Origin of the sequence: Candidatus Megaera polyxenophila, from assembly GCF_029982035.1 — a bacterium.
Lineage (GTDB): Bacteria > Pseudomonadota > Alphaproteobacteria > Rickettsiales > Rickettsiaceae > Megaera > Megaera polyxenophila.
The window spans coordinates 1-99,577 of the sequence record NZ_CP104168.1 but is presented as its reverse complement, the minus strand read 5'-3'; the positions used below and the strand labels follow the sequence as shown (position 1 = coordinate 99,577).

Annotated in this window: 90 protein-coding genes and 32 pseudogenes; 56 read left to right on the top strand and 66 right to left on the bottom strand. The window is 34.9% G+C overall.

Going from position 1 to position 99,577, the window contains the following annotated elements; genetic code table 11:
• Positions 1-464: 464 nt before the first annotated feature.
• Positions 465-908: pseudogene (gene tnpA / locus N3Z16_RS10825) on the bottom strand (IS200/IS605 family transposase).
• Between the two features lie 259 nt (positions 909-1,167).
• On the opposite strand from tnpA (N3Z16_RS10825), the gene tnpA (N3Z16_RS10820) reads away from it, so the two are divergent.
• From tnpA (N3Z16_RS10820) to N3Z16_RS10805, 5 genes and pseudogenes are all read left to right on the top strand, one after another.
• Entirely contained in the window at positions 1,168-1,605 is a 438-nt protein-coding gene (tnpA, locus tag N3Z16_RS10820; RefSeq protein WP_282485546.1) for an IS200/IS605 family transposase, read from the top strand.
• A 147-nt stretch (positions 1,606-1,752) separates the two neighbouring features.
• The gene (locus N3Z16_RS10815; protein ID WP_282487248.1) at positions 1,753-2,031 is read left to right on the top strand and encodes an MFS transporter; all 279 of its coding nucleotides are present in this window, start codon (positions 1,753-1,755) and stop codon (positions 2,029-2,031) included.
• A gap of 106 nt (positions 2,032-2,137) precedes the next feature.
• Positions 2,138-2,446 (top strand): MFS transporter, encoded by a 309-nt coding sequence (locus tag N3Z16_RS11595; protein WP_410519651.1) that lies wholly within the window; start codon positions 2,138-2,140, stop codon positions 2,444-2,446.
• Between the two features lie 46 nt (positions 2,447-2,492).
• The gene (locus N3Z16_RS10810) at positions 2,493-2,927 is read left to right on the top strand and encodes an MFS transporter (protein ID WP_282487247.1); all 435 of its coding nucleotides are present in this window, start codon (positions 2,493-2,495) and stop codon (positions 2,925-2,927) included.
• A 100-nt stretch (positions 2,928-3,027) separates the two neighbouring features.
• Positions 3,028-3,615 (top strand): annotated as a pseudogene (locus N3Z16_RS10805) (IS6 family transposase); the annotation flags it as partial.
• Between the two features lie 338 nt (positions 3,616-3,953).
• On the opposite strand, the gene tnpA (N3Z16_RS10800) reads toward N3Z16_RS10805, so the two are convergent.
• Positions 3,954-4,385: an IS200/IS605 family transposase gene (gene tnpA, locus N3Z16_RS10800; RefSeq protein WP_282487246.1), complete on the bottom strand. Its 432-nt coding sequence runs from the start codon at positions 4,383-4,385 to the stop codon at positions 3,954-3,956.
• 297 nt (positions 4,386-4,682) lie between these two features.
• Between tnpA (N3Z16_RS10800) and N3Z16_RS10795 the strand changes: the two genes are divergently transcribed.
• The 5 genes and pseudogenes from N3Z16_RS10795 to N3Z16_RS11585 all read left to right on the top strand — a co-directional run bounded on the left by N3Z16_RS10795 (position 4,683) and on the right by N3Z16_RS11585 (position 10,233).
• Positions 4,683-4,937 carry a hypothetical protein gene (locus tag N3Z16_RS10795; protein ID WP_282487244.1) on the top strand — a complete coding sequence of 85 codons (255 nt, stop codon included), beginning with the start codon at positions 4,683-4,685 and terminating at the stop codon, positions 4,935-4,937.
• Between the two features lie 73 nt (positions 4,938-5,010).
• Positions 5,011-6,018 (top strand): annotated as a pseudogene (locus N3Z16_RS10790) (IS91 family transposase).
• Positions 6,019-7,218: 1,200 nt separating this feature from the next.
• The gene (locus N3Z16_RS10785) at positions 7,219-8,103 is read left to right on the top strand and encodes a hypothetical protein (protein WP_282487242.1); all 885 of its coding nucleotides are present in this window, start codon (positions 7,219-7,221) and stop codon (positions 8,101-8,103) included.
• Between the two features lie 994 nt (positions 8,104-9,097).
• Positions 9,098-9,186, top strand: a pseudogene (locus N3Z16_RS11590) (IS6 family transposase); the annotation flags it as partial.
• Positions 9,187-9,917: 731 nt separating this feature from the next.
• A pseudogene (locus N3Z16_RS11585) lies at positions 9,918-10,233 on the top strand (transposase).
• A gap of 1,402 nt (positions 10,234-11,635) precedes the next feature.
• Here the strand turns inward: N3Z16_RS11585 and N3Z16_RS10775 are convergent.
• From N3Z16_RS10775 to N3Z16_RS10760, 4 genes and pseudogenes are all read right to left on the bottom strand, one after another.
• Positions 11,636-11,767 carry a hypothetical protein gene (locus N3Z16_RS10775; RefSeq protein WP_282487240.1) on the bottom strand — a complete coding sequence of 44 codons (132 nt, stop codon included), beginning with the start codon at positions 11,765-11,767 and terminating at the stop codon, positions 11,636-11,638.
• 1,670 nt (positions 11,768-13,437) lie between these two features.
• Entirely contained in the window at positions 13,438-13,998 is a 561-nt protein-coding gene (locus N3Z16_RS10770) for a hypothetical protein (RefSeq protein ID WP_282487238.1), read from the bottom strand.
• A 103-nt stretch (positions 13,999-14,101) separates the two neighbouring features.
• Positions 14,102-14,532: pseudogene (tnpA, locus tag N3Z16_RS10765) on the bottom strand (IS200/IS605 family transposase).
• Between the two features lie 160 nt (positions 14,533-14,692).
• Positions 14,693-14,887: pseudogene (locus N3Z16_RS10760) on the bottom strand (transposase domain-containing protein); the annotation flags it as partial.
• Positions 14,888-15,039: 152 nt separating this feature from the next.
• Between N3Z16_RS10760 and N3Z16_RS10755 the strand changes: the two are divergent.
• Entirely contained in the window at positions 15,040-16,659 is a 1,620-nt protein-coding gene (locus N3Z16_RS10755; protein WP_282485595.1) for a tyrosine-type recombinase/integrase, read from the top strand.
• Positions 16,660-16,868: 209 nt separating this feature from the next.
• Here the strand turns inward: N3Z16_RS10755 and tnpA (N3Z16_RS10750) are convergent, their stop codons facing one another.
• On the bottom strand, positions 16,869-17,306 hold the full coding sequence (gene tnpA, locus N3Z16_RS10750) for an IS200/IS605 family transposase (RefSeq protein ID WP_282485546.1): 438 nt from the start codon (positions 17,304-17,306) through the stop codon (positions 16,869-16,871).
• Between the two features lie 6 nt (positions 17,307-17,312).
• Here tnpA (N3Z16_RS10750) and N3Z16_RS10745 point away from each other — a divergent pair, with 6 nt between their 5' ends.
• The 7 genes and pseudogenes from N3Z16_RS10745 (at position 17,313) to N3Z16_RS10715 (ending at position 21,140) form a co-directional block, all read left to right on the top strand.
• Positions 17,313-17,438, top strand: coding sequence for a hypothetical protein (locus N3Z16_RS10745; protein WP_282487237.1), 126 nt, complete (start codon positions 17,313-17,315; stop codon positions 17,436-17,438).
• A gap of 46 nt (positions 17,439-17,484) precedes the next feature.
• Positions 17,485-17,904 (top strand): tyrosine-type recombinase/integrase, encoded by a 420-nt coding sequence (locus tag N3Z16_RS10740; protein WP_282487235.1) that lies wholly within the window; start codon positions 17,485-17,487, stop codon positions 17,902-17,904.
• Between the two features lie 5 nt (positions 17,905-17,909).
• Complete coding sequence (locus tag N3Z16_RS10735) at positions 17,910-18,194, top strand: site-specific integrase (protein WP_282487233.1); 285 nt, start codon at positions 17,910-17,912, stop codon at positions 18,192-18,194.
• On the top strand, positions 18,191-19,201 hold the full coding sequence (locus tag N3Z16_RS10730; protein ID WP_282485597.1) for a tyrosine-type recombinase/integrase: 1,011 nt from the start codon (positions 18,191-18,193) through the stop codon (positions 19,199-19,201). The genes N3Z16_RS10735 and N3Z16_RS10730 overlap by 4 nt, the downstream gene beginning before the upstream one ends.
• A 133-nt stretch (positions 19,202-19,334) precedes the next feature.
• Positions 19,335-19,529: pseudogene (locus N3Z16_RS10725) on the top strand (transposase domain-containing protein); the annotation flags it as partial.
• 153 nt (positions 19,530-19,682) lie between these two features.
• A complete protein-coding gene (locus N3Z16_RS10720; protein ID WP_282485543.1) occupies positions 19,683-19,937 on the top strand; it encodes a hypothetical protein in 255 nt (84 codons plus the stop codon).
• A gap of 73 nt (positions 19,938-20,010) precedes the next feature.
• Positions 20,011-21,140 (top strand): annotated as a pseudogene (locus N3Z16_RS10715) (IS91 family transposase).
• A gap of 667 nt (positions 21,141-21,807) precedes the next feature.
• Here the strand turns inward: N3Z16_RS10715 and N3Z16_RS10710 are convergent.
• The 4 genes and pseudogenes from N3Z16_RS10710 to N3Z16_RS10695 form a co-directional block, all read right to left on the bottom strand.
• The gene (locus N3Z16_RS10710; protein ID WP_282487231.1) at positions 21,808-29,418 is read right to left on the bottom strand and encodes an NACHT domain-containing protein; all 7,611 of its coding nucleotides are present in this window, start codon (positions 29,416-29,418) and stop codon (positions 21,808-21,810) included.
• A gap of 282 nt (positions 29,419-29,700) precedes the next feature.
• Complete coding sequence (locus tag N3Z16_RS10705; protein ID WP_282487229.1) at positions 29,701-30,354, bottom strand: IS5 family transposase; 654 nt, start codon at positions 30,352-30,354, stop codon at positions 29,701-29,703.
• 62 nt (positions 30,355-30,416) lie between these two features.
• Positions 30,417-30,798, bottom strand: a pseudogene (gene tnpA, locus N3Z16_RS12140) (IS200/IS605 family transposase); the annotation flags it as partial.
• 60 nt (positions 30,799-30,858) lie between these two features.
• A pseudogene (locus N3Z16_RS10695) lies at positions 30,859-30,990 on the bottom strand (IS6 family transposase); the annotation flags it as partial.
• Between the two features lie 65 nt (positions 30,991-31,055).
• On the opposite strand from N3Z16_RS10695, the pseudogene N3Z16_RS10690 reads away from it, so the two are divergent.
• Together N3Z16_RS10690 and tnpA (N3Z16_RS10685) are read left to right on the top strand one after the other, a co-directional pair.
• A pseudogene (locus N3Z16_RS10690) lies at positions 31,056-31,349 on the top strand (IS6 family transposase); the annotation flags it as partial.
• 87 nt (positions 31,350-31,436) lie between these two features.
• A pseudogene (tnpA, locus tag N3Z16_RS10685) lies at positions 31,437-31,869 on the top strand (IS200/IS605 family transposase).
• 322 nt (positions 31,870-32,191) lie between these two features.
• On the opposite strand, the gene N3Z16_RS10680 reads toward tnpA (N3Z16_RS10685), so the two are convergent.
• Positions 32,192-33,241, bottom strand: a complete 1,050-nt coding sequence (locus N3Z16_RS10680) for a hypothetical protein (protein ID WP_282487228.1) — start codon at positions 33,239-33,241, stop codon at positions 32,192-32,194.
• Positions 33,242-33,579: 338 nt separating this feature from the next.
• Between N3Z16_RS10680 and N3Z16_RS10675 the strand changes: the two genes are divergently transcribed.
• The 3 genes from N3Z16_RS10675 to N3Z16_RS10665 all read left to right on the top strand — a co-directional run bounded on the left by N3Z16_RS10675 (position 33,580) and on the right by N3Z16_RS10665 (position 35,070).
• The gene (locus tag N3Z16_RS10675; protein ID WP_282487227.1) at positions 33,580-33,888 is read left to right on the top strand and encodes a winged helix-turn-helix transcriptional regulator; all 309 of its coding nucleotides are present in this window, start codon (positions 33,580-33,582) and stop codon (positions 33,886-33,888) included.
• Between the two features lie 317 nt (positions 33,889-34,205).
• Complete coding sequence (tnpA, locus tag N3Z16_RS10670) at positions 34,206-34,649, top strand: IS200/IS605 family transposase (RefSeq protein ID WP_282487226.1); 444 nt, start codon at positions 34,206-34,208, stop codon at positions 34,647-34,649.
• Between the two features lie 118 nt (positions 34,650-34,767).
• Positions 34,768-35,070, top strand: coding sequence for a CCDC90 family protein (locus tag N3Z16_RS10665; protein WP_282487225.1), 303 nt, complete (start codon positions 34,768-34,770; stop codon positions 35,068-35,070).
• Positions 35,071-35,267: 197 nt separating this feature from the next.
• Here N3Z16_RS10665 and N3Z16_RS10660 read toward each other — a convergent pair whose 3' ends face one another.
• Positions 35,268-36,230 (bottom strand): IS5 family transposase, encoded by a 963-nt coding sequence (locus N3Z16_RS10660; protein WP_282487224.1) that lies wholly within the window; start codon positions 36,228-36,230, stop codon positions 35,268-35,270.
• Between the two features lie 300 nt (positions 36,231-36,530).
• On the opposite strand from N3Z16_RS10660, the gene N3Z16_RS10655 reads away from it, so the two are divergent.
• The 4 genes from N3Z16_RS10655 to N3Z16_RS10640 all read left to right on the top strand — a co-directional run bounded on the left by N3Z16_RS10655 (position 36,531) and on the right by N3Z16_RS10640 (position 41,458).
• On the top strand, positions 36,531-36,803 hold the full coding sequence (locus N3Z16_RS10655) for an Eco57I restriction-modification methylase domain-containing protein (RefSeq protein ID WP_282487222.1): 273 nt from the start codon (positions 36,531-36,533) through the stop codon (positions 36,801-36,803).
• 74 nt (positions 36,804-36,877) lie between these two features.
• Positions 36,878-39,811 carry an AAA family ATPase gene (locus N3Z16_RS10650; protein WP_282487221.1) on the top strand — a complete coding sequence of 978 codons (2,934 nt, stop codon included), beginning with the start codon at positions 36,878-36,880 and terminating at the stop codon, positions 39,809-39,811.
• A gap of 591 nt (positions 39,812-40,402) precedes the next feature.
• The gene (locus tag N3Z16_RS10645; RefSeq protein WP_282487219.1) at positions 40,403-40,804 is read left to right on the top strand and encodes a reverse transcriptase family protein; all 402 of its coding nucleotides are present in this window, start codon (positions 40,403-40,405) and stop codon (positions 40,802-40,804) included.
• Between the two features lie 57 nt (positions 40,805-40,861).
• The gene (locus N3Z16_RS10640) at positions 40,862-41,458 is read left to right on the top strand and encodes a transposase (RefSeq protein ID WP_282487217.1); all 597 of its coding nucleotides are present in this window, start codon (positions 40,862-40,864) and stop codon (positions 41,456-41,458) included.
• A 41-nt stretch (positions 41,459-41,499) separates the two neighbouring features.
• Here N3Z16_RS10640 and N3Z16_RS10635 read toward each other — a convergent pair.
• From N3Z16_RS10635 to N3Z16_RS10610, 6 genes and pseudogenes are all read right to left on the bottom strand, one after another.
• Positions 41,500-41,694 (bottom strand): annotated as a pseudogene (locus tag N3Z16_RS10635) (transposase domain-containing protein); the annotation flags it as partial.
• Positions 41,695-41,827: 133 nt separating this feature from the next.
• Positions 41,828-42,838, bottom strand: coding sequence for a tyrosine-type recombinase/integrase (locus tag N3Z16_RS10630; RefSeq protein ID WP_282485597.1), 1,011 nt, complete (start codon positions 42,836-42,838; stop codon positions 41,828-41,830).
• Entirely contained in the window at positions 42,835-43,779 is a 945-nt protein-coding gene (locus N3Z16_RS10625) for a tyrosine-type recombinase/integrase (RefSeq protein ID WP_282485596.1), read from the bottom strand. The genes N3Z16_RS10630 and N3Z16_RS10625 overlap by 4 nt, the downstream gene beginning before the upstream one ends.
• Positions 43,776-44,744: a tyrosine-type recombinase/integrase gene (locus N3Z16_RS10620; protein WP_282487215.1), complete on the bottom strand. Its 969-nt coding sequence runs from the start codon at positions 44,742-44,744 to the stop codon at positions 43,776-43,778. The genes N3Z16_RS10625 and N3Z16_RS10620 overlap by 4 nt, the downstream gene beginning before the upstream one ends.
• A 64-nt stretch (positions 44,745-44,808) precedes the next feature.
• Positions 44,809-45,246, bottom strand: coding sequence for an IS200/IS605 family transposase (gene tnpA, locus N3Z16_RS10615; protein ID WP_282485546.1), 438 nt, complete (start codon positions 45,244-45,246; stop codon positions 44,809-44,811).
• Positions 45,247-45,285: 39 nt separating this feature from the next.
• Complete coding sequence (locus tag N3Z16_RS10610; protein WP_282487214.1) at positions 45,286-45,804, bottom strand: hypothetical protein; 519 nt, start codon at positions 45,802-45,804, stop codon at positions 45,286-45,288.
• 338 nt (positions 45,805-46,142) lie between these two features.
• On the opposite strand from N3Z16_RS10610, the pseudogene N3Z16_RS10605 reads away from it, so the two are divergent.
• The 3 genes and pseudogenes from N3Z16_RS10605 to N3Z16_RS10595 form a co-directional block, all read left to right on the top strand.
• Positions 46,143-46,337, top strand: a pseudogene (locus tag N3Z16_RS10605) (transposase domain-containing protein); the annotation flags it as partial.
• A gap of 160 nt (positions 46,338-46,497) precedes the next feature.
• Positions 46,498-46,929 (top strand): IS200/IS605 family transposase, encoded by a 432-nt coding sequence (gene tnpA / locus N3Z16_RS10600; RefSeq protein WP_282487213.1) that lies wholly within the window; start codon positions 46,498-46,500, stop codon positions 46,927-46,929.
• Between the two features lie 103 nt (positions 46,930-47,032).
• The gene (locus N3Z16_RS10595) at positions 47,033-48,820 is read left to right on the top strand and encodes a leucine-rich repeat domain-containing protein (RefSeq protein WP_282487212.1); all 1,788 of its coding nucleotides are present in this window, start codon (positions 47,033-47,035) and stop codon (positions 48,818-48,820) included.
• Here N3Z16_RS10595 and N3Z16_RS10590 read toward each other — a convergent pair.
• On the bottom strand, positions 48,809-48,973 hold the full coding sequence (locus N3Z16_RS10590; RefSeq protein ID WP_282487211.1) for a hypothetical protein: 165 nt from the start codon (positions 48,971-48,973) through the stop codon (positions 48,809-48,811). The genes N3Z16_RS10595 and N3Z16_RS10590 overlap by 12 nt on opposite strands.
• A 6-nt stretch (positions 48,974-48,979) precedes the next feature.
• Here N3Z16_RS10590 and tnpA (N3Z16_RS10585) point away from each other — a divergent pair, with 6 nt between their 5' ends.
• Together tnpA (N3Z16_RS10585) and N3Z16_RS11575 are read left to right on the top strand one after the other, a co-directional pair.
• Positions 48,980-49,417, top strand: coding sequence for an IS200/IS605 family transposase (gene tnpA, locus N3Z16_RS10585; protein ID WP_282485546.1), 438 nt, complete (start codon positions 48,980-48,982; stop codon positions 49,415-49,417).
• Between the two features lie 74 nt (positions 49,418-49,491).
• Positions 49,492-49,767: a DUF805 domain-containing protein gene (locus N3Z16_RS11575; RefSeq protein ID WP_410519656.1), complete on the top strand. Its 276-nt coding sequence runs from the start codon at positions 49,492-49,494 to the stop codon at positions 49,765-49,767.
• A 28-nt stretch (positions 49,768-49,795) separates the two neighbouring features.
• Here N3Z16_RS11575 and N3Z16_RS10580 read toward each other — a convergent pair whose 3' ends face one another.
• The 5 genes and pseudogenes from N3Z16_RS10580 to N3Z16_RS10560 all read right to left on the bottom strand — a co-directional run bounded on the left by N3Z16_RS10580 (position 49,796) and on the right by N3Z16_RS10560 (position 52,449).
• Positions 49,796-50,659: an Rpn family recombination-promoting nuclease/putative transposase gene (locus N3Z16_RS10580; protein WP_282487298.1), complete on the bottom strand. Its 864-nt coding sequence runs from the start codon at positions 50,657-50,659 to the stop codon at positions 49,796-49,798.
• 166 nt (positions 50,660-50,825) lie between these two features.
• Positions 50,826-51,258 (bottom strand): annotated as a pseudogene (gene tnpA, locus N3Z16_RS10575) (IS200/IS605 family transposase).
• A 98-nt stretch (positions 51,259-51,356) separates the two neighbouring features.
• Positions 51,357-51,611 carry an HGGxSTG domain-containing protein gene (locus N3Z16_RS10570; protein WP_282487302.1) on the bottom strand — a complete coding sequence of 85 codons (255 nt, stop codon included), beginning with the start codon at positions 51,609-51,611 and terminating at the stop codon, positions 51,357-51,359.
• A gap of 225 nt (positions 51,612-51,836) precedes the next feature.
• Positions 51,837-52,367 (bottom strand): annotated as a pseudogene (locus N3Z16_RS10565) (IS6 family transposase); the annotation flags it as partial.
• Positions 52,324-52,449 (bottom strand): hypothetical protein, encoded by a 126-nt coding sequence (locus tag N3Z16_RS10560; RefSeq protein WP_282487296.1) that lies wholly within the window; start codon positions 52,447-52,449, stop codon positions 52,324-52,326. The pseudogene N3Z16_RS10565 and the gene N3Z16_RS10560, both read right to left, overlap by 44 nt.
• Before the next feature lie 6 nt (positions 52,450-52,455).
• On the opposite strand from N3Z16_RS10560, the gene tnpA (N3Z16_RS10555) reads away from it, so the two are divergent.
• Entirely contained in the window at positions 52,456-52,893 is a 438-nt protein-coding gene (gene tnpA / locus N3Z16_RS10555) for an IS200/IS605 family transposase (protein WP_282485546.1), read from the top strand.
• 36 nt (positions 52,894-52,929) lie between these two features.
• Here tnpA (N3Z16_RS10555) and N3Z16_RS10550 read toward each other — a convergent pair.
• The 4 genes and pseudogenes from N3Z16_RS10550 to N3Z16_RS10535 all read right to left on the bottom strand — a co-directional run.
• Positions 52,930-53,046: pseudogene (locus N3Z16_RS10550) on the bottom strand (IS6 family transposase); the annotation flags it as partial.
• Positions 53,037-53,288: a DnaA N-terminal domain-containing protein gene (locus tag N3Z16_RS10545; protein WP_282487301.1), complete on the bottom strand. Its 252-nt coding sequence runs from the start codon at positions 53,286-53,288 to the stop codon at positions 53,037-53,039. The pseudogene N3Z16_RS10550 and the gene N3Z16_RS10545, both read right to left, overlap by 10 nt.
• A 1,805-nt stretch (positions 53,289-55,093) precedes the next feature.
• A pseudogene (locus N3Z16_RS10540) lies at positions 55,094-56,220 on the bottom strand (IS91 family transposase).
• Between the two features lie 73 nt (positions 56,221-56,293).
• Entirely contained in the window at positions 56,294-56,548 is a 255-nt protein-coding gene (locus tag N3Z16_RS10535; RefSeq protein WP_282485543.1) for a hypothetical protein, read from the bottom strand.
• Positions 56,549-56,871: 323 nt separating this feature from the next.
• Between N3Z16_RS10535 and tnpA (N3Z16_RS10530) the strand changes: the two genes are divergently transcribed.
• The gene (gene tnpA / locus N3Z16_RS10530; protein ID WP_282487300.1) at positions 56,872-57,276 is read left to right on the top strand and encodes an IS200/IS605 family transposase; all 405 of its coding nucleotides are present in this window, start codon (positions 56,872-56,874) and stop codon (positions 57,274-57,276) included.
• Between the two features lie 340 nt (positions 57,277-57,616).
• Here the strand turns inward: tnpA (N3Z16_RS10530) and N3Z16_RS10525 are convergent.
• From N3Z16_RS10525 to tnpA (N3Z16_RS10515), 3 genes and pseudogenes are all read right to left on the bottom strand, one after another.
• Positions 57,617-58,204 (bottom strand): annotated as a pseudogene (locus N3Z16_RS10525) (IS6 family transposase); the annotation flags it as partial.
• Between the two features lie 99 nt (positions 58,205-58,303).
• The gene (locus N3Z16_RS10520) at positions 58,304-59,476 is read right to left on the bottom strand and encodes an MFS transporter (RefSeq protein ID WP_282487294.1); all 1,173 of its coding nucleotides are present in this window, start codon (positions 59,474-59,476) and stop codon (positions 58,304-58,306) included.
• Between the two features lie 147 nt (positions 59,477-59,623).
• Positions 59,624-60,061 carry an IS200/IS605 family transposase gene (gene tnpA, locus N3Z16_RS10515; RefSeq protein ID WP_282485546.1) on the bottom strand — a complete coding sequence of 146 codons (438 nt, stop codon included), beginning with the start codon at positions 60,059-60,061 and terminating at the stop codon, positions 59,624-59,626.
• 3,348 nt (positions 60,062-63,409) lie between these two features.
• Here tnpA (N3Z16_RS10515) and N3Z16_RS10490 point away from each other — a divergent pair.
• The 3 genes and pseudogenes from N3Z16_RS10490 to tnpA (N3Z16_RS10480) all read left to right on the top strand — a co-directional run.
• A complete protein-coding gene (locus N3Z16_RS10490) occupies positions 63,410-65,020 on the top strand; it encodes an FAD-binding oxidoreductase (protein ID WP_282487291.1) in 1,611 nt (536 codons plus the stop codon).
• 49 nt (positions 65,021-65,069) lie between these two features.
• The gene (locus N3Z16_RS10485) at positions 65,070-65,231 is read left to right on the top strand and encodes a transposase (RefSeq protein WP_410519654.1); all 162 of its coding nucleotides are present in this window, start codon (positions 65,070-65,072) and stop codon (positions 65,229-65,231) included.
• 170 nt (positions 65,232-65,401) lie between these two features.
• Positions 65,402-65,731 (top strand): annotated as a pseudogene (gene tnpA / locus N3Z16_RS10480) (IS200/IS605 family transposase); the annotation flags it as partial.
• A 233-nt stretch (positions 65,732-65,964) separates the two neighbouring features.
• On the opposite strand, the gene N3Z16_RS10475 reads toward tnpA (N3Z16_RS10480), so the two are convergent.
• Positions 65,965-68,508, bottom strand: coding sequence for a Tn3 family transposase (locus tag N3Z16_RS10475; RefSeq protein WP_282487289.1), 2,544 nt, complete (start codon positions 68,506-68,508; stop codon positions 65,965-65,967).
• Between the two features lie 68 nt (positions 68,509-68,576).
• Entirely contained in the window at positions 68,577-69,107 is a 531-nt protein-coding gene (locus N3Z16_RS10470; RefSeq protein WP_282487288.1) for a DUF4158 domain-containing protein, read from the bottom strand.
• A gap of 135 nt (positions 69,108-69,242) precedes the next feature.
• Here N3Z16_RS10470 and N3Z16_RS10465 point away from each other — a divergent pair, with 135 nt between their 5' ends.
• Complete coding sequence (locus N3Z16_RS10465; protein ID WP_282487287.1) at positions 69,243-69,860, top strand: recombinase family protein; 618 nt, start codon at positions 69,243-69,245, stop codon at positions 69,858-69,860.
• A 76-nt stretch (positions 69,861-69,936) separates the two neighbouring features.
• Here the strand turns inward: N3Z16_RS10465 and N3Z16_RS10460 are convergent, their stop codons facing one another.
• Positions 69,937-70,299 carry a hypothetical protein gene (locus N3Z16_RS10460; protein ID WP_282487263.1) on the bottom strand — a complete coding sequence of 121 codons (363 nt, stop codon included), beginning with the start codon at positions 70,297-70,299 and terminating at the stop codon, positions 69,937-69,939.
• Positions 70,300-70,485: 186 nt separating this feature from the next.
• Here N3Z16_RS10460 and N3Z16_RS10455 point away from each other — a divergent pair.
• Positions 70,486-70,710 (top strand): annotated as a pseudogene (locus N3Z16_RS10455) (DDE-type integrase/transposase/recombinase); the annotation flags it as partial.
• A gap of 112 nt (positions 70,711-70,822) precedes the next feature.
• Here N3Z16_RS10455 and N3Z16_RS10450 read toward each other — a convergent pair.
• Complete coding sequence (locus tag N3Z16_RS10450) at positions 70,823-72,247, bottom strand: carotenoid oxygenase family protein (protein WP_282487286.1); 1,425 nt, start codon at positions 72,245-72,247, stop codon at positions 70,823-70,825.
• 399 nt (positions 72,248-72,646) lie between these two features.
• Here N3Z16_RS10450 and N3Z16_RS10445 point away from each other — a divergent pair.
• Positions 72,647-72,778: pseudogene (locus N3Z16_RS10445) on the top strand (IS200/IS605 family transposase); the annotation flags it as partial.
• Between the two features lie 91 nt (positions 72,779-72,869).
• On the opposite strand, the gene tnpA (N3Z16_RS10440) reads toward N3Z16_RS10445, so the two are convergent.
• Both tnpA (N3Z16_RS10440) and N3Z16_RS10435 read right to left on the bottom strand, forming a co-directional pair.
• Positions 72,870-73,301 (bottom strand): IS200/IS605 family transposase, encoded by a 432-nt coding sequence (tnpA, locus tag N3Z16_RS10440; RefSeq protein WP_282487285.1) that lies wholly within the window; start codon positions 73,299-73,301, stop codon positions 72,870-72,872.
• A 35-nt stretch (positions 73,302-73,336) separates the two neighbouring features.
• Complete coding sequence (locus N3Z16_RS10435; protein ID WP_282487283.1) at positions 73,337-74,107, bottom strand: Mu transposase domain-containing protein; 771 nt, start codon at positions 74,105-74,107, stop codon at positions 73,337-73,339.
• A 61-nt stretch (positions 74,108-74,168) separates the two neighbouring features.
• Between N3Z16_RS10435 and tnpA (N3Z16_RS10430) the strand changes: the two genes are divergently transcribed.
• Both tnpA (N3Z16_RS10430) and N3Z16_RS12115 read left to right on the top strand, forming a co-directional pair.
• Complete coding sequence (gene tnpA / locus N3Z16_RS10430) at positions 74,169-74,606, top strand: IS200/IS605 family transposase (RefSeq protein ID WP_282485546.1); 438 nt, start codon at positions 74,169-74,171, stop codon at positions 74,604-74,606.
• Positions 74,607-75,222: 616 nt separating this feature from the next.
• Positions 75,223-75,354 (top strand): annotated as a pseudogene (locus tag N3Z16_RS12115) (IS256 family transposase); the annotation flags it as partial.
• Between the two features lie 225 nt (positions 75,355-75,579).
• Here the strand turns inward: N3Z16_RS12115 and N3Z16_RS10425 are convergent.
• The 8 genes and pseudogenes from N3Z16_RS10425 to N3Z16_RS10390 all read right to left on the bottom strand — a co-directional run bounded on the left by N3Z16_RS10425 (position 75,580) and on the right by N3Z16_RS10390 (position 81,917).
• Positions 75,580-76,848, bottom strand: a complete 1,269-nt coding sequence (locus N3Z16_RS10425) for an ATP-grasp domain-containing protein (protein ID WP_282487282.1) — start codon at positions 76,846-76,848, stop codon at positions 75,580-75,582.
• A gap of 323 nt (positions 76,849-77,171) precedes the next feature.
• Positions 77,172-77,459 (bottom strand): annotated as a pseudogene (locus N3Z16_RS10420) (ATP-binding protein); the annotation flags it as partial.
• A 182-nt stretch (positions 77,460-77,641) separates the two neighbouring features.
• Positions 77,642-78,085 carry an IS200/IS605 family transposase gene (gene tnpA / locus N3Z16_RS10415; RefSeq protein ID WP_282485655.1) on the bottom strand — a complete coding sequence of 148 codons (444 nt, stop codon included), beginning with the start codon at positions 78,083-78,085 and terminating at the stop codon, positions 77,642-77,644.
• 9 nt (positions 78,086-78,094) lie between these two features.
• Positions 78,095-78,250 carry a hypothetical protein gene (locus N3Z16_RS10410; protein ID WP_282487281.1) on the bottom strand — a complete coding sequence of 52 codons (156 nt, stop codon included), beginning with the start codon at positions 78,248-78,250 and terminating at the stop codon, positions 78,095-78,097.
• Positions 78,244-78,744 carry a Tn3 family transposase gene (locus tag N3Z16_RS10405; protein ID WP_282487299.1) on the bottom strand — a complete coding sequence of 167 codons (501 nt, stop codon included), beginning with the start codon at positions 78,742-78,744 and terminating at the stop codon, positions 78,244-78,246. The genes N3Z16_RS10410 and N3Z16_RS10405 overlap by 7 nt, the downstream gene beginning before the upstream one ends.
• A 74-nt stretch (positions 78,745-78,818) precedes the next feature.
• Positions 78,819-79,256, bottom strand: a complete 438-nt coding sequence (gene tnpA, locus N3Z16_RS10400; protein ID WP_282485546.1) for an IS200/IS605 family transposase — start codon at positions 79,254-79,256, stop codon at positions 78,819-78,821.
• An 86-nt stretch (positions 79,257-79,342) separates the two neighbouring features.
• A complete protein-coding gene (locus N3Z16_RS10395) occupies positions 79,343-81,586 on the bottom strand; it encodes a Tn3 family transposase (protein WP_282487280.1) in 2,244 nt (747 codons plus the stop codon).
• Entirely contained in the window at positions 81,579-81,917 is a 339-nt protein-coding gene (locus tag N3Z16_RS10390) for a tyrosine-type recombinase/integrase (protein ID WP_282487279.1), read from the bottom strand. The genes N3Z16_RS10395 and N3Z16_RS10390 overlap by 8 nt, the downstream gene beginning before the upstream one ends.
• A gap of 6 nt (positions 81,918-81,923) precedes the next feature.
• On the opposite strand from N3Z16_RS10390, the gene tnpA (N3Z16_RS10385) reads away from it, so the two are divergent.
• Positions 81,924-82,361 carry an IS200/IS605 family transposase gene (gene tnpA / locus N3Z16_RS10385; RefSeq protein ID WP_282485546.1) on the top strand — a complete coding sequence of 146 codons (438 nt, stop codon included), beginning with the start codon at positions 81,924-81,926 and terminating at the stop codon, positions 82,359-82,361.
• Between the two features lie 43 nt (positions 82,362-82,404).
• Here tnpA (N3Z16_RS10385) and N3Z16_RS10380 read toward each other — a convergent pair whose 3' ends face one another.
• Both N3Z16_RS10380 and N3Z16_RS11550 read right to left on the bottom strand, forming a co-directional pair.
• Positions 82,405-82,818 carry a tyrosine-type recombinase/integrase gene (locus N3Z16_RS10380; RefSeq protein ID WP_282487278.1) on the bottom strand — a complete coding sequence of 138 codons (414 nt, stop codon included), beginning with the start codon at positions 82,816-82,818 and terminating at the stop codon, positions 82,405-82,407.
• Positions 82,819-82,986: pseudogene (locus tag N3Z16_RS11550) on the bottom strand (site-specific integrase); the annotation flags it as partial. It lies immediately after the preceding gene.
• 281 nt (positions 82,987-83,267) lie between these two features.
• Here N3Z16_RS11550 and N3Z16_RS10375 point away from each other — a divergent pair.
• Genes N3Z16_RS10375 through N3Z16_RS10360 form a run of 4 tightly spaced genes read left to right on the top strand, consistent with a single transcriptional unit; the run spans position 83,268 to position 84,224 of the window.
• Entirely contained in the window at positions 83,268-83,537 is a 270-nt protein-coding gene (locus N3Z16_RS10375) for a ribbon-helix-helix domain-containing protein (RefSeq protein WP_282487276.1), read from the top strand.
• Positions 83,522-83,698, top strand: coding sequence for a type II toxin-antitoxin system PemK/MazF family toxin (locus N3Z16_RS10370; RefSeq protein ID WP_282487275.1), 177 nt, complete (start codon positions 83,522-83,524; stop codon positions 83,696-83,698). The genes N3Z16_RS10375 and N3Z16_RS10370 overlap by 16 nt, the downstream gene beginning before the upstream one ends.
• A gap of 54 nt (positions 83,699-83,752) precedes the next feature.
• Positions 83,753-84,019 (top strand): hypothetical protein, encoded by a 267-nt coding sequence (locus N3Z16_RS10365; RefSeq protein ID WP_282487274.1) that lies wholly within the window; start codon positions 83,753-83,755, stop codon positions 84,017-84,019.
• Entirely contained in the window at positions 83,994-84,224 is a 231-nt protein-coding gene (locus N3Z16_RS10360; protein WP_282487273.1) for a hypothetical protein, read from the top strand. Before N3Z16_RS10365 ends, N3Z16_RS10360 begins: the two co-directional genes overlap by 26 nt.
• On the opposite strand, the gene N3Z16_RS10355 is transcribed toward N3Z16_RS10360, so the two are convergent.
• Positions 84,181-85,218, bottom strand: coding sequence for an IS630 family transposase (locus N3Z16_RS10355; protein WP_282487272.1), 1,038 nt, complete (start codon positions 85,216-85,218; stop codon positions 84,181-84,183). The genes N3Z16_RS10360 and N3Z16_RS10355 overlap by 44 nt on opposite strands.
• Before the next feature lie 215 nt (positions 85,219-85,433).
• On the opposite strand from N3Z16_RS10355, the gene N3Z16_RS10350 reads away from it, so the two are divergent.
• A complete protein-coding gene (locus N3Z16_RS10350; RefSeq protein WP_282487271.1) occupies positions 85,434-85,703 on the top strand; it encodes an integrase core domain-containing protein in 270 nt (89 codons plus the stop codon).
• A gap of 50 nt (positions 85,704-85,753) precedes the next feature.
• On the top strand, positions 85,754-86,293 hold the full coding sequence (locus N3Z16_RS10345; RefSeq protein WP_341850354.1) for a recombinase family protein: 540 nt from the start codon (positions 85,754-85,756) through the stop codon (positions 86,291-86,293).
• Between the two features lie 127 nt (positions 86,294-86,420).
• Here the strand turns inward: N3Z16_RS10345 and N3Z16_RS10340 are convergent, their stop codons facing one another.
• Entirely contained in the window at positions 86,421-86,630 is a 210-nt protein-coding gene (locus tag N3Z16_RS10340; protein ID WP_282487269.1) for a hypothetical protein, read from the bottom strand.
• A complete protein-coding gene (parA, locus tag N3Z16_RS10335) occupies positions 86,630-87,265 on the bottom strand; it encodes a ParA family partition ATPase (protein WP_282487268.1) in 636 nt (211 codons plus the stop codon). The genes N3Z16_RS10340 and parA overlap by 1 nt, the downstream gene beginning before the upstream one ends.
• Positions 87,266-87,467: 202 nt before the next feature.
• Here parA and tnpA (N3Z16_RS10330) point away from each other — a divergent pair.
• Positions 87,468-87,900: pseudogene (gene tnpA, locus N3Z16_RS10330) on the top strand (IS200/IS605 family transposase).
• Between the two features lie 11 nt (positions 87,901-87,911).
• Here tnpA (N3Z16_RS10330) and tnpB read toward each other — a convergent pair.
• Both tnpB and N3Z16_RS10325 read right to left on the bottom strand, forming a co-directional pair.
• On the bottom strand, positions 87,912-88,199 hold the full coding sequence (gene tnpB / locus N3Z16_RS11545; protein WP_410519653.1) for an IS66 family insertion sequence element accessory protein TnpB: 288 nt from the start codon (positions 88,197-88,199) through the stop codon (positions 87,912-87,914).
• The gene (locus N3Z16_RS10325) at positions 88,187-88,615 is read right to left on the bottom strand and encodes a helix-turn-helix domain-containing protein (protein ID WP_282487267.1); all 429 of its coding nucleotides are present in this window, start codon (positions 88,613-88,615) and stop codon (positions 88,187-88,189) included. Before N3Z16_RS10325 ends, tnpB begins: the two co-directional genes overlap by 13 nt.
• Positions 88,616-88,702: 87 nt before the next feature.
• On the opposite strand from N3Z16_RS10325, the pseudogene N3Z16_RS10320 reads away from it, so the two are divergent.
• Positions 88,703-88,843, top strand: a pseudogene (locus N3Z16_RS10320) (Bax inhibitor-1 family protein); the annotation flags it as partial.
• A gap of 54 nt (positions 88,844-88,897) precedes the next feature.
• Here the strand turns inward: N3Z16_RS10320 and N3Z16_RS10315 are convergent.
• Entirely contained in the window at positions 88,898-89,068 is a 171-nt protein-coding gene (locus tag N3Z16_RS10315; protein ID WP_282487265.1) for a hypothetical protein, read from the bottom strand.
• A gap of 99 nt (positions 89,069-89,167) precedes the next feature.
• Here N3Z16_RS10315 and N3Z16_RS11540 point away from each other — a divergent pair.
• Positions 89,168-89,375: pseudogene (locus N3Z16_RS11540) on the top strand (transposase); the annotation flags it as partial.
• Positions 89,376-89,399: 24 nt separating this feature from the next.
• Here N3Z16_RS11540 and N3Z16_RS10305 read toward each other — a convergent pair.
• The gene (locus tag N3Z16_RS10305; protein ID WP_282487264.1) at positions 89,400-90,095 is read right to left on the bottom strand and encodes an SET domain-containing protein; all 696 of its coding nucleotides are present in this window, start codon (positions 90,093-90,095) and stop codon (positions 89,400-89,402) included.
• A 419-nt stretch (positions 90,096-90,514) separates the two neighbouring features.
• On the opposite strand from N3Z16_RS10305, the gene N3Z16_RS10300 reads away from it, so the two are divergent.
• The gene (locus N3Z16_RS10300; RefSeq protein WP_282487263.1) at positions 90,515-90,877 is read left to right on the top strand and encodes a hypothetical protein; all 363 of its coding nucleotides are present in this window, start codon (positions 90,515-90,517) and stop codon (positions 90,875-90,877) included.
• 76 nt (positions 90,878-90,953) lie between these two features.
• On the opposite strand, the pseudogene N3Z16_RS10295 reads toward N3Z16_RS10300, so the two are convergent.
• Positions 90,954-91,569 (bottom strand): annotated as a pseudogene (locus tag N3Z16_RS10295) (recombinase family protein).
• A 135-nt stretch (positions 91,570-91,704) separates the two neighbouring features.
• On the opposite strand from N3Z16_RS10295, the pseudogene N3Z16_RS10290 reads away from it, so the two are divergent.
• The 3 genes and pseudogenes from N3Z16_RS10290 (at position 91,705) to N3Z16_RS10280 (ending at position 94,733) form a co-directional block, all read left to right on the top strand.
• Positions 91,705-92,236, top strand: a pseudogene (locus N3Z16_RS10290) (DUF4158 domain-containing protein).
• A gap of 68 nt (positions 92,237-92,304) precedes the next feature.
• Positions 92,305-92,979, top strand: coding sequence for a hypothetical protein (locus N3Z16_RS10285; RefSeq protein WP_282487260.1), 675 nt, complete (start codon positions 92,305-92,307; stop codon positions 92,977-92,979).
• A gap of 26 nt (positions 92,980-93,005) precedes the next feature.
• Positions 93,006-94,733, top strand: a complete 1,728-nt coding sequence (locus N3Z16_RS10280) for a Tn3 family transposase (protein WP_282487259.1) — start codon at positions 93,006-93,008, stop codon at positions 94,731-94,733.
• A gap of 346 nt (positions 94,734-95,079) precedes the next feature.
• Here N3Z16_RS10280 and tnpA (N3Z16_RS10275) read toward each other — a convergent pair.
• The 10 genes and pseudogenes from tnpA (N3Z16_RS10275) to tnpA (N3Z16_RS10235) form a co-directional block, all read right to left on the bottom strand.
• Positions 95,080-95,409: pseudogene (gene tnpA, locus N3Z16_RS10275) on the bottom strand (IS200/IS605 family transposase); the annotation flags it as partial.
• A 170-nt stretch (positions 95,410-95,579) separates the two neighbouring features.
• Positions 95,580-95,741 (bottom strand): transposase, encoded by a 162-nt coding sequence (locus tag N3Z16_RS10270; protein WP_410519654.1) that lies wholly within the window; start codon positions 95,739-95,741, stop codon positions 95,580-95,582.
• Between the two features lie 49 nt (positions 95,742-95,790).
• A complete protein-coding gene (locus N3Z16_RS10265; protein WP_282487257.1) occupies positions 95,791-96,054 on the bottom strand; it encodes a hypothetical protein in 264 nt (87 codons plus the stop codon).
• A 142-nt stretch (positions 96,055-96,196) separates the two neighbouring features.
• Complete coding sequence (locus N3Z16_RS10260) at positions 96,197-96,583, bottom strand: hypothetical protein (protein ID WP_282487255.1); 387 nt, start codon at positions 96,581-96,583, stop codon at positions 96,197-96,199.
• Positions 96,584-96,680: 97 nt separating this feature from the next.
• Positions 96,681-97,400 carry an FAD-binding oxidoreductase gene (locus tag N3Z16_RS10255; protein ID WP_282487253.1) on the bottom strand — a complete coding sequence of 240 codons (720 nt, stop codon included), beginning with the start codon at positions 97,398-97,400 and terminating at the stop codon, positions 96,681-96,683.
• A gap of 244 nt (positions 97,401-97,644) precedes the next feature.
• Entirely contained in the window at positions 97,645-97,896 is a 252-nt protein-coding gene (locus tag N3Z16_RS11535) for a LysE family transporter (protein WP_410519652.1), read from the bottom strand.
• A 20-nt stretch (positions 97,897-97,916) separates the two neighbouring features.
• On the bottom strand, positions 97,917-98,261 hold the full coding sequence (locus N3Z16_RS10250; protein WP_282487252.1) for a LysE family translocator: 345 nt from the start codon (positions 98,259-98,261) through the stop codon (positions 97,917-97,919).
• Positions 98,262-98,418: 157 nt separating this feature from the next.
• On the bottom strand, positions 98,419-98,556 hold the full coding sequence (locus N3Z16_RS10245) for a hypothetical protein (RefSeq protein WP_282487251.1): 138 nt from the start codon (positions 98,554-98,556) through the stop codon (positions 98,419-98,421).
• Positions 98,557-98,674: 118 nt separating this feature from the next.
• Positions 98,675-98,899, bottom strand: a complete 225-nt coding sequence (locus N3Z16_RS10240) for a hypothetical protein (protein WP_282487250.1) — start codon at positions 98,897-98,899, stop codon at positions 98,675-98,677.
• A 150-nt stretch (positions 98,900-99,049) separates the two neighbouring features.
• Entirely contained in the window at positions 99,050-99,481 is a 432-nt protein-coding gene (gene tnpA / locus N3Z16_RS10235; protein ID WP_282487249.1) for an IS200/IS605 family transposase, read from the bottom strand.
• Between the last annotated feature and the right edge of the window lie 96 nt (positions 99,482-99,577).

Genomic DNA, 99,577 nt, shown 5'->3' with positions numbered 1-99,577 from the left:
ACATCAAAATAACAAAAAAGGTATTCTTTGAGCCAGAAGGAGAATTAATGCACAGTTATCTTGAAAAAGGTTAAATAGATAAGATATTTGCTTTGGTACAAGAGTTTAATAGTTTAAATAATCCTTCCATTAACAAAATTGAACTAGATACCATTGCTAATTTACTTATACAAATTGCCAAGTAATGACTCTAGGCTTTATCTAGACATAATCGTTACAAATGCCAAGTACAACAAAATATAAGCTATCCATTATAGAGACTATTTCGCTAATTTCTTATTTTAAGCCTGAGGGTAGGGAACGTGTAATAATGGCCATCTGATGTCTTTTGTTAAAAAGAATAAAGGAACTTATACTGGAAAATCTTAAACTCAGACAAACTATCAAGTCAGATAATGTCAGTGCTCACGCAGTTAGATTATTAGCCAAATAAAAGAAATCCCCGCCGCAAGCAGCTGGGTATTTTAGAAGAAAGCTAACTGGTGATCCTCATGCAGCTTCTTATATTCCTTGCCTTGATTTTTTACGTATTTTCCTATCATATTCTCATTTCCATGCTTACCTACTGTACTCGTAAAATATCCATCAGTCCAAAATTCTCCACCCCATAATTGTTTCTTTACATATGGGCATAGTCAGAATATTTGACGAGCCGTAACACTTTTAATTGTCGTTACTATTTTTGTTACGCTATAGGTTGGTACGGATTGTACTAAAAAATGCACATGATCCTCGTCAGTTCCTATTTCTAAAAATTTTATCTGATATCTCTTATCTATATCTAAACATACTTCTCGTAATACTTGGTCGACTGATACATCAAATACCACTCGGCGATATTTTGCCAGACATACCATGTGATACAGCAACACGGTCACATTGTGACTTTTATGTATATATTTGCTCATTCCTCCATATTACGCCGCAAGCGGCGGGGAATATACCCAAAGAGATTGAATAGAATCCCATGGATCACTAGTTTAATCCCGTTAGGAGTTTGTATATGGCTTTTTCTTTCGAGTGCTTTTATATATTTATTTTTAAGTTTGTGATTAATTTTTACTGGTCTACCGGTTTATAGTCCCTTTGGTGGTGAAAACCTCCATCTTCCAGATGGAAAAGCTTTAGCTTGTCTAATGCGCCATGATGCGGTAGCATCATAAGTCTATGACTTACTATAACAAAAGATCACATTCAGTTTTTTATCATCGTTATCATATAGTATGGATAACGAAATATCGCTATAAGGTACTTACTTACGACATAAAAAAACGTGTTCGGGAACTAGTGTTACAGGTAGCTGAGGAAATGAGTATAAAGATAGAAAATGGCGTTGTATCAAGCGACCATGTCCATATATTTGCAAATATTCCTCCGCATATTAAAATTAGTGAATTTGTTCAGAAAGCTAAGGGAAGATCATCTAAAAGAATACAGGAAGAATTTCCGATACTAAAAAAGAAATACTGGGGTAGACATTTATGGGGCAGAGGATACTTCAGTTCAACTAGCGGTAATGTTACAGATGATATGATTAACGAATATATCAACAAACACACTGACGCTCATGAGACCGACTTTACTTCAAATATTAGGCTAGAATGAGCTTTAGCTTGATAAGCGACTTCTAGTCGCAAAGATCAAACTTTCATCTCTCAGATGAAAGTGGTTGATTTATGGCAACATAAGAACTTACGGTATTAACTAAATCACTTTATTCACTATCATTAAGTAAGATCGGTATTAACGAGTATGTCCGCTAAACAATTTATAACCATCCTAATTATCGAGATTTTATCAGGCATTGAAATTGATATACTAGTTCCGAGCTTTCCGGATTTGCGGCAAGCGTTTACGCTCTCTCCATTTATGGTTGAATTATTACTCGGCTTAAATTTTATGGCTCATTGCGTTACCACTTTTATAGTAGGCAATTTAGGCGATAAATACGGAAGAAGACCCGTTATTTTAGTGGGGCTGTTAATCTTTATAATCGGCAGTGGATCTGTGTATGTGCGAATAGCTATGTAGGTTTATTATTCGGCAGATTATTACAGGGAGTAGGTATTTCAGGACCATCGGTATTGTGCTATTTATTGGTTTCGGATAGTGTTGCTCCTGAAAATCAACAAAAAAAATGTTAAGTATGATTAATGGCACTATTACTCTATCCATTGCTACTGCACCTATAATAGGTAGTTATATAAATTTATTTTTTCAGTGGCGTGGTAATTTTATAGCGCTTTTAGTTTTAAGTGTCATATGCTTAATATTGAGCCTTCTATTTATTCCTAAAACCAGTAGTTCTCATGTTTACTCATCTACTTCAAGTAAGTATTTAGATATTTTAAAATCTAAAAAAAGCATGTTATTATATTTTAACTATATGTTTTTTAACTCAACCATACTGGGTATTCATAGGGATTGCACCTATCATTTATATTGAAGGATTCGGGGCTTCGCTTGAAGAATTCGGGATATATCAAGCGGTAATGTTAAGCGTTTTCGGTGTATTAAGTCTTGCTAGTAATTACTTATTGAATAAATTCAGCGCCAAGAACTGTCTTATATTTAGTTTAACTTGCTTGGTACTTTTTCTGCTTGTATCTATTGTGCTAATAATTAGTAATACCCGCAACGCTTTGATATTTAGTGCCGTCATGCAACTTTTTGCCATAGGTTCCGTATTTCCATTACACAAGTTATGGCCAGAGGCATTTGAAGTTATACCAGAAGCTAAAGCACATATATCTGCTTTAATTTTATCTACTAGATTAATTACCACTGCACTTGGTCTGCAAATTGCCGGTTATTTTTACCGCGGCAATGCTAGTTCTACTATTTTGGTTATGTGCTTTGGTCTACTATTATTTTTTATAGTCGGAGCTCAAGTTTTTAACAAAGATAAAAAATTGCTATTAAAATAGCTGATCGTGCTTGTATTGCTTTGGGGATAAAATGAGGTTCTGTCGCACGTGTTGCCAGCAAGCTTTAAAATTAGATATACTGAGTTAAAAAATTATCAGAATACCCTTTCACATTTCCCCGAAACTACACAAATATTTCAAAGGATTTTGTTCTTCACCAGAGATAATAATGTTATTTGTTTATATGAAGTGTAGATTCTCTTTAAGCTATAGGGATTTAGAGGAAATAGCTGGTATAAGGGGTGCTACAATAGACCACGCTACGCTGCAAAGGTGGGTCATAAAGTTTGCGTCCTTAATAGACATGCGAGTGAGAAAATATAAGAAGCCTGTAGGTAATAGCTGGAGAATGGATGAGACTTATATTAAAGTAAATGGAAGTTGGGTTTATTTATACCGAGCAGTAGACTCACTTGGTAATACCATAGAGTTTTTACTAAGAAAGTATAGAGACGCAGAGGTTGCTAAAGCATTTTTTCGCAAAGCTTTCAAGAATAATGAGCATCCAAAGAAAGTAACAATTGATAAAAGCGGTAGCAATATATCCGCACTTAATAGCGCCAATAAAGTTTTGCCGGAAGACAAGCAAATAGAGGTGCGTCAAGTGCAATATCTCAACAATATTATAGAGCAGGATCATAGATTTATTAAGAAGCGAACTAAGCCAATGCTTGGCTTTAAAAGCTTTTGAGAATTTTAAAATGTTAATGGCGGCATAACGTCCACAATCTGAGTTTTACTTCAAAAACACATTCCTCAAATATAGATGCGACAGAGCCAGTGATCTCCTGAGGTACAAAACAAATTGCGACAATTAGCAGGGACACGGTACGACAAAAAGTGAATTACCTAAGGTCGATAATACTAACGTAAAAGCCGGTAATAATAATACCAACAAACTACATAAGCCAAAACTGAATCAAAACGAATCAGAAAAAAACTCAAAGCAATTGAATTGCATCAATTACTACCGGCTAAAGCCGGTAGTTTGGTCAACGCTTGCAAAGCGGATTAAAAGCGTAAACGCTAAAACTCCGATATTTTAAAATCATCTCTCTTATGATGCATTTCTTGTTCCTCTATGTATTTTTGCACTTCATTTGAGTTCACATTACCAACCGTAACAACAAAATACCCCCTAGCCCAGAGATGTTGACCCCAGTAGCGTTTTCTCAGTAATTCAAATTCTTGCAGTAATTTCCGACTGCTTTTTCCCTTAATGTATTGTACTGCCTTTGATACGGAAATACTTGGGGGTATCGACAGTAGTAAATGCATGTGATCTGGACTCATGCTGCCACTTGCTATGTCTATGTAATTTGCTGCACATATTTCTCTAATAATTTCTCTAGTTCTATCAGCTACTTGTCCGGTTAGAACTCTGTATCTGTATTTCGTACAAAATACTACATGGTACTTCAGATCATATATACTGTGCGAACCTTTTCTATATTCCATAAGCTACATCTCCTCTTCTCTAGTAACTTATAATACTAAAGTGTTCGACTAAAGGCGAGGGTGTTAACCCTATCCCACTTAACTACATAAAAAGAATTGACTTTCTTTGATTCACAATTATCATCAGTAACACACATTAACAAAACAAGATAAGCCACCTATCGGTGGCAGCTTAAAAGAAGATACTCTTGACCGATAAATATTTATGGAGGATTATAATACTGGTATTTGATTTGTTTTAACTTGAGTTATAAAGACTGAATGTTAGACATACATAAGATAATATATAATTGAGTTATGAGTAACTTGCACTCTGAGCAGCATTTGGTCAATGAATTAGCGGTAAAAACTCTTAAGGCCATTTCTAAAGAGCAAGCAATTCCTTACAGCAGGATCAAAAAGATTTTTTCCGAAGGAGATAAGGAAATAGCCAAGGCTTTCTGGATAATGTTGCGAAAAATATCTCCAATCATAAGTATAATTCTGTTTACTATTGCCCTGATTGTAAAGAATTTGATTTTAGAACGCAAAGGAAGAAAGATTCCTTGGTAAGAAAACATTAACTATAAGTAATTTATGGAAATAGTCGGTAAAGGAATATCTATAAAACATATTTTTCTAGACCGTGGTAATTGGTCTCGATTTCGCTAAAAAATACGGCAAGCTAAGATACGGCATTATTTTCAACGTCACTAAAGTTATATCGTGTGGAACGAAATATTTAGGATTTAAACGTTATAGCTGCCGTGATTGTAACCGCAATAAATCGGTAGCATTCAGCTGTAAAGGTAGGTTTTGTTCTCGTTGTGGTAAGAAACAAACGGATCAATGGGTGAGTAAGGCTAGCAATGTTCTACCAAAAACACGATGGCAGCACATTACATTTACAATGCCGGACTCTTTATGGCCGATATTTTGGCTCAATCGTGATCTGTTTGGATTGATTTCCGGTATTGCAGCAGGAATTATTAAGGAGATAGCTACAAAGAAAAATCTTGTGGTTGGTATATTTACTGCCTTACACACTTTCGGTAGAGATTTAAAACGCAATGTTCATATCCATTTATCGGTTACTTGCGGCGGTATAAATAGCAAAGGCAAGTGGCAAAAATTATTTTTTCCTGCCGAACCTATTAAAAAAATGTGGAGACATAGAGTCCTTGAGTTATTTCGCTTTCAATATATCTCAAGTAATTTGAAGTTGCCGTCCGCATATCAAAATGCTGAGAATTTTAATAACTGGATGAGTAGTTTATACGAAATCAGTTGGTATGTTGTTACAAAAAAACCATCGGATGATCATAAACGCAACATAGAATATTTAGGGCGGTATATAAAACGCCCCCTATTTCCGAGACAAGAATAGAAAATTACGACGGAAAGCAGGTAACGTTTAAATTTCTTGATCACTATAATAATTACAATTGATCGCATAACTATGCCCGTGATGCAGTTCATAGCTAGTCTGATTATGCATATACCAGATCGTTATTTTCGAATGATTAGGTATTACGGTTTTTTATCTAATAGAACTAGGGGCGTTATCACTTATCGTATATTAAGGCAATTAATCAAATCGTTCATAAGAAAACTAAGCTCATTAGTTGAGATTAATGATTTGGTTGAATTTTAAAATAGATCCTCTGTTTTGCTATAATTGCAATAAATGTATGAATCTGCGGCAAGTTTATTACGGTTTATCTCCGCCATTGTTATTAATAAGAATCAATGAATTATTATCAACGCCTAGATAACATCATTATGGCGAACACTTCTTTCACGTCTTAGCCACATAATTTGTAAAACTGAACCTATTTTTAGATAGATTCTGGCAGAGATTTTTATAAAAGTGTTGATAATTTCTAATATTGTGGCTTGTAACTACATTTTATTAAACGAATTTTCAAAGTTTTGATTAACAATTTTTCTGGTTACAAATTTTGAAATTCCTATACTAGAACATAAGAAAAAACAGCATATGTAGAACACATACCGATTACTAAGAAAGCTTATTATTTAAAATCCCCCGATCGCAAATAAAAACTTTCGCACATTAACCCGATGTATCGAGTGATACGTCAACCCGTTTATTTTTATTTAACTAACAAAAACAAACGTAGTTGTTAGAATAGTAGAGTATTTCTTACTAGTCAACCCCTTTTGTTTATTTTTGTTAAGTGAATAGTTTAAAATGAATTTAACAAAACAAACATAAATGTCTAATGTAGCATTAAGAACAGAGCAGGAAGCTCAAATTAACCAAGACCAGCTATGCAAACTTTACTCCTTTAAGGAAGAGAAAGCCCGTTATCAAGAGTTATATTAACTGGGATAAGATAAAGAGAGCTAACAGGAAAGCTATCCGTGAAAAAGCTAAGCACTTAAGTAAGGATGCAAAAAGATATTCAGCGCCCGTTATACAAAAACTAAAAAAGGCGAGCGTGTCATCCTTAATCATAAGTATATTTCTACAATTACCTTTTGTAAAAGAGGGCAAAATTGTAATATCATAAAGCAATTAGAATCTGTCCTAGATATTACCTACCATAATTCTATTACTGTTGACAAAACATATCGCCATAGTTACGAATTTGCGATTACAAAGACGAAATAGTATCTAAAGAAGATAATTCTACCGCTCAAGTTATTAAGCGAGACGAATCCTCAAACCTAGCAATCAAGCCGAGTTTTGATACATCTATAGAAAATAAAGATATTGAATATATTAGATCTAACGTGCATGCGCACGAATCTACTCTTTCACAAAATACTCAAGAAATCAAACAAGAGGAAAAATACAGAACCTCAAATAGTAGAACTTCCAAAAGAACCTGTGAAATCTACTAAGCTAAAAACTAGACCTGCTAACGAGCGGAAAAAACCTACTAACTCGAGCGTAAAGCAAATTGCATCGTTTAACCAGTACAAAGAGCCTCAAGACCTAAAGCACCATTACCCACTAACTAAGGAGGACGGCGATAAGTTGCAAAGCCTGTCAGGGCGAGACTTTAGGCTAAATGCGATGAATGAGATACTCCTAAATATGTCAAAACGACTGGATAACAGGTTTTGCTCGAAAGCTCAATTTATGGCGTATTTCGGCACATGTCTAAAATACGAGAAGCGGGATGCCATTAAGACGGGTAACGATAACTTCCGCATAAAAGCAAACATCACTCCAATAAATCAAAGGGAAATAGACAAAACAAAGCAGCTAGAACAATATTTAGCCGAAGTGGAACAAATGGCGATTACCCATGTTTGCCCTGAGAACCAGCTAAAAGCAAGGATTTCCAATGTTCTTGAGTCTCTAAAAGCTTATGTACTACTGTCAAACATTAAGGATTTTGTGGTATTAGGCGGTATCGTAAAAATTTACTTAAGAGCCGACTGCCAATTAAACGAGTTTGAAACTGGTTTAGTTTTAAATCAGGTTAAGTCTATCTATTCTAGCGGAGAGGTAAACATAGAAAGCGTGGAGTATGTAGTAGAAAATACTTGTCGGCAAGTAAACGGCTATGACGAGGTGCGGACAAAAGGAACTCCCGTCATGCCGACATTACAACAAGGCATTTGGGGAGATATCAGTAGGAAGCTGAGAGAAATATACGGCATTCATATTTACAATAACTGGTTTAGTAAGCTAGTTCCTATCATTGATGAGCAGGCTAAAACTATTGAGTACAAGCTCCTAACTCTTTTGTTAAGCAATGGATAGAGACTAATGGGATGAGACCAGAAAAGAGAGAGACACTGCCCAGACGAAGTTTCAGAAATAATCAATGGTTCTCCAAGCTAGGGACTATGAACAACAAGAGTTATGCAATGATCACGCTGCGCCAAAGCAGTAGACGAATCACTTCTTCTCATCTGAGAGATGAAAGCTTTGATTTTGCGACCAGAAGTCGTTATCAAGTTGTGCTTCTGCCTCAGCCAATATTTAAGCAAGTCATCTTCATGAGCGCCAGGTGTTTTTGTTGATGGTATCGCGACCATATCAATTGCAACATTGTCACAGTTGAACGAAGTATCCTGTCATAAATCGTTCACCCTACATTTTTTTGTATCGAAATCTTCCCCGTAATTTTAGATGATCTTCTTAGCTTTCTGAACAAATTCACTAATTTAATATGTTGAGAATGAGTCCGGTGCAGGATAAGTGTTGCCGATACAATCGCCATTTACCTTATATCATTTCTCAGCGTCTGTACACCAGTTCCTAACACGTTTTTTGGTGTCGCAAGTACCTATATATTATTTTCCGCCATCATGTAAATATATGATAACGATGATAAAAACGAAGATCCTGTTATAGTAATATAGATTGCGATGTTACGTGCATCATAGCATTAATAGATAAGCGCAAGCCATCTAAGATATAGTTTTCGTCACCAGTAGACTATAAAGTTGGTAATCCTAATAGATATGAGAGCAGAGAAAATATAAGAAGCCCAGTAGGTAAAGGAGCGAGAATGATGAAACTTATATTAAAGTAAATGGTAGTGTTACTATTTAGAATATTGGGACTACTTGGTACCATAGAGTTTTTGCTTAGAAAGTATAGGGACGCAGCTGCTAAGCAAAGCATTTTTCCGTAGCATCTAAGAATAACGAGCGTCAGAGAAAGTAACAATTGATAAAAGCGGTAGTAATATATCCGCACTTAATAGCGCCAATAAAGATTACCTGGAAGACAAGCAAATAGAGTTCGCCGTCAAGTGAAATATTCAACAATATTATAGAGCAGGATCAGTGATTTATTAAGAAGCGGACTAAGCCGATGCTTGGGTTTAAAAGCTTTTCTCTGCTAAATGCTTACTATCGCCGCTGAGAATATCCGTATAATTCAAAAAGGACAAATTATTGGTAGCACAATAAATGCTTCTACTTTTGAGAATTTTAAAATGTTAATGGCAGCACAGTCGTTCAAAATCTGAGTTTTACTTCAAAAAACACATCTTCAAATATACATGCGATGAACCATAATTTCATTAGGCTTGTAATTCATTTTGTCAATCAATTTTTCAAAGTTTTGATTAACAATTTTTCTGGTTACAAATTTTGAAATTCTATACTATAAAATAATGCGATTTTTATGACCAATCTCAGTAATTGATTATTACGATCAAATTGCGTCGTTTTTGATAGTGGAAAAAGCCCATCGTGGCGAAAGTTACAGGCAAAATGCTGTAGAATGCACGGAGAAAGAACTGGCGATGGTGCTCCGAAAGGTAATAAGAATGCCTTTAAGCATGGGATAGTAGGGAAGAAGAAAAAGAGAAAGTAATGAAATTTAAAAGGGAGTTTATGAACTATTACGCACATGAAAAACGGCACAAAGAAAACCGATTGGTTTATATTAGATTTATGTAGTTAAGTGGATAGGGAAACACACTTCGCCTTTAGGGCAACACTTTAGTATTATGAGTTACTAATCAAGAGGAGAAGTAGCTTATGGAATATAGAAAAGGTTCGCACAGCATATATGATCTGAAGTAATGCAGGGTATTTTGTACGAAATACAGATATGTCGTGAATAAGACAAGTAATGATAGAACAAGAGAGATCATTAGAGAAATATGTGCGGCAAATTACATAGACATAGCAAGTGGCAGCATGAGTCCAGATCACGCATTTACTACTGTCAATACCCCTGAGTGTTTCTGTATCAAAGGCAGTACAATACATTAAGGGAAAAAGCAGTCGGAAATTACTACAAGAATTTGAATTACTTAGAAACGCTACTGAAGTCAATGATTCTGGGGCTAGGGGTATTTTTGTTACGTTATGCTTGGTAATGAACTCAAATAGCGCCAAAATACATAGAGGAACAAGAAATGCATCATAAGAGAGATGATTTTAAAAATATTTGAGTTAAAATATTATTTAACTGCTTTAAAAGCGATTAAACTGGTCATTTTAGCCGCATAACTGATATTTGTTAACTATGATATTAAACAAATAAAATTGATGCTGTATGAGGTTTAAAAAACAAGAAATAAGTATAAAATAAGTGAGGATAAGGATAATTTACTATGACACACAGATATTTAGACCCAACGAACGATGTTGCATTTAAAAACTCTTAGCACAGCACCCATTACCTGCTTAATTCCATTCTCAAGCTATCAGAAGGTAGTAGAATAAAAAAGAACTGACTATATACCCATAATATGCTCTTATTTTCTAGAAGAAGCTTTAGAGAGAACAGTATTTTGACCTTATGCAAGTGACAGTTGTGTTATATTATTGAGATGCAACGTAAAATGGAAAGGACTATATTAACCGAGTTCAATCTCTACGCAGTTATTCATACGTAAACCGATAATGAGGGCAAGTTTGCAAAGACCATTTACCGTGGGTTGCTATTTCCCATTGTAGTCAATGGGAAGGTATTTGACGATGAGCTACCATGTATCAAATCACTATTACCGTTAAACGAACACCAATAAGCAGTATCTTTTTTCCTTGATGTAAGGTGTTTGTAGAGCTAGGCAAGTTTGATAGTAACAAGATAGAGAATGATATAGATAAAGCATTTATTAAAATGTGTCTAAATGGAACAAGAACCGCCGAAAGAAATAAAAATATAGCGTATTATCTGCATATGAGGATTTAGAGCAATACAGGTGGAATGCTAGTAAATGTACATGATGCTTATATAAGGGCTAAACTAGTTATGAAGAAGAAATCATGTCAGAAGAGCCATTTGAGCTGAAAAGATATAAAAGCTTGAGCTTAGGTAAAATCGATGTGAACCGTGTAAGCGTTGAGGAAATAGCCAAGAAATGCTAGCTAGAGGTAAACGTGAAGAAATAGCCGAGTTAACTGGTCTTAGCCTAGAGAAAGTAAATAGCTTAAGAAAAGACCTTTTAAGGTCTTTGCGATTGCTGGACGATACGATTAATACTCTGATGTTCGCCGCACATCATTATTAACTCGTCAGTTCCTTTTAACATTAACCATAATATTAACAATTGACCGAATGGTATAAAGGAAATTAATACAAACCACCACCACAACATTCAAATCACAGTTCCCACAGCCAAAAGTTATGTACATTCATGTATATATTAATAATAATAAATAATAATATTATTGCTAATATAGCTAAATATAGAGGTGTTGGACTTAAGTTATATCTGCTTTATTTCACTATTTAATGATTAATAAAATAATGTCAAACCATACTTCATCTGAGAGATGAGTGCTTATCTTTAAGTGACTAGAAGTCGCTTATCAAGCTAAAGTCATTCCTTTGAAATTTCATTATTTGAAGTAAAGTCGGTCTCATGAGCGTCAGTGTGTTTGTTGATATATTCGTTAATCATATCATCTGTAACATTACTGCCATAGTTGAACTGAAGTATCCTCTGCCCCATAAATGTTCACTCTCCCATACTTCTTTTCATAATTCGAAACCCCTTCCTGTATTCTTTTAGATGATCTTCCCTTGTTTTCTGAACAAATTCATTAATTTTAATATGCGTGAGGAATATTTGGTAACATATGGACATGGTCAAAGCGTGATACAACGCCATTTTCTATCTTTATACCATTTCCTCAGCTGGTAATTCTGTAAGATTTAGGTTCTGAACATGCTTTATGTCGTAAGTAAGTACCTTATAGCATATTTCGTTATCCATACTATATGATAATGATAATAAAAACTAGAATGATCTTTTTTGTTATAGTAAGTCATAGACTTATGATGCTACCGCATCATGGCGCATTAGACAAGCTAAAGCTTTTATCTGGAAGATGGAGGTTCTCACCACCAAAGGGACTATAAAACCCTAAATACATATTCTTTTCCGCATTATATTCTACTCTTATGTAATAACGTCATTGCTACACTTAATAATATAACGTATCATATAAATACCTATATCTCCTGTTAGTTCTGAGAGGTTATAAGATCTAACATTTGATACTAGTATTTTTTACTCCTGCTTCTGTCTGTAACGCATCATTTTCAGCTTCAAATAACAGATAAATTCAAGATATCTTATATCATTAAACTAGTCCTTGATGAAAGCTTCATAAGTATTAATCTTCAATTCCGCAAAAGTTTGTACGTCATCATAAGCTAATTCCATTATCTAACCTCCAAGATAAGCAATGATTTATTTCTCTTTATCCTAACCAAAGTTGCTCTTCAACCAACATTATCAACATCAACACTACGGCTTGTTTTTCAGTTTATTTTCATATATAGACATTTTCCATCAGTACTACCCACACATTAAGTTAGTATTTCTTCACCAATAGAAGCATTATGACATCTTGAACTGTCTCATTTTTAGAGCATTAACTAAAGCGTCTCTCTTATCAGTGATTTTATTACCTTCTAGGCGTAAGTAAGGTTTTTAAGTGAGGGAACCTACCATTTAAGAGGGAATCGGCAAGTATATTCTTCATCTCCTATCTAATTTTATTGACTTTAAATTAAGGTTATGAATACTTGCAAGCCATTTTAAATTGACGTTCACGTGTTATCCAAGAACATATTAGCTTCGTTTAAAGAACTTTATTACTTAAACTGAACTAGTATATATTTCATCGTATTATTAGTAACCATTTCAAAGATATTTAGTATCTTTAGTTTTAATTATCGTTATATCCCTTGAAAAAATACAGCATACCGCTAAAGCAAATCTTGTTTCGTTTTCCTCTGGGCCTAAAATATTTAATGAGTTATTTTGTAATCAGCACAAATCCAATCGGCAAAAGCAGTTATTCCGACGCAAAGGTTGTTATTAGTAAGATTTAGTGTTGTTAAATTGTTATTGTAATTATTTACTAAAAATTGAGCCAAATATTGTACACCAGAATCAAATTCCATTACTTATTATATTTTAGCACACAGATGCATAGCCGTTGAACAAGCTACTAACTGAACACCAATCACCATATTCATACCATTGAAATTTGCTTCGTATTATTTTTGACTAAAAACAAAATATTTTGTTCCTTTTGTAAAAGCTGTTGTCTATAAACAGGCATACTATCTTCAATAGGCTTGAAATCTTCCTTATCTAATATTTTCTTCTTACTCCAACGAGTTAACCTGAATTTCAAATCGTTCTGGGTATAGTTGAGGAAATTGATGTAAAATATTAATAAAATCTTTTCTTATTGGTATCCATTTTTTATAATTAGGTAAACTAGCTTCAATATGTGTCCAATTTCCATTTTCTAATTGTTGTCTACCATAAGTGTTAGTATTCCAGTCTTCAAATTTCGCAGGGTAAAGATTAGGATGTAATTCATGTAAAAGCTCAATTAATTCTTTTTTTAAAGATTGTTGTTCGGAAATTGAGAACGTTTTTTTATCAGAGGACTTACTATAAACACTACTTTCCTGATTAGTACTACTAGAGCCGCCACCTCCTCCTCTTCCTTCTCCACCTTTGCTATTACTATGTGCCGAAGGATAATTACCAGAGCCATTATTACCACTATTACCTGTTGAACTTCCACGTATACATATATTAGTAACACCATCATTATCTTTCCAACTTCTTCCACCTTGACTTTTACATGTATGGCTACCTGTATTACTACTAGACCCACTCCCTCCGCCGCTACCTCTACTACCGCTATTACCCATAAATCATTACCTTATTAATTAAAAAATATTCTAAATATCAATTACTACCGGCTAAAGCCGGTAGTTTGGTCAACGCTTGCAAAGCGGATTAAAAGCGTAAACGCTAAAACTCAGATATTTTAAAATCATCTCTCTTATGATGCATTTCTTGTTCCTCTATGTATTTTTGTACTTCATTTGAGTTCACATTACCAACCGTAACAACAAAATACCCCCTAGCCCAGAGATGTTGACCCCAGTAGCGTTTTCTCAGTAATTCAAATTCTTGTAGTAATTTCCGACTGCTTTTTCCCTTAATGTATTGTACTGCCTTTGATACAGAAATACTCGGGGTATTGACAGTAGTAAATGCACGTGATCTGGACTCATGCTGCCACTTGCTATGTCTATGTAATTTGCCGCACATATTTCTCTAATGATCTCTCTTGTTCTATCAGCTACTTGTCCTGTTAAAACCCTGTATCTGTATTTCGTACAAAATACTACATGGTACTTCAGATCATATATGCTGTGCGAACCTTTTCTATATTCCATAAGCTACTTCTCCTCTTGGTTAGTAACTCATAATACTAAAGTGTTCGCCTAAAGGCGAGGGTGTTAACCCTATCCCACTTAACTACATAAAAGTGTTGATAATTTCTAATATTGTGGCTTGTAACGTAAGCGTACGGCAAACCCGCCCTTGTTATTTAATTCATTCTAATTTAATATTCCAGGGGAGAAGGTCTTCGATGTGATTCGCCTTATAATCCTGAATAACTTCAAAAACTTTATGTAAATATTTAACAGGATTTATATTATTAAGTTTTGCTGTTTCAATTAAGGTATAGAAGATGGCCGCAGTATTACCTCCTTTATCGGAACCCGCAAAAAGCCAGTTTTTCCTGCCTTATGTTGCCAAGCCAGTTATGTTGTGTTGGGTCAACATTCCTTATTCTTCTTACCCCTTTATTATCATCTAAACAACATAATTTTTGCATGATGTAGGTTATCCTAACACTGGTTGTTCATAATTTCAATAAACCAGAAAGGAGGAAGATCATGTTTAACCAACTATTCAGAAGCAGCTATTACGTTACAAAGCATATTAACACACCATTGCTGGAGGAGCGTTTAAATTATCTCCAGTATTGGCATGAAGCTGGTAAAGCTCACAGCACTCTCACAACTATCGCGCAATATCTTGTACGCATTGTTGAGTATCTACAGTTAGATACTACAGATATTGTGACTATAGAAGAAGTTGAAGTAGCTGCTGATCTCTGGGCTAGATATCAATCTAATAACCCACAAAAAAAGGCAGCCTTTTCAAAAACTGGGAAAAAACGTTTTATTTGGTATGCCACTCACTGGCTGGCAAAACTATGTCGTTTAAAACGCCCAGTAAAAACAGTTATCCCAGTGTTCCAGAAGATTTTTGTGCAATCTCATACAATAGCCCGCCATTCGACAGCTCCGTTAGTTGAGGAAAGGGTGATGTATCTACAGTATTGGAGTGATTGTGGAGCAGTAACTTCTACCATTCGTATAATAGCGCAGTATCTATTGATCATCATACAGTTTTTAGACTTTTATCAAGTAAGGATAGTAACATTGAGTGAAATTGAAGAAGCAGCAGTGAGGTGGCGCCGGACAAGAGATCCACAGAATATACATAAGAAAAGCAAATATTCAAAATTTGCAAAAAGACAATTTATTCGAAATGCTGCGAGGTGGTTTAAAATGCTAGGTTGTTTACAGGAAACCAAGCAGCCTATTTCATTTGAAGAATATCTCAACCAGTATATAAGTTACATGAGGCAGGAACAAGGACTGTCCGAATGTACAATTCTTTCCAGGTTTTATCAACTTAGAATTTTTCTTACCAGTATTGAGCAGAAGCAGCAAGAATTTACTAAGCTCACACCACTCATCGTAGATGAGATAATCATAGGCAAACATGATATTGATCATCACTCAAGACGCACTGTGCAACTTTACGCTTCAATACTGCGCTCCTTCTTGAGATATGCCGAGGATCAAGGCTGGTGTCCAAAACACTTGGCAAGTACTATTAAAGCACCACGTGTATATAGAGATGAGTCACTGCCTTCTGCACCATACTGGAGTGATGTCAAAAGGTTACTAGCAAATAGTGTCAGTGATAGTCTAGTAGACATCAGAGACTATGCCATATTAATGCTACTATCAGTATATGGCATGAGATGCAGTGAGGTTACTCATCTTCGTTTAGAGGATATCGATTGGGAAAATGAGTTGATTCATTTACAGCGTGCCAAGAGATGCAAACCTCAGACATTCCCTCTTTCTAAAACCGTTGGCGAAGCAATTTTACGATACTTAACTCTCGTCAGACCAAAATTGCGCACGTCGAGAGAAATATTCTTGTCTATGTACGTGCCTTATAAACTTTTATCATCGGCTGCAGTGTATCAAATTGTCAGTAAAAGGCTTAAGAAGCTGAATATTACAATAAAACATTATGGACCACATGCACTTCGTCATGCATGTGCCACTCATTTAATTAATGAAGGAATATCACTGAAAGAAATAAGTGATCATTTGGGGCATCGGACTCTAGATACCACAAGAATTTATGCAAAGGTTGATCTTACAACTTTGCGCAAAGTTGCTGAATTTGATATGGGAGGTCTATTATGATGCTAAACCAACTTGTAACTCAATATATCCACTATAGGCAATCTTTAGGTGAGAAATTTAAGACCAATGCGTACTACTTAAAAGCCTTTTGCAGGATAGTGGAATCAAATACAGATATCCAATCTATCTCTTTAGCGCAAATCAACCACTTTCATCTGAGAGATGAAAGTTTGATCTTTGCGACTAGAAGTCGCTTATCAAGCTAAAGCTCATTCTAGCCTAATATTTGAAGTAAAGTCGGTCTCATGAGCGTCAGTGTGTTTGTTGATATATTCGTTAATCATATCATCTGTAACATTACCGCTAGTTGAACTGAAGTATCCTCTGCCCCATAAATGTCTACCCCAGTATTTCTTTTTTAGTATCGGAAATTCTTCCTGTATTCTTTTAGATGATCTTCCCTTAGCTTTCTGAACAAATTCACTAATTTTAATATGCGGAGGAATATTTGCAAATATATGGACATGGTCGCTTGATACAACGCCATTTTCTATCTTTATACTCATTTCCTCAGCTACCTGTAACACTAGTTCCCGAACACGTTTTTTTATGTCGTAAGTAAGTACCTTATAGCGATATTTCGTTATCCATACTATATGATAACGATGATAAAAAACTGAATGTGATCTTTTGTTATAGTAAGTCATAGACTTATGATGCTACCGCATCATGGCGCATTAGACAAGCTAAAGCTTTTCCATCTGGAAGATGGAGGTTTTCACCACCAAAGGGACTATAAACAGCTTTCTTTACGGGGACGCGCAAACTGTAACATCTAGCTGGTTTGCCAAGCATTCTGCACTCTTCGGATTCTATCAGTATGCATTGACGCGCAATTACGTTACCAAAGTACCACTTCCATCTATTTTACCAAAAAGACCACAAGGATTTGTTCCATATATTTACTCACAAAGTGAGCTAAAACTACTTTTTGATACAGCCTTAACATATCAAAAAAATAAGAGCTGCATTCTGCCATACACAGTACAGACTGCACTTATTTTGACCTATGCTCTTGGTCTACGAATCCATGAAACACTGTCTCTAACTCTGCAGGACATAGATATAGAGAATGCAGTAATCACAATAGAGCAATCTAAATTTTATAAGTCCCGCTTAGTACCGTTTAGTATACAAATTAAGGATACCATTGCCAAATATTTAGAATGGAGGATAGATCAAAGGCAGCCACAATCACCAGAAAGCCCTTTGTTTATAGGGAAAATGCTCAGGCATTTAATATAAATACAATGCAATATATTTTCCAAAGAATAAGAGCTAAGGCTAAGATTAAAAGAGACGATACTAGCAGATATCAACCAAGAATGCATGATCTTCGTCACAGCTTTGCTGTACATAGACTAACAAGTTGGTATCGGGAGAAGAAGGACGTGCAACAACTTCTTCCAATATTATCAACCTATCTTGGTCACAGACGCCTTGCTGATACGACGGTTTATTTGACAATGACGGATGATCTGTTGCAGGAGGCTAATATACGCTTTGAAAAATATACAATAGGAGAAAAACAATGAAAGATACAAATTATTTAAGCATATGGATAAAACGATTTTTGTTAGAATATTTAATCAGTACCAGAAACCTATCAAAAAACACACAGCAAAGTTACCGCGATACATTCAAGCTACTATTGCCATGCATGGCTAGTAGGTCTAAAAAGGCCATTGATAAATTGCTTATAGATGACATTAGCTCAGATCATATAAAAGCCTTTCTTCTTTCGCTCGAGAATGATCGCCATTGTTCATTATCAACGCGCAATCAACGCCTTGCGGCACTTCATGCTTTTGCAAAATTTGTAGGGCTAAATAGCCCAGAGCATGTAGAATGGTCTAGACAAGTACAGATAATCCCCTTTAAAAAAGCGGAGCACAGATTGATAACTTATCTTGATAAATCAGAGATGGATGCGCTATTAACCGCCCCAGATACTAACACTACTCAAGGCAGGAGAGATTATGCATTATTACTCTTCCTCTATAATACTGGAACTAGAGCTGATGAGGCGGCTCAGCTAACAATAGCTGATCTCAGTGTAGCTCATGTGCAAAAGAGAGATTTATCTACTGTTATCATCAGAGGCAAGGCTAATAAATTTAGAAGATGTCCATTATGGCAAAAAACTGTTACAGAACTTCAAGGTTTGATAGCTAATAGAGATAAACATGAGCATGTGTTCTTAAACCGCTGCAAGCAACCACTGACTCGCTTTGGAGTGCATAACATGGTCAGACGTTATACCAAAGAGATCGTCAAAACAATACCATCGATAAGCCAAAAAAGAGTAAGCCCACATACAATACGTCATACGACGGCTACTCATTTACTGCAATCTGGTGTAGATATCAATACAATCAGAGCTTGGCTCGGACATGTATCAATTAACACAACAAATATTTATGCAGAGGTAGATTTAGAAATGAAGGCAAAAGCACTAGCTTGTTGTGATATTACAAATGATAAGCCACCAACGCATTGGAGGGACAATAAAGACCTGATGAGTTTTTTGGCTACACTTTAATACAAATAAAATAATACGGAGCGTCGTCGGAGCGTTGAGTTAGGGTACTTAATTATGTTATCTTCGTTTCATAAAACGTACAGAGATATAGGGTGCAATAACTCAACACAACATAACTAGCTTGGCAACATAAGGCAGGAAAAACTGGCTTTTTGCGGGTTCCGATAAAGGAGGTAATACTGCGGCCATCTTCTATACCTTAATTGAAACAGCAAAACTTAATAATATAAATCCTGTTAAATATTTACATAAAGTTTTTGAAGTTATTCAGGATTATAAGGCGAATCACATCGAAGACCTTCTCCCCTGGAATATTAAATTAGAATGAACAAGATAAGCCACCTATCGGTGGCAGCTTAAAAGAAGATACTCTTGACCGATAAATATTTATGGAGGATTATAATACTGGTATTTGATTTGTTTTAACTTGAGTTATAAAGACTGAATGTTAGACATACATAAGATAATATATAATTGAGTTATGAGTAACTTGCACTCTGAGCAGCATTTGGTCAATGAATTAGCGGTAAAAACTCTTAAGGCCATTTCTAAAGAGCAAGCAATTCCTTACAGCAGGATCAAAAAGATTTTTTCCGAAGGAGATAAGGAAATAGCCAAGGCTTTCTGGATAATGTTGCGAAAAATATCTCCCAATCATAAGTATAATTCTGTTTACTATTGCCCTGATTGTAAAGAATTTGATTTAGAACGCAAAGGAAGAAAGATTCCTTGGTAAGAAAACATTAACTATAAGTAATTTATGGAAATAGTCGGTAAAGGAATATCTATAAAACATATTTTTCTAGACCGTGGTAATTGGTCTCGATTTCGCTAAAAAATACGGCAAGCTAAGATACGGCATTATTTTCAACGTCACTAAAGTTATATCGTGTGGAACGAAATATTTAGGATTTAAACGTTATAGCTGCCGTGATTGTAACCGCAATAAATCGGTAGCATTCAGCTGTAAAGGTAGGTTTTGTTCTCGTTGTGGTAAGAAACAAACGGATCAATGGGTGAGTAAGGCTAGCAATGTTCTACCAAAAACACGATGGCAGCACATTACATTTACAATGCCGGACTCTTTATGGCCGATATTTTGGCTCAATCGTGATCTGTTTGGATTGATTTCCGGTATTGCAGCAGGAATTATTAAGGAGATAGCTACAAAGAAAAATCTTGTGGTTGGTATATTTACTGCCTTACACACTTTCGGTAGAGATTTAAAACGCAATGTTCATATCCATTTATCGGTTACTTGCGGCGGTATAAATAGCAAAGGCAAGTGGCAAAAATTATTTTTTCCTGCCGAACCTATTAAAAAAATGTGGAGACATAGAGTCCTTGAGTTATTTCGCTTTCAATATATCTCAAGTAATTTGAAGTTGCCGTCCGCATATCAAAATGCTGAGAATTTTAATAACTGGATGAGTAGTTTATACGAAATCAGTTGGTATGTTTATTTACAAAAACCATCGGATGATCATAAACGCAACATAGAATATTTAGGGCGGTATATAAAACGCCCCCTATTTCCGAGACAAGAATAGAAAATTACGACGGAAAGCAGGTAACGTTTAAATTTCTTGATCACTATAATAATACAATTGATCGCATAACTATGCCCGTGATGCAGTTCATAGCTAGTCTGATTATGCATATACCAGATCGTTATTTTCGAATGATTAGGTATTACGGTTTTTTATCTAATAGAACTAGGGGCGTACAATTACCTATCGTATATAAGGCAATTAATCAAATCGTTCATAAGAAAACTAAGCTCATTAGTTGGAGATTAATGATTTGGTTGAATTTTAAAATAGATCCTCTGTTTTGCTATAATTGCAATAAATGTATGAATCTGCGGCAAGTTTATTACGGTTTATCTCCGCCATTGTTATTAATAAGAATCAATGAATTATTATCAACGCCTAGATAACATCATTATGGCGAACACTTCTTTCACGTCTTAGCCACATAATTTGTAAAACTGAACCTATTTTTAGATAGATTCTGGCAGAGATTTTTATAAAAGTGTTGATAATTTCTAATATTGTGGCTTGTAACTACATTTTATTAAACGAATTTTCAAAGTTTTGATTAACAATTTTTCTGGTTACAAATTTTGAAATTCCTATACTATTAAATAACAAGGGCGGGTTTGCCGTACGCTTACAACAAACCACTACTTCAACCGTGTGATTTTACTAAATATAGGGCCTCACTCACTAGTGTCTGGATTCACCGGAATGACTTAAATCAGAAAGTGTTAAAAATGAATGAAGGTGATTACGAAGAGCTTTATCTGTCGGGAATTACTCAGAAGGATAATCGTAGGATAAAAGATTTATACGCTCCGTTTTTTCGGCTCTGGATTTTTAAGTGTGTAAATTCAAAAATAGGCACTTAAATTCAACTTTGTTGCATAAATAAGAAAACAGTACTACTAGTACTTGTATTTACGTTACTCTTGTCATAACATTCAAATATAATACGAAAACCTTTCATGATAATTTTTTTCCAAATTAAAAGTGATATAATTATCAATTTATATTCTTTGTATCCTCGTGTCACTACTTTTGTTACATTTCCATCCACCTATAATATTACGTTTCCAATTCCATTTCCGCCGTTCCTAGCAACTGTGTGGTTACTAATGCCTCAATATTGGTAGTTGAAGTAATTCCAGATATAGTATCTACTGTCATGCTATTTTCTTCTAACGGCGACGCAGTAATAATTGTACTACTATTGTCAACACTACTAGCTCTCCCATCACCAAACAAAGCGGTTACTACATACTCGGCTCCATGCTCTCTTGTAGCAGAAAGCAATTCTTCGGCTATTTCAGAGCTAGAACCTAGATCCAGCAACTTGTTTAAAACACTTGGCCCACGCTTGGTTGCTGCTTGCATCAACCTTGTGTTACCAAGTACAGGATTGTCGTACTCCAGCTTGTTGACAACAGCAATAGTACAACAACACCAAAAACCTCGAGTAGATGGTATATCATCATTAGTGTCAGGAGTACCAATGGCGGCTTTCAAAACACCCTGATTTATTGGTATATCATCATTAGTGTCAGGAGTACCAATGGCGGCTTTCAAAACACCCTGATTTATAATGAGGCCAATTTTCTCTTCTATAGTTCCAACAGTGCTAACAGCAGTTTTACCTTCAAAGATCATTTTAATAACAAACTTACCTACCCCAGTAGCCTTTTCTTCAGCTTCGCTAATAGTTCTTTCCTCATCTGATTTGGTCTCTTTATATTCACCAACTTTAAAGAATCTTTTGGCAACACCAATAACTCCTATTGCCTCATCATCATTTGCTTTAGATGCTTCTGCTTCTTTAAATATCTCTTCAAACCTGGACTCGAGACTAGTAATAGTACTAGCAGCAATACTAGCAATACTGTATTCATTTTGAGAAATTTTACTCAAAACCCTAGAAAAGGTAGACTCTTCTATCGGTATTTTATCTGCATATGGAGCAAGTCTAAGGGCTAGTTTTTTAGCAAACTTAGCCATCTCAATAGAATCAGTAACTATAGTAGCATAATTTTTAATTCCCTCCTCTTGTTTTATTTTATCAACTTCCTTCATGATATCACCAATCAATTGTACTCCAACACCAACTAGGGGAATATGAGCAGAAATCGATGACAAGGCTCCACCTATTTTTCCCACAGCACCTTGACTTTGACTAGCTACCATCTTGCTATTGATTACACTAGAGGCTAGATACATAGCATTTAATTGCACACATAAAGAGCGATAAAATGCAAATTGATATGGAGAGCTAAGAACCTTATTTAGCTGTATATCTTCTTCTTTAGATAATTTGTATTCAAAAATTACTTTTTCAAGATCATCAAATTTGATGTTTTGTAATTCGCACTTCAATTCTATAAATTCTGTCTTAAAACTCGCTTGTCTGATGCGTTCAGCTTCAAATTCATCACTAATACGAAGCAAATCAATTTTGTTCAGAACTGTACAGGCACCATTTTTATAATTATCCCATGGCGAAGAGAGTGATAACTCAGTTTTAAATATATTTACCTTATCACTAATATCTTCACTGGTTCTTTCAACGATATTACTCAGACTAGTATCTACGATTTGTCTAAAAATCTCATATATATTGCTATTATTATCACTAATACTACTACTTGAGAGAGCTTTAAATAATTCTTGACCGGTTTTTAAGTCTAATTTCGAAGAAGTAGCGTAATATCTTGGCTTACTACTATCATGGTATTCCATATTACCAAATAAACTTTTTAAGAAAGTTGTGCTTATATCATCAGAACTTGGGTATTTAACACTTCTATCTTCTCGTATAGAAGTTCCTTCAAGATAAAATTTACGTATTTCAATATCACCGAATTCTGTACGTCTTTCAGCTACTAAGATAGTATTAGACGGCTGCTGTTTTTTGTGGTCCGATAAATTCATCAGCGATGTCTGCCAAGAATCTGATTCAATAGTACTACCATCTATTATACTACGAGTCTCTGGTGTATTACCAATGTCACTAGCGGCTAGTCTAAAACTATTGTTATTAGGAAATAATGGTGTATATTCTCTATACTGTTTAGCTAATCTATCGTTTTGTTGCAAGGCAGTTCTAATGATTTCCGTTATAACTTCTTGATTGTTAGCTTCAATTTTACCTTTATCTTCTGTAGATTCTATCTCCTTATTATGACCTGCAGCACCTACTTTTGCAGCTGCTTCAGCATTTAATTTTTGAGTTAGATGATAAGTTTTACCTTCAAAGATAATTTTGCCATCTTTAGTAAAAGTTGAGGTAAAACCTCCTTTTATACAATGAATAATGAAGTCTTTATCAGTCTTGCTAATTTCATAGTCACTTAAAGCTTTATGATATAAGGATTTAAAGAAAGGAGCGGATTCAGAAGAAAGATCTAATAATTCTGTAAAGCTTTCGTTTATTAACTCTACCGTTGTTTCATTAAGAATATTAACTAATTTATAGAGAAGACTTTTGGCGGCATTATTAGCGGCTTTAACATTTTCTTCTGCATTTTTATTTTCACGTTTTATAATAGACAACAAAGTTTTTATTAAAGTGCAGTGATTAGCTTGAGGATTTGAGTTAAGTGTTGACAATGTAGCAATTAACTCATTTAATTTTAAGGGGATTACATTAATAACTGCATTTCTAATTTCTGCTACCCTATTGTCCAAGAATCGGTATTCAGGATTGGCTATATCGTTGATATTAAGACTTGCTGCGACTTTGCCGATGGCTTCGGCTGCGCTCCCAGCCGTCATCGTATCACCAGAAGAAAGGAGCTCGGCTAATTTTTCTACAGCGCGAGAAGCAAACTCAGGAGAGAGTCCGCCTGAGCCCGCGACTTTGCCGATGGCTTGGGCTGCGCTAATAGCCGTCAACTCATCACGAGAAGAAAGGCGCTCGGCTAATTTTTCTACAGCGCGAGAAGCAAACTCAGGAAAGAGTCCGCCTGAGCCCGCGACTTTGCCGATGGCTTCGGCTGCGCTCCTAGCCGTCCACTCATTATCAGAAAAAAGGAGCTCGGCTAATTTTTCTACAGCGCGAGAAGCAACCTCAGGAGAGAGTCCGCCTGAGCCCGCGACTTTGCCGATGGCTTGGGCTGCGCTAATAGCCGTCCACTTATCACCAAAAAAAAGGAGCTCGGCTAATTTTTCTACAGCGCGAGAAGCAAACTCAGGAGAGAGTCCGCCTGAGACCGCGACTTTGCCGATGGCTTCGGCTGCGCTCCTAGCCGTCATCATATCACCAGAAGAAAGGAACTCGGCTAATTTTTCTACAGCGCGAGAAGCAAACTCAGGAGAGAGTCCGCCTGAGCCCGCGACTTTGCCGATGGCTTCGGCTGCGCTCCAAGCCGTCCACACATTATCAGAAGAAAGGAACTCGGCTAATTTTTCTACAGCGCGAGAAGCAAACTCAGGAGAGAGTCCGCCTGAGACCGCGACTTTGCCGATGGCTTCGGCTGCGCTCCTAGCCGTCATCATATCACCAGAAGAAAGGAACTCGGCTAATTTTTCTACAGCGCGAGAAGCAAACTCAGGAGAGAGTCCGCCTGAGCCCGCGACTTTGCCGATGGCTTCGGCTGCGCTCCAAGCCGTCAACTTATCACCAGAAGAAAGGAGCTCGGCTAATTTTTCTACAGCGCGAGAAGCAAAATCAGGAGAGAGTCCGCCTGAGCCCGCGACTTTGCCGATGGCTTGGGCTGCGCTCCAAGCCGTCAACTCATCACCAGAAGAAAGGAGCTCGGCTAATTTTTCTACAGCGCGAGAAGCAAACTCAGGAGAGAGTCCGCCTGAGCCCGCGACTTTGCCGATGGCTTCGGCTGCGCTAATAGCCTTCAACTCATCACCAGAAGAAAGGAGCTCGGCTAATTTTTCTACAGCGCGAGAAGCAAACTCAGGAGAGAGTCCGCCTGAGCCCGCGACTTTGCCGATGGCTTCGGCTGCGCTAATAGCCGTCCACTTATCACCAAAAAAAAGGAGCTCGGCTAATTTTTCTACAGCGCGAGAAGCAAACTCAGGAGAGAGTCCGCCTGAGCCCGCGGCTTTGCCGATGGCTTGGGCTGCGTTCCTAGCCGTCCACTCATTATCAGAAAAAAGGAGCTCGGCTAATTTTTCTACAGCGCGAGAAGCAACCTCAGGAGAGAGTCCGCCTGAGCCCGCGACTTTGCCGATGGCTTGGGCTGCGCTCCTAGCCGTCAACTCATCACCAGAAGAAAGGAGCTCGGCTAATTTTTCTACAGCGCGAGAAACAACCTCAGGAGAGAGTCCGCTAGCCGTCCACTTATTATCAGAAGAAAGGAGCTCGGCTAATTTTTCTACAGCGCGAGAAGCAACCTCAGGAGAGAGTCCGCCTGAGCCCGCGACTTTGCCGATGGCTTCGGCTGCGCTCCAAGCCGTCAACTTATCACCAGAAGAAAGGAGCTCGGCTAATTTTTCTACAGCGCGAGAAGCAAAATCAGGAGAGAGTCCGCCTGAGCCCGCGACTTTGCCGATGGCTTGGGCTGCGTTCCTAGCCGTCAACTCATCACCAGAAGAAAGGAGCTCGGCTAATTTTTCTACAGCGCGAGAAGCAAAATCAGGAGAGAGTCCGCCTGAGCCCGCGACTTTGCCGATGGCTTGGGCTGCGTTCCTAGCCGTCAACTCATCACCAGAAGAAAGGAGCTCGGCTAATTTTTCTACAGCGCGAGAAGCAACCTCAGGAGAGAGTCCGCCTGAGCCCGCGACTTTGCCGATGGCTTGGGCTGCGTTCCTAGCCGTCAACTCATCACCAGAAGAAAGGAGCTCGGCTAATTTTTCTACAGCGCGAGAAGCAAACTCAGGAGAGAGTCCGCCTGAGCCCGCGACTTTGCCGATGGCTTGGGCTGCGCTCCTAGCCGTCAACTCATCACCAGAAGAAAGGAGCTCGGCTAATTTTTCTACAGCGCGAGAAGCAAACTCAGGAGAGAGTCCGCCTGAGCCCGCGACTTTGCCGATGGCTTGGGCTGCGCTCCTAGCCGTCAACTCATCACCAGAAGAAAGGAGCTCGGCTAATTTTTCTACAGCGCGAGAAGCAACCTCAGGAGAGAGTGCGCCTGAGCCCGCGACTTTGTCGATGGCTTCGGCTGCGCTCCTAGCCGTCAACTCATCACCAGAAGAAAGGAGCTCGGCTAATTTTTCTACAGCGCGAGAAGCAAACTCAGGAGAGAGTCCGCTAGCCGTCAACTCATCACCAGAAGAAAGGAGCTCGGCTAATTTTTTTACAGCGTCGGCTAATTTTTTTATAGCGCGAGAAGCAACCTCAGGAGAGAGTCCGCCTGAGCCCGCGGCTTTGCCGATGGCTTCGGCTGCGCTAATAACCGTCGTCCTATTACCTGATTCGAGAATATTTTGTATACTGGTGATAAACTGGTATCCTAATCCGCCCTCTCTATCAAATTCCGCTCTGTTAGGAGTGGGAAGCGATGCTCTAGCATCGCCTCCTTTTGATAAAGTGGAATTTTGAGCGTTATTTTTTATATCAACTTCGACTTTTAGAATATCCGTCAGCAACTCCGTTGCTGCTGTTTTAAGGTTATCATCTGTTATGAAAGGTTTCGGTTGTTCTAGGACCAGTTTTATAGCTGTTAATAAAGTGCCATAACTTATTGACTTATCTGTTAATTGTTGTAACTGCTGTAAGCAGATTTTTTGCACTCGCCAATCTTGTTGCGGTACTTCAATAAGTGATATAAGTTTATTGAATAGTACTTCTTTACTCCAATCAAACTCTTTCTTATTTACCATGCTAACTATTACTTCTATGGCAGGCTGCTGGCTACTGGCATTAGCGTTAGCATCTAATGCTACTATTTTTAATAGATCTGCTATGTTCTTTGACATATAATTACTAGTAACTAATGTGTCACTCCATTTGCCAATGTCACTTAACACTTCTACCTCTATCAATTCTTGCATGGACCTGAATTTACTATCTAATACTTGATTCCTAGTAGATTGTTGGGTCTGACTTAGCAAATGCATTAACAAGGTTACTTTAGTCTCTATACCGAATTCTAGTACACCATCAACGTTACAGGTCACAGCATCCCAAAAACGGGTAGCAAGTAGGTCTTTTTGAGAGCTATCATCGTTTGATACTAATCCCGCTAAAAGCTTTAAGGTCACTAAGTACCTTGGTTCATTTCGGTGATTTGATATGAACTGAGCTGTTTCTCCAGCAATAGAGCCATCTACATCTAGTAGTTTCTCTTTAAGCGAATGAGCTGTTAAATACTCTTGGAAAGATAAATGAATAAAAGTATGATCTTGATGTAACAAATCATTTACATCTTTAGATCTTGAAGTGTTTTCTGCTCTTAGTAAGCCAAATTGATATACTGTTTCAATATTGCTGGACTCCCCGCAATACCCGCCTATCATTCCTCCATCAATAACTACCATATTGCTTTCAAACCCCTTGTAAGCAGTCTGTTTTAATACTTTAACTTCGTTTAAGTTAAAAATATCTTGTTCGCTAAAATTAGCTACTGTTGTGATCTTGTGTTTTTTTATCATTGGTTTCTCTTGGAATTTTTGGAGATACCTTTTACCCAACCAAATCACTACCTCCTGATATAGACTACCAATATTAAAATCTCCGGCAAATTTAGTAGTAAATCCCGGATCAGAGCTTATTAAACAGACCATCATTGCATTAATGGGAGTAGCTAGTGTTGTTTGTAATGTCAGGTTTCTTTCGTAAAGATTAAGAAATGATTCTTCTATAGCTTTATAATCGTAGCTTGTAGTATCAGTTACAGTCTTGATTTTAGCTTCTTGAATTTCTTGCTGCTTAGCAAAATATTTGTGGAGATACTCCCTTGTGCTATCTTGATTAAGACCGCTACTTTCTATTTTTCTTGGGAACTTTTCTTCTAGTTGCTTAGTGACCCCATTAGGACGCGAGGTCACTACAATATTATCATACTTAAAAATCTCATTCATGATCTGATATGCTATATGATTTGAATCATTGGTTAAATGAGCTATTTCATCATAACCATCTAATAATAATAATACTTTTGACCTTAACTCTGTTTTCTTTAGTAACTCTACCGTTTCAGCCTCTGTGATTTTATTATCATCGCGGTTAGCATATTTCCCTTGATTAACTAAGACCGATCTTTGTTCCACTAAAGATTCATATATTAGTTTTTCCAGTGGATTATCCATAGCAATAGACTGATTAGACCAAAAAGCATTTGTTAAATTCTTTAACTTAACCTTGAATATATAATCAAATTTATCGCTAAAGATACTAATCTGATCATTTTCATTTGCATCTTTACCCCACTCATAGGATATATGATGTAGCAGTGTAGTTTTACCGATCCCTGGGCCACCAACTATCAAAACTCTACCGGTAGCTTCCTGATTCCCTACTTTGTCAAAGATACTCTTAAGTTCTATAGGCTCTTTCTCACCACCGCTTGTTCTTCTATTATCTAACATGATCTGTAAGTTTACATAGTAGTCATCCATACGCTGTTCTGGGATAGAATCATCTTCAATTAACTTAGGTAATGTATCCTGGGCTTTATAAAGCGCTTTTAATTTCGTCTTCAATTTTTGCTCCTCTGCAGTAACCAGACTAGTGCTGTCTTGATTAATTAATGTCGACACTGCTTCCGACGTGTTCTGATTTTTTGCCATGATTAAGTATTTCCTCTCTTATAAATAATATCCTTAGGGTATAATAAGTTATAGCTTTGCTAAATATTATTCCGTAGCTTACTGCAATTCACACGAATTACTAAACTAACTTAGAGAATAACAAAAAAACTAGAGTAATCAACATTTATCTAAAATTCATATCAACCACTTTCATCTGAGAGATGAAAGTTTGATGTTTGCGACTAGAAGTCGCCTATCAAGCTAAAGCTCATTCTAGCCGGCTTTGTTTCTTTACCCCCTCTTTCGCTATTTTTCGAAAATTTAGGTGCAACGGTAGCTTTGAGGCATACCTAATGAAGTCATTTTATTGAGAATTCCGGAGCCAATCATAGTCTCTACTTTTTGCCTAGTAAATTCTCTTGCATGCAACTGATTACCCAATATTCTTTTTCTGCGCTGAATTGATAATTCGCTGATATTTCTACACCCATATTGATTTTCCTTTTGCCATTTCATTCGCCCATGTTTTTGTATCTCTTTTAAATGTTGATTCCTAATATCATGATTCTTATCGTGTACTATAGCATTTTTATCAGGCGGAATAACGATTTTAGCATTAGGGAACTTGTTTTTGAGAAAAGCATAAACCTCATTACTATCATATGCTCCATCAAGAGATAGGTGATTTGCGCCGGTAGTCACTTGCGTTATTAAATCATCTATAGTTCCTTCGTCGCTTGCAAAGCGATCAGTCAGAACACTACTATGAATATAATGTTTATCATCAACGCATACATGCAATTTACGCCAACTACGTTTTGCAGAAACTTTGTGTTTTTCTTGATGCCATTCATCACGACCAAAGCGCTTTAGTCCCGTTGAATCTATTGCCATTGCCGCAACGTCATCATCAGCCTTATCCTTTTCGGTATAACGTGGACAAGGGGTGTTTAATGTCCCCCTCGGGGATATCAATTACTACCGGCTAAAGCCGGTAGTTTGGTCAACGCTTGCAAAGCGGATTAAAAGCGTAAACGCTAAAACTCAGATATTTTAAAATCATCTCTCTTATGATGCATTTCTTGTTCCTCTATGTATTTTTGTACTTCATTTGAGTTCACATTACCAACCGTAACAACAAAATACCCCCCTAACCCAGAGATGTTGACCCCAGTAGCGTTTTCTCAGTAATTCAAATTCTTGTAGTAATTTCCGACTGCTTTTTCCCTTAATGTATTGTACTGCCTTTGATACAGAAATACTCGGGGGTATTGACAGTAGTAAATGCACGTGATCTGGACTCATGCTGCCACTTGCTATGTCTATGTAATTTGCCGCACATATTTCTCTAATGATCTCTCTTGTTCTATCAGCTACTTGTCCTGTTAAAACCCTGTATCTGTATTTCGTACAAAATACGGTTCTGTCGCATGTATATTTGAGGAATGTGTTTTTGAAGTAAAACTCAGATTTTGGACGTTATACTGCCATTAACATTTTAAAATTCTCAAAAGTAGAAGCATTGTTATTGCTACCAATAATTTGTCCTTTTTGAATTATACGGATATTCTCAATACCGGCGATAGTAATTTTAGCAGAGAGAAAGCTTTTAAGGTTCTGTCGCACCTGTTGCCAGCAAGGTTTAAATTAGATATACTGAGTTAAAAATTAACAAAATGCCATTTCACATTTCTTCAAAACTACGCAAATATTTCAAAGGATTTTGTTCTTCACCAGAGATAATAATGTTGTTTGTGTACATGAAGTGTAGATTCTCCTTAAGCTATAGGGATTTAGAGGAAATGGCTAGTATAAGAGGTGCTACAATAGACCACGCTACGCTGCAAAGGTGGGTAATAAAGTTTGTATCCTTAATAGACATGAGAGTGAGAAAATATAAGAAGCCTGTAGGTAAGAGCTGGAGAATGGATGAAACTTATATTAAAGTAAATGGCAGTTGGGTTTATTTATGTAGTTAAGTGGGATAGGGTTAACACCCTCGCCTTTAGGCGAACACTTTAGTATTATGAGTTACTAACCAAGAGGAGAAGTAGCTTATGGAATATAGAAAAGGTTCGCACAGCATATATGATCTGAAGTACCATGTAGTATTTTGTACGAAATACAGATACAGGGTTTTAACAGGACAAGTAGCTGATAGAACAAGAGAGATCATTAGAGAAATATGTGCGGCAAATTACATAGACATAGCAAGTGGCAGCATGAGTCCAGATCACGTGCATTTACTACTGTCAATACCCCCGAGTATTTCTGTATCAAAGGCAGTACAATACATTAAGGGAAAAAGCAGTCGGAAATTACTACAAGAATTTGAATTACTGAGAAAACGCTACTGGGGTCAACATCTCTGGGCTAGGGGGGTATTTTGTTGTTACGGTTGGTAATGTGAACTCAAATGAAGTACAAAAATACATAGAGGAACAAGAAATGCATCATAAGAGAGATGATTTTAAAATATCTGAGTTTTAGCGTTTACGCTTTTAATCCGCTTTGCAAGCGTTGACCAAACTACCGGCTTTAGCCGGTAGTAATTGATGTGTTTTTCCGCTTCTAGTGTATGTTGCAGTGTCTACGTACATAAATATAGCTCTAAATTTAAACCTATTACATATTATAGCAATAACAAAAATTATGTCAAGCAAGAAATTGCATTTAGCCGTGTCTACACATATACAACAAAAAACCCTCTTTCCTAGGCGAATCCTAGCTTACAGCGATTTTTTAGGGCAAACTTCCGTTACAATGTAGCTCCCATGATTTAGTGTAGACAACTTTCAGGTAGGTAAGGCAGTTATTCTGTAATTGCCTTACTTTTTACTAATAAATTTTCAAGAGTAACTGATAATAGTTGAAAACCATCGGTGGTTCTATTCTCTAAGTCATATACTTTTACCGCTACTTCATTGATTATCTTAGGTTTCTTTACCTCTTCCCGATATACGTTAGCTTTTATGCGGAAGTTATCATTACCGGTTTTTACGCTATCCCGCATCTCAAATCGCAAACATTTACCGAAATACGCCATAAATTGAGCTTTGGAGCAAAACATGTTATCGAGCCTTTTTGACATATCCAGGAGTATCTCATTCATGGCATTTAGGCTAAAGTCCCGCCCTGAAAGGCTTTGTAACTTATCGCCATCCTCCTTGGTTAACGGGTAATGGTGCTTTAGGTCTTGAGGCTTTTTGTACTGGTTAAAATGATAAATTCTTGCCTTAAGTTCGGCATTAGTCGGCTTTTTCCTCTCATTAGGAAGTCGTTTTTTAATCCTTGTAGTTTTTTTAGGGCAAATAGAACTTTCAGAATTTTGTAAAAAATTAGATTCCAGATCTATATTTTCAATATTCTTATTTTCTTTATATATATAGAGAAGGTCGTTTTGTTGCGACATAAATGTCCCGACAGAATTTTCTACACAAGTAATATTTTCAAGGTTTTGCTCCTTATAACTAAACTCGTAACTATAACGATATTTTTTGTCATTATGAGTAATAGAATTATGATAAGTAATATCTAATATATGTGCTAGTTCTTCGATAATTCTTACATTCTGTCTTCTTTCAACAATCGTAAATGTAGAAATATATTTATGATTTAGGAGTACTCTTTCACTTTTTTGGAGCTTAGCTACGATAATGCTAAGTAATTTATTGGCTTTATCACTAAGAAAAAAAGATTTTTGACGGATGGGATTGATCTTTTTATTAGCTCTTTTGATTTTATCCCAGTTAATATAACTCTTACGATAACGGGCTTTCTCTTCCTTAAATGAGTAGAGTTTTCCTAGCTGGTCTGGGTATAATTCTGTATTAGTGAAATTTTGCTCTTGTTGTTTTGCCATATTCCTTAAAAATTATTATTAATTTGTAATTTTTAAAGAAAAACACTTGACTATTAGGCAATATCATCTTATTCTCAAGATTGTTCAGGTCTTGAGTTTTTGTGAGTATTTTTCTTTAAAAAACTCTCTCTACTTTCCGTTAGAAGAATTGTTCAGATTCTCAGATTAACCTTTTTCTACTTTTTCATAATAACCTACTAAATGTAATTGTATTTATAAAAATACATACGCTACGCTAGCTTGTTTTTTTTGTTTAGTCAAATCAATATTGAAAAAAACTAGAAAACAATTATATAGCACAGTTAGTATTAAAAAATATCATTATATTAGTAAGATATATGACTGATTTTCAAAATTTAGAATTAATTAATAAAGCTATTGATAACTATGCTTTATTTAATAAAACTCAAAAAAATGTACTAAAAGCGTTAATCAGAGTAAATATAGATGGATATTCTATTATTAGTATAAAAGAGTTATGCCAAATGGTTAACGTAACTAACACACCTATAAAAAATGCTATCTCTAAGCTAGAACAACATGGAATGATAGAAGATATCGGACGCAGAGGGATAGTATTTACTGGTTGCAGAGTAAAACAATCTAAAATTTCTAAAATAGTCAATAGATACAATCTAAAAAAATAAAAATCGAAAAAAAGTTATATTTATCTCGAAAAGATATTGACTTTATTAATTTCCCCCTCTATACTCACCTTATAAGGTATAAAAAAAACGCCTTAAGTTGTAGCTTAAGACGTTTTAGAACCTTATATCGGAAGTTTGCCCTAAAAAATCGCTGTAAGCTAGGATTCGCCTAGGAAAGAGGGTTTTTTGTTGTATATGTGTAGACACGGCTAAATGCAATTTCTTGCTTGACATAATTTTTGTTATTGCTATAATATGTAATAGGTTTAAATCTCTTTTGGGTATATTCCCCGCCGCTTGCGGCGTAAGATGTGGGGATGAGCAAATATATACACAAGAGTCACAATATTACTGTTTTACTGTATCACCTGGTATTTCCAGCAAAATATCGCCGAGCGGTGTTTGATGTATCGGTTGATCAAGTGCTAAGGGAAGTATGTTTAGGGATAGAAAAGAGATATCAAATAAAATTTTTAGAAATAGGAACTGATGAAGACCATGTACATTTTTTAGTACAATCTGTAGCGACTTATAGCGTAACAAAAATAGTAACGATAATTAAAAGTGTTACGGCTCGTCAAATATTCAGATTATGTCCACAGGTTAAGAAACAATTATGGGGCGGAGAATTTTGGACTGATGGATATTTCACAAGTACGGTAGGTAAGCATGGAAATGAGAATATGATAGGAAAATACGTAAAAAATCAAGGCAAGGAATATAAGAAACTGCATGACGACCATCAGTTAGCTTTTTTCTAAAATTCTAAAATACCCCGCTGCTTGCGGCGGGGATTTCTTTTATTTTGAATAATTTAAAGGAGACTTATATTAAGGTTTTTTGCTCATTAATTATTAATACAGATAAAATAAAAACTATATGGCTATATTAAATACACATGCAATAGTAAAGAAATTCACACAACATGGCTTCACGGAAGAACATGCTGAGCTAATTGTAGATGCTATAAATGACCAGAGTGACCAATTAGCTACTAAAAATGATTTATCACTTGCTTTTTCTGACATAAGAACCGAGTTTAGAACAGAATTGTATGAGCTAAGAACTGAATTTGCTGATCTCAAATCTGAAGTAAAATCCATCAATATCAATATAAAATGGATTATGGCTATTGGTTTATTGATTGTAGGTATTTTGTTGAAAAATACATTTATCCATTAATTACTTGCCTTTTGACCCCAAATTAGTATCATGACACTTGATCAAATTTATTTATGTAGTTAAGTGGGATAGGGTTAACACCCTCGCCTTTAGGCGAACACTTTAGTATTATGAGTTACTAACCAAGAGGAGAAGTAGCTTGGCTTTGTTGCACAAATCAAATTATGGCTGTATTCACCCTTACCCAAAAAAATTTGTTAACAAGTGCGCACAGAGATTGGTTTACCAATATGAAACATTTTGTTCAAAAGCTGGCATTTAATTGTTATTTCATTTTTCATATTTTCAATGCCCCTTGATAAAAATTGGCTGCCAAAAGAGCTCTTGAACCTGAAGAATGTATTTTCTACACTCTCCCTTCTACCATAATTATTCTTTACCCTCCACGCTTGGTACCCATTGCCTTGTTGATATTCAACTTCTATATCGCGCTCTGTTTTCACATGCGCCGCTTGGCTTGCTGCGTGGCTGTTTGGTGGTCTAATAGTTGGTTTTATGCCTTTGCCTCTTAGAAATTGATACATACTTTCTCCATCATACCCAGGGTCAGCCAAAAATTCCTTGGTATTAATATCTGTCAGTAGTTCACTAACTTGGGATCTATCATCAACATTGTGCTCAGTAGTTGCATTAGCTACAATAAAACCTTTATCATCGACCACTATATGTATCTTTTTCCAAGTTCTACGAATATATTGTTTGCCATGCTTATTTTCCAACCATTCGTTACCGGTATATGTTTGAATACCGCTAGAGTCGATAGCAACGTGATTAACTTCTTCTCCATTACGCACAGGTTCAAATTTAATGTTTAGCTTTTTACTGCGTTTACTAATGGTAGTATAGTCAGGACACTTAATATCTAAGCCGCACATTTGAAATATACAATCCAGAAAACCTTGTGTCTGTCGTAATTTTAGCCCAAATAAACATCTAATTTGTAAAACTTGTATAATTGCCTGATCACTATATGTTTTCTGCCTTCCAGTCTTTCTATTACTATGATTGTCTTCATGCCAACCATCACACAAATTTTCTGATATCATAAAATCTATACGTCCTCTGCGTCTCAGAGAATCGTTATATTTTGGCCAATTTTTTACTTTGAACTTAGAATTTATTCTTGAATCGCTAAACGGCTTTTTCTTTGGGGATCTCATTATAAAATTGATTATTTTTTCAATATCCTAAATTCTATCAGAAATTTCTTAAATCCTTTAGCAACTTAATATTTGTGCAACAAAGCCATTCTCTATCGGATGCAAAAATAGAATCTATTAAGAGTAGCACAAGTAGTGCCTATTATACGCCATCGCTGCTGGTAAAATTTATGTGGTCAATGCTATCTCGTCTAGGTTTTAAAGGGGGTGATATATTAGAGCCAGCAGCGGGGCATCGGTGCATTCTTAGATAACATGCCAAAGCCTATATACAATAATAGCAGGGTGAATGCGGTCGAGATGGATTTACTCACTAGCCAAATATTAGTAGCAAAATATCCAAAGCTAAATATTAGTTGCGCTGGTTTTGAAAACTTAAATTATGGCAATAAAAAATATGATTTAATTATCTCAAACCCACCTTATAGTAACAAACTGGTAGAAGATATTTATTATAAAGATTTATCCCACCTTACAATACATCATTTTTTTGTTGCGAAGTCAGCAAGGCTACTTAAAAGAAATGGAATTATTGCGACAGAACCTGAAAAACTGGAAGGAAGAAAGCAATAATTGCTATGTAAAATAGATTCAAAGTATGTTACATTTGCTTATGTAATAAATAAATTGTGCAAATAAGGTAATCAATGAAACGTCTTTCTACTACTTTTTATCAAAGATTTAAAAGTCAACAATCATCCTATACTGCAGCGCAAGATTTAGTAAGCAAAGTAGCAGGTCAAAACTTTACATATATACCGCTTGAAACTCACCATATTTACCATGGTGCCCTGAGTCATGCTTTTACTCCTAAATTGAAGTGGTATTCTCCCAGTCAGCACAGTTCCCCTATAACTACTGGTTTGGTTGGTCATAGCCATTTTGGCCTTACTTCTAAGAGTTTAGCGACGGGTAATAGTGTTTTTAACATTCAACACACTAACTTTTCTAATATTTTGAATTTTAAAGTCGGTATAGTTAATTTTGCAAAAAAGTGGTTCAGTAGTACCTCTCAACCTTCTGGTGGTTCTACTAGTCCTGATAATGATAGTGGTCAAGGAATATTAGTTGGAACAAGTAGCTTTAAAAAATTGTTACTTGAGAGTACTGTTATCATAGATAAAAGCTTGCTAATTAAAGAATTCTTAGAGGGGCAAGGAGTTGTTATTTTAAACACCTTTCCAAGGAGATGTGGGAAAAGTATAAATCTTGATATGATAAAGACTTTTTTAGAAATTGAAGTGGACGAGAATGGTATGCCATTAGAAGCAAATAAAATAAAAAATGCGAAATTATTTTTTGGGAATAAGAAGGCTCTTAAGCCTTTAAAAATATCAACAGAAAAAATAACAATAATAGAAGAATGTGAAAAAATTCAACATTTACCTTCAGATTATCAAGGAAAATTTCCAGTTGTATATATTGATTTCAAAGCTACTAAAGGAGAAAATTATCAACAAATAGAAACTAGAGTTAAGGGAGCCTTACATAAGAGTTTTAAGGAACACCAATATCTTTTAAAAAGTACAAAACTCGCTTCGGATGAAATAAATAAATTAGAAAATTATATAAGTGAAACAAAATACGAAAGTATTACATTAGAAGAAATACGTGTTGGACTTAATTTTTTATCTGAAATGTTATATAAGCACTTTAATAAAAAAGTATATGTTTTGGTAGATGAATACGATGCTCCAATAAATTATGGCTTTAAAAAACTGGACAAAAAAGAATTTGAACAAGTCATTGGTTTGTTTAGAGCGATAAACGAAGCTGTTTTTAAAACGGACGCAAACGATTCTGAGTACTTAGCAAAAGGATTTATTACTGGAATATTAAGGATAGCAAAAGCTGATTTATTTTCTGGACTAAATAATTTAGTAGAACATAACGCTTTAAGTGAAAACTATGCACAGTATTATGCCTTTACACAAGATGAAGTAAATTACTTACTTGATAAATATAATGTACCTAAAAATTTAGCCGATGATATTAAAGATTGGTATAACGGCTATAAAGTCGGCGACTTTGATGTGTATAACATATGGTCTATTGTAAATTGTTTGAAAAATTTTCAAGATTACAGACATAAGGGTGATATTGAGCAACTAAAGCGTCTATCAATTAAAAATTATTGGGAAAGAAGTGGTGATATAGATTTTATAGAGGATCTTTTTAAACACCAAGCAATTGAAAAAAGAGTACAAGAATTAATTAATAGTAAGGCAATTACTGTAAATTTAGGGGACCTTAAGATCTCAAGTAAAGATTTCCAAACCCTTAAAAGCTCTATGACTATAGGGGGTAACTTTAAAATAAATGATCAATTTTATGATTTATTTTTTTCTTACCTATTTTTAACAGGTTATTTAACTTTGGATACGCACGTTTCAGGTAATGTATACACGCTTAAGCTGCCAAATAAAGAAATAACAGCAGAATTGAATAATAAATTATTAGTATACTACAAACAACAATACACAGTAGATCCAAAACTTTTTACTAATGTTACAGACGCACTTGTAGAAGTTTTTAATAAACAAGATATAAAAAAAAAGATAGATGAATTTGAAAAATCATTTAAAGAGCTACTACTTGCATTACCCCAATTTACTAACATTAAAAATAATGAAGGTCATGGTTTTCATGGTAATGAAGACATAGTACATTCAGTACTAAATTATATTGCTTTACAAATTAAGACATTATCTCACTTTGGCACTGAAATTTGGTATAAAAATCAAGCTAGGGCTGATATAATGCTAGTTGATAGCGCCACTAAGCAAGCAATAATTATTGAATTAAAATATAATCAGCATGTAGATATTGCAAGTGAACAACTTGAAAAATATTCAAATCTTTTAGAAAATTTTAAAAATATTCAAAATGTCATTTATGTAGCAGTAAATATTTCAGAAGATAAACAGATTACTACTAAATTTACTATAGACGCAAATACTTACTATAATGTACCTGGTAGGGGAGCAACTGAAAATAGTGAAGATGATAACCAAACTCTTCCATTTCACGAAAAGTTTAGCGAGTATTATAGTAAAGGTATGGAAAAAATTCTTGCACTAAGGATCAAACAATTAGATGAAGATGCACAAAATACAGTAAAATTAGTTTCTTCTAAATATCAATTAGGCCAAGATACTGATTCCGACTGTATAATAAATGAATTAATAAATTTGAATTTAAAAGAATGTCAACTAGCTCTAGTCCCGTATAATATAGATAGTAAACATTGGGTGGGCTTAGTTTTTGCTAAGGTAGGCCAGGAGTTTAAGATGGTTTATTTGGATCCAGAAAACAAGCCTATTTCAATAACTTTAGATAAAGATTTAGATAAAGTTTGTTCTAATAATGGTTACAGTATTCTTATAGAACAAAAAAAAGTGCAGCAGCAGAAATTTAATAATTGTGGTCCTGAAGTAATAGAAGACTTTATAGACTATTTATCCGGTGAAAGGATTTCTCAAGAAGATACAGTACCTTATCATTCTAAATTATTAGAAAACGAACTACTTGCTGAAGGCGTACAAGTATTAGGTATTGATAGCGGAAGTGTATATAGCTAGTGACAAATAAGGGCTTTGTTGCACAAATCAAATTATGGCTGTATTCACCCTTACCCAAAAAAATTTGTTAACAAGTGCGCACAGAGATTGGTTTACCAATATGAAACATTTTGTTCAAAAGCTGGCATTTAATTGTTATTGTGACGCCGAGCATGGTGTAGGCGTAGGAGGTGAAAGTCCTCTATAGGCTGAGTTGAAGCGGTCTATTAGTCTAGGCAAGGTTAGTCTCGTGAGGGATCTAACTGAAGGAAGCTGATGGCAAAACAAGGTTGGAACGAACAGAAACTAGATAGTAGGCTATGATGGCGAGGTAACCTAGCAATAGATAGAATAACCTGTCTTCAAACAGACGCGCATCATAGTAAATCTGGTCTGACCTTGGGAAACTACTTCATCTTACCTCGGGAGATCTTATACTCCGCTGACGTATGCAGCTATATTAACAGCGATGTTAATGGATAGAGTATAAGAAGTCAGCAGAGGACGTAGTACTTATATTAAGGCACCAAATATAAGGAAGGTCTGAATTGCTGCTATTAGACAAAGGACTATGTCTTTTGATAACTTATAATATTGTAGAAACGAACAATAATGAACGCTATAAACTATACGAACATTTTTGATCTCCACGCATCAAGGGGTTACGGCAGATCCAGCGCTCCTGATAGCGAGGCACAATTAACATTATCAACATCACATAACTCCGATTGTCTAACAAATCTAATGAATGAGATTGCTTCTAAAGCAAATCTTATTCTGGCCTTTAAAGCGGTTAAACGTAATAAAGGTGCGCCTGGTGTCGATAAAATGACAGTTACGGAAGTATCTGAAAATTTAGATATTATCCTAGAAGAACTAAGCCTTGCATTAATCAATAAAACCTATAGACCCTGCCCTGTTCGTTGCGTCAAGATTCCAAAAGTAAATGGTGGCTTACGTCAACTGGGTATTCCTATAGTAATTGGCTTTGTTGCACAAATATTAAGTTGCTAAAGGATTTAAGAAATTTCTGATAGAATTTAGGATATTGAAAAAATAATCAATTTTATAATGAGATCCCCAAAGAAAAAGCCGTTTAGCGATTCAAGAATAAATTCTAAGTTCAAAGTAAAAAATTGGCCAAAATATAACGATTCTCTGAGACGCAGAGGACGTATAGATTTTATGATATCAGAAAATTTGTGTGATGGTTGGCATGAAGACAATCATAGTAATAGAAAGACTGGAAGGCAGAAAACATATAGTGATCAGGCAATTATACAAGTTTTACAAATTAGATGTTTATTTGGGCTAAAATTACGACAGACACAAGGTTTTCTGGATTGTATATTTCAAATGTGCGGCTTAGATATTAAGTGTCCTGACTATACTACCATTAGTAAACGCAGTAAAAAGCTAAACATTAAATTTGAACCTGTGCGTAATGGAGAAGAAGTTAATCACGTTGCTATCGACTCTAGCGGCATTCAAACATATACCGGTAACGAATGGCTTTGTTGCACAAATCAAATTATGGCTGTATTCACCCTTACCCAAAAAAATTTGTTAACAAGTGCGCACAGAGATTGGTTTACCAATATGAAACATTTTGTTCAAAAGCTGGCATTTAATTGTTATTTCATTTTTCATATTTTCAATGCCCCTTGATAAAAAGTAAGCGTTCGGGGAACCCGCCCTTGTTATTTAATTTATTCTAATTTAATATTCCAAGGGAGGAGGTCTTCAATGCGATTGGCCTTATAATCTTGAATAACCTCAAAAACTTTATGTAAATATTTAACAGGATTTATATTATTAAGTTTTGCTGTTTCAATTAAGGTATAGAAAGTGGCCGCGGTATTACCTCCGTTATCAGAACCCGCAAAAAGCCAGTTCTTCCTACCTTATGTTGCCAAGCTAGTTATGTTGTGTTGAGTTATTGCACCCTATATCTCTGTACGTTTTATGAAACGAAGATAACATAATTAAGTACCCTAACTCAACGCTCCGACGACGCTCCGTATTATTTTATTTGTATTAAAGTGTAGCCAAAAAACTCATCAGGTCTTTATTGTCCCTCCAATGCGTTGGTGGCTTATCATTTGTAATATCACAACAAGCTAGTGCTTTTGCCTTCATTTCTAAATCTACCTCTGCATAAATATTTGTTGTGTTAATTGATACATGTCCGAGCCAAGCTCTGATTGTATTGATATCTACACCAGATTGCAGTAAATGAGTAGCCGTCGTATGACGTATTGTATGTGGGCTTACTCTTTTTTGGCTTATCGATGGTATTGTTTTGACGATCTCTTTGGTATAACGTCTGACCATGTTATGCACTCCAAAGCGAGTCAGTGGTTGCTTGCAGCGGTTTAAGAACACATGCTCATGTTTATCTCTATTAGCTATCAAACCTTGAAGTTCTGTAACAGTTTTTTGCCATAATGGACATCTTCTAAATTTATTAGCCTTGCCTCTGATGATAACAGTAGATAAATCTCTCTTTTGCACATGAGCTACACTGAGATCAGCTATTGTTAGCTGAGCCGCCTCATCAGCTCTAGTTCCAGTATTATAGAGGAAGAGTAATAATGCATAATCTCTCCTGCCTTGAGTAGTGTTAGTATCTGGGGCGGTTAATAGCGCATCCATCTCTGATTTATCAAGATAAGTTATCAATCTGTGCTCCGCTTTTTTAAAGGGGATTATCTGTACTTGTCTAGACCATTCTACATGCTCTGGGCTATTTAGCCCTACAAATTTTGCAAAAGCATGAAGTGCCGCAAGGCGTTGATTGCGCGTTGATAATGAACAATGGCGATCATTCTCGAGCGAAAGAAGAAAGGCTTTTATATGATCTGAGCTAATGTCATCTATAAGCAATTTATCAATGGCCTTTTTAGACCTACTAGCCATGCATGGCAATAGTAGCTTGAATGTATCGCGGTAACTTTGCTGTGTGTTTTTTGATAGGTTTCTGGTACTGATTAAATATTCTAACAAAAATCGTTTTATCCATATGCTTAAATAATTTGTATCTTTCATTGTTTTTCTCCTATTGTATATTTTTCAAAGCGTATATTAGCCTCCTGCAACAGATCATCCGTCATTGTCAAATAAACCGTCGTATCAGCAAGGCGTCTGTGACCAAGATAGGTTGATAATATTGGAAGAAGTTGTTGCACGTCCTTCTTCTCCCGATACCAACTTGTTAGTCTATGTACAGCAAAGCTGTGACGAAGATCATGCATTCTTGGTTGATATCTGCTAGTATCGTCTCTTTTAATCTTAGCCTTAGCTCTTATTCTTTGGAAAATATATTGCATTGTATTTATATTAAATGCCTGAGCATTTTTCCCTATAAACAAAGGGCTTTCTGGTGATTGTGGCTGCCTTTGATCTATCCTCCATTCTAAATATTTGGCAATGGTATCCTTAATTTGTATACTAAACGGTACTAAGCGGGACTTATAAAATTTAGATTGCTCTATTGTGATTACTGCATTCTCTATATCTATGTCCTGCAGAGTTAGAGACAGTGTTTCATGGATTCGTAGACCAAGAGCATAGGTCAAAATAAGTGCAGTCTGTACTGTGTATGGCAGAATGCAGCTCTTATTTTTTTGATATGTTAAGGCTGTATCAAAAAGTAGTTTTAGCTCACTTTGTGAGTAAATATATGGAACAAATCCTTGTGGTCTTTTTGGTAAAATAGATGGAAGTGGTACTTTGGTAACGTAATTGCGCGTCAATGCATACTGATAGAATCCGAAGAGTGCAGAATGCTTGGCAAACCAGCTAGATGTTACAGTTTGCGCGTCCCCGTAAAGAAAGCTGTTTATTTGCGCTAAAGAGATAGATTGGATATCTGTATTTGATTCCACTATCCTGCAAAAGGCTTTTAAGTAGTACGCATTGGTCTTAAATTTCTCACCTAAAGATTGCCTATAGTGGATATATTGAGTTACAAGTTGGTTTAGCATCATAATAGACCTCCCATATCAAATTCAGCAACTTTGCGCAAAGTTGTAAGATCAACCTTTGCATAAATTCTTGTGGTATCTAGAGTCCGATGCCCCAAATGATCACTTATTTCTTTCAGTGATATTCCTTCATTAATTAAATGAGTGGCACATGCATGACGAAGTGCATGTGGTCCATAATGTTTTATTGTAATATTCAGCTTCTTAAGCCTTTTACTGACAATTTGATACACTGCAGCCGATGATAAAAGTTTATAAGGCACGTACATAGACAAGAATATTTCTCTCGACGTGCGCAATTTTGGTCTGACGAGAGTTAAGTATCGTAAAATTGCTTCGCCAACGGTTTTAGAAAGAGGGAATGTCTGAGGTTTGCATCTCTTGGCACGCTGTAAATGAATCAACTCATTTTCCCAATCGATATCCTCTAAACGAAGATGAGTAACCTCACTGCATCTCATGCCATATACTGATAGTAGCATTAATATGGCATAGTCTCTGATGTCTACTAGACTATCACTGACACTATTTGCTAGTAACCTTTTGACATCACTCCAGTATGGTGCAGAAGGCAGTGACTCATCTCTATATACACGTGGTGCTTTAATAGTACTTGCCAAGTGTTTTGGACACCAGCCTTGATCCTCGGCATATCTCAAGAAGGAGCGCAGTATTGAAGCGTAAAGTTGCACAGTGCGTCTTGAGTGATGATCAATATCATGTTTGCCTATGATTATCTCATCTACGATGAGTGGTGTGAGCTTAGTAAATTCTTGCTGCTTCTGCTCAATACTGGTAAGAAAAATTCTAAGTTGATAAAACCTGGAAAGAATTGTACATTCGGACAGTCCTTGTTCCTGCCTCATGTAACTTATATACTGGTTGAGATATTCTTCAAATGAAATAGGCTGCTTGGTTTCCTGTAAACAACCTAGCATTTTAAACCACCTCGCAGCATTTCGAATCAACCACTTTCATCTGAGAGATGAAAGTTTGATCTTTGCGACTAGAAGTCGCTTATCAAGCTAAAGCTCATTCTAGCCTAATATTTGAAGTAAAGTCGGTCTCATGAGCGTCAGTGTGTTTGTTGATATATTCGTTAATCATATCATCTGTAACATTACCGCTAGTTGAACTGAAGTATCCTCTGCCCCATAAATGTCTACCCCAGTATTTCTTTTTTAGTATCGGAAATTCTTCCTGTATTCTTTTAGATGATCTTCCCTTAGCTTTCTGAACAAATTCACTAATTTTAATATGCGGAGGAATATTTGCAAATATATGGACATGGTCGCTTGATACAACGCCATTTTCTATCTTTATACTCATTTCCTCAGCTACCTGTAACACTAGTTCCCGAACACGTTTTTTTATGTCGTAAGTAAGTACCTTATAGCGATATTTCGTTATCCATACTATATGATAACGATGATAAAAAACTGAATGTGATCTTTTGTTATAGTAAGTCATAGACTTATGATGCTACCGCATCATGGCGCATTAGACAAGCTAAAGCTTTTCCATCTGGAAGATGGAGGTTTTCACCACCAAAGGGACTATAAATTGTCTTTTTGCAAATTTTGAATATTTGCTTTTCTTATGTATATTCTGTGGATCTCTTGTCCGGCGCCACCTCACTGCTGCTTCTTCAATTTCACTCAATGTTACTATCCTTACTTGATAAAAGTCTAAAAACTGTATGATGATCAATAGATACTGCGCTATTATACGAATGGTAGAAGTTACTGCTCCACAATCACTCCAATACTGTAGATACATCACCCTTTCCTCAACTAACGGAGCTGTCGAATGGCGGGCTATTGTATGAGATTGCACAAAAATCTTCTGGAACACTGGGATAACTGTTTTTACTGGGCGTTTTAAACGACATAGTTTTGCCAGCCAGTGAGTGGCATACCAAATAAAACGTTTTTTCCCAGTTTTTGAAAAGGCTGCCTTTTTTTGTGGGTTATTAGATTGATATCTAGCCCAGAGATCAGCAGCTACTTCAACTTCTTCTATAGTCACAATATCTGTAGTATCTAACTGTAGATACTCAACAATGCGTACAAGATATTGCGCGATAGTTGTGAGAGTGCTGTGAGCTTTACCAGCTTCATGCCAATACTGGAGATAATTTAAACGCTCCTCCAGCAATGGTGTGTTAATATGCTTTGTAACGTAATAGCTGCTTCTGAATAGTTGGTTAAACATGATCTTCCTCCTTTCTGGTTTATTGAAATTATGAACAACCAGTGTTAGGATAACCTACATCATGCAAAAATTATGTTGTTTAGATGATAATAAAGGGGTAAGAAGAATAAGGAATGTTGACCCAACACAACATAACTGGCTTGGCAACATAAGGCAGGAAAAACTGGCTTTTTGCGGGTTCCGATAAAGGAGGTAATACTGCGGCCATCTTCTATACCTTAATTGAAACAGCAAAACTTAATAATATAAATCCTGTTAAATATTTACATAAAGTTTTTGAAGTTATTCAGGATTATAAGGCGAATCACATCGAAGACCTTCTCCCCTGGAATATTAAATTAGAATGAATTAAATAACAAGGGCGGGTTTGCCGTACGCTTACGTTACAAGCCACAATATTAGAAATTATCAACACTTTTATGTAGTTAAGTGGGATAGGGTTAACACCCTCGCCTTTAGGCGAACACTTTAGTATTATGAGTTACTAACCAAGAGGAGAAGTAGCTTATGGAATATAGAAAAGGTTCGCACAGCATATATGATCTGAAGTACCATGTAGTATTTTGTACGAAATACAGATACAGGGTTTTAACAGGACAAGTAGCTGATAGAACAAGAGAGATCATTAGAGAAATATGTGCGGCAAATTACATAGACATAGCAAGTGGCAGCATGAGTCCAGATCACGTGCATTTACTACTGTCAATACCCCCGAGTATTTCTGTATCAAAGGCAGTACAATACATTAAGGGAAAAAGCAGTCGGAAATTACTACAAGAATTTGAATTACTGAGAAAACGCTACTGGGGTCAACATCTCTGGGCTAGGGGGTATTTTGTTGTTACGGTTGGTAATGTGAACTCAAATGAAGTACAAAAATACATAGAGGAACAAGAAATGCATCATAAGAGAGATGATTTTAAAATATCTGAGTTTTAGCGTTTACGCTTTTAATCCGCTTTGCAAGCGTTGACCAAACTACCGGCTTTAGCCGGTAGTAATTGATATTTAGAATATTTTTTAATTAATAAGGTAATGATTTATGGGTAATAGCGGTAGTAGAGGTAGCGGCGGAGGGAGTGGGTCTAGTAGTAATACAGGTAGCCATACATGTAAAAGTCAAGGTGGAAGAAGTTGGAAAGATAATGATGGTGTTACTAATATATGTATACGTGGAAGTTCAACAGGTAATAGTGGTAATAATGGCTCTGGTAATTATCCTTCGGCACATAGTAATAGCAAAGGTGGAGAAGGAAGAGGAGGAGGTGGCGGCTCTAGTAGTACTAATCAGGAAAGTAGTGTTTATAGTAAGTCCTCTGATAAAAAAACGTTCTCAATTTCCGAACAACAATCTTTAAAAAAAGAATTAATTGAGCTTTTACATGAATTACATCCTAATCTTTACCCTGCGAAATTTGAAGACTGGAATACTAACACTTATGGTAGACAACAATTAGAAAATGGAAATTGGACACATATTGAAGCTAGTTTACCTAATTATAAAAAATGGATACCAATAAGAAAAGATTTTATTAATATTTTACATCAATTATATCCTCAACTATACCCAGAACGATTTGAAGACTGGGTTAACTGTTGGGGTAAAGAAGAAATATTAGATAAAGGAAGATTTCAAACTATTGAAGATAGTATGCCTGTTTATAGACAACAGCTTTTACAAAAGGAACAAAATATTTTGTTTTTAGTCAAAAATAATACAGAAGCAAATTTCAATGGTATGAATATAGGTGATTATGGTGCTAGGTTAATAGCTTATTCAGCAGCTGTAAATATAATTGCCTTAAATCTCACTAATAATCAAATAGGTGATTCTGGTGTACAATATTTGGCTCAATTTTTAGTAAATAATTACAATAACAATTTAACAACACTAAATCTTGCTAATAACAACCTTACTAACAATGGAATAACCCCTTTTGCCGATGGATTTAGTAGCGGTAAAATAACTAAATTAAAATATTTAGACTTAAGGGAAAACAGTAAAATTTGCTTTAGCGGTATGCTGTATTTTTTCAAGGATATAGATAAGTGCAAAACTAAAGATACTAGTATCCTTTTTGATAAGGTTACTATTAATACGGGTGATATATACTCATTAGGTTTAAATAATAAATTACTAAACGATAGCCATATTCCTTGGATAACGGGAGCATTCAATTTAAAATGGCTTGCAAGTATTCATAACCTTAATTTAGGTAATAACCAGATAGGAGATGAAGGAGCTAATATACTTGCCGATTCCCTCTTAAATGGTAGATTCCCTCACTTAAAAACCTTACGCCTAGAAGGTAATAAAATCACTGATAAAGGAGAGGACGCTTTAGTTAATGCTCTAAAAAATGAGACAGTTCAAGATGTCATAATAACTACAATGACATTGTTTGAAAAGTACCAACTTAATATTAATGGTAGTGCTGATAGGAAAATGTCTATATATGAAAATAGGCTTGAAAAAGCAAAAGCCCGTGGTGTTGATGTTGATAATGTTGTGGTTGAAAGAACAACTTTGGATTGGATAAAAAATAAATCTAACTTTATAACTTATCTTGTAGGAGGTTGGGCCAAATGTATGATTGCTTATGATGACGTACAAACTTTTGCAGGTGAAAGATTAATAGCAAAACTTTCATCAAGGACTAGTTTAGCTAATGATGCTAAAGATAGTTTACTCTGTTATTTTGAAGCTGAAAATGATGCGTTACAGACAGAAGCAGGAGTAAAAAATACTAAGTATCAAATGTTAGATGTTATAACCTCTCCAGAACTAACAGGAGATATAGAGTATTTATATGATACGTTATATTATTAAATTATTAACTAATAATTTATTTTTTTTTAAAGGTAGGGCTAGTAGGAAAGAATATGTATTTAGGGTTTTATAGTCCCTTTGGTGGTGAAAACCTCCATCTTCCAGATGGAAAAGCTTTAGCTTGTCTAATGCGCCATGATGCGGTAGCATCATAAGTCTATGACTTACTATAACAAAAGATCACATTCAGTTTTTTATCATCGTTATCATATAGTATGGATAACGAAATATCGCTATAAGGTACTTACTTACGACATAAAAAAACGTGTTCGGGAACTAGTGTTACAGGTAGCTGAGGAAATGAGTATAAAGATAGAAAATGGCGTTGTATCAAGCGACCATGTCCATATATTTGCAAATATTCCTCCGCATATTAAAATTAGTGAATTTGTTCAGAAAGCTAAGGGAAGATCATCTAAAAGAATACAGGAAGAATTTCCGATACTAAAAAAGAAATACTGGGGTAGACATTTATGGGGCAGAGGATACTTCAGTTCAACTAGCGGTAATGTTACAGATGATATGATTAACGAATATATCAACAAACACACTGACGCTCATGAGACCGACTTTACTTCAAATATTAGGCTAGAATGAGCTTTAGCTTGATAAGCGACTTCTAGTCGCAAAGATCAAACTTTCATCTCTCAGATGAAAGTGGTTGATTTTTTATATTTTTATTATCATTAAATAGTGAAATAAGCAGATATAACCCAAGTCCAACACCTCTATATTTAGCTATATTAGCAATAATATTATTACTATTATTATTAATATATACACTCCAATATTTCTTTTTAGCTGTTAGGAGACTACATGATTTAAATGTTAGTGGTTGGTTTGTATTAATTTCCTTTATACCATTCGGTCAATTGTTAATATTATGGTTAATGTTCAAAAAAGGAACTGACGGAGTTAATAATTACGGCGAACCTCCAGAGTATTAATCGTATCGTCCAGCAATCATAAAAGACCTTAAAAAGGTCTTTTCCTTAAGCTATTTACTTTCTCTAGGCTAAGACCAGTTAACTCGGCTACTTCTTCTGCGTTTTTACCTCTAGCTAGCATTTTCTTGGCTATTTCCTCAGCCTTACCGAGTTCACCATCAATTTTACCTTTAAGCTCGGCTTGCTCTATCTTTTCTAAATACTCTTCAACCTTGATTTCTTCCGCTTCCATAGCTAGTTTAGCCCTTATATAAGCATCATGCTCGCTAGCATTCCACCTGTATTGCTCTAAATCCTCATATGCAGATAATACGCTACTGTTTTTTATTTCTTTCGGCGGTTCTTGTTCATTATGAGCACATTTTAATAAATGTAACCACTGATCTATATCATTCTCTATCTTGTTACTATCAAACTTGCCTAGCTCTACAAACACATACATCAAGGAAAAAAGATACTGCTTATTGGTGTTCGTTTCTTTTAGGCAATGGTAATTGATACATGGTAGCTCATCGTCAAATACCTTCTGACCTATAATAGAAATAACAACCACAGGTAATAGGTCTTTATGGCTTACGCCCTGTTCTATCTGGTTTACGTATGAATAACTGCCGTAGAATTGAACTCGGTTAATATAGTCCCTTTCCATTTTACGTTGCATCTCAATAATATACCAACGCCCTGCTTCATCTTTTACCTTAAGGTCAAATATACTCCTCTTACCTTCTAGAAATAAAGGCATCTGCTCTTGGGGTATATAGTCCAGTTCTTTTATTCTACTACCTTCTGATAGCTTGAGAATGGAATTAAGCAGGTCTATTAGGCGGTCTTTATTGCTAAAGAGTTTTTTAAATGCAACATCGTTCGTTGGGTCTAAATATCTGTGTGTCATAGTAAATTATCCTTATCCTCACTTATTTTATATACTTATTTCTTGTTTTAAACCTCATACAGCATCAATTTTATTGTTTAATATCTAGTTAGCTTAAATATCAATTACTACCGGCTAAAGCCGGTAGTTTGGTCAACGCTTGCAAAGCGGATTAAAAGCGTAAACGCTAAAACTCAGATATTTTAAAATCATCTCTCTTATGATGCATTTCTTGTTCCTCTATGTATTTTTGTACTTCATTTGAGTTCACATTACCAACCGTAACAACAAAATACCCCCCTAGCCCAGAGATGTTGACCCCAGTAGCGTTTTCTCAGTAATTCAAATTCTTGTAGTAATTTCCGACTGCTTTTTCCCTTAATGTATTGTACTGCCTTTGATACAGAAATACTCGGGGGTATTGACAGTAGTAAATGCACGTGATCTGGACTCATGCTGCCACTTGCTATGTCTATGTAATTTGCCGCACATATTTCTCTAATGATCTCTCTTGTTCTATCAGCTACTTGTCCTGTTAAAACCCTGTATCTGTATTTCGTACAAAATACTACATGGTACTTCAGATCATATATGCTGTGCGAACCTTTTCTATATTCCATAAGCTACTTCTCCTCTTGGTTAGTAACTCATAATACTAAAGTGTTCGCCTAAAGGCGAGGGTGTTAACCCTATCCCACTTAACTACATAAATCTAACGCTATACGAGGCTTAAATCAGGTTTTTCTTTGTCTTCGTTTTTCATAATGCGTAATAGTTCCATAAACTCCCTTTTAAATTTCATTACGCTTTTTCTCTTTTCTATTACTTCCCTGCTATATCTCCCATGCTTAAAGGCATTCTTATTACCTTTCGGAGCACCATCGCCAGTTCCTCCGTGCATTCTACAGCGTTTTTTGCCTGTAACTTTCCTTGCCTGACAAAAAGCACTCTTACCCTGTCTAGCGACAACTATAATTACCGGTCGCCGACAATTATAATTACCGAAATTTGGTCATAAAAAAATCACATTATTTTATAGTATAGGAATTTCAAAATTTGTAACCAGAAAAATTGTTAATCAAAACTTTGAAAATTCGTTTAATAAAATGTAGTTACAAGCCACAATATTAGAAATTATGGTTCTGTCGCATGTATATTTGAGGAATGTGTTTTTGAAGTAAAACTCAGATTTTGGACGTTATGCTGCCATTAACATTTTAAAATTCTCAAAAGTAGAAGCATTGTTATTGCTACCAATAATTTGTCCTTTTTGAATTATACGGATATTCTCAATACCGGCGATAGTAATTTTAGCAGAGAGAAAGCTTTTAAACCCAAGCATCGGCTTAGTCCGCTTCTTAATAAATCTATGATCCTGCTCTATAATATTGTTGAGATATTTCACTTGACGTAACTCTATTTGCTTGTCTTCCGGTAAATCTTTATTGGCGCTATTAAGTGCGGATATATTACTACCGCTTTTATCAATTGTTACTTTCTCTGGACGCTCGTTATTCTTGAATGCTTTACGGAAAAATGCTTTAGCAGCAGCTGCGTCCCTATACTTTCTAAGCAAAAACTCTATGGTATTACCAAGTGAGTCTACAGCTCGATATAAATAAACCCAACTGCCATTTACTTTAATATAAGTTTCATCCATTCTCCAGCTCTTACCTACAGGCTTCTTATATTTTCTCACTCTCATGTCTATTAAGGATACAAACTTTATAGTCCCTTTGGTGGTGAAAACCTCCATCTTCCAGATGGAAAAGCTTTAGCTTGTCTAATGCGCCATGATGCGGTAGCATCATAAGTCTATGACTTACTATAACAAAAGATCACATTCAGTTTTTTATCATCGTTATCATATAGTATGGATAACGAAATATCGCTATAAGGTACTTACTTACGACATAAAAAAACGTGTTCGGGAACTAGTGTTACAGGTAGCTGAGGAAATGAGTATAAAGATAGAAAATGGCGTTGTATCAAGCGACCATGTCCATATATTTGCAAATATTCCTCCGCATATTAAAATTAGTGAATTTGTTCAGAAAGCTAAGGGAAGATCATCTAAAAGAATACAGGAAGAATTTCCGATACTAAAAAAGAAATACTGGGGTAGACATTTATGGGGCAGAGGATACTTCAGTTCAACTAGCGGTAATGTTACAGATGATATGATTAACGAATATATCAACAAACACACTGACGCTCATGAGACCGACTTTACTTCAAATATTAGGCTAGAATGAGCTTTAGCTTGATAAGCGACTTCTAGTCGCAAAGATCAAACTTTCATCTCTCAGATGAAAGTGGTTGATTACCCACCTTTGCAGCGTAGCGTGGTCTATTGTAGCACCTCTTATACTAGCCATTTCCTCTAAATCCCTATAGCTTAAGGAGAACCATTGATTATTTCTACAAACTTTAATCCCAGTGTCTCTCCTATTTCCTGAATTATATCCCCGTAATTAGTCTCTATCCATTGCTTAACAAAAGAGTTAGGAGCTTGTAGCTCAATAGTTTTAGCCTGCTCATCAATGATAGGAACTAGCTTACTAAACCAGTTATTGTAAATATGAATGCCGTATATTTCTCTCAGCTTCCTACTGATATCTCCCCAAATGCCTTGTTGTAATGTCGGCATGACGGGAGTTCCTTTTGTCCGCACCTCGTCATAGCCGTTTACTTGCCGACAAGTATTTTCTACTACATACTCCACGCTTTCTATGTTTACCTCTCCGCTAGAATAGATAGACTTAACCTGATTTAAAACTAAACCAGTTTCAAACTCGTTTAATTGGCAGTCGGCTCTTAAGTAAATTTTTACGATACCGCCTAATACCACAAAATCCTTAATGTTTGACAGTAGTACATAAGCTTTTAGAGACTCAAGAACATTGGAAATCCTTGCTTTTAGCTGGTTCTCAGGGCAAACATGGGTAATCGCCATTTGTTCCACTTCGGCTAAATATTGTTCTAGCTGCTTTGTTTTGTCTATTTCCCTTTGATTTATTGGAGTGATGTTTGCTTTTATGCGGAAGTTATCGTTACCCGTCTTAATGGCATCCCGCTTCTCGTATTTTAGACATGTGCCGAAATACGCCATAAATTGAGCTTTCGAGCAAAACCTGTTATCCAGTCGTTTTGACATATTTAGGAGTATCTCATTCATCGCATTTAGCCTAAAGTCTCGCCCTGACAGGCTTTGCAACTTATCGCCGTCCTCCTTAGTTAGTGGGTAATGGTGCTTTAGGTCTTGAGGCTCTTTGTACTGGTTAAACCGGTAAATTCTTGCTTTACGCTCGGAGTTAGTAGGTTTTTTCCGCTCGTTAGCAGGTCTAGTTTTTAGCTTAGTAGATTTCACAGGTTCTTTTGGAAGTTCTACTATTTGAGGTTCTGTATTTTCCTCTTGTTTGATTTCTTGAGTATTTTGTGAAAGAGTAGATTCGTGCGCATGCACGTTAGATCTAATATATTCAATATCTTTATTTTCTATAGATGTATCAAAACTCGCTTGATTGCTAGGTTTTGAGGATTCGTCTCGCTTAATAACTTGAGCGGTAGAATTATCTTCTTTAGATACTATTTCGTCTTTGTAATACGCAAATTCGTAACTATGGCGATATGTTTTGCCGTCAACAGTAATAGAATTATGGTAGGTAATATCTAGGACAGATTCTAATTGCTTTATGATATTACAATTTTGCCCTCTTTTACAAAAGGTAATTGTAGAAATATACTTATGATTAAGGATGACACGCTCGCCTTTTTTTAGTTTTTGTATAACGGGCGCTAGAATATCTTTTGCATCCTTACTTAAGTGCTTAGCTTTTTCACGGATAGCTTTCCTGTTAGCTCTCTTTATCTTATCCCAGTTAATATAACTCTTACGATAACGGGCTTTCTCTTCCTTAAAGGAGTAAAGTTTGCATAGCTGGTCTTGGTTAATTTGAGCTTCCTGCTCTGTTCTTAATGCTACATTAGACATTTATGTTTGTTTTGTTAAATTCATTTTAAACTATTCACTTAACAAAAATAAACAAAAGGGGTTGACTAGTAAGAAATACTCTACTATTCTAACAACTACGTTTGTTTTTGTTAGTTAAATAAAAATAAACGGTTGACGTATCACTCGATACATCGGGTTAATGTGCGAAAGTTTTTATTTGCGATCGGGGGATTTTAAATAATAAGCTTTCTTAGTAATCGGTATGTGTGTTCTACATATGCTGTTTTTCTTATGTTCTAGTATAGGAATTTCAAAATTTGTAACCAGAAAAATTGTTAATCAAAACTTTGAAAATTCGTTTAATAAAATGTAGTTACAAGCCACAATATTAGAAATTATCAACACTTTTATAAAAATCTCTGCCAGAATCTATCTAAAAATAGGTTCAGTTTTACAAATTATGTGGCTAAGACGTGAAAGAAGTGTTCGCCATAATGATGTTATCTAGGCGTTGATAATAATTCATTGATTCTTATTAATAACAATGGCGGAGATAAACCGTAATAAACTTGCCGCAGATTCATACATTTATTGCAATTATAGCAAAACAGAGGATCTATTTTAAAATTCAACCAAATCATTAATCTCCAACTAATGAGCTTAGTTTTCTTATGAACGATTTGATTAATTGCCTTATATACGATAGGTAATTGTACGCCCCTAGTTCTATTAGATAAAAAACCGTAATACCTAATCATTCGAAAATAACGATCTGGTATATGCATAATCAGACTAGCTATGAACTGCATCACGGGCATAGTTATGCGATCAATTGTATTATTATAGTGATCAAGAAATTTAAACGTTACCTGCTTTCCGTCGTAATTTTCTATTCTTGTCTCGGAAATAGGGGGCGTTTTATATACCGCCCTAAATATTCTATGTTGCGTTTATGATCATCCGATGGTTTTTGTAAATAAACATACCAACTGATTTCGTATAAACTACTCATCCAGTTATTAAAATTCTCAGCATTTTGATATGCGGACGGCAACTTCAAATTACTTGAGATATATTGAAAGCGAAATAACTCAAGGACTCTATGTCTCCACATTTTTTTAATAGGTTCGGCAGGAAAAAATAATTTTTGCCACTTGCCTTTGCTATTTATACCGCCGCAAGTAACCGATAAATGGATATGAACATTGCGTTTTAAATCTCTACCGAAAGTGTGTAAGGCAGTAAATATACCAACCACAAGATTTTTCTTTGCTATCTCCTTAATAATTCCTGCTGCAATACCGGAAATCAATCCAAACAGATCACGATTGAGCCAAAATATCGGCCATAAAGAGTCCGGCATTGTAAATGTAATGTGCTGCCATCGTGTTTTTGGTAGAACATTGCTAGCCTTACTCACCCATTGATCCGTTTGTTTCTTACCACAACGAGAACAAAACCTACCTTTACAGCTGAATGCTACCGATTTATTGCGGTTACAATCACGGCAGCTATAACGTTTAAATCCTAAATATTTCGTTCCACACGATATAACTTTAGTGACGTTGAAAATAATGCCGTATCTTAGCTTGCCGTATTTTTTAGCGAAATCGAGACCAATTACCACGGTCTAGAAAAATATGTTTTATAGATATTCCTTTACCGACTATTTCCATAAATTACTTATAGTTAATGTTTTCTTACCAAGGAATCTTTCTTCCTTTGCGTTCTAAATCAAATTCTTTACAATCAGGGCAATAGTAAACAGAATTATACTTATGATTGGGAGATATTTTTCGCAACATTATCCAGAAAGCCTTGGCTATTTCCTTATCTCCTTCGGAAAAAATCTTTTTGATCCTGCTGTAAGGAATTGCTTGCTCTTTAGAAATGGCCTTAAGAGTTTTTACCGCTAATTCATTGACCAAATGCTGCTCAGAGTGCAAGTTACTCATAACTCAATTATATATTATCTTATGTATGTCTAACATTCAGTCTTTATAACTCAAGTTAAAACAAATCAAATACCAGTATTATAATCCTCCATAAATATTTATCGGTCAAGAGTATCTTCTTTTAAGCTGCCACCGATAGGTGGCTTATCTTGTTTTGTTAATGTGTGTTACTGATGATAATTGTGAATCAAAGAAAGTCAATTCTTTTTATGTAGTTAAGTGGGATAGGGTTAACACCCTCGCCTTTAGTCGAACACTTTAGTATTATAAGTTACTAGAGAAGAGGAGATGTAGCTTATGGAATATAGAAAAGGTTCCACAGTATATATGATCTGAAGTACCATGTAGTATTTTGTACGAAATACAGATACAGAGTTCTAACCGGACAAGTAGCTGATAGAACTAGAGAAATTATTAGAGAAATATGTGCAGCAAATTACATAGACATAGCAAGTGGCAGCATGAGTCCAGATCACATGCATTTACTACTGTCGATACCCCCAAGTATTTCCGTATCAAAGGCAGTACAATACATTAAGGGAAAAAGCAGTCGGAAATTACTGCAAGAATTTGAATTACTGAGAAAACGCTACTGGGGTCAACATCTCTGGGCTAGGGGGTATTTTGTTGTTACGGTTGGTAATGTGAACTCAAATGAAGTGCAAAAATACATAGAGGAACAAGAAATGCATCATAAGAGAGATGATTTTAAAATATCGGAGTTTTAGCGTTTACGCTTTTAATCCGCTTTGCAAGCGTTGACCAAACTACCGGCTTTAGCCGGTAGTAATTGATGCAATTCAATTGCTTTGAGTTTTTTTCTGATTCGTTTTGATTCAGTTTTGGCTTATGTAGTTTGTTGGTATTATTATTACCGGCTTTTACGTTAGTATTATCGACCTTAGGTAATTCACTTTTTGTCGTACCGGGTGTCCCTGCTAATTGTCGCAATTTGTTTTGTACCTCAGGAGATCACTGGCTCTGTCGCATCTATATTTGAGGAATGTGTTTTTGAAGTAAAACTCAGATTGTGGACGTTATGCCGCCATTAACATTTTAAAATTCTCAAAAGCTTTTAAAGCCAAGCATTGGCTTAGTTCGCTTCTTAATAAATCTATGATCCTGCTCTATAATATTGTTGAGATATTGCACTTGACGCACCTCTATTTGCTTGTCTTCCGGCAAAACTTTATTGGCGCTATTAAGTGCGGATATATTGCTACCGCTTTTATCAATTGTTACTTTCTTTGGATGCTCATTATTCTTGAAAGCTTTGCGAAAAAATGCTTTAGCAGCCTCTGCGTCTCTATACTTTCTTAGTAAAAACTCTATGGTATTACCAAGTGAGTCTACTGCTCGGTATAAATAAACCCAACTTCCATTTACTTTAATATAAGTCTCATCCATTCTCCAGCTATTACCTACAGGCTTCTTATATTTTCTCACTCGCATGTCTATTAAGGACGCAAACTTTATGACCCACCTTTGCAGCGTAGCGTGGTCTATTGTAGCACCCCTTATACCAGCTATTTCCTCTAAATCCCTATAGCTTAAAGAGAATCTACACTTCATATAAACAAATAACATTATTATCTCTGGTGAAGAACAAAATCCTTTGAAATATTTGTGTAGTTTCGGGGAAATGTGAAAGGGTATTCTGATAATTTTTTAACTCAGTATATCTAATTTAAAGCTTGCTGGCAACACGTGCGACAGAACCTCATTTTATCCCCAAAGCAATACAAGCACGATCAGCTATTTTAATAGCAATTTTTTATCTTTGTTAAAAACTTGAGCTCCGACTATAAAAAATAATAGTAGACCAAAGCACATAACCAAAATAGTAGAACTAGCATTGCCGCGGTAAAAATAACCGGCAATTTGCAGACCAAGTGCAGTGGTAATTAATCTAGTAGATAAAATTAAAGCAGATATATGTGCTTTAGCTTCTGGTATAACTTCAAATGCCTCTGGCCATAACTTGTGTAATGGAAATACGGAACCTATGGCAAAAAGTTGCATGACGGCACTAAATATCAAAGCGTTGCGGGTATTACTAATTATTAGCACAATAGATACAAGCAGAAAAAGTACCAAGCAAGTTAAACTAAATATAAGACAGTTCTTGGCGCTGAATTTATTCAATAAGTAATTACTAGCAAGACTTAATACACCGAAAACGCTTAACATTACCGCTTGATATATCCCGAATTCTTCAAGCGAAGCCCCGAATCCTTCAATATAAATGATAGGTGCAATCCCTATGAATACCCAGTATGGTTGAGTTAAAAAACATATAGTTAAAATATAATAACATGCTTTTTTAGATTTTAAAATATCTAAATACTTACTTGAAGTAGATGAGTAAACATGAGAACTACTGGTTTTAGGAATAAATAGAAGGCTCAATATTAAGCATATGACACTTAAAACTAAAAGCGCTATAAAATTACCACGCCACTGAAAAAATAAATTTATATAACTACCTATTATAGGTGCAGTAGCAATGGATAGAGTAATAGTGCCATTAATCATACTTAACATTTTTTGTTGATTTTCAGGAGCAACACTATCCGAAACCAATAAATAGCACAATACCGATGGTCCTGAAATACCTACTCCCTGTAATAATCTGCCGAATAATAAACCTACATAGCTATTCGCACATACACAGATCCCACTGCCGATTATAAAGATTAACAGCCCCACTAAAATAACGGGTCTTCTTCCGTATTTATCGCCTAAATTGCCTACTATAAAAGTGGTAACGCAATGAGCCATAAAATTTAAGCCGAGTAATAATTCAACCATAAATGGAGAGAGCGTAAACGCTTGCCGCAAATCCGGAAAGCTCGGAACTAGTATATCAATTTCAATGCCTGATAAAATCTCGATAATTAGGATGGTTATAAATTGTTTAGCGGACATACTCGTTAATACCGATCTTACTTAATGATAGTGAATAAAGTGATTTAGTTAATACCGTAAGTTCTTATGTTGCCATAAATCAACCACTTTCATCTGAGAGATGAAAGTTTGATCTTTGCGACTAGAAGTCGCTTATCAAGCTAAAGCTCATTCTAGCCTAATATTTGAAGTAAAGTCGGTCTCATGAGCGTCAGTGTGTTTGTTGATATATTCGTTAATCATATCATCTGTAACATTACCGCTAGTTGAACTGAAGTATCCTCTGCCCCATAAATGTCTACCCCAGTATTTCTTTTTTAGTATCGGAAATTCTTCCTGTATTCTTTTAGATGATCTTCCCTTAGCTTTCTGAACAAATTCACTAATTTTAATATGCGGAGGAATATTTGCAAATATATGGACATGGTCGCTTGATACAACGCCATTTTCTATCTTTATACTCATTTCCTCAGCTACCTGTAACACTAGTTCCCGAACACGTTTTTTTATGTCGTAAGTAAGTACCTTATAGCGATATTTCGTTATCCATACTATATGATAACGATGATAAAAAACTGAATGTGATCTTTTGTTATAGTAAGTCATAGACTTATGATGCTACCGCATCATGGCGCATTAGACAAGCTAAAGCTTTTCCATCTGGAAGATGGAGGTTTTCACCACCAAAGGGACTATAAACCGGTAGACCAGTAAAAATTAATCACAAACTTAAAAATAAATATATAAAAGCACTCGAAAGAAAAAGCCATATACAAACTCCTAACGGGATTAAACTAGTGATCCATGGGATTCTATTCAATCTCTTTTGGGTATATTCCCCGCCGCTTGCGGCGTAATATGGAGGAATGAGCAAATATATACATAAAAGTCACAATGTGACCGTGTTGCTGTATCACATGGTATGTCTGGCAAAATATCGCCGAGTGGTATTTGATGTATCAGTCGACCAAGTATTACGAGAAGTATGTTTAGATATAGATAAGAGATATCAGATAAAATTTTTAGAAATAGGAACTGACGAGGATCATGTGCATTTTTTAGTACAATCCGTACCAACCTATAGCGTAACAAAAATAGTAACGACAATTAAAAGTGTTACGGCTCGTCAAATATTCTGACTATGCCCATATGTAAAGAAACAATTATGGGGTGGAGAATTTTGGACTGATGGATATTTTACGAGTACAGTAGGTAAGCATGGAAATGAGAATATGATAGGAAAATACGTAAAAAATCAAGGCAAGGAATATAAGAAGCTGCATGAGGATCACCAGTTAGCTTTCTTCTAAAATACCCAGCTGCTTGCGGCGGGGATTTCTTTTATTTGGCTAATAATCTAACTGCGTGAGCACTGACATTATCTGACTTGATAGTTTGTCTGAGTTTAAGATTTTCCAGTATAAGTTCCTTTATTCTTTTTAACAAAAGACATCAGATGGCCATTATTACACGTTCCCTACCCTCAGGCTTAAAATAAGAAATTAGCGAAATAGTCTCTATAATGGATAGCTTATATTTTGTTGTACTTGGCATTTGTAACGATTATGTCTAGATAAAGCCTAGAGTCATTACTTGGCAATTTGTATAAGTAAATTAGCAATGGTATCTAGTTCAATTTTGTTAATGGAAGGATTATTTAAACTATTAAACTCTTGTACCAAAGCAAATATCTTATCTATTTAACCTTTTTCAAGATAACTGTGCATTAATTCTCCTTCTGGCTCAAAGAATACCTTTTTTGTTATTTTGATGTAGTATTTTATGTAGTTAAGTGGGATAGGGTTAACACCCTCGCCTTTAGTCGAACACTTTAGTATTATAAGTTACTAGAGAAGAGGAGATGTAGCTTATGGAATATAGAAAAGGTTCGCACAGTATATATGATCTGAAGTACCATGTAGTATTTTGTACGAAATACAGATACAGAGTTCTAACCGGACAAGTAGCTGATAGAACTAGAGAAATTATTAGAGAAATATGTGCGGCAAATTACATAGACATAGCAAGTGGCAGCATGAGTCCAGATCACATGCATTTACTACTGTCGATACCCCCAAGTATTTCCGTATCAAAGGCAGTACAATACATTAAGGGAAAAAGCAGTCGGAAATTACTGCAAGAATTTGAATTACTGAGAAAACGCTACTGGGGTCAACATCTCTGGGCTAGGGGGTATTTTGTTGTTACGGTTGGTAATGTGAACTCAAATGAAGTGCAAAAATACATAGAGGAACAAGAAATGTATCATAAGAGAGATGATTTTAAAATATCGGAGTTTTAGCGTTTACGCTTTTAATCCGCTTTGCAAGCGTTGACCAAACTACCGGCTTTAGCCGGTAGTAATTGATACTTTTAAACTATTGGATTTTCTTGACTTTAAGCTACTTGATAATAATTAGTATTCATTATATTTAAATAGGGAGTAATAATATGTCTAAAAACAATAATGATACTTTTGGTAAGACAGATGATGATGCAGTTTCTGTTCTTATAGAGCAAGTAAATCATTTAGCTATTACTGTTTTCTCTCAAACAAAGGTAGTTAAATTTTTAGTTAATGTTCCTATGTATATACCTGCTTCTGATATGGCAGGAGATTCATCTGATGAATCTGAGGATGATACATTTACAGAAGATCAATTTAATTTTGATATAGAAGATAGGTTTTCATTGCCTTATAGAACTTTCAATATTAGGGACAAAGTAAACAAGAATAAGAAAAAGGAAAAAATAATAGAAAATAGGGTTGGTAACTTAATTTTAGATGATTTAGATTTGCAGTTAGATCCAATTAAGCCTAAAGCTACTGTTTCAAAAACACAAGTTTTTCTTGATTTATTAGAAGACGCAGGTTTTGAAACAGAGGATAAAGATAATTTAGGTAACATTGGAGTTAGTATAGGGCTTATATAGATCTAAGTCTTTGAGTACAAGAAAGAATAATAACCTTTATAAACAGTTACAAAGCAAAGAAGAAAGCATTATAATGCATAATAAATTTGCTTTTTTCTGGGATATCCCATGGACAAATGATAGTGGAAACCCATTAGAACTTAAGAACCAGAATATATATGATATATCAGTTTGTAGAACTAGCTGCTGCTTACTTACTAGGAATAATCACTCCAGGCCCATCATTATCATTAATAATTCAAAATGGAATTATTCACTCTCGAAATGCTAGTTATCAAGCTTGTGCAGGGATTGTTACAGGAATTGCTGTACAGGCTGGTAGTATCTTACTTTGTTTAGACATGATAGAAGCTTATCCAATATTTCTTCAAGTGCTAAAAATATTTTGTGCTTTATTCTTAGTTTTTTTAGGAGCAAAATCTATTTTTTTAGCCGATGCGTTTGATGAAGTTAAAATAAGAAATTCTCTAAGAACAGTTAAGAAAAAAAATAATTTCTTCTTAGAGGCCTTTACACTTGAACTCTTGAATCCCTTTGCTTTTACCTTTTTTATAAGCGTAATGTCACTTATAATTGAGCCAAACTCATCTTGGTTTTCTCAATTACTATACTGGGTTGAAATAGTTCTATTAGGCACCCTATGGTTTTATACCGTAGCATTTTTAGCTTCTACAAAAACAATATTCGTTTATGTCGAGAGATTTAGTAAGCTATTACAAATATTAGCTGGCATATTATTTATCGCTTTCGGTATTAAAATGCTATTATTAGCTTAAGATTATTAGAAGTACATATTATGATTTATGATATTTCTCCCATTATAACACATTCCAAACTCGTTGACAACAGATGCGACAGAACCTCAAACTTTCATCTTCCAGATAAAAGTGGTTGATTTTTATATAATTAAAGGTTAAGTCTTAAAAGTAGATAAAAAGACGCTTAATCTACACAATTTGGTAAAGCGCACTTAGTACGCAAAGCTATTTTATTCCATAATTGTAGAGAATATTTAAATATATGACACAACAGAATGTTTTACATGCCATTCAGGATTTTACTAACGCGTTAGGTATAGATAACGTGACAATATCTAGAGAGCAATGTAACAAATTTGAAAACACGACATTTGCTACTAATCAAAAAGTACAAGGAGTATTATATCCTAATAGCAAAGAGCAAGTGCAACAATGCATTAATATTGCATACCAATATAACATTAAACTTTATCCCTTGAGTACAGGACTTAATATAGGATTAGGGGGCACCGTACCTGTAGAGAGCAATAGTTTTATCCTTAATTTAGGAAAAATGAATCAAATTATAGAGTTTAATGAGAGCCTTGGATATATTACTATAGAATCGGGAGTAACGCAAATTCAAGTAGTAGAATTTCTAAAATCAAAAAACTCTAACTTTATTCTTAGTCCTACTGGGAGTTTGCCAGAAACTAGCATAATAGGCAACGCCGTTGAAAGAGGAGATACTAGGGGAGCTATTCCTCAAAGAGCAGAAAGTATATGTAATTTAGGTGTTGTATTACCCAGTGGTGAGTACATGGAAATAGGTTTCGGTAGGTTTGCTAATGCTAAATGTTCAGGAATAAGTAAATACGGAGTTGGACCTGATTATACTGGGTTATTTACCCAATCTAATTTTGGAATAGTAGTAAAATTGACTTTGTGGTTGGCGCCTAAAGCTGTAAATTGCGACATCATATTATTTACCATGGAAACTAATGAACAACTTAAAAATTCGATTGATTTATTACATAGATTAAGAATATATAACTTATTCCATTGCGTAGATTTTTTTAATGATTATAAATTTTTAACCGTGTCTCAGCAATACCCTTGGGAACATAAAGATAATCATGTTGATCTTGAATCTTTTATTTTAGAATGGAGAAAGAAAAGAAGAATAGGACGGTGGAACGGAATAATTACAATTCACTCTTTATCCAGCAATCACAATAAATTTATTGTATCCACAATAATAAAATCTCTTAAACCTTATGTAGAAGAAATTATTTGTACTTCATCCCTAAAATTTAAGATTACTAGCCTATTTAGAAAGCCTATAGAATACATGTTAGGTATAGATCTTTCATTGTTAGATGACTTACGTGAAACAAAATTTGCACAAGGCATTCCTAGTAGTTTTGCCTTTAAAAGCTTATATTGGAGAAAAAAAATACCTATACCACAAAATTATACTCCCGTAGAAGATAAATGCGGCGTTTTATGGCTTGCTATAGCCGTTCCTTTTACCAGTCAAAATATTTTGTTTTGTATAGAAGAAATAAAAAAAATACTTAAATTATACGAATTTGAGCCTAATATTTCATTACTTGGTATAAGTGACAGAATGATTACTATAACCGTTTGTATTATTTACGATCAAGAAATTAGCGAAGAGAACGCTAAAGCAAAAGCATGTCATGATCAAATTTTAGAGGTTATGTCAAATAATGGTTATTATCCTAATAGATTAGGAATTCAGTCGATGCAATCTATACCTACATCCTCGTGTTTTTATGACGGTTTTATGAAGAAAATAAAGCAATTTATTGATCCTAAAGATATAATAGCCCCTGGAAGGTATGATAATAGACATAATTGGCCCAACTAAATTTTAATCGGTTCTGATACTGTCTTAGGTGTCAAGCACTAAATTTGGAATGACATTCTCCTCGCAGCTTGCTGCGAGGAGAATGTCATCAAGTTTTTTTGCTAAAGACGGTATGTTAAAGGAGCTGACAAAAAATCTATTTGAAAGAGCTTTACAAGCAGAAATAGACGAGCATCTTGGCTATAGCAAATATGGCAGAGCAGAAACGTAGAACAGTAGGAATGGGGTTGTAAATTGTAACTAACTATTGATCCACCTAGAGCAAAAATTGTAATTAAAATTGACCCACCTAAATAAGTAACCATACCTTTAAAAGTTAATCTCTCTCGGGTTTAATTCCCTGAAGCTTGCTTCGTTTTAGAAAAGTCTTAATATTTCTATATTGTAGAAAGTCAGTATATTCATAAAAGTCACAATGTATCGGTTTTAGTATATCACATAGTTGCTCCTGCAAAATTTAGAAAGAAAATATTTGAAGACGAAGAGGTTGAGGAATGGCTAAAAGTGATATGTCTAGAAATCTAACAAAGATATGAGATAAATTTTTTAGAGATAGGAGTGGATGAAGATCACGTACATTTTTTAGTACAATCAGTACCGATGTATAGACCAAGCAAAGTAGTGCAAATCATAAAGAGTATAACGGCTAGAGAAATTTTCTTAAAATTTCCGTATTTAAAGAAAAAACTATGGGGCAGTGAGTTTTTGTCTAGCGAAAACTATAATTACCGGTCGCCGACAATTATAATTACCGAAATTTGGTCATAAAAAAATCACATTATTTTACATCTATTTTCTCCTCTGTTTTTGTTGATTTATGAGAATAATTTTTTGCAATTTTTGCAGCATTGATTCTATAACTTTCTGTATTCAGCTCAAGAATAGTAGCATGATGGGGTTCTTAGCACAAATCCCCGCCGATAAACCAAAATGCCCTGTATACTTTATATCTCTAGGTGTATAAAGGTTGTTTTGAGGTTCTTTTGTAACTGTGCAATTATATCCTCAATATTTATTGTACTTTTTGCTTGTAGGAATACATATTTGCCGATAAAGTTTATGTGTTCCCACCTTACTGGTGAGATGCTGTTTAAATAGTTTATTCCTTCTATATTTCCTTGTGCAATGCACTCTGCAAGTAGTTTATCTAGTATAATTGCATTGTATAATATTATAGAGTTTGCTAGTAATCTAGAGCATTGATTCCATACCTCATTCTCTAAAATAGTCTGTCCTCTGAACTTTCCACTATGCACTTTTGCTATAGCTTTACGTAGCTGGTGGTAAGACTCAACCCTGTTTAAAGCTTTACGGATTTGACTCCGCATTATTTCGTCATCTATAAAATCCAGTAAATAGATACTTTTCAGTATTGAATCATATTCCCAAAGGGCTATTTTAATTCTGCTATATCTTTTATGAGATGACAACTTACTTATGATTGTAGCTTGTGTTGACTCTTGGATAGCAAGTGATACAAAAATCCTTTGAATATTTTCCCATTCCTCTATTATAAGTTTTCTATTGGCGAGTTTAGTAGGTTTGATAAAGCAGTCTTTATAAAAGGCCAAATGTTTCATGCTCCTGAGACTTTTAACTTGTTCTTCTGGATCAGAAAAATTTGGCATAAATAATTTACTTATGGAATCAAGCACAGCAAAATTGACTCTGTTAATTGAATGCATGTCTCCTGATACCGCGTCTGGCTCCACTTCAGAAGTATTATTATATATAATATCATAGGTATAATGGCTCTCATGTTCATTAGCGCCAATAATCTTGCAATTGATCGGTACATGGTTGAGCACCATACTAAAAGGGACAATACCTTTTTTTAAGCCAAAATATTTTGGAGAGTATCTAGATTGCATAGTATCTAGCCTTGTTTCAAACTTTTGACCATCTACTGCAGCCAGTAATTTATTTGGCAAAATGTTCCACGAATTAAAAACTTTCAGACTTGCTATTTTGTTACTGATAATATCGTTAGCTTCTCGTAAATTCTCTAGGCTCAAAAAGTTTTTTTCTATATTACTCAGAGTACTATAGCTTATATCACAACTTCGCGACATGCGATAAGTACCAAAGCTAAACCCGTTGGCTACAATGCACGCAATGATTCCTTCGTCATCAGCTTTTTGCTTAGAATAACGTGGTTTGATATGATCAAAAGCTTCACAGAAGTTGGTTTGTTCATTGATAAAATATAGTAATTCGCTAATATTGATATTTGGTACCCCAGCAAAGAAATTGTCATCTTTCTCCTCTATAGTAGGATTGATTAAATGCCATTTGTGGTGCGTTTTACTATTCTTATCAACTTTATCATCTTTAGTCTTGCTTTCTTTTATTTTAATGTAACTGTTTCCTTTACTGGCAATTTTTCTATTCACTTCTAGGATTTTTGTATGAAGTTTTACCTCTAACTCATCAAGTCTTTGTTCTATATTGACTGCGATATTAGGGTAGTTCAGTTTTTGTATAAGTTCGTCTTTATTTTGCCATACCTTATCAGAAACAAGATCTGCACTTAAGCTTTTGTATTTGGTACTTTCGTTGCAAAAAATATTTCCTTTATCAATTTCTTTTACAATAGATTGGTATAGATAAAACTCATATTTATCAGGATGATAAGCATTGATCGTAGTAGCTTTGTCTGAGTTTATTCTTGTTTGTTTTGTACTTTCAGATTTAGCAATACTATCATTTTTTGAAATGCGTAGATACTTTCTGATATTTTTGGGGATAAATTTATCAGGAAATTTATCTGTAGTTACCTTGTTCAAGGGCAAGTTTTTATCAAACACATCCTTCAAGAATAATATTGCTTGCATTAAATCATCGTCCTTTTTAATACTACAAAACTCTATCGATCTGAATAGCATACGAAGATTAGTCTTGATACGCTTAGCCTTATTAACATAGAATTCCCATTTAGCAGACTGAAAATCAAATGTTTGCCCTACAATATATTCTGCTGTTGGTAGATATTGATTTTTAGGCAGAATATCATACGCAGTTTGCCAGAAACTTTTATATTCCATTTGTTCTGCATCGCATCCCATAAATTTTAATAAGGTGCTGACTTTGGGTAAAATATTGTTATAATAAATTGTATGGAGCATGAATTGCTTATTAGCATATTCGTTTGCCTCCTGAATAAAGTTGTTATTATAATAGATCAAACCGGTAACCAAATTGTTGATGACTTCTTTGTATCTTTGATTAATGTAACATAACAGATAAAGCTTTCTAAGTGGTTTGCTAAGTTGCTCTAATCTGTAAATATTATACTCATCTGCGATACTAGCGTAATATCTGATACATTTAGGTGATATTTCAAATTTATCTATTAGCTGTTTAGATAGTTTATAATATTCTAAATACGTAAGAGACTTGGCACATTCTGCTTTGAGCTCTGTATGTTTAAAGTTTTTCGGTTCTACCCTGAGTGTCGGCAAATTTGTTGCAGACTCTGATTTAGTCATGCCGGATAAAAAGGTGTCAAATTCCTTTGGTATATTCTCCCGGAGAATGTTTTCTATACGTTTAAACTCTATGCTGATGGATAAGCTGATGATATACTGTAATATGGTGTAACCGGGGGTAGGACAATCTGTTTTATTTGAATCTGGGATAGTAATTCCCTAAAAATATCTATATGATTTGCATGGATACGCACTAAAAGTAAAGCCTGTTCAACAAGTTCTTTGCGTGTTTTGGCGTCAAAAGTTCTATAGTTCAGTAAAGCAAGAATTCTCTTGTTGGTTTCTTCTTTTTTTGCCTTAAGTAAAATACTTTCATATTTATCCTGTATGACAAAATATTGAGTCAGTATGTAATCTATGTCCGGTAAAACATCATGGTATTTAAAAGAAAATAACCGTCCTTTTGCTTTAAAATAGCCCAGCTGCAATATTGCGTGAACTTTAGAAGGAAGATCAGGAATTTTTTGAATGAGCAGTTTTTCTTGCTTGTTTAAAGAAAAATCAATAATCCTTTTCTCTAACGTAAATTGTGGTAAAGAATAAAGATCGCTTATTTCAGCTTCACTTAAAATCTTAATGCGTTTGTAGCCTGTACCCATAAAATCATAATTTTTGTATAAAACATAACGGGCGTTAAAATATTGCTATTTTGTAGGTATCTTATATGTTACATAGTATATATACTATGTATAGTTTTCATATAAAACTAGAGTTAAAACTTAACAGGCTCTAAAATGACTAAAATTATAGCTTATATTCGTACCTCAACAGATAAACAGGAGCTAAATAATCAAAAACTTGCAATACTAGAATATGCACAAAAAAATAATCTCAAGATAAACGAGTTCGTTGAGATTCAAATGTCTTCTAAAAAAACTCCAAAACAGAGAAGAATAGAAGAAGTTTTAGAAAAACTCTCTAGTACCGACATGTTGATTGTAACAGAGCTCAGTAGGTTTGGTAGAAGTACACCTGAAGTCATAGAACTGGTTAATGAACTAGTTGCAAGAAGTATCAGGGTAGTAATTCTTAAACAGAACCTTGATATCAGCAAGCATGATATGAATTCCAAAGTGACAATTACCTTGTTTGCATTGTTTTCAGATCTTGAACGTGATCTAATAAGCCAGCGTACTAAAGATGCTCTCGCACTCAAGAAGTCTCAAGGACAAGTATTAGGTAAGCCAGTTGGTACTGTACAAAAAAGTAAGTTTGATAAGGATGCTAACAAAATTATTGAACTCTTAGCTCTTGGACTCTCTATAAGAAAAATAGCAAAATTCTTAGGTTACAAGAATCATATTTCACTCAATACTTATGTGAATAAAAGAAATTTAAAAGATGAGGTTTAAACGGATAAAAAACGTGAGTTTTGCAATGGCTTAATTAATATCATGAAAATGGTCTAAGACCTTTATTATAAAAGGCTTACAGAGTATTACGGTTTATCGGCGGGGATTTGTGCTTAGAACCCCACATTGCTATGACTGCTTCTTTTGAATTGCCGAGTGCTTTTGTTATGCCGAGTTCATCGGCTATTGCTTTAAGCACGATTATTGCTCCAAAACTTTTACCTTGTATAACTTCTGCACCTTTAATACTAGTAAGAGCCGATAAGTCCGATTTGTGTTGTAGAGCTAATTTGAATGATGAAATTTCATCGGGGGTTAAAGTACATAAGCTAGCTATGGTTTTCTTTTTAACCTTACCGTTTTCTCGGTAAGAAGTTCTTAACAAATAGCGTTTATGTGTTTTTCCGCTTCTCATGTATGTTGCAGTGTCTACGTACATAAATATAGCTCTAAATTTAAACCTATTACATGGTATAGCAATCACAAAAATTATCTCAAGTAGGAAATTGTGTTTAGCCGTGTCTACGTATATACAACAAACAACTCTCTTTCCTAGGCGAATCCTAACTTACAGCGATTTTTTAGGGAAAACTTCCGTTGTAACGAAAGCCGGCCGGAAGAGCAAAAGATTGAAATTCGTCAAAACACATACCTTAATAATATAATTGAGCAAGATCATCGATTTATCAAGAAGCGAACCAAGCCGATGCTTGGGTTTAAGAGTTGTCGTTCTGCTAAAATTACTATCACCGGTATTGAAAATGTTCGTATAATTCAAAAAGGCCAAATTATAGGCGCTAATGATAATGCTACCACTTTTGAGAATTTTAAAATGTTGATGGCCTCATAATGCCTAAAATCTGACCTTTCCCAATTCTACTCTACCTCCATTTACAGATGCGACAGAACCGATTAATATAATGAAAAAAAATCATGCACTATACCTAAAACATCTTTCGGTATCATAAAGGATAAGTACGCTTTATCCAATTGCCGTGAAAAGTATAGCGGATATGATGCGGCATTTTAATAAGCGCAATAGGTTGACTGGCAACGTTATTGGCATCAAGAATTAAAAGGCTGCTTTTGTGTTCATATTTATTGTATACCAAGGTGAGTAACACACCGTCACCTTCGGAAGCAGACTCAGAATTTGGAACAAAAGTTGTCTCACTAAAAACGTAATTAGAACCCATCGTAAAAATTTGTTTTTCATTAGTACAATTATCGTACCGCACTAAGCCGTCGCATAAATCAAGCGATAAGCTGTTATTTAATGTCACTGCGGAGTAACCGTATCTATGTTTACGACCAGAATATCTGTCATCGATTTTTGGATATTCACCTCGATAAGCCCCTATATTGATTTCTTCCGTAGTTCCGTTTTTTAGATTCAAACGCCACCGCGATAATTGCATGGGAGTATTAGGATCGCTCCAATGGGCCAATCCGCATTGGTTGATCTTTAAAAATCCTCTATCGTATTTATATCCTTCAAAAACTATAATGTCAGAATCTTCCTGATACGCATTAAGTACATGAGAAAGCGCATGCGTTTCAGTTTTAAAATATTGCACTTTTTCAGGGTATCTACGATTTGATACCACAAAAAAAGTTCCCAGTTCCGGTTTCCAAGAATACAATGGAGAAGAAGTAGTGCTATGCATATTAAATACTTCGGGAAATATCGGTAAAATTACGTAGTCCTCCGTTACGCCGAAATCATGAATTAAAGATAAATATGGAACTGGAATACTTACAGAAGTCAAAATCTTACCGTATTTATCAATCACGAAATAAGCAAGGCTAGGTTTTGCATCTTTTGATAGGTCTTCATCAAGGTTATACCCTATATTAACCAATTCTCCGGTACGATAATCCTTTTTAGAATGCGCACAAAAACTAATCCGCTTACCGTCAATATGATATAGCCCCTTAGTTTCCAGACTATCCGGGTCTATTTCATAAGCCATGAATTCATCTTGTAAACTTAATAGTTTACCTGCGTGCCATATAATATTTGCGTTGCTGAAAGTTTCAGGAAAACGTAACCCGTCACCACCAGTCAAACTGGAATTAGTTCCATGAAAAAGAGCTTTTCTGGCAACCGCCTCGGTTTTGAATTTCTCAGTCCTTACCCAACGATTTTTGTAATCAACCGTTTTGTCGACACGAAATTTAAAGGCATAAATCATTCCGTCACCATCCAAAGGATTAGGATCATCTAAGTTCGGATAATGCGGATTAGCCCCATTTATATAAAAAGTCCCGCCGATTATACAGTCAGGTAATTTTCCGATAACTTCTAAATCCGTTATATCTTCTTCGCAAGGCCAAGGAGCCCAAATTTTTTGATAATAATAGTTATTACTAAAATTTTTCGGCATATTAAAACTTCCTCCTCTTAAAATATGTACTTGATTAATAATATTCTATCTGACAAAATCCACCACTCATGCCATATATAAGCAGAGCTATGATTGGTTTTTAGCAAGTTTAGCAAACTAAGTTTGTAACTAGCTTTCTTGCCTTCGTCAACATCAATTTTGAAATACTTTGATATAATAGAAGACAGTTAGTTAGTATTAGTAGAGTATTTAGAGATCATCGCAAGGCAGAGCATTATAATCCGGTGATTCTCTCCGACGAACCAGACCTGAGCTACATCTCGAAATTCAGTACTTAAGTCTAATACTTGTATAGCATCATCAGACACAGAAATTAATCTCTCTCGGGTTTAATTCCCCGAAGCTTGCTTCGTTTTAGAAAAGTCTTATAATTTCTATATGGTAGAAAGTCAGTATATTCATAAAAGTCACAATGTATCGGTTTTAGTATATCACATAGTTGCTCCTGCAAAATTTAGAAAGAAAATATTTGAAGACGAAGAGGTTGAGGAATGGCTAAAAGTGATATGTCTAGAAATCTAACAAAGATATGAGATCAATTACTATCGGCTAAAGCCGGTAGTTTGGTCAACGCTTGCAAAGCGGATTAAAAGCGTAAACGCTAAAACTCCGATATTTTAAAATCATCTCTCTTATGATGCATTTCTTGTTCCTCTATGTATTTTTGCACTTCATTTGAGTTCACATGACCAACCATAACAACAAAATACCCCCTAGCCCAGAGATGTTGACCCCAGTAGCGTTTTCTCAGTAATTCAAATTCTTGCAGTAATTTCCGACTGCTTTTTCCCTTAATGTATTGTACTGCCTTTGATACGGGAATACTCGGGGGTATCGACAGTAGTAAATGCATGTGATCTGGACTCATGCTGCCACTTGCTATGTCTATGTAATTTGCCGCACATATTTCTCTAATAATTTCTCTAGTTCTATCAGCTACTTGTCCGGTTAGAACTCTGTATCTGTATTTCGTACAAAATACTACATGGTACTTCAGATCATATATCCTGTGCGAACCTTTTCTATATTCCATAAGCTACATCTCCTCTTCTCTAGTAACTTATAATACTAAAGTGTTCGCCTAAAGGTGAGGGTGTTAACCCTATCCCACTTAACTACATAAATTTTTTGATGACGCAGGAAACAGCGATTATGTTGGCTAATAACCTTACCTTCGTGGAAGGTTACTACCTTCCACGCATAGGATTTCATATTCACTGCAACTCCTACATATTCACAAGGAACACTATACATATTTGTATCGTACTGCACTAAGCTTAAAGGAGATACTACGGTTGGGTACAGCTTATAGCCTTCAAATTCACCCCTGTATTTTATTAGATGCTCACGCTTTTCTTCATATACTTCAAAAATCGTTCTGTCTTTAAACTCAGGGTGTTTATGACTTCTAGACCAAGCTAAACGTTGCAAATTTATGTCTTCATAGCTTTTTCCCTTCAGTATAGGGGTAAAAAAGTTACGTCTTGTATTCCCTACCTGTTTTTCAACCCGACCTTTCTCCCAACCAGATGCAGGATTACACATACTAGGCTCAAATAAATAATGAGATGCCATTTGCGCAAACTGCTCATTTAGTTTACGCTCTGTACCGAGTATCTTGCTAACGGCAGTTTTCATATTGTCATAAATACCTTTCCGACAACAACCTTCAAAAAATTTAAATGCCTCCGCATGTGCCGCCATGACCATCTCAAGTTGTTCGTTCGGGTAAACTACTACCAAAGAATGGCGGCTATAACATAGCTTTATCCTCGCCGCCTTAACTCTAATAATCTTTTCATTTAAATTTATAGTCCCTTTGGTGGTGAAAACCTCCATCTTCCAGATGGAAAAGCTTTAGCTTGTCTAATGCGCCATGATGCGGTAGCATCATAAGTCTATGACTTACTATAACAAAAGATCACATTCAGTTTTTTATCATCGTTATCATATAGTATGGATAACGAAATATCGCTATAAGGTACTTACTTACGACATAAAAAAACGTGTTCGGGAACTAGTGTTACAGGTAGCTGAGGAAATGAGTATAAAGATAGAAAATGGCGTTGTATCAAGCGACCATGTCCATATATTTGCAAATATTCCTCCGCATATTAAAATTAGTGAATTTGTTCAGAAAGCTAAGGGAAGATCATCTAAAAGAATACAGGAAGAATTTCCGATACTAAAAAAGAAATACTGGGGTAGACATTTATGGGGCAGAGGATACTTCAGTTCAACTAGCGGTAATGTTACAGATGATATGATTAACGAATATATCAACAAACACACTGACGCTCATGAGACCGACTTTACTTCAAATATTAGGCTAGAATGAGCTTTAGCTTGATAAGCGACTTCTAGTCGCAAAGATCAAACTTTCATCTCTCAGATGAAAGTGGTTGATTTCCTCTTCACCTCAATCAAATTGAAACGCCTCTCCCGACTCAAAATCTAACGGAATAAAAACTTGCTTACCCTTGGCTTCCCGTTCTCTGCGGAATTTTCTGGTAACCAAATTCACTGATTCATAACTTCTTTTATATCCCGATGCTTGAAGTTGTTGATATAATTTCCTAGCAGTCATCCTACGTCTTAACGGTTCCTTACTATTTTCTTCAAGTAATTGATGCAGTATACCGAGATGGTGCTCCAAAGCCGGTTTCTTTCTGCTATGTTGCGTTAATTCGAATTTTGTCTATCACTACGGATAACTTTTTTAACTGTATTTTTTGATATATTATGGGCTCTGGCTATCGTCCTAATTCCTTTACCTTCAACATAGTACATTCTTCGTATTTTTGCGATTGATTCCACTATAAACACTCCTTGATTACTCCTTTAAAAATTATTTAAAATATTAACTTCTTAAAGGTATGGTTACTTATTTAGGTGGGTCAATTTTAATTACAATTTTTGCTCTAGGTGGGTCAATAGTTAGTTACAATTTACATCCAAGGGATGATTCTGTTTTTAAGCCTTTATACTTGACAATAGATTACATTAGACGAAAATGGAATATGCCCATTCAAAATTGGGGAAAAGCTATGGCCCATTTTTTGATAAAATTTGAGGGTAGAATTTAAGTGCCTATTTTTGAATTTACACACTTAAAAAGACAGAGCCAAACATCGATCCAGGGTTTTTAAATCCTTAATTAGGTGAAGATAAATTTACGCTTACGTTGATAGAGGTCTTATTTTACATGCTTTCTAAATATTTACTACTTTCTTGTCTATTGCTCTACGAAAAACTAATTTTTAATATCCTTTGATTAAAGACTTCTAAGTCATATTTGGAATTGCTGTCATTTACGTTTCGCTTGTCTCACTGATGACTAATTTAAACAATTCCTTAGCACGTTTTATATCTTGCTCAAGTTGTGCTACTGAACTATTGACAAAATAGACACTTAGGGGTATTCCGTTCATATCTTTTGTTACGTATATTTTTTGACTGAGACGAACCTGTATATCATGGCATATATATGAATCTAACTTCATAATTTCGTCTATTCCTTCAATTTTTATTATATGACCTTCTTGTGAAGAATGAAAACTTAACTCGATAGCAGGTTGCCTTTGAGAGTATTTTAAGGCACAAACATAATTTGCATCGGTAAGTACCTTAATGCTTTCAACGTATAGGTTGACCGAGTATGCACTAAGTATTAATTCTGGTAAGTATCCGCCGCATAGGCGAGAGGCTATTTCTATAAGCAGGATTTCTTTTTTTGAATTAATTTTTAATTCTGCGTGAATTAAACCAACGCGAATATTCATAGCTTTGATTACTTCTTGCAGATACTGGAATAAATCTATAAAAGCCGGATCTTGAATATCGCACCCGATAACGGTTTCGTACAGAAAGTGTATTCCGTCCCTGTTGATTTTATTATACTTTAGTATACTAACGATATGGATTCCGTTATTAGCCGCTATTGCATCCACCGCATACTCGTCACCGTCTATAAGGCCTTCTATTAGAGCTGAATCCGAATATTGACTAAATAGATTTGGATGCGAAACAATGATGTTAAATTTTGCCTTCAGAGTGTCCATGTCATTACATAAATATATATGGTTCGTTCCTGCTCCTTCTGGCGTTTTAATAACGCAAGGGAAGCCCACCTTATGAAAATTCTTTTCTAATTCGGAAATGGTATTACAGTAGATAAAATTAGGATGATTTAAAGAATGCTCTTTTAAAACCTGCCTCATTTTATACTTATTTCTCGTTACGTCTATTGTATCTGGATCGTTTCCGATCAATTCCAATAGCCGTGCAAGCTTATTGGCTGATAATATACCAGGTTCAGTACAAGGTATTACACCTTTTATGTCTAGACCCATTGATTTTATATAAGAGCATACTTCATCTACATTACTATTAAAAATAAACAAGTACTCATTAGACGTTACATAGTCTTTTAAACTGCCTGTGAAATAAGGTTGATTGATAATATTTTCTTTTTGGTCATCAAAATACAAAATAGGTACGAACCCTAACTCTCTAGCATACTTAATGTATCCCTCTCCTGATTGCTTATAGGGATTGGTTAAAATTAAATAATTACTCATGCTGTCTCCATAATTTTAAATCGTTTAATTTATATAGGCCAATTTTGGCTTAAATTACAGAAACGAGGAAAAAGCGAACTAGAACTCCAAATTTCTGTCAATTTCTTCTCTTTTATAGAAAATATCCTGCAATAAGTTTATCTTACTTAAATGCTTTATCCCTTTAGGATGATCATGTTTTACGTATTTATGCTCTAGAAAATCTAATCGTATAATAAGCATTATGCCGCTTTAAAACTAACCACCTCATTAAAAGAATAATCTTGTGTTGTGCGCCAGGTATACTAGTCCACCCCTGTGCCAGATGAGAAGTCCACTATATACTAACTTTTTTGTATCATATTGTCATCCTCCATTTTAAATTTTGGCGTAAAGTTTTTTCGGTAAGAATCACCCTCTAATACTACTCTATACGAATTATTAACTATTCTATCCAAAGCAGCGTTAGCCATAACAGGATCAAAAAATCTTTCCGCCCATGTTTCAATTTTCCTATTTGTGGTAATGATCAGACTAGCATTTATATGCACGGCCGCTATTAAATCATATAAATCAGATGATTGTTCCGCTGATAAGGTTTTTAGGCCAAAATCATCTAAGATCAATAAATCAACTTTTGTATAGGGCTATCGGCAACATAGCTGCTAAAAAGACCTATAGCGTATTATACGAACAATAGCCCATTAATATTATCTTGACAGTTACTTTTTTCTAAAGTAACCTGCAAAGCAGGTTATCTGTTGGAGTTCAATAAAAGAAATCCCCGCCGCAAGCAGCGGGGTATTTTAGAATTTTAGAAAAAAGCTAACTGATGGTCGTCATGCAGTTTCTTATATTCCTTGCCTTGATTTTTTACGTATTTTCCTATCATATTCTCATTTCCATGCTTACCTACCGTACTTGTGAAATATCCATCAGTCCAAAATTCTCCGCCCCATAATTGTTTCTTAACCTGTGGACATAATCTGAATATTTGACGAGCCGTAACACTTTTAATTATCGTTACTATTTTTGTTACGCTATAAGTCGGTACAGATTGTACTAAAAAATGTACATGGTCTTCATCAGTTCCTATTTCTAAAAATTTTATTTGATATCTCTTTTCTATCCCTAAACATACTTCCCTTAGCACTTGATCAACCGATACATCAAACACCGCTCGGCGATATTTTGCTGGAAATACCAGGTGATACAGTAAAACAGTAACATTGTGACTCTTGTGTATATATTTGCTCATCCCCACATCTTACGCCGCAAGCGGCGGGGAATATACCCAAAAGAGATTAAAAACTTCTACTTTCCTAAAAGAATATTGGCCATGCACCAATGTATTTTTTGTTGATAGGGGTAAAACCCTTGCCATATCTTCTTCATCTACTTTAAAACCTTTCTGATTTAACATTTCATATACCTTTGCATTTGCTCCGTATTCCATAGTACCATTGCATTTGACACAAAACTAAGACAACTGGCTTTGTTCATCATTTCTTCGTAATCATTTGTCTTAAATGATCCCTGATCCGCAAAAAATACATACCTTGCGAGTGCATGCCTGGATTCCCCACGATTTAATTGTTGTCTTACCGCATAGCGTAATTTTTCATCATGCAGGTACCTGAGTATGTATGTACTTTTAACTATTCTGCCTAGATGTACCAATGCTTTTGCCAGTTTTGTAAAGGTTTCCTGTGCATGCAATTTTTTTACAATTATATGAGGTTTAACTAATCCCATTTTCAGCGAACATACCAATCTGATTATGTCATCCCATTGTTCACATATCAAAGCTTCATCTATTTTTTCTTTACTAAATAATTCAGGATAGCTTGTAGCCTTTCTATCAAAACAATATAACTGCTGATCTTTTAGATCCTTAAAATGGGGTTGAAAAGATATACCTAATCAACCACTTTCATCTGAGAGATGAAAGTTTGATCTTTGCGACTAGAAGTCGCTTATCAAGCTAAAGCTCATTCTAGCCTAATATTTGAAGTAAAGTCGGTCTCATGAGCGTCAGTGTGTTTGTTGATATATTCGTTAATCATATCATCTGTAACATTACCGCTAGTTGAACTGAAGTATCCTCTGCCCCATAAATGTCTACCCCAGTATTTCTTTTTTAGTATCGGAAATTCTTCCTGTATTCTTTTAGATGATCTTCCCTTAGCTTTCTGAACAAATTCACTAATTTTAATATGCGGAGGAATATTTGCAAATATATGGACATGGTCGCTTGATACAACGCCATTTTCTATCTTTATACTCATTTCCTCAGCTACCTGTAACACTAGTTCCCGAACACGTTTTTTTATGTCGTAAGTAAGTACCTTATAGCGATATTTCGTTATCCATACTATATGATAACGATGATAAAAAACTGAATGTGATCTTTTGTTATAGTAAGTCATAGACTTATGATGCTACCGCATCATGGCGCATTAGACAAGCTAAAGCTTTTCCATCTGGAAGATGGAGGTTTTCACCACCAAAGGGACTATAAATAGCATAACGCGAATAATACCTCCGTAAAACCGGCTGTATCCGTAGAATGTTCAAATGGCCGAGATATATTCTGGTTATCCAGTAATCCGTCTAATACATAAACCGCTTCCCTAACCGCGCATGATAAAATTTCTGTATTAAAAACACTGCATTGGTCAGACATATGAGTGTATATCGTTATGCCCCTATCAAGAGCACCAAAATATCTTGGATGCATGGAGGAGTATAAGCCCTTATGACTTGTGCGGAATCTCATTCCGTCTGATGAACTACGCTCTCCTAGCCCAATTATTTTAGTTAACCAGTAATTTTGTTGTGCTGCGATCAGAATATCACTGGCATTTTTAAGATTGGCCGAGTTAATATAGTAGTTGGAGACATAACTCAGCTTATCACCGCTAATACCCCTGCAGTTCCTGCTAATTCCATATAACCCCAAATTTGTCGCGTGACCCGTTATTGCTGCGTTTAAAATATTCGGTAGTATCACATCTCTGGTTTTGTTCCCCTCTATTGGTTTAAAAGCTCTACCGTAGCCCGTCTGTTTTTGAACGTGGAAGAGTAAATCTTCTATTCTGATTGGTTCGATATAAGAATCCAATATGCCTTTGAGCTCCTTAACCTTAGCAGATTCCGGCAATGGATCATCTCTATGTATCACCAATCTATTGGTTCTTATCTCAGCAAAATTGCCATGACCAAATGATTTGGTAGCCATGTAAAGCTGTTCCGAAAACTCTTGTTTTAGTCTCGCTATGATATCGCTTCCCCGCTGGGGTACATTCATTTCCTTGTAATGGATCGCTTTTTCCTGTTTCCATTGCCGTGTACTATAAAGAGGATCCCAAAAATCCCTGTAATATTTGCTCTGTGGTAAATATAAATTCCCTGTTCTTAATCCCTTTTTTACCGCGAAGCATAACCCTATCTCCCATGCTTTTCTGTTCAGTTCGCCTGATTTTTTATATAGTCCTTTCTTCCACGGGTTTTCTATAAAGCCTGTAGGCATTTCTTTTGTAAATTTTTGTTCCTTGTGATAATGCCTATAGGCATTTAAGCCTGTCATCAGATCTTCACTTCCTGTAGCTGATTTAAATTTTAAATCAAAGAACCTTTGTAAAAACTTGGTTAAATAGCCATATCTTCTTTGGGCTAACTCTGATTTCCCATAAACCTCAAAGTCCTCTACCTTTTCACAGTCACTAATAATATCATCGAGGTTATTATTCGTATCTGTAAGTTCCTCACAAAACTGTTCTAAGGTTACAATCGAGCGGTTCTTGTGATCTCTTAACAGTTTCAGGGTTGATATTGCCCTCTGACTACTATCTCTGGCCCTGTTTCTAAGTTGTTTGAGCTCAATTTCGTAATCTCGGTTGACTCTTCTTTCTATTTCTCCTATCAGTTTGTCATAGCTACCTACCATAGCATCTATAATGGATTTGGTACTTTCATGTAAATAGCAAACCATCATAACATCCCGTTTTGTACTTGGCTTAATCCTTCTTATCGCCGCGATATCATATTTGTGAATTATTTGAGCCAGCTTCTCTGAATAGCTTGGATGGATTAATTTCCAGGGCAAAGATTCCAAATTCAATTTTAGCAATTCTTCTATTACCTCAATTTTCAGAGTAATGTTTTTAATATTTACCTCACCAATAGGCTTCTTTATCCCAGGCAAAAGAATATTGCGCTCGTATATTCTCTTTAAGTACAGGTGCTGTACTGCATTAATGCTTGTCGCGAAAGTTTCTAAAATATTTACCTGAGTCTTGTCGTATTTACTATATACATGCCTCATTAACTGGTTTTTGCACGGTAAATGTATTTTTGCTTTGATAAGAGAATTCTCAACTTCTTTAGCTATTTCATTCTTGTTACTAATTAGCAAAGGGTTCTGTTCTAAAAAATTGAGTATCAGGGTATCATTCTTAAAATCAAACTCTTTAAAACCCAAATACTGTTTTACTTCGCCTCTGATTCTAACCTCAATACTTTTATGATTGAATGCCAGTTGATTATGCACCAGCTCCAATTCAAGTTGTTTGGACAGGTGGTTTAAAACTATGATTGATATTTCCGACCAATCTTCAACGAAACGACCATTATTCCTTAAATGACAAATTTGTACCGCATATTTAAGCCTATTTGTGGTGCCTCTTGATTTTTCAATAACAAATCCTGTATCTTCTCCGGATAAAAGCCATTCTAGCAATAATCTTTCTTCATTCATTGATATATTGTCCCGCGTTTTCTACCGTATTGGCTAATCTTTCTTTTGAAGCCGCTGTATAAATAGAAGTAGTATCAAGCGACTCATGTCCAAGCAGAGCGCTCAACTCTACTAAACACTCTGGGTTTGACCTTAAGTAATTAATGGCAAAAGTATGTCTTAAAGTGTGTGGGCTCATATTTTCTATGCCCGCTTTGCCTGCTAAGCTATTAATTACCTTTTGCACAGCTCTGACAGTCATTTTTTTATAGTCCCTTTGGTGGTGAAAACCTCCATCTTCCAGATGGAAAAGCTTTAGCTTGTCTAATGCGCCATGATGCGGTAGCATCATAAGTCTATGACTTACTATAACAAAAGATCACATTCAGTTTTTTATCATCGTTATCATATAGTATGGATAACGAAATATCGCTATAAGGTACTTACTTACGACATAAAAAAACGTGTTCGGGAACTAGTGTTACAGGTAGCTGAGGAAATGAGTATAAAGATAGAAAATGGCGTTGTATCAAGCGACCATGTCCATATATTTGCAAATATTCCTCCGCATATTAAAATTAGTGAATTTGTTCAGAAAGCTAAGGGAAGATCATCTAAAAGAATACAGGAAGAATTTCCGATACTAAAAAAGAAATACTGGGGTAGACATTTATGGGGCAGAGGATACTTCAGTTCAACTAGCGGTAATGTTACAGATGATATGATTAACGAATATATCAACAAACACACTGACGCTCATGAGACCGACTTTACTTCAAATATTAGGCTAGAATGAGCTTTAGCTTGATAAGCGACTTCTAGTCGCAAAGATCAAACTTTCATCTCTCAGATGAAAGTGGTTGATTTTGTTTGCTTAAAAATACTACCTTTCTTTCCTCTAATTTTTTCCCTTCAAAATAATTCCGCAAAGCTTTTCTCGCTGAACTATTTAAAGGTATTGTTCTTTCTTTACCTCCCTTGGCGTTAACAATCCTTATTTCTCCTGATCTATCGTATAGTGTTAGGTCTCTCATTTCCAGGTTAACTATCTCGCCGACTCTAATCCCTGTCTGTAGCAAAAGTTGTGTAAGAGCATAATTGCGCTGTTTTGTCCCATGCGACGAATGGGAAGTTACCGATAACAGTTTGTGAATCTCATGCTTGGTTAATGCTTTAGGTTGCGTTCTTTTAATCTGCCTCAGGAATTTTATTTTTTCGGACGGATTCTTCTTGATGCGTTTCTGACCGGTCATGAATTGAAAGAAATTTCTTAAACTCTGAATATTTCTATTAATTGAGGAGGCTTTCTTTCGTTGATTATGAATTAAATAATCTTTGTAGGCATTTAAGTGGTAATGGGTTACTTTTTCGATATTTTCTGAAAAATCTATTTCTCGGTACCACTTGTAAAAATTTTTTATATCTAATCATAATCAACCTCTTAGCTTGTTAAAATGGTGCTAGGGGCTGATTACAGTTATTATAAAACAACCACTTACTGCTTTTGTGCCCTCGGGCACTTATGACAGTAAACCCCCAGCATAAAGCTTAAGGCTAATAAGAATTGATTTATTAATAATGGTAATCAGTCATCACTAACAGTTTTAAAGCTAATAGAATTAACACTAACAATCAAGAATTATTTGTTTATTTTGTTATTTTTGATATAATATTTAGTATATTAATTTATACTATTTTTAATATGACAAATCTTTCTATTATATTACCAGATACTATAGCAGAAGCTAGTACAAAGGTAGCCAAAGAACTTGGTGTTTCAAGAACAGAATTTATACGTAGAGCTATTATTCACGAACTAGACAATTATAAAACTAAGTCAGAAGAACTCGGAATAATAAAAAGTTTCAACGCAATGAAACAATCTACTAAATATTCCAAGGAATCCAAAAAACTAATCGATAGCCTATTTACAGAGTTACCGCAAGAAGAGGATAAATGGTGGGACAAATAGAAATACTAACTAGGGGTGGTGTCTATCTAGGAAAACTTAACCCTGCAAAACATGCTGAGATCGGTAAAGTAAGGCCAGTAATTATATTAAACTCTCAATTAATACTCGATTCTGCGCCGCCTATTATATTCATCTGTCCTCTTAGTAGTCAGTCCCGTTGAGCGTGACTGGCTGAAAAAAATCTACATTGTTTGGACTTGGAAACTAGGAAAAGTATGATTGATAATAATTGTAGAAATCTAGCTATTAGCAGGCAATGCGATCTACTTTTAATTAATAAATCTACTTATTATTACAAGGCAAAAGGAATAACTACAAGAGACTTAGAAATAATGAAAGTAATTGATGAAATCTATACAGAGCATCCGTATTTCGGGTCCAGAAGAATGTCCAAGCATCTTGTACCCGTTTGGAATTGTTATTGGTCGCAAAGCGGTAAGTCGTTATTACGGAATAATGTCAATAGAAGCCATTTATCCTAAAATGAATTTAAGCAAGCGCAACCAAGCTCATAAGGTATATCCTTATCTTTTAAAAGGCGTTGAAATTACTAAGACAAATCAGGTATGGAGCACCGATATAACTTATATTAGAATGGCACAAGGATTTGTATATCTATTAATCCACCAATTAAATACCCGACTTAGGCGGCATATTTTACTTCTTTCGCCTGAAATAATCTTTTGATATGTTCTGGGTTATTTTGCAGAGTCCTTAGGTAAGATTTTAAATTCCCTTGGAGTTCAAATTTTGTAAGAGGTATATGTTTCCTATTTACATTTCTTTTTAAATCGTTGTTTAAATATTCATCCGGATTATGTTGCGGAGTATACGGAGGCAGAAAAAATAAAGAAATTTTCTTTTTATGTTTCCGAGTCCATATTTGTACTTTTTTGCTATGATGAACCTTGAGATTATCTAGGATTAAGAAGATTTTTTTCTTGGAGTATTTTACCAACCTCCATAAAAATTCTATAAATACATTTGTTTTTAGTGTCTCTTCGTACAGCATAAACCTTAGCTTACCGTTATTTGTAACAGTGGATATCATGTTTATGCTAAATCTCTTCGATTTATGAATCACAACAGGGGTTTTTCCTTTTAAAGGATAGCTTTGTAATACCTGACACTCTTGTTTTATCCCTACTTCGTCGCACCAATGTATTTCTGCCTTTTCATATTCTGCTTGCTTGGCTATTGACGGATATTCTTCATCTAACCAAAATTGAACCCTTTTGGGTTGCTGCTCATATGCTAACTTCTTTGGCTTTTGTGCAGTATACCCCCATCTTCTTAAATATTCGCCTATTGTACTTAGGGGAAGAAAAAATCCACAATGTTTTTTGATGAGTGCATTAACTGATTTTCTTGACCATAATGCTGATTTGATATTGTGATCTTCTGGTCTAGAGATATTTACGTACCCTTGTATTATTTTACTTTGATCTTCGGTTATAAGCCTTTTCTCTCCTATCTTTCTACCTCTTAACTTCCCACTAATTGCGTACTTGTCGCCTCTCTTTTCCCTCCTTACCCATTCATTTACTGTCTGGCGACTCACTCCTATTAATTCACCTACCGACGATTGACTCTCTCCTCTTTTTACTAGTTTTAGAGCAATCTTTCTCATCGACGCTTGTGCGCTTATTGATAATTTCCTAAAATCTTCACTTTTTGACATTATTGCATTATACAAATTCCTTCCTTCTTGGCAATAGTTATGTCGGGTATTTAATTGGTCGGTTAATAGTAGCCATTATTGATTGGTTTAGCCGTTATATTCTGAGCTAGAAGGTTTCTATTAGCTTAGAAAGTGATTTTTGCATCGACGCACTAGAAGAAGCCCTAGAAAAGCACGGTCAACCTGAGGTTTTTAATACCGATCAAGGTTCTCAATTGACGTCAAAAAATTTCATTCACGAACTTGTTAAACGTGAAATCAAGATTAGCATGGACGGTAAAGGTAGGGCTTTAGATAATGTATTTATTCAAAGATTTTGGCGTTCATTAAAACAAGAAAAAATATATTTGATAATTTTAAATACTGTCAAGGAGGTAAAAAATGCTATAACAGATTACATAACTTTTTATAATAGTAAAAGGATGCACCAATCCTTGGAATATTTAACTCCAGAACAGGTGTATTTAACAAAAATTATTGGCTAAAATTATAACGCAAATTATATCTCATAATTTCTGATTTTTAGTCTAGACAAATTGGGCCACCTTATATTGACGAATTTATCGAAATCACCATTTCATCAAGAAAGAGCAGTAAACAAAGGCGTATTGATGAACTGCTGGGTATGTTAAATGACGGTGATATATTGCTTGTTACCGAACTCAGCCGACTCGGAAGAAGCACTACAGAGGTTATTACCATAGTGAACTCTTTGGCGAAGCGTAATATTCGCGTTATCGTTTTGAAACAAAACTTAGATATCAGCCAACAAGACATAAATTCAAAGGTTACATTGACGCTTTTCTCATTGTTTTCTGAGTTAGAACGAGACTTAATCAGCCTGAGAACAAAAGAAGCATTGGCTTCCAAGAAAAGACAAGGACAAATTTTAGGAAAACCGAAAGGAACAATTCAAAAAAGTAAATTTGATAAACATGCAGAAAAAATCAAAGAATTATTGGACTATGGTCTTTCCGTCCGTAAAATTTCTAGTGTGCTTGAATATACCAACCACATTGCACTTAATACTTATATTAACAAGAGAAACTTAAAGAAAAAATTACAAACCACTTAACAAACACTTTGTCGGAAATTTGGAGGGTTTGTGGCTAGAAGGCCTTAATGATTGATAAAAAATAAAGTTTAATAGTTTAGTAGTTGTCTATTAAAATAGATAACTACTTTTATACTTTTACATTTTTCTAGCTTTCTATATATCTATCTATAGCTTTTAATATAATATCTTGCATATTTTCATTTTTTATTGCGGCCTTTGATTTAAAAGCTGCCCTTTTTGTTTTTGAAATCTTAACATTTAACCCTACCATGCTATCTTTAGTTGCCTCTACAATTGCCGCTTCTACTGTATGACTACGATGCGCCCTATTTCCTTTCTTTGCTTTAAACGCCATTATTTTAACACCTCTAATATTTCGTTTTTTAGGTTAGTAATTTCCTTGATTGCATCCTCGGCTTTTAACGCATGATGTACTGTTAAACCTTCTGATGCAGTCTTAGCATAGACTTCTCTATGAGTTGTACGACTTTCTAAAACTGGAATTTCATATCCGCTTAATGCCTCAATGATATCATCACTTAAGTTTGTTCCTTTACGTGATCTACTAATAAGGAAGCGACAAATAGGATTACCATTGGCAACTTCTTGCCTAGCTTTTATAATGTCTATTAAATCAGAACACGCCCAAACATCATAAGGAGAAGGAGTTACAGGAATAATTACGAAATGCGAAACTTTAATTGCTGCAGCAACTAACTTGGAAGACTGCGGTGCACCATCAATAATTATAATATCATAACCACTTTTAACACCTGCTATGTCTTTTGCTAAAGTTTCTCTATCCAATCCTATCACAGGAATTATCTTCCCCTCATTGGCTTCATTCCAATCTCGTAAACTTCCTTGCGGATCGGAATCGACCAGTAATATTTTTTGATTATCAAGATGTAAGCTCACAGCTAGATTTGTACTAATTGTTGTCTTGCCGACGCCACCTTTTTGATTAAGAAATGATATTATCTTTGTCATGGTAAATTGTATATAAAGCTAGATTATTATACTAATATACATCTATACTAATATTTGTCAATATAACTATTTAACTAGCTAACTATTTTTCTGTATGTATAGAAGTATAGCTTTATGTAGTTAAGTGGGATAGGGTTAACACCCTCACCTTTAGGCGAACACTTTAGTATTATAAGTTACTAGAGAAGAGGAGATGTAGCTTATGGAATATAGAAAAGGTTCGCACAGTATATATGATCTGAAGTACCATGTAGTATTTTGTACGAAATACAGATACAGAGTTCTAACCGGACAAGTAGCTGATAGAACTAGAGAAATTATTAGAGAAATATGTGCGGCAAATTACATAGACATAGCAAGTGGCAGCATGAGTCCAGATCACATGCATTTACTACTGTCGATACCCCCCGAGTATTTCCGTATCAAAGGCAGTACAATACATTAAGGGAAAAAGCAGTCGGAAATTACTGCAAGAATTTGAATTACTGAGAAAACGCTACTGGGGTCAACATCTCTGGGCTAGGGGGTATTTTGTTGTTATGGTTGGTCATGTGAACTCAAATGAAGTGCAAAAATACATAGAGGAACAAGAAATGCATCATAAGAGAGATGATTTTAAAATATCGGAGTTTTAGCGTTTACGCTTTTAATCCGCTTTGCAAGCGTTGACCAAACTACCGGCTTTAGCCGGTAGTAATTGATATTTGAATTTACCTTGAGAAAGTCTTTTGGTACAGAGCCAGAATCCTTGACCATCGAACGATAGGACTTTAATAGTGGTTTTGCTTTTGTTATAAAATAGAAATAAAGCCCCACTCATAGGGTTTATGGTAAGTTTTTGGTTGCAAACAGCAATAAGACCATCGATGCCTTTGCGGAAATCAATATGTATGGTTGCAACAACTATGGTTGATTGAGGCGTTAATTGGAGCATAAAAAGGTATTAATAATGCTGGTTGGATCTGAAGTGTGAATAATAAGCCTGATACCATTTGGTTTTATCATCTCGCAGGTGAAATTTAAGGGTGTCGCAGGGTTGATTAGGTGATTCTTTTGTGGCTGGTTTGGATCAGCGAAATTGAAAGGAATAAAATTAAGTGATTCAGTTACTGAAGTTTGCTGATTTTTGCTATCAAGTGAGTAATTTTGATCTTTTTGGATATTATAAAGAAAGGATCTACTGATATTTAAGGCAGCAGCAACTTGTGATATTGAATATGAAGTTAATAATTGCCTGGCATGGGCTTTTAGATGAGGAGGAATAGGCGAAAATTTACTATTTTTTTTATTATCTCTCCAGACTTGGAACTGGTTAGCAACTTCCTCTAATGTAGATATAGTTGAACTCATATTAATGCACCAATAATATATTTTAAAAGTGCATATTATTTTAATATTTTGCCGTAGTTATGCATTTTTACTAAAGGGACACGAGTTAGCACTAGAAAGGATTTAACCAGTTTGGGTTCATTTGCTTATATGGGATTAATAGGTCTGGTTATTGCTAGTTTGATTAATTTGTTTCTGCGTTCTCCCGCTTTAGATTTTGCCGTTTCATTTATCGGGGTTGGAATATTTAACTCCAGAACAGGTGTATTTAACAAAAATTATTGGCTAAAATTATAACGCAAATTATATCTCATAATTTCTGATTTTTAGTCTAGACAAATTGGGCCACCTTATTTGTAATACTTCACGGACGCCTCTAATACACGATTCATCAACTGATTCCATTACTTCGGTTAAATGCATTTTTATTCCGATTAGACCTAACTTATCTAATAATATTTTTATCTCTTCCATTTACCCTCCTACGATTTTAAATATAATTTACAGTAAATACTACAATCATCATCAGGCTGAGTTTTTAATTCTATCAATTACTACCGGCTTTAGCCGGTAGTAATTGATACAACCAATGCGATAGAAGGTCTAAATAGCCAATTACGCAAAGTAACAAATAATAAGAGGGTTTTTCCAAGTGATGATTCTGTTTTTAAGACTTTATACTTGACAATAGATTTACATTACACGAATATGGAATATGCCCATTCAAAATTTGGGAGAAGCTATGGCCCATTTTTTGATAAAATTTGAGGGTAGAATTTAAGTGCCTATTTTTGAATTTACACACTTAAAAAGACAGAGCCGGAAATACGGAAGATTCCCAATATTTCCTTACATGATTGCTTACTATATCTTCTTTTAATAAAAAAGCCTGTTCTTCTAGCGATAAATCTGCAAAACCAAGTATTGTGCCTCTACAATATTCTTTTTTTAACCCACATAAACATTGTAAGTTTTTTGCATAGCTCAAATTAATTTCGTTGGAAGCGTAATCAAAATTTAATTCTACACCTCTGTTCTCTTTTATTTCGACTTGGGAAATGCTATAACTTGCAAATCCCACTATACTATAAGTTTTGTCATTATTTCTAATAGTTCTTATAATTAGTAAAGGTAATTCATTGTTTAATGCTTTAGAAGAACTACAACGATGGTTTAAAAAACTTGTTAATCTTCCTTTGCTTCGTAAATGGTAGGATGTTTTATTTCTTAAATAGTCGACTTGCATGCTAAAACGATCTCTTGTAATAGTAGGCCACTCAGTACAAATAAACATAATATCACCCTTTTTAACGGGTTTTTTCAAAACGGCCTGAAGTTGTCCTCCTAACTTTGGAGATTTTGATATAATAACACCCTCTCTAACGTATTCTCTTATATAAAATGGTACTTCAACTTTAGCAAGATATGGTATCCTCCCATCTTTTAACTCGAATTGCTCTTGCAATTTATTTATAGCTGTATTGTAGATTTCATCTACCATATAACGTTGCCCTTGTTAATTTATTGATTCTAGCTAAGGTTGATTAATAGAGGTTGATGAAAGTCGTTAACGCAAATTTGTTATCTTTATTTATATCCTTCAAAATTTTAGAATGGGTGTGAAATTTCAAACAACTTCTTAGTCTATTATTTAACTCTCTTTTTTAAACTTGTCAAGAATTTCTATTCTGGGGGTCTAAGCTTAACAATGGCATTCGGTTAAACAAAAAGTGTGATATACTAGGCTCCATAAGTTATACAACGGAAGTTTTCCCTAAAAAATCGCTGTAAGTTAGGATTCGCCTAGGAAAGAGAGTTGTTTGTTGTATATACGTAGACACGGCTAAACACAATTTCCTACTTGAGATAATTTTTGTGATTGCTATACCATGTAATAGGTTTAAATTTAGAGCTATATTTATGTACGTAGACACTGCAACATACATGAGAAGCGGAAAAACACATAAACGCTATTTGTTAAGAACTTCTTACCGAGAAAACGGTAAGGTTAAAAAGAAAACCATAGCTAGCTTATGTACTTTAACCCCCGATGAAATTTCATCATTCAAATTAGCTCTACAACACAAATCGGACTTATCGGCTCTTACTAGTATTAAAGGTGCAGAAGTTATACAAGGTAAAAGTTTTGGAGCAATAATCGTGCTTAAAGCAATAGCCGATGAACTCGGCATAACAAAAGCACTCGGCAATTCAAAAGAAGCAGTCATAGCAATGTGGGGTTCTAAGCACAAATCCCCGCCGATAAACCGTAATACTCTGTAAGCCTTTTATAATAAAGGTCTTAGACCATTTTCATGATATTAATTAAGCCATTGCAAAACTCACGTTTTTTATCCGTTTAAACCTCATCTTTTAAATTTCTTTTATTCACATAAGTATTGAGTGAAATATGATTCTTGTAACCTAAGAATTTTGCTATTTTTCTTATAGAGAGTCCAAGAGCTAAGAGTTCAATAATTTTGTTAGCATCCTTATCAAACTTACTTTTTTGTACAGTACCAACTGGCTTACCTAATACTTGTCCTTGAGACTTCTTGAGTGCGAGAGCATCTTTAGTACGCTGGCTTATTAGATCACGTTCAAGATCTGAAAACAATGCAAACAAGGTAATTGTCACTTTGGAATTCATATCATGCTTGCTGATATCAAGGTTCTGTTTAAGAATTACTACCCTGATACTTCTTGCAACTAGTTCATTAACCAGTTCTATGACTTCAGGTGTACTTCTACCAAACCTACTGAGCTCTGTTACAATCAACATGTCGGTACTAGAGAGTTTTTCTAAAACTTCTTCTATTCTTCTGTTTTGGAGTTTTTTTAGAAGACATTTGAATCTCAACGAACTCGTTTATCTTGAGATTATTTTTTTGTGCATATTCTAGTATTGCAAGTTTTTGATTATTTAGCTCCTGTTTATCTGTTGAGGTACGAATATAAGCTATAATTTTAGTCATTTTAGAGCCTGTTAAGTTTTAACTCTAGTTTTATATGAAAACTATACATAGTATATATACTATGTAACATATAAGATACCTACAAAATAGCAATATTTTAACGCCCGTTATGTTTTATACAAAAATTATGATTTTATGGGTACAGGCTACAAACGCATTAAGATTTTAAGTGAAGCTGAAATAAGCGATCTTTATTCTTTACCACAATTTACGTTAGAGAAAAGGATTATTGATTTTTCTTTAAACAAGCAAGAAAAACTGCTCATTCAAAAAATTCCTGATCTTCCTTCTAAAGTTCACGCAATATTGCAGCTGGGCTATTTTAAAGCAAAAGGACGGTTATTTTCTTTTAAATACCATGATGTTTTACCGGACATAGATTACATACTGACTCAATATTTTGTCATACAGGATAAATATGAAAGTATTTTACTTAAGGCAAAAAAAAGAAGAAACCAACAAGAGAATTCTTGCTTTACTGAACTATAGAACTTTTGACGCCAAAACACGCAAAGAACTTGTTGAACAGGCTTTACTTTTAGTGCGTATCCATGCAAATCATATAGATATTTTTAGGGAATTACTATCCCAGATTCAAATAAAACAGATTGTCCTACCCCCGGTTACACCATATTACAGTATATCATCAGCTTATCCATCAGCATAGAGTTTAAACGTATAGAAAACATTCTCCGGGAGAATATACCAAAGGAATTTGACACCTTTTTATCCGGCATGACTAAATCAGAGTCTGCAACAAATTTGCCGACACTCAGGGTAGAACCGAAAAACTTTAAACATACAGAGCTCAAAGCAGAATGTGCCAAGTCTCTTACGTATTTAGAATATTATAAACTATCTAAACAGCTAATAGATAAATTTGAAATATCACCTAAATGTATCAGATATTACGCTAGTATCGCAGATGAGTATAATATTTACAGATTAGAGCAACTTAGCAAACCACTTAGAAAGCTTTATCTGTTATGTTACATTAATCAAAGATACAAAGAAGTCATCAACAATTTGGTTACCGGTTTGATCTATTATAATAACAACTTTATTCAGGAGGCAAACGAATATGCTAATAAGCAATTCATGCTCCATACAATTTATTATAACAATATTTTACCCAAAGTCAGCACCTTATTAAAATTTATGGGATGCGATGCAGAACAAATGGAATATAAAAGTTTCTGGCAAACTGCGTATGATATTCTGCCTAAAAATCAATATCTACCAACAGCAGAATATATTGTAGGGCAAACATTTGATTTTCAGTCTGCTAAATGGGAATTCTATGTTAATAAGGCTAAGCGTATCAAGACTAATCTTCGTATGCTATTCAGATCGATAGAGTTTTGTAGTATTAAAAAGGACGATGATTTAATGCAGCAATATTATTCTTGAAGGATGTGTTTGATAAAAACTTGCCCTTGAACAAGGTAACTACAGATAAATTTCCTGATAAATTTATCCCCAAAAATATCAGAAAGTATCTACGCATTTCAAAAAATGATAGTATTGCTAAATCTGAAAGTACAAAACAAACAAGAATAAACTCAGACAAAGCTACTACGATCAATGCTTATCATCCTGATAAATATGAGTTTTATCTATACCAATCTATTGTAAAAGAAATTGATAAAGGAAATATTTTTTGCAACGAAAGTACCAAATACAAAAGCTTAAGTGCAGATCTTGTTTCTGATAAGGTATGGCAAAATAAAGACGAACTTATACAAAAACTGAACTACCCTAATATCGCAGTCAATATAGAACAAAGACTTGATGAGTTAGAGGTAAAACTTCATACAAAAATCCTAGAAGTGAATAGAAAAATTGCCAGTAAAGGAAACAGTTACATTAAAATAAAAGAAAGCAAGACTAAAGATGATAAAGTTGATAAGAATAGTAAAACGCACCACAAATGGCATTTAATCAATCCTACTATAGAGGAGAAAGATGACAATTTCTTTGCTGGGGTACCAAATATCAATATTAGCGAATTACTATATTTTATCAATGAACAAACCAACTTCTGTGAAGCTTTTGATCATATCAAACCACGTTATTCTAAGCAAAAAGCTGATGACGAAGGAATCATTGCGTGCATTGTAGCCAACGGGTTTAGCTTTGGTACTTATCGCATGTCGCGAAGTTGTGATATAAGCTATAGTACTCTGAGTAATATAGAAAAAAACTTTTTGAGCCTAGAGAATTTACGAGAAGCTAACGATATTATCAGTAACAAAATAGCAAGTCTGAAAGTTTTTAATTCGTGGAACATTTTGCCAAATAAATTACTGGTTGCAGTAGATGGTCAAAAGTTTGAAACAAGGCTAGATACTATGCAATCTAGATACTCTCCAAAATATTTTGGCTTAAAAAAAGGTATTGTCCCTTTTAGTATGGTGCTCAACCATGTACCGATCAATTGCAAGATTATTGGCGCTAATGAACATGAGAGCCATTATACCTATGATATTATATATAATAATACTTCTGAAGTGGAGCCAGACGCGGTATCAGGAGACATGCATTCAATTAACAGAGTCAATTTTGCTGTGCTTGATTCCATAAGTAAATTATTTATGCCAAATTTTTCTGATCCAGAAGAACAAGTTAAAAGTCTCAGGAGCATGAAACATTTGGCCTTTTATAAAGACTGCTTTATCAAACCTACTAAACTCGCCAATAGAAAACTTATAATAGAGGAATGGGAAAATATTCAAAGGATTTTTGTATCACTTGCTATCCAAGAGTCAACACAAGCTACAATCATAAGTAAGTTGTCATCTCATAAAAGATATAGCAGAATTAAAATAGCCCTTTGGGAATATGATTCAATACTGAAAAGTATCTATTTACTGGATTTTATAGATGACGAAATAATGCGGAGTCAAATCCGTAAAGCTTTAAACAGGGTTGAGTCTTACCACCAGCTACGTAAAGCTATAGCAAAAGTGCATAGTGGAAAGTTCAGAGGACAGACTATTTTAGAGAATGAGGTATGGAATCAATGCTCTAGATTACTAGCAAACTCTATAATATTATACAATGCAATTATACTAGATAAACTACTTGCAGAGTGCATTGCACAAGGAAATATAGAAGGAATAAACTATTTAAACAGCATCTCACCAGTAAGGTGGAACACATAAACTTTATCGGCAAATATGTATTCCTACAAGCAAAAAGTACAATAAATATTGAGGATATAATTGCACAGTTACAAAAGAACCTCAAAACAACCTTTATACACCTAGAGATATAAAGTATACAGGGCATTTTGGTTTATCGGCGGGGATTTGTGCTAAGAACCCCATCATGCTACTATTCTTGAGCTGAATACAGAAAGTTATAGAATCAATGCTGCAAAAATTGCAAAAAATTATTCTCATAAATCAACAAAAACAGAGGAGAAAATAGATGTAAAATAATGTGATTTTTTTATGACCAAATTTCGGTAATTATAATTGTCGGCGACCGGTAATTATAGTTTTCGCTAGACAAAAACTCACTGCCCCATAGTTTTTTCTTTAAATACGGAAATTTTAAGAAAATTTCTCTAGCCGTTATACTCTTTATGATTTGCACTACTTTGCTTGGTCTATACATCGGTACTGATTGTACTAAAAAATGTACGTGATCTTCATCCACTCCTATCTCTAAAAAATTTATCTCATATCTTTGTTAGATTTCTAGACATATCACTTTTAGCCATTCCTCAACCTCTTCGTCTTCAAATATTTTCTTTCTAAATTTTGCAGGAGCAACTATGTGATATACTAAAACCGATACATTGTGACTTTTATGAATATACTGACTTTCTACAATATAGAAATATTAAGACTTTTCTAAAACGAAGCAAGCTTCAGGGAATTAAACCCGAGAGAGATTAACTTTTAAAGGTATGGTTACTTATTTAGGTGGGTCAATTTTAATTACAATTTTTGCTCTAGGTGGATCAATAGTTAGTTACAATTTACAACCCCATTCCTACTGTTCTACGTTTCTGCTCTGCCATATTTGCTATAGCCAAGATGCTCGTCTATTTCTGCTTGTAAAGCTCTTTCAAATAGATTTTTTGTCAGCTCCTTTAACATACCGTCTTTAGCAAAAAAACTTGATGACATTCTCCTCGCAGCAAGCTGCGAGGAGAATGTCATTCCAAATTTAGTGCTTGACACCTAAGACAGTATCAGAACCGATTAAAATTTAGTTGGGCCAATTATGTCTATTATCATACCTTCCAGGGGCTATTATATCTTTAGGATCAATAAATTGCTTTATTTTCTTCATAAAACCGTCATAAAAACACGAGGATGTAGGTATAGATTGCATCGACTGAATTCCTAATCTATTAGGATAATAACCATTATTTGACATAACCTCTAAAATTTGATCATGACATGCTTTTGCTTTAGCGTTCTCTTCGCTAATTTCTTGATCGTAAATAATACAAACGGTTATAGTAATCATTCTGTCACTTATACCAAGTAATGAAATATTAGGCTCAAATTCGTATAATTTAAGTATTTTTTTATTTCTTCTATACAAAACAAAATATTTTGACTGGTAAAAGGAACGGCTATAGCAAGCCATAAAACGCCGCATTTATCTTCTACGGGAGTATAATTTTGTGGTATAGGTATTTTTTTCTCCAATATAAGCTTTTAAAGGCAAAACTACTAGGAATGCCTTGTGCAAATTTTGTTTCACGTAAGTCATCTAACAATGAAAGATCTATACCTAACATGTATTCTATAGGCTTTCTAAATAGGCTAGTAATCTTAAATTTTAGGGATGAAGTACAAATAATTTCTTCTACATAAGGTTTAAGAGATTTTATTATTGTGGATACAATAAATTTATTGTGATTGCTGGATAAAGAGTGAATTGTAATTATTCCGTTCCACCGTCCTATTCTTCTTTTCTTTCTCCATTCTAAAATAAAAGATTCAAGATCAACATGATTATCTTTATGTTCCCAAGGGTATTGCTGAGACACGGTTAAAAATTTATAATCATTAAAAAAATCTACGCAATGGAATAAGTTATATATTCTTAATCTATGTAATAAATCAATCGAATTTTTAAGTTGTTCATTAAGTTTCCATGGTAAATAATATGATGTCGCAATTTACAGCTTTAGGCGCCAACCACAAAGTCAATTTTACTACTATTCCAAAATTAGATTGGGTAAATAACCCAGTATAATCAGGTCCAACTCCGTATTTACTTATTCCTGAACATTTAGCATTAGCAAACCTACCGAAACCTATTTCCATGTACTCACCACTGGGTAATACAACACCTAAATTACATATACTTTCTGCTCTTTGAGGAATAGCTCCCCTAGTATCTCCTCTTTCAACGGCGTTGCCTATTATGCTAGTTTCTGGCAAACTCCCAGTAGGACTAAGAATAAAGTTAGAGTTTTTTGATTTTAGAAATTCTACTACTTGAATTTGCGTTACTCCCGATTCTATAGTAATATATCCAAGGCTCTCATTAAACTCTATAATTTGATTCATTTTTCCTAAATTAAGGATAAAACTATTGCTCTCTACAGGTACGGTGCCCCCTAATCCTATATTAAGTCCTGTACTCAAGGGATAAAGTTTAATGTTATATTGGTATGCAATATTAATGCATTGTTGCACTTGCTCTTTGCTATTAGGATATAATACTCCTTGTACTTTTTGATTAGTAGCAAATGTCGTGTTTTCAAATTTGTTACATTGCTCTCTAGATATTGTCACGTTATCTATACCTAACGCGTTAGTAAAATCCTGAATGGCATGTAAAACATTCTGTTGTGTCATATATTTAAATATTCTCTACAATTATGGAATAAAATAGCTTTGCGTACTAAGTGCGCTTTACCAAATTGTGTAGATTAAGCGTCTTTTTATCTACTTTTAAGACTTAACCTTTAATTATATAAAAATCAACCACTTTTATCTGGAAGATGAAAGTTTGAGGTTCTGTCGCATCTGTTGTCAACGAGTTTGGAATGTGTTATAATGGGAGAAATATCATAAATCATAATATGTACTTCTAATAATCTTAAGCTAATAATAGCATTTTAATACCGAAAGCGATAAATAATATGCCAGCTAATATTTGTAATAGCTTACTAAATCTCTCGACATAAACGAATATTGTTTTTGTAGAAGCTAAAAATGCTACGGTATAAAACCATAGGGTGCCTAATAGAACTATTTCAACCCAGTATAGTAATTGAGAAAACCAAGATGAGTTTGGCTCAATTATAAGTGACATTACGCTTATAAAAAAGGTAAAAGCAAAGGGATTCAAGAGTTCAAGTGTAAAGGCCTCTAAGAAGAAATTATTTTTTTCTTAACTGTTCTTAGAGAATTTCTTATTTTAACTTCATCAAACGCATCGGCTAAAAAAATAGATTTTGCTCCTAAAAAAACTAAGAATAAAGCACAAAATATTTTTAGCACTTGAAGAAATATTGGATAAGCTTCTATCATGTCTAAACAAAGTAAGATACTACCAGCCTGTACAGCAATTCCTGTAACAATCCCTGCACAAGCTTGATAACTAGCATTTCGAGAGTGAATAATTCCATTTTGAATTATTAATGATAATGATGGGCCTGGAGTGATTATTCCTAGTAAGTAAGCAGCAGCTAGTTCTACAAACTGATATATCATATATATTCTGGTTCTTAAGTTCTAATGGGTTTCCACTATCATTTGTCCATGGATATCCCAGAAAAAAGCAAATTTATTATGCATTATAATGCTTTCTTCTTTGCTTTGTAACTGTTTATAAAGGTTATTATTCTTTCTTGTACTCAAAGACTTAGATCTATATAAGCCCTATACTAACTCCAATGTTACCTAAATTATCTTTATCCTCTGTTTCAAAACCTGCGTCTTCTAATAAATCAAGAAAAACTTGTGTTTTTGAAACAGTAGCTTTAGGCTTAATTGGATCTAACTGCAAATCTAAATCATCTAAAATTAAGTTACCAACCCTATTTTCTATTATTTTTCCTTTTTCTTATTCTTGTTTACTTTGTCCCTAATATTGAAAGTTCTATAAGGCAATGAAAACCTATCTTCTATATCAAAATTAAATTGATCTTCTGTAAATGTATCATCCTCAGATTCATCAGATGAATCCCTGCCATATCAGAAGCAGGTATATACATAGGAACATTAACTAAAAATTTAACTACCTTTGTTTGAGAGAAAACAGTAATAGCTAAATGATTTACTTGCTCTATAAGAACAGAAACTGCATCATCATCTGTCTTACCAAAAGTATCATTATTGTTTTTAGACATATTATTACTCCCTATTTAAATATAATGAATACTAATTATTATCAAGTAGCTTAAAGTCAAGAAAATCCAATAGTTTAAAAAGTATCAATTACTACCGGCTAAAGCCGGTAGTTTGGTCAACGCTTGCAAAGCGGATTAAAAGCGTAAACGCTAAAACTCCGATATTTTAAAATCATCTCTCTTATGATACATTTCTTGTTCCTCTATGTATTTTTGCACTTCATTTGAGTTCACATTACCAACCGTAACAACAAAATACCCCCTAGCCCAGAGATGTTGACCCCAGTAGCGTTTTCTCAGTAATTCAAATTCTTGCAGTAATTTCCGACTGCTTTTTCCCTTAATGTATTGTACTGCCTTTGATACGGAAATACTTGGGGGTATCGACAGTAGTAAATGCATGTGATCTGGACTCATGCTGCCACTTGCTATGTCTATGTAATTTGCCGCACATATTTCTCTAATAATTTCTCTAGTTCTATCAGCTACTTGTCCGGTTAGAACTCTGTATCTGTATTTCGTACAAAATACTACATGGTACTTCAGATCATATATACTGTGCGAACCTTTTCTATATTCCATAAGCTACATCTCCTCTTCTCTAGTAACTTATAATACTAAAGTGTTCGACTAAAGGCGAGGGTGTTAACCCTATCCCACTTAACTACATAAAATACT

What these genes read in the sequence shown, in the direction of transcription:
- tnpA (WP_282485546.1), top strand. Translation starts at nt 74,169, where the DNA reads ATGACTTACTATAACAAAAGATCACATTCAGTTTTTTATCATCGTTAT.
- N3Z16_RS10650 (WP_282487221.1), top strand. Translation starts at nt 36,878, where the DNA reads ATGAAACGTCTTTCTACTACTTTTTATCAAAGATTTAAAAGTCAACAA.
- N3Z16_RS10665 (WP_282487225.1), top strand. Translation starts at nt 34,768, where the DNA reads ATGGCTATATTAAATACACATGCAATAGTAAAGAAATTCACACAACAT.
- N3Z16_RS10380 (WP_282487278.1), bottom strand. Translation starts at nt 82,818, where the DNA reads ATGACCGGTCAGAAACGCATCAAGAAGAATCCGTCCGAAAAAATAAAA.
- tnpB (WP_410519653.1), bottom strand. Translation starts at nt 88,199, where the DNA reads ATGCTCCAATTAACGCCTCAATCAACCATAGTTGTTGCAACCATACAT.
- N3Z16_RS10645 (WP_282487219.1), top strand. Translation starts at nt 40,403, where the DNA reads ATGAACGCTATAAACTATACGAACATTTTTGATCTCCACGCATCAAGG.
- N3Z16_RS10240 (WP_282487250.1), bottom strand. Translation starts at nt 98,899, where the DNA reads ATGTCTAAAAACAATAATGATACTTTTGGTAAGACAGATGATGATGCA.
- N3Z16_RS10755 (WP_282485595.1), top strand. Translation starts at nt 15,040, where the DNA reads ATGTTTAACCAACTATTCAGAAGCAGCTATTACGTTACAAAGCATATT.
- N3Z16_RS10475 (WP_282487289.1), bottom strand. Translation starts at nt 68,508, where the DNA reads ATGACTAAATCAGAGTCTGCAACAAATTTGCCGACACTCAGGGTAGAA.
- N3Z16_RS10340 (WP_282487269.1), bottom strand. Translation starts at nt 86,630, where the DNA reads ATGGCGTTTAAAGCAAAGAAAGGAAATAGGGCGCATCGTAGTCATACA.
- parA (WP_282487268.1), bottom strand. Translation starts at nt 87,265, where the DNA reads ATGACAAAGATAATATCATTTCTTAATCAAAAAGGTGGCGTCGGCAAG.
- N3Z16_RS10535 (WP_282485543.1), bottom strand. Translation starts at nt 56,548, where the DNA reads ATGAGTAACTTGCACTCTGAGCAGCATTTGGTCAATGAATTAGCGGTA.
- N3Z16_RS10265 (WP_282487257.1), bottom strand. Translation starts at nt 96,054, where the DNA reads ATGATTACTATAACCGTTTGTATTATTTACGATCAAGAAATTAGCGAA.
- N3Z16_RS10490 (WP_282487291.1), top strand. Translation starts at nt 63,410, where the DNA reads ATGACACAACAGAATGTTTTACATGCCATTCAGGATTTTACTAACGCG.
- N3Z16_RS10285 (WP_282487260.1), top strand. Translation starts at nt 92,305, where the DNA reads ATGACTAAATCAGAGTCTGCAACAAATTTGCCGACACTCAGGGTAGAA.
- tnpA (WP_282485546.1), top strand. Translation starts at nt 81,924, where the DNA reads ATGACTTACTATAACAAAAGATCACATTCAGTTTTTTATCATCGTTAT.
- tnpA (WP_282485546.1), bottom strand. Translation starts at nt 79,256, where the DNA reads ATGACTTACTATAACAAAAGATCACATTCAGTTTTTTATCATCGTTAT.
- N3Z16_RS10485 (WP_410519654.1), top strand. Translation starts at nt 65,070, where the DNA reads ATGACATTCTCCTCGCAGCTTGCTGCGAGGAGAATGTCATCAAGTTTT.
- N3Z16_RS10720 (WP_282485543.1), top strand. Translation starts at nt 19,683, where the DNA reads ATGAGTAACTTGCACTCTGAGCAGCATTTGGTCAATGAATTAGCGGTA.
- N3Z16_RS10545 (WP_282487301.1), bottom strand. Translation starts at nt 53,288, where the DNA reads ATGCCGACATTACAACAAGGCATTTGGGGAGATATCAGTAGGAAGCTG.
- N3Z16_RS10370 (WP_282487275.1), top strand. Translation starts at nt 83,522, where the DNA reads ATGGTGGGACAAATAGAAATACTAACTAGGGGTGGTGTCTATCTAGGA.
- N3Z16_RS10810 (WP_282487247.1), top strand. Translation starts at nt 2,493, where the DNA reads ATGTTAAGCGTTTTCGGTGTATTAAGTCTTGCTAGTAATTACTTATTG.
- tnpA (WP_282485546.1), bottom strand. Translation starts at nt 60,061, where the DNA reads ATGACTTACTATAACAAAAGATCACATTCAGTTTTTTATCATCGTTAT.
- N3Z16_RS10730 (WP_282485597.1), top strand. Translation starts at nt 18,191, where the DNA reads ATGAAAGATACAAATTATTTAAGCATATGGATAAAACGATTTTTGTTA.
- N3Z16_RS10590 (WP_282487211.1), bottom strand. Translation starts at nt 48,973, where the DNA reads ATGATGCTACCGCATCATGGCGCATTAGACAAGCTAAAGCTTTTCCAT.
- tnpA (WP_282487285.1), bottom strand. Translation starts at nt 73,301, where the DNA reads ATGGAATATAGAAAAGGTTCGCACAGGATATATGATCTGAAGTACCAT.
- N3Z16_RS10300 (WP_282487263.1), top strand. Translation starts at nt 90,515, where the DNA reads ATGTACGTAGACACTGCAACATACATGAGAAGCGGAAAAACACATAAA.
- N3Z16_RS10435 (WP_282487283.1), bottom strand. Translation starts at nt 74,107, where the DNA reads ATGGAGGTTTTCACCACCAAAGGGACTATAAATTTAAATGAAAAGATT.
- N3Z16_RS10630 (WP_282485597.1), bottom strand. Translation starts at nt 42,838, where the DNA reads ATGAAAGATACAAATTATTTAAGCATATGGATAAAACGATTTTTGTTA.
- N3Z16_RS10815 (WP_282487248.1), top strand. Translation starts at nt 1,753, where the DNA reads ATGTCCGCTAAACAATTTATAACCATCCTAATTATCGAGATTTTATCA.
- N3Z16_RS10655 (WP_282487222.1), top strand. Translation starts at nt 36,531, where the DNA reads ATGGATTTACTCACTAGCCAAATATTAGTAGCAAAATATCCAAAGCTA.
- tnpA (WP_282487249.1), bottom strand. Translation starts at nt 99,481, where the DNA reads ATGGAATATAGAAAAGGTTCGCACAGTATATATGATCTGAAGTACCAT.
- N3Z16_RS10470 (WP_282487288.1), bottom strand. Translation starts at nt 69,107, where the DNA reads ATGGGTACAGGCTACAAACGCATTAAGATTTTAAGTGAAGCTGAAATA.
- N3Z16_RS10775 (WP_282487240.1), bottom strand. Translation starts at nt 11,767, where the DNA reads ATGGGGCAGAGGATACTTCAGTTCAACTATGGCAGTAATGTTACAGAT.
- N3Z16_RS10640 (WP_282487217.1), top strand. Translation starts at nt 40,862, where the DNA reads ATGAGATCCCCAAAGAAAAAGCCGTTTAGCGATTCAAGAATAAATTCT.
- N3Z16_RS10680 (WP_282487228.1), bottom strand. Translation starts at nt 33,241, where the DNA reads ATGGCAAAACAACAAGAGCAAAATTTCACTAATACAGAATTATACCCA.
- N3Z16_RS10315 (WP_282487265.1), bottom strand. Translation starts at nt 89,068, where the DNA reads ATGGAAGAGATAAAAATATTATTAGATAAGTTAGGTCTAATCGGAATA.
- N3Z16_RS10465 (WP_282487287.1), top strand. Translation starts at nt 69,243, where the DNA reads ATGACTAAAATTATAGCTTATATTCGTACCTCAACAGATAAACAGGAG.
- N3Z16_RS10425 (WP_282487282.1), bottom strand. Translation starts at nt 76,848, where the DNA reads ATGAGTAATTATTTAATTTTAACCAATCCCTATAAGCAATCAGGAGAG.
- N3Z16_RS10580 (WP_282487298.1), bottom strand. Translation starts at nt 50,659, where the DNA reads ATGACACACAGATATTTAGACCCAACGAACGATGTTGCATTTAAAAAA.
- N3Z16_RS10745 (WP_282487237.1), top strand. Translation starts at nt 17,313, where the DNA reads ATGATGCTACCGCATCATGGCGCATTAGACAAGCTAAAGCTTTTCCAT.
- N3Z16_RS10395 (WP_282487280.1), bottom strand. Translation starts at nt 81,586, where the DNA reads ATGAATGAAGAAAGATTATTGCTAGAATGGCTTTTATCCGGAGAAGAT.
- N3Z16_RS10255 (WP_282487253.1), bottom strand. Translation starts at nt 97,400, where the DNA reads ATGACACAACAGAATGTTTTACATGCCATTCAGGATTTTACTAACGCG.
- N3Z16_RS10735 (WP_282487233.1), top strand. Translation starts at nt 17,910, where the DNA reads ATGCAATATATTTTCCAAAGAATAAGAGCTAAGGCTAAGATTAAAAGA.
- N3Z16_RS10390 (WP_282487279.1), bottom strand. Translation starts at nt 81,917, where the DNA reads ATGATGCTACCGCATCATGGCGCATTAGACAAGCTAAAGCTTTTCCAT.
- tnpA (WP_282485546.1), bottom strand. Translation starts at nt 17,306, where the DNA reads ATGACTTACTATAACAAAAGATCACATTCAGTTTTTTATCATCGTTAT.
- N3Z16_RS10355 (WP_282487272.1), bottom strand. Translation starts at nt 85,218, where the DNA reads ATGTCAAAAAGTGAAGATTTTAGGAAATTATCAATAAGCGCACAAGCG.
- N3Z16_RS10305 (WP_282487264.1), bottom strand. Translation starts at nt 90,095, where the DNA reads ATGGTAGATGAAATCTACAATACAGCTATAAATAAATTGCAAGAGCAA.
- N3Z16_RS11595 (WP_410519651.1), top strand. Translation starts at nt 2,138, where the DNA reads ATGTTAAGTATGATTAATGGCACTATTACTCTATCCATTGCTACTGCA.
- tnpA (WP_282485655.1), bottom strand. Translation starts at nt 78,085, where the DNA reads ATGAGCAAATATATACACAAGAGTCACAATGTTACTGTTTTACTGTAT.
- N3Z16_RS10460 (WP_282487263.1), bottom strand. Translation starts at nt 70,299, where the DNA reads ATGTACGTAGACACTGCAACATACATGAGAAGCGGAAAAACACATAAA.
- N3Z16_RS10450 (WP_282487286.1), bottom strand. Translation starts at nt 72,247, where the DNA reads ATGCCGAAAAATTTTAGTAATAACTATTATTATCAAAAAATTTGGGCT.
- tnpA (WP_282487226.1), top strand. Translation starts at nt 34,206, where the DNA reads ATGAGCAAATATATACACAAGAGTCACAATATTACTGTTTTACTGTAT.
- N3Z16_RS10710 (WP_282487231.1), bottom strand. Translation starts at nt 29,418, where the DNA reads ATGGCAAAAAATCAGAACACGTCGGAAGCAGTGTCGACATTAATTAAT.
- tnpA (WP_282487246.1), bottom strand. Translation starts at nt 4,385, where the DNA reads ATGGAATATAGAAAAGGTTCGCACAGTATATATGATCTGAAGTACCAT.
- N3Z16_RS10410 (WP_282487281.1), bottom strand. Translation starts at nt 78,250, where the DNA reads ATGTTAAATCAGAAAGGTTTTAAAGTAGATGAAGAAGATATGGCAAGG.
- N3Z16_RS10795 (WP_282487244.1), top strand. Translation starts at nt 4,683, where the DNA reads ATGAGTAACTTGCACTCTGAGCAGCATTTGGTCAATGAATTAGCGGTA.
- N3Z16_RS10675 (WP_282487227.1), top strand. Translation starts at nt 33,580, where the DNA reads ATGACTGATTTTCAAAATTTAGAATTAATTAATAAAGCTATTGATAAC.
- N3Z16_RS10595 (WP_282487212.1), top strand. Translation starts at nt 47,033, where the DNA reads ATGGGTAATAGCGGTAGTAGAGGTAGCGGCGGAGGGAGTGGGTCTAGT.
- tnpA (WP_282485546.1), top strand. Translation starts at nt 52,456, where the DNA reads ATGACTTACTATAACAAAAGATCACATTCAGTTTTTTATCATCGTTAT.
- tnpA (WP_282487213.1), top strand. Translation starts at nt 46,498, where the DNA reads ATGGAATATAGAAAAGGTTCGCACAGCATATATGATCTGAAGTACCAT.
- tnpA (WP_282485546.1), bottom strand. Translation starts at nt 45,246, where the DNA reads ATGACTTACTATAACAAAAGATCACATTCAGTTTTTTATCATCGTTAT.
- N3Z16_RS10770 (WP_282487238.1), bottom strand. Translation starts at nt 13,998, where the DNA reads ATGGGTAATAGCGGTAGTAGAGGTAGCGGCGGAGGGAGTGGGTCTAGT.
- N3Z16_RS10365 (WP_282487274.1), top strand. Translation starts at nt 83,753, where the DNA reads ATGATTGATAATAATTGTAGAAATCTAGCTATTAGCAGGCAATGCGAT.
- N3Z16_RS10250 (WP_282487252.1), bottom strand. Translation starts at nt 98,261, where the DNA reads ATGATATATCAGTTTGTAGAACTAGCTGCTGCTTACTTACTAGGAATA.
- N3Z16_RS10325 (WP_282487267.1), bottom strand. Translation starts at nt 88,615, where the DNA reads ATGAGTTCAACTATATCTACATTAGAGGAAGTTGCTAACCAGTTCCAA.
- N3Z16_RS10625 (WP_282485596.1), bottom strand. Translation starts at nt 43,779, where the DNA reads ATGATGCTAAACCAACTTGTAACTCAATATATCCACTATAGGCAATCT.
- N3Z16_RS10270 (WP_410519654.1), bottom strand. Translation starts at nt 95,741, where the DNA reads ATGACATTCTCCTCGCAGCTTGCTGCGAGGAGAATGTCATCAAGTTTT.
- N3Z16_RS10375 (WP_282487276.1), top strand. Translation starts at nt 83,268, where the DNA reads ATGACAAATCTTTCTATTATATTACCAGATACTATAGCAGAAGCTAGT.
- tnpA (WP_282485546.1), top strand. Translation starts at nt 48,980, where the DNA reads ATGACTTACTATAACAAAAGATCACATTCAGTTTTTTATCATCGTTAT.
- N3Z16_RS10660 (WP_282487224.1), bottom strand. Translation starts at nt 36,230, where the DNA reads ATGAGATCCCCAAAGAAAAAGCCGTTTAGCGATTCAAGAATAAATTCT.
- N3Z16_RS10520 (WP_282487294.1), bottom strand. Translation starts at nt 59,476, where the DNA reads ATGTCCGCTAAACAATTTATAACCATCCTAATTATCGAGATTTTATCA.
- tnpA (WP_282485546.1), top strand. Translation starts at nt 1,168, where the DNA reads ATGACTTACTATAACAAAAGATCACATTCAGTTTTTTATCATCGTTAT.
- N3Z16_RS10360 (WP_282487273.1), top strand. Translation starts at nt 83,994, where the DNA reads ATGTCAATAGAAGCCATTTATCCTAAAATGAATTTAAGCAAGCGCAAC.
- N3Z16_RS10560 (WP_282487296.1), bottom strand. Translation starts at nt 52,449, where the DNA reads ATGATGCTACCGCATCATGGCGCATTAGACAAGCTAAAGCTTTTCCAT.